This window comes from Gluconobacter sp. P1C6_b (genome assembly GCF_018811945.1).
GTDB lineage: Bacteria > Pseudomonadota > Alphaproteobacteria > Acetobacterales > Acetobacteraceae > Gluconobacter.
Map to the genome: position 1 here is coordinate 170,793 of NZ_JACRVU010000003.1, position 100,104 is coordinate 270,896.

The window sequence follows — 100,104 nt, forward strand, 5'->3', positions numbered from 1 at the left end:
TCATTGAACGACGCCAGCCGGTTCCACTGCCCGAACGTGCAATAGACATGATCCGCTGTTGCAAAAATCCCGTCCGGTGAAAGGGCCCGCGGGTCACGGAGCATCATTTTGAACGATCCGTCCGGATCGCGCCGAAGGATGCAGTCATGCTCGTAATTCGTCGTATAGAGCCGGTTCTGGTCATCCAGGGCCAAACCATCCGCCACTCCCTTTTCGCCTTCGTCGCGGATTGCGGGGCCGAGAATGGCATCATTTGATGCAGGATCTGCGAGAAGATCCACGGACAGACTGTACAGCCGACGGCTCGTCAGGGGCGCGAAATAAAGACGTTTCTCATCCTTCGTCAGCGCGATCCCATCCACACCACCCGAAACCAGCTGCGGGTGACCGGGGATATAGCGGCGGGGCTCGCCTTCCACGATGGCCATAAATCCGGTTTCCGGAAGGATTGCGGGATGCGTCGTCAGTACGCGGCGGGCCTGCTGGGTCGCGACATCTACGATCACCAGTCCGGGGCTTGTTCCGAACGATGAATCGGTCACGAAGACCGTCCCCTGCGCCCCATGAGACAGCGAGACCCGCAGGTCGTTCATGTGGCTGTCCGGCAGAAGGACCGGCGCCTTGAGGATAATCTTGTGCGCGACCCGGTTCGTTACCGGATCAATGCAGACAATCTTCGCCGCTCCCGGCTGCAGGGGATGCCCGGCGCGCTTGCCGTCATCGATTACCCAGAGCCTGCCGTTCCGATCCATGGTCATGCCGTGAACGGAGACAAGACACTCTGCCGGAACATTCCCCGGGAGACTCATTCCGGTACTCGGATAAGGCACGACCTTCCCGCCGACCAGTTCGCCGAGAGTTGCTCCCTTATGATCCACGGCATGTCGTGGAAAACCGACAAAGGTTCTCCCATTCGGCAGAACCACGATCCCCGAGGGGCCAGGGCCATCGAATTCGGCAACAATATCGAGCTCTCCGTAGGGGCCCGTACCGTTATCCTCGTTTCCGGCTGCACGCGCTTGGGCAACCGGCAGCGCTGCAGAAACCGCAATAGACGCTGGCGCTGCCGAGGCCGCCCGCAGGAAATGACGTCGTTTCATGCACAAACTCCCGAAATCCATTTATAAGACACACCGTTTCCATAACGCCCCAACCGTGTAAGGATCGCCACAGCCCCTACAAAATGTGATCGGAATTTTTCCGGAACCGGAAAATTATGTTGACGTTCCGCAAATACGAAACGACTTTGTATTTCGTATAAATTACTAACTGATCGCGTGGTAAAAGTGCTGACCCAGCTTTCCCTTCGTCATGTAACCCTTCTGGGGACTTCCCTTCTTGGCTCTGCATTTGTCCTGATGATGGACGAGGGCCGGGCTGCGACAACGCAATCTGTTCCGGTTCAGCACAAACAGGCCCATGCAACCCCCACGCCCCGGAAGGCCACTTCCCGGCCGGCTGCGAAACCGCCGGTAGAAGTGTCGGGGGGCAGTGAAGCGGTCGTTGTGACGGGGACGCGTGAGTTCGGAAAGAAGGCGCGGGATTCTATTGCCCCTGTCGACATCGTGACGAATCGTCAGTTGACGGGCACCGGCCAGCCCACGCTTCGCGATTCTCTGGCGCTGTTGCTGCCGTCCCTCACCGTGCCCACAGGCGGTTTTGATGCGGGCGCCCTGACCGACACCATTTCGCTCCGCGGGCTCAACCCCAACGAAACGCTCGTTCTGGTGGATGGCAAGCGGCGCCATACCACAGCGAATATCTATGCGGATGGCGGCCCGGCGCAGGGTTCCACGCCTGTCGATATCGACATGATCCCCATGTCCATGATCGACCATATTGAAGTTCTGCGTGACGGTGCGTCCGCCCAGTACGGTTCGGACGCGATTGCAGGCGTCGTCAACATCATCCTGAAGAAGCAGAACCATGGCCTGACCATGCGCTCGAATACGGGAATCACGAGCGAAGGGGACGGTTTTCAGCAGGGCGTGTTCATCGACGGTGGCCTGAATCTGAACAACCGCGGTTTCGTTCATATCGGTGGCGATTTCGTGCATCAGGACCATACGGTCCGGTCCGGCGCGGACAACCGGACCAACACCTATGTCAATCAGCTTCTCGGGCAGCCCGAGCAGACCCGTGAGAGCGTCGCTATCAATGCCGGCTACGACATTACCGACAACGTGCAGGCCTATGCCAGCGCAACCTATGCGCACCGGCATGCGGAATCGTATCAGAACTACCGACTGGCCTCCACGCTCGCCAAGTATCCCGGCTATGCCGCGATCTATCCTTACGGCTACGCCCCCATCGAGGCCCTGAACGAGGACGACTACGAACTGACAGCCGGTTTCAAGGGAACACTGGCAGGCTGGCATTGGGATGTATCCTCGGTTTTCGGGCGGGATTACGATGCCTTCGATACCGAGAGCTCAACGAATGTGGGCCTGTACACGGCCACGGGGCAGACCCCAACGTCCTTCGCCGCGCAGTCCTATAACGACACGCAATGGACGAACAGCGTCGATCTGAGCCACAAGTTCCGCACGTCGTTCTGGCCCTATGCCATCAACGTCGCTGGTGGTGCGTCCTATCGTTACGAGGCCTATGCCATCGGCACCGGTTCTCCGGCGAGCTACACCTATTCCAGCTCGGACGGCTTTCCGGGCACCAACCCGGCCAATGCAGGCAAATGGTCCCGTGACGTGGCGGCGGGCTATCTCGATATCTCCACGAACCTGATGAAGCACTGGCAGATCGATCTGGCAGGCCGCGTCGAGCATTACACGGATGTCGGCAACACCAAGACCGGCAAAATCTCGACCCGTTACGATTTCAGCCCGCGCTTCGCCATCCGCGGCACGTTCAGCAATGGCTTCCATGCGCCGACGCTGGCGCAGGAGCATTATTCCGCACTCTCCGTCTCTCCGACGGCGGCCAGCGGCATCATTGCGGCGAACTCCGCCGGTGCACTCGCCAACGGCGCCTCAGCCCTGAAGCCGGAATCCTCCACGAGTGCCGAAGGTGGCATCATCGTCGAGCCGATCAAGAAGCTGCACGTCACCGTCGACGTGTATCAGATCGACCTGCGCGACCGGATCATGCCCGGAGGTACGATCTATGGATCGCAGGCCTACAGCGCGCTCCAGGCTGACGGGTTCAACCTGCCGTCAGGATCTGAAAACTGGACTGGAAGCCAGCTCGCCACGCACTGGTTTGCCAATGTGGCCAACACCCGCACCCAGGGCCTCGATCTGACGGCGACCTATCCGACCGATTTCGGTCATTATGGTCATGCGGACTGGGATGTCGCGATCAACCTGAACCGTACGCGTCTGCGCCATCAGGCAAGCAGCACGACCGGCGCAGCCCTTCTGAACGCCCAGTATGTCGCCTACCTCACCACAGCATATCCGCGCAGCAAGATCATTTTCGGTGGCACCTGGCGCTCCGCCCGCAACAAGTGGGCCGTCTCCGTCCATGAGATCCGCTATGGCGAGACAACGTCCCAGCTCACCTACTACACCGGGCCTTACACCTACTCCACCAGCCACTTTCTGGAGTTCCAGAACGTGCCGAAATGGACGACGAACGCCTCCGTTACCTACAACATCACACCCAAGTGGAGTGCTACGATCGGCGGGAACAACATCTTCGCCAAATTCCCGTCCGTCGTGCCGGAAGGGAACCGCTATCTGGGCGTGCCCAAATATTACATGAGCACGTCCCAGCTCGGCATGAATGGCGGGTACTACTATCTGGATGTTTCAGCCCGCTTCTGAGCGGCTGAGTATGGCGAGGTGATGGATGCATCACCTCGCTTCAGACTGGTATCTGCGCGGGAGCGCTCGTCGGACAGGATCTGTTGTGGGAAGAACCTGCGCCCCACACCTGAGGGGATAAAAATATGGTTCGGGAAATATTGTGTTTGTTGGTGTCCGCGAGAGGATTCGAACCTCCGGCCCCAGGATTCATACCACTTCGGTTTTCACCGCCATGCCCGGAGGCATGTTCGTGGTCTGGACTGTCTCTTCACCATGGCCTGAAAGCCAAGGTGTCGCCCGTACAGTCTCTACACCTTCTTGCCGGCACGCCGGAAAGCTTGGCTCGGGATTGGCACGATCGAGATGATCAGAGCGTTCCCCGAATTTGAGCGAATCCACCATGCGGTTTCCCATCATGGCGCCCAATTCAAAACCTTAGGAATCCTGTGCTCTATCCTGCTGAGCTACGCGGACAAACAAGACGACCGTATCTCAGTTACGGTGTCACTGCAACCGTACCCCCGCCACATCAGGCAGCGGAAGACGTCGGGAATTCTCCATCCAAGCCAGCACCACCCGGGAAAAACCAGGGAAACGGGAACCCGCGATGGGCATATCACTGGAGATGAAGATTACCTGCCCTGTTTATGCTATCTCAACTTTTTCTGGTTAGTCTTTTAAGCGAGGCTTCTGCTACGGCCTTGCATGACACCTCTTTTCCATCAAAAAGGTGATCTGTTTTTCTGGTAGTACCAAATCCTGAGTAGGATAGAGCGCGTTCGCAGCTGGCATCCTACACAATACCTCTTTGCGGGGTTTTGCAGGTTTGACTGGGTTGAGAATTGCCATGATCTGCGTTGCTGACAACGATTTACTAAAACAGTCTGGAATTTCCCTGTCTTTCGGCATGAGATCCTGATCGTGGAGGCGGCGAAGATGGTGGACAGTTCATCCCGTCATATCCGCGAAACCGATCCCACCCTTCTGCGCGTGCGACTGATCGGGCAGATGGAAGCAAGAACCCTCACGGGCGAAAGCGTGCTTCCGATCGGGGGCAAGACACGGGCGCTTCTGGCTATTCTGGCTCTTTCTGACCGGAAACCTGTCCTGCGATCCCGGCTGGCGGAACTGCTGTGGAGCCAGCGACCTGAAGAAATGGCACGCGCGTCCCTGCGACAGGAAATCCATCGCCTCCTGGATGCGCTAAGTCCGCTGGGCGTGGACGTCATCGATGTTCAGCGGCACTCGCTAGCCCTAAAGCCGGCTCTCACTTCGGTGGACGCCGAGAGACTGCTTACAGTCAGTGTCCGAACGATCGACAGCGTGACCCTGCCTGACGAACCGCTGCTCGGCGAACTGGCAGGTGTGGATCCGGCGCTGGACGAATGGCTTGTCCAGCAAAGGGAGCGCCTCTCAACACATCTCCAGCAGGTTTATGAAAGTGCCGTCCGGGAATTGACCGACCCGGATCAGGTCGAAGACGTGGCCGAGCGTCTGTTGAAGTTTGACGGCCTGAACGAGGTTGCTTGGCGGGCCAGGGTTCAGATGGCCCTGCATCGGGGTGACAAGGGTCGGGCAGCCGCACTCGCTGACCAGATGGCACATCTTTTCGGAGATGCCGAAGGACATACCCTTACTCCGGCCACACAGGCGCTGATCAGGAGTATTCCGACTGAAAGCAGCGGCAGGGATCTGGTTCAGGACCTGTCCCAGGCACCACTGGCTGCGGGAACTTCTGAAGCATCTTTCACAGCGCCAGTACTGCGCCCGGATCCGATGCTTGCCCTGCCGCTTCATTACGCGTCACAACATCCGGCTGCGGCAGAACCGCGGAAGATCTCACTGGTTTTTCTAATCCCGTCGTCCACGGATAAAACGCTTGCCGAACAGGGCCAGCGCCTGCGGGATCAGCTGGAACTCCTGTTCGTCAACATGGGGACTTTCGACATCCTTGCACTCCCCGAAGCATCCCTGCCCGACCCTGTGAGCGCGGCTGCGGCTTATCGGGCCTGGGGCATGGACTACATCATTTCCGCCAATCTGCGGGCAGGCCCTGAGGGGGCTGAAAACCGGCTAATCCTCCGAGTTCTGGACGCCCGACGCGGGGGAGTCATCATCTGGGGAACGCATTACGATTTCCCGCGTTCCGGGGCGGATACGGCAAAAAACAGCCTTCTGGCGCCTGCGCAGGCGATGCAGTGGAGCATCTTCGTCACCGAAGCCCGGCGCATTGCAGCTCGACCAGATACAGAGCTTTCCACACTGGGAATGGCGCTACGAGCTTTCATGCTGCTCCTGCGACATGATTCTTCGCTTTTCGATCGAATTGGATTTCTGCTGGAACGCGCCGACGAGCTGGACGGAGCCGACGGTGCGATTGCGCTCATTGATGCCCTGCACTGCTATATCCACTTCCTGAATGAATGGCGTCCTGAAACCGAGGCTGTTTTTGCCCGAGGTCTTCGCAGCGTTCGAGCCGCCATTTCGCTGATGCCGGATCTGCATGCAGTCGAAGTTCTTCTCGCCGCCTATCTGATGCACGAGCCTGCCATGCACAGTACGGCTCTCTCGGTTGCCCAGTCCGCGGCCGAGGGAATCTTGCAGATCGAGGGACATCACAAGGATTCTCCTGATCTTCTGATGGCAGAGATTGTCCTGGCTCTGCTGGGCGGGAAGATGAAGGCGGCAGCGGGAAAGGTGAAGCTGCTACTGAAAAACGGGTATCGCTCACAGTTGCTTGAACTCCTGCGTCCGGTTTTCATGATGGTCCTGCTACTGGGGGAAGACTATCAGGAAGTAATCTCGATGGGTCGGTTGATGTCCGGTCTTTATCCGTCCTGCCCGAGTTCGCTGGTTTATTATCTCATCGCCCTGGTTGAAGTGGGTGACTGCGCCGAAGAGATGCATCAGGTCTGTCGCCACCTTCTTCGTCTGGTGCCGGATCTGACCATTTCCAAAGCTGTCAGTCGGTTTCCTTGCGCGGGGAAGACACGACTGACGAGGCTGGCTGCAGCATTGGGCAAGGCTGGGGTGCCTGAAGGATAAGAACATCTTCCTTCAGGTGCTTGGCCTCGTGCCGCCGGCACGATATGAACACTCAAACAGAAGTTGCCGGCTGCAGGCCTCGCCAGTCTGCATCCTTGCTTGTGACCGGCCCTGGCGCGGCCCGCAGGACCACACATGATGTCTCGCATCCAGTTGACCGTTCTTCGCCCCCTTCACCGACCGACAACCCGGCTTGCCCTGGGATTTCTGGCACTCGGCGCTCTTGCCGCCTGTGGCAGCGGGCGTGACCCCAGCACCCTGACCGCGCCCCGCAATCATCTTCTTGGAGTGGATCGCGGTGCCGAAGGTGGCGCTGACGAGCTTCGCGGAGGTGTGAACGCATATCTGTGGCGTGGAGCGATCGACACCCTGTCCTTCATGCCGCTGGCATCTGCCGATGCCGTGGGCGGTGTCATCCTGACCGACTGGTATCAGCCGTCCGCCAGCCAGAACGAGCGGTTCAAGATTGCAGCCTATGTGCTGGACCGTCGCCTGCGTTCGGACGCCCTGCGGGTTTCCGTGTTCCGTCAGGTTCTGCAGGACGGGCAGTGGGAAGACACCCCCGTTTCCGCCACCACCACTTCCGATATCACCACCCGTATCCTGACGCGTGCACGTCAGTTGCGTGCCGAAAATGGCGAGCGGGACAACTGAGTCAGACATGAGCGATACCACAGCCCCCGCATTCGATTTCCAGAACCGCGAACCGTTCTGGCAGAACGAATGGAAGCGGCGGAATACCTTTGCGGTCCCGGATGTTCCCCCGGCCGATCGTCCGAAATATTATGTGCTGGAGATGTTCCCGTACCCATCGGGACAGCTTCATGTCGGACATGTCCGAAACTACACGCTCGGGGATGTGGTCGCGCGTTACAAGCGGGCCCGTGGGTTCGCTGTCATGCATCCTATGGGATGGGACGCGTTCGGTCTGCCGGCGGAAAATGCCGCCCGTGAACGCAATGTTCATCCTGGCAAGTGGACAATGGACAACATTGCCACCATGCGGGGTACGCTGCAGCGTCTGGGTTTCTCGCTGGACTGGGACCGTGAAATCGCGACCTGCCTGCCGGAATATTACGGCAAGCAGCAGAAGCTGTTCACCGACATGCTGGCCGCCGGTCTAGTCGAGCGGCGTGACTCTCTGGTCAACTGGGATCCGGTCGACGAGACGGTTCTTGCGAACGAGCAGGTCGTGGACGGGCGCGGCTGGCGCTCGGGAGCGCTGATCGAGAAGAAGAAGCTCTCCCAGTGGTTCCTGAAAATCACGAAATTCGCTCAGCCCCTGCTCGATGATCTGAAGACGCTTGATCGCTGGCCCGAACGCGTCCGGACCATGCAGGAGCGCTGGATCGGCCGTTCGGAAGGTGCGCGAGTCCGCTTTGCGCTGTATCAGCCGCCCGCAGGTTATGACGAGGATCTCGATAGCGTCGAAGTCTTTACAACGCGTCCCGACACCCTGTTTGGTCTGAGCTTCATCGGAATTTCGGCGGAACATCCGCTGGCCCGCAAGGTTGCGGAAAGCAACCCGCAGGCCGCTACCTTCATTGAAGAATGTCGCCGTCTCGGGACGTCCGAGGAAGTGATCGAAGCTGCCGAGAAACGCGGGTTCGACACGGGCCTGCGGGTAGCCAATCCGCTTGATCCCGAAAAGACGGCACCTGTCTGGATCGCCAATTTCGTCCTGATGGATTACGGCACCGGCGCTGTTTTCGGCTGCCCGTGTGGCGATCAGCGCGATCTCGACTTTGCCCGCAAATACGACCTGCCGGTACCGCAGGTTCTTCTGCCCCCGGGGCAGGATGCCGAGACCTTTGTCCTGGGCAAAAAAGCGGTTTCGGGCGAGGCGACCCTGTTCAATTCGGGTTTCCTGGATGGGCTGGCCCCTGCTGCGGCGCGGACGAAAGTCATTGAGCGTCTTGAAGGTCTGGGGGCAGGCAAGGGTGTCGTGAACTGGCGCCTGCGCGACTGGGGCATTTCCCGGCAGCGCTACTGGGGCTGCCCCATTCCCATCATTCATTGCGACACCTGCGGTCCGGTTCCGGTGCCGGATGAGCAGCTTCCCGTCATCCTGCCGGAAGACGTGACATTTGACCGTCCCGGTAATCCGCTCGATCACCATCCGACCTGGAAGCACGTCAACTGCCCGCATTGCGGCAAGCCTGCGGTTCGCGAGACCGATACGTTCGATACGTTCGTTGACAGTTCCTGGTACTTCGCCCGCTTCACCAGCCCGCATGCCGAGACCCCGACGGTTCCGGCCGCTGCCAATGGCTGGCTTCCGGTCGACCAGTATATTGGTGGCATCGAGCATGCGATCCTGCATCTGCTCTATGCGCGTTTCTTCACTCGCGCGATGCATGAAACCGGGCATCTGGATGTGGACGAGCCGTTTGCCGGCCTCTTCACCCAGGGCATGGTGACGCATGAGAGCTACCGCGATGAGAGTGGCTGGCTGTATCCCGAAGAGGTCGAACGGCAGGGCGATCAGGTCGTGCGCCGTGAGACGGGAACACCGGTTCAGATCGGCCGCTCGGAAAAGATGTCCAAGTCCAAGCGCAACACGGTGTCTCCGGTCGACATCATCGAGCGTTATGGCGCGGATACGGCCCGCTGGTTCGTTCTCTCCGACAGCCCGCCCGAGAGAGACATGGAATGGACGGCCGCAGGTGTTGCCGCTGCTGCCCGCTTTGGCCAGAGACTGCATCGTCTCGTGGCCTCCGTGGCAGCACGGGATGCAGCCGACAGTGCGCATGGTGCGGCGGGGGATGACCTGCGTCGGGTCACGCACCGGACCATTGCCGCCGTCGGTGAAGCCCTTGAAGCCTTTACGCCGAATGTTGCCGTGGCCCGTCTGCATGAGTTGACCTCGGCTCTGGCGGAGGCCGAACGCATCGAAGGCGCCGGCATTGCCGCTGCGCGCCGTGAGGCAGCACGCGTGCTGTGCCTGCTGACCGCTCCGATGATGCCCCATCTTGCGGAAGACATGATGGCGGTTCTGGAGCCGGGCAGTGCGCTGGTTGTGGAGCGTCCCTGGCCGGAAGCCGAAGAAAAATGGCTGGCCGTGCAGAGCGTGACGATCGGTGTGCAGATCCTTGGCAAGCTGCGCGGAACCATTGAGGTTCCGCCCGATGCGCCGAAAGAAGACGTGCTGGCCGCAGCGAAGAGCGAGCCGAACGTGGCCCGTCTGCTTGAAGGAAAACGGCTGGTGAAGGAAATCCATGTTCCGAACCGGATCGTCAATTTTGTGGTGGCGGGCTGATGTCTGACCGGCGCGGCGCCTTTCTGCTCACGGCTTTCCTTCTGCTCGGGGGATGTGGTTTTTCCCCCCTCTATGGAAAGCTGACCCCGAAAACCGACATGTCGGAAGAGTTGGCACAGATTTATGTGGACAACATTCCGGGGCGTTACGGCCAGGAACTCCGTCTGGCCCTGCAGAAAAACCTGGCCGGCGCCGGGCCGGAAGATCCTCATAAATACATGCTGAAAGTCTCTTCCGGCATGAATGAGGAAGCGGTCGACATCCATCAGGACAATACGTCCGGCCGCACCCGGAGCACGGGTTCGGCGCACTGGATGCTCATCACGGTCGAGCAGAATCCGCGCCTGCTGGCGCAGGGGGATGCCACGACGCTGGATGGTTTCAACACCACGTTCGAGCAGTATTTCGCCCAGACCCTGAATGATGAAACGCTTCAGGCGCGCGTCTCGGATACGCTGGCGCAGACCATGACGCAGCAGATCGCGATCTGGTTCCGCAATCACAACATGCCCGAGAAAGCTGCACCGGATGAACTGCCACGCTACCTGAACACGGATCGCATGCCGGATGACAACGGCAATGCAGCCACCGACCGGACGGGTGTCGATGGCTTCCCGGCTTCCGCAACAGGCCGTCTGTCCAGAAGCACGACCAGCACGTCTTCGCAGTAAGTGGTGAAGATCGACGCACGAAGCATCGGACGGACACTGGCCGATGCCGGATCCTGGCGGGCCATCGTGCTTCATGGCGAAGATACGGGTCTCATTCGTGAGCGTGCCGCACAGGCGGTCAGACTGGTTGCCGGGACGACGGATGACCCCTTCCAGGTGGCGCAGCTGGATCGGGAAACGCAGGACCGGCTCGAAGAAGAGGCCACGGCGCTTTCCCTGATCGGCGGCCGACGGGTAGTCTGGGTGCGTGAGGGTCAGGACAGCCTGGCCCCCCTGTTCAAGCGGGCGCTTGAAACCGAAACGGAAACCCTGATCGTTATCGAGGCGCCCGGGATCACGGCGCGCTCGAAGCTGCGCGCCCTTGCTGAAGCTCACAAGCAGGTCGCGTCCATCGCCTGTTATCCCGAAGAAGGACGCGCCCTCTCCCAGACCGTGACGGATGCTCTCGGTCAGGCCGGTGTGACGATCGACCGCGATGCCCTGATCTGGCTGATGGGCGTGCTTGGCTCCGACCGCAGTGGCGTGCGCGGCGAGATCGAGAAACTTGTTCTGTATGCAGGCGAGAATGGCCGCCTCGATCTGCAGGCCGTTCAGGACTGTGTTGGCGATGCGGGCGGCAATTCCTTGGAAGACGCCGCTTTTTCCGCGCTGTGCGGAAACCGCATGATGGCCGATCAGGCGCTTGAGCGGGCTCTGGCCGATGGTGCCAACCCCGTAGCTGTGGCGCGGACCGTTCTGGGCGTTCTGGTGCGGCTCCAGAAGGTTGCGCAGGGCGTGCAGGATGGTCAGGGGCGGGCCGAGTCCATGAAGGCTCTCAGGCCACCCGTATTCTTCAAGCGGACGGCGGCTTTCAATCAGGCGCTTGACCGATGGCCTCTCGCGGCACTGGCAGCGGCAGCCCGGGAAACGCAGGCGTTCGAACTGGCCTGCAAGCAGAGTGCTTCCCCTGATATGGCGCTGTGCAGGCGGCACATCGCCTCTCTCTGCACCGTCAGGAAAGCCTGAACCGTTCCGGTCAGGAGGGATAGGGGAAATTTTCCTCTATTTCCGATCCTGCAAGCCAAATATAACGATGCGCCCGCTATATGGCGTTCGTCTTTCGTGCGTAAGGTTTCAGGTCCATGTCTCTTTCCTCCCAACCTCATACATTCCGCCTGACTCCGGCGGACTATGGCCATCTGGTGGAACAGGCCACTGTCGCGCCTGAACAGTACTGGGAGCGTGAGAGCACACGACTGATTTGGAGCACCACGCCCAGTCAGGCCCATTGCAGCGAACGCGGCTGGTTTCCGGATGGGGTGCTCAATGCGAGCGTCAACTGCCTGGACCGGCATCTTGAGACGCGCGGCGACCAGAACGCCCTCGTCTGGCAAGCCGAAGAGACCGATCGTGTTGTGACCTTCACCTATCGGACACTCCACGAGCGCGTCTGCCGCATGGCGAACGTGCTGCGCGAGCAGGGCGTGCAGACCGGGGACCGGGTTGCCATTCACCTGCCGTCCGTCCCCGAAGGCCTGATCGCCATGCTCGCCTGCGCGCGGATCGGAGCCATCCACGTGGTTCTTTTCGGCGGGTTTTCTCCGGAAGCGATTGCAGACCGACTGGCTGACAGTGGCGCAGTGCTGGTCATTACTGCCAATATGGGACGCCGCGGCCCCAAACGGATCCCGTTCAAGACGACGCTGGACGCCGCTCTGGACCTCCGTCCGGAAACTCTCGCCGTCAGGCATGTTCTGGTCGTGAGCGTAACGCAGGATGACGTTGATCTGACGGCGGGACGTGACATGTGGCTGACGCCCCTTCTGGATGAGGCATCGGCCGACTGCACTGCGCAGCACATGCCGGCCTCGGCCCCGCTGTTCCTGCTGTACACCTCGGGCAGCACCGGAAAGCCCAAAGGGATCGTACATGGCACGGGCGGCTATCTGGTCTGGGCGTCCTACACCCATGAACTGGTTTTCGACCATCAGGAAGGCGACATCTTCTGGTGCACGGCCGATATCGGCTGGATCACCGGGCATACCTATGGCGTTTATGGCCCCCTGCTGAATGGTGGGACGATTCTGCTGTTTGAAGGCATGCCGTCCTATCCGGGACCGGGCCGCTGGTGGAGCGTCATTCAGGACCACAAGGTCACGACATTCTATACGTCTCCCACCGCGATCCGGGCCCTCATGCGCGAAGGGGATGAGGTTGTGCAGCGTCATGATCTCTCCTCCCTGCGCGTTCTGGGGACTGTCGGCGAACCCATCAGCCAGGAGGCCTGGTCCTGGTTCAATGACCATGTCGGTGGCGGGCGCTGCGCTTTCGTCGATACCTGGTGGCAGACGGAAAGCGGTGGGATCATGATTTCGCCCGTTCCGGGCGCCGTCCGGGAGAAGCCGGCCTCCGCCACGCTCCCCCTGCCCGGCGTCCATCCGGTTCTTCTGGACGAACGCGGTGCTCCGAAAGAAGGCGCAACGGAAGGTGTGCTGTGCCTCAGGGGTTCCTGGCCCGGCCGGGCCCTCACGATCTGGAATGATGCTGCCCTTTTCGAGCGCACCTATCTTCAGCCCTATCCCGGCTACTATTTCACGGGTGACGGCGCACGGCGTGACGAGGACGGGTATTACTGGATCACCGGGCGCGTTGACGACGTGATCAACGTCTCCGGACACCGGATCGGTTCTGCCGAAATCGAAGACGCACTGGCGACTGAACTGGCCATTGCAGAGAGTGCTGCGATCGGCGTTCCGCATGACCTCAAGGGACAGGGGATCGTCGTCTATGTCGTCCCGCGCGATAACGCGCCCGAGGATCTTCACGTCCGGGCCGCGAAGGCCATTACGTCAAAAGTGGGCCGCTATGCGGCGCCGGAGCGCATCCATGTCGTACCGGACCTTCCCAAGACCCGCTCGGGGAAAAGCGTTCGTCGCCTGCTTCGCAAGATTGCCTGCGGAGAGACCGAAGGATTTGGTGATCTCTCCACCCTCGCTGATCCTGAAATCGTCGCAACGCTGATCGCGCTGATCCAGGTACCCAAAAGCTGACTTGTCAGCCCTGACAGGGTTCAGACATCGGTCGTGCCGCCCGATGTCTGAACCGGAATGAGCGCGTCGCTCAGGAACCCGAAGACAACATGCATGAAATAGACGGAAAAAGCCGCGACCAGCAGCACGGCAAACAGCCGTCCGAAAATCCTGAACGATGCCACAATCAGCGCCCCCAGGAGCAGGAACAGTAGCACCGTCTGTGAGTTTCCCTGTATCCCGAGACTGGCCAGAACGCTGCGGGCCATGACCTCGATGATCGCCACACCGGCCACAACCACGCCCAGCAGTCCGAGGATCAGACCCCACAACGTATCGAGTATGGATTGCATCACGTGATCTGGCACCGATTGAAAGAGGACAAGATCACTCCACAAAGCCATTCTCCGCGGCTCCGGTCAACTGTCATCTGCCATGGGGATAGACGAATGTTGGAGCGACCGTTACGAAAGGTGATCCTTTCCTGACCGGATTTTCTGACATGGATCATCAATGACGAATTCGCCTGCCCTGCTGCTGACGATCGTTCAGTCCATTCTCCCGATTCTTGTAACGCTGGGATTTGGCTATTTCGCGGCATACCGAAAGGATTTCGATGCCCAGCAGGCTGGTGTTCTGACACGTCTGGTCATGCTCTACGCACTTCCCCTGGAACTGCTGGCATCCATTCTCAGTACGCCCCGTAATCAGGTTCTGGCAGCGGGGCCGGTGGCAGCCCTGATCCTGCTCGCCATGATCGGCGGCTATGGCCTGATCTTTGCCATCCTGCGCGGACTGCTCAAACGCCGTCTGGGCGAAGCGGCCCTGATCGCGATGACCATTACAGGCCCCTCCGTTCCCTTCATAGGTATTCCCGTCCTGGGACAGATTTTCGGGCCGGCGAGTTCGGTGCCGATTTCAATCGCGTCCCTGGCCATGAATCTGGTTCAGCTTCCCATCACCCTTATCCTGATGGGACATGACCGCGGCACCCGCCATCGCGTGGAGACTGAAGGGGAAGCCCGGAACGAACTCCGCGAGCTTCTGGGGCATCTGATGCATTCCTGCCGGGAGCCGGTCGTCTGGGTTCCGATGATGGCGCTTGTCCTGGTCAGTGCCGGCGCCTTCCTGCCACAGTTTCTGAAGGGCTCGCTTCAGCTGCTCGGCCGCACGACAGGTGGCGCGGCACTGTTCGCATCAGGCGTGGTGCTCTTCACGCGTCAAGTAAAATTCAGCCCTCTGGTCGGCGTGATCGTCAGCGTCCGGAATATCATTATTCCCGGAATCATCTATGTGCTGGCCCGTCTGTGGCATCTTCCCCTGCCCGCACTTCAGGAGAGCGTCCTGACGATGGCGATCCCCAGTGCGTCGATCAACGTCATCCTTGCCATGCGCTATCATGTTCTGGAACGTGAAATTGCATCCGTTCTGTTCTTTGGAACGTTAAGTTCAATCTTCACGATGGCATTTTTCATTTGGCTGACAGGTGCATGACCAGTTTTCTTTTCGTATGTACGGGCAATATCTGCCGCTCACCTCTGGCCGAACTGGCCATGCGCCGCGAAGCCAGCCTTCGCGGACTGACCCTCGATATCGACTCTGCGGCAACCGGACGCTGGAATCTCGGCGAGGCTCCTGACCCCCGTGCCCGTGTCGTCGCGTCCAGACAGGGTCTGGATGCGTCACCGCTTCGGGCACGCCTGGTCACCGAAGAAGACTTCGACCGGTTTGACCACGTCATTGCGATGGACCGCTCCCATCTCGCCATCCTCAGACAGATGCGCCCTCACCAGTCAAAAGCGCGCCTTTCCCTGATGCTGGATCATATTCCCACCCGTGCCGGACAGGACGTCATCGACCCCTATTACGGTCCGGATGAAGGGTTCGTAACGACATGGGAGGACGTCGAGGCCGCTTGTGCAGCCCTTGCCAGAACAGTTCTTGGTCCCCGCCTCTGAAGCTTATAGCTTGAGCGGAACAGAAATGGAGATTCCCATGTCATCCAAACCTGACATTCTGACGATTGATCCCCTCGTGCCGGTCATGAAGGAAAGGCTGGAGAAATCGTTTACACTCCACCCCTATACATCGCTGGAAAACCTGAAGAGCATTGCTCCTGCCATTCGCGGGATCACGACAGGTGGCGGATCCGGGGTTCCTTCCGAAATCATGGACGCCCTGCCCAATCTTGAAGTCATTTCCGTTAACGGTGTGGGCACGGACCGCATCAATCTTGATGAAGCAAGACGCCGCAACATCGGGGTCGCCACAACCCAGAACACCCTGACGGACGACGTGGCCGACATGGCTGTCGCGCTGATGATGACAGTGATGCGGGGTATCGTAACGAACGATGCCTTCGTCCGTGCTGGAAAATGGCCTTCAGCCACGCCTCCCCTCGGACGAAGCCTGACACGGAAAAAAGTGGGCATCGCAGGATTTGGACATATCGGCCAGGCGATTGCCAAACGCGTCTCGGCGTTCGGAATGGAGGTGGCCTACTTCAACTCACACGCCCGACCTGAAAGCACTTGCCACTTCGAGCCTGATCTGAAGGCGCTGGCAACCTGGTGCGACGTCCTGATCCTGGCGGTCTCAGGCGGTCCACGGTCCGCCAACATGATCGACAGGGACATCCTGAATGCTCTGGGCAAGGACGGCTTCCTGGTCAATATCGCGCGAGGAACAGTAGTGGACGAAGCAGCACTTCTAAGCGCCCTGCAGGAAAAACGCATCGCCGGCGCCGGACTGGACGTTTTCCAGAACGAACCGAATATCAATCCGGCTTTTCTAAGCCTGCCCAACACCGTTCTGCAGGCCCATCAGGCATCGGCCACAGTCGAAACCAGAACAGCCATGGCTCATCTGGTCGTGGACAACCTCATTGCCTATTTCACCGACAAAACCCTGCTTACGCCCGTAATCTAAGACCTATGCCACGAACTGTTCGGCAATGATCCGCTCTGAAAGGCCGTGATCAGGATCGAACAGGATCGTGGCTTTCCGGGAGCGGTCTTCCCGAACAACAACCTCCGCCACATCACGGATTTCGGTAAAATCCGCTACAGCCGCTGTTGCCCTCTTCTCGGTATCAAGCAGTGTCAATTTAACGACTGCGCTCGACGGCAGCAGAGCCCCCCGCCAACGACGAGGCCGAAAAGCGGAAATTGGTGTAAGAGGAAGAATATTGGCGCTCAAAGGCACAATAGGTCCGTGGGCGGACAGGTTGTAAGCTGTCGAACCGGCCGGTGTGGAAACGATTATGCCGTCACAAATCAGTTCTTCAAGTCGCAACCGACCATCTATTTCTATCCGGATACGGGACGTCTGACGTGTCTGACGGAAAAGAAACACATCATTGAATGCCAGTGCGCTTTTGACTTCTCCCTCCACTGTCGTAGCGGTCATGTGCAGTGGGTGAAGAACCGAAGGCTGAGCATTTTCGAGACGCTTTAAAAGGTCCCCCTCATCGGCAGCATTCATCAAGAATCCAACCGTTCCATAATTCATGCCGTAAATGGCTATGCTTTTATCCAGAACCTTGTGCAGGGCCTCGAGCATGAAACCGTCCCCTCCCAGACAGACCACAACATCTGCCTCGTGAAGCCGCACATTTCCATATTTCTGTGAAAGTCGGGCCAGCGCAGCTTGGGCGCTGTCAGTGGAAGAGGCAACAAAATGAATTTTCATAACAAAATCGTATCAGCCTGAAATCAGCAGAGATCATTTTCCCTATTCCCGGACTCCTTAGCAGATGAACGGCTTGAAGGAGCATTATTTTTCAGAGCCAACAGTAGGATCGAAAATCGAATACCAGATCTGAGAACGCTCACCCACACGCCACTGGCCGAGCTTTAAAGCAGAGTGACATCAGAAATATCTGCATTTCTCAGAACTGGATCGACAACAAAAGCTCAGCGGTCGTCCGTTCTGATCGGTGACCGCATGCAGCCTGGTGTTCATCCCGCCTTTCGTGCGACCGATCAGGCGGCCTGGATCCCCTTTTTTAGCCGCAGGCTCGAAGCCGTGCGGTGCGCCTTGAGATACGTCGCATCAATCATAATCGTCTGAGGCTCGGTTTTCGCAGCAGACAGGCCATCCATCATCCGCATGAAAATGCCCATGTCGTCCCAACGCTTCCGATGGTTGTAGAGCGTCTTGTGCGGACCGTATTCCCGGGGCGTATCACACCAACGCATACCATTGCGATTCACAAAAATGATGCCGCTCAGCACGCGGCGGTCATCAACTCAGAGTTTACCATGGCTCTTCGGAAAAAAGGGCCGCAGACGCTCCATCTGTTCATTCGTCAGCTAAAACAGGTCGCTCATCTTCAGTCTCCTCACAGAGCCTGAAACAGTTTTTCGCAATCAAATCAATGGGTCCTGAGCCTAAACAACTCAGGTCGGCCACCCCAAAGTATAATAAATTTATTATATTGATCCAATAGTACGTATTTTAACGCGTGGGAAAATTTCCTCTTGCGCCAAAACACTTATAGAAGGCTGCACACGCTCTATTATACGCCGTATGGGAAGGCGTATACTTCTCGAAACCAATATTACTGGCACCTCTGCTTGCTTGGAGGCACTATCAAGACAGAATTTAACGCGAGAAACGAATTCATTCATTTTTGACGGCGAAAAATTAATCTGCTTTTCTTCGCCCGAATTAGACAAATGATCCAAAATAAACATCTCCCAGTCAGGACTGAGGGTCACAATGGGGATATATCCCTGAGGTCCAAGGACTGATGAGCTGATTTGACGAGCCAGCCTGATCCGAACATGCGCAACTAACGCTGAAACAGTTTTTAATCCTTGGCTACATCCCTCCTGCAAAGCTTCCAAAATACTAACCAGATCACGGATTGATACCCGCTCTTCAAGAAGGGACTGCAGAGTTCTTTGTATTACACTCACTGAAATCTGAGAGGGAACCAGATCTACGACCAATTTCTGCTGCTCTCTAGGCATCTCATCCAGCAGTTTTTGCGTCTCCGAATAAGAAAGAAGATCTGGCATATTATCTTTAACCAATTCGGTTAAATGCGTGATGATTACACTTGCAGGATCAACAACAGTATATCCCTGAACAATGGCATTCTCCCGCAAATTTTGATCTATCCACAATGCAGGCAAACCAAAAGCTGGTTCTTTGGTTTTTTCTCCCTCGAGATTTGGCTCTCCACCCCGTGGATCCATCGCTAAAAGCTTATTCAGTCTGACTTCACCATGACCAACCTCTATCTCCTTAATAGAAACAGAATAAGAATCAGGCGGCAAAAGCAGGTTATCTTGGATGCGAACAGGCGGAAGGACAAAACCCATATCGCTTGCAATTGTTCGGCGAAGTATTTTTATTTTTTCTGTTAAGCGCGTCCCCTCACCGCTTGCTATCGCCAACAAATTAAAGCCCAATTCCAGTCTCAAAAGATCTACCTTCAAGCTTTCCGAAATGGGAAACTCTGCGGGAACAGAATTTTCGGGAACTACAACGGAATCTCCATCATTATCCGTATCAACAACAGGCGTCCGGTACCTTATCCAAGCCGCTCCCCCCGCCAAAACAGCTAGAAACAAAAAGGGAAATGTCGGCAAACCTGGTATTAACGCCAACACCACTGCCGAGCCGGAAGCCAGGGCAAGCGGTTTAGAATTACCACCTAATTGACGGACAAGAGCAACGTCAGCTCCTCCTTCAGTCCCCCCCGTTGTTACGACAATACCTGAGGCTGTAGAAACCAACAGGGCTGGGATTTGCGAAACAAGGCCATCACCTATCGTCAACGTCGTAAACGAGGTAGCTGCATCTGCTATCTGCATACCGTGGCGAACAACACCTATAGTTAATCCGCCTACAATATTGATAGCGGTTATAATTAGACTAGCAATTGCATCTCCTCGCACGAATTTGGCCGCACCATCCATCGCGCCATAAAAACCACTTTCTTCTTCAAGTTCTCTACGTTTTTTACGTGCGACAGAATCAGTAATAGCACCTGAAGATAGTTCAGCATCAATTGCCATTTGTTTTCCCGGCATGGAATCCAGAGAAAACCTGGCCGCAACCTCGGCAATACGTCCCGAACCTTTTGTAATAACCATAAAGTTAACAACCAGAAGTATCGAGAACAAGATAGCCCCGATAACTACGTCTCCGCCCATCAAGAAGCCACCAAAAGCCGCAACAACATGGCCAGCGGCATAGGTGCCTTCATATCCGTGGCTCAGAATCAAACGTGTGGTTGCCACCTCGAGTGAGAGTCTGAGTAGAGTTGTCAGTAGAAGAAGTGTAGGAAAAGATGTGAAATCAAGCGGCTTATTTAAAAATAATGCCACCATCAGAACCAGAATGGACAATGTAACCGACAACGACAATCCGACGTCTAAAACAAACGTCGGAAGAGGCAGAACCAGTATCGACAACAGTGCAGAGACAGAGAGAGCAAGCCCGATATCTGAGCCAGGAACCCATTTTTTTAAAGCAAGCACGCTCTGAGGAATGTTATTTGATGAAAAAATTCTTCCGACCTCGGAAGAGAAACTTTTTTTTATATTATTCATTTTTCTTCCGATATGGTTTTTTAATTTTCTGACTTCACGATTTCAGTCATGGTTACGCCTAAACGCGTCTCATCCACCATGACTACCTCGCCTCTTGCAATTAAGCGATTATTGACAAGAATATCGATTGGATCTCCAATCTTCCGGTCCAACTCCACTACAGCCCCTCGCCCCAGCTTCAACAATTGGTTTATCGGCATTGTAGCTCGCCCCAATACTGCACTTACTGTAACAGGTATGTCATAAATAGCCTGTAAATCGTTAGGCGTCTTATCCCCTGAAATTTCTTCTTTTGAAAACTGTTCTCTTTCTACACTGAAATCATCTTCATCTTTATCCAGCATTTTTTTTCCTATTTTTCATGAGAGAGCGAGAGAATTTCTGACGTTATTTCAGAAACAACTTTATCCGCATTGCGAACAAACAGACCTGTATCCCAAGAAATCTTAAAATCTCCGCCTTTCTTCGTTTCATCCACAATAATATTTATTGTTTTTTGTGTGGATTCTCTAAAGCATCCTTCTATTTTTTCAGAAAGTTCTTGAGAACAAGTTAATTCTAATTGGAATTTATCTTTCATGAATAAATTAATTTTTTCGATCGTTCGCTTTGCCTCTTCTACTCCACATTTCATCAAAAGCTCCGGAAACAAATTCATAAGAATTTTTAGAAAGAAAGACGTAACCTGCTTGGAAATATCCTTCTCTATAATTTTTATATTATCATATATTTCATATATTTCTTTTTTTATTTCATTTTTATAAAAATTCTCTATGCTTATCTTTTCATCATCAAATAATTTTTTTCCTAATAATTTTCCTTTTTGTATTCCTTTTTGATAAGATTCTTCTAAAAGCTCATCAGATAGCGTATTATTGTCTTCACTCTCGGTGGACGAGGGTATATTGTCTTTTTTCTCTACATTGTCTGGTAAGACCCTATCAAAGTCCTCCGCGTAGAGAATTCCAGAAGCATTATTTCCTGCTGAGAAATTGTGGGCCATTAGACAATCATCTCATTTCCAGGCTGTTCTTGATCAATCAGATCAATTTCGCCTCGGTCCACAAGATCTTTCGCAATAACAAGAATTTGGTTCTGCGCAGTATCAACATCTTTTACTCTCACAGGACCCAAATCTTCAATTTCATCCATAAGAATACGGCCTGCACGCTCCGACATGGAAGCAAGAAATGCCTGTCTCAATTTATCGCTTGCACCTTTAAGTGCTAGCGGAAGGCTTTCCCGAGGTATCTGATTCAGCAACACTATCAAACTCTCACTGGAAATATTGACGAGTTCCTCAAAAGTAAACATAAGACTTTTAATCTGCTCGGCATCATCCTGACTTCGCTCTTCCAGAGCAGTCATAAATCTACCTTCAATGCGCCTGTCAAAATTGTTGAATATATCTGCCAGAACCTCATGACTATTACGGTTTATTCCACGCGGAATATTTGATACAAATTCCGATCTCAGTGTCTTTTCAACGCTTTGAAGAACGTTTTTCTGTATTGTTTCCGTTTTAAGCATTCTCATCATGATATCTAATGAAAATTCTTCCGGGAAAAGCGCCAGAACTTTAGCTGCATGAGAAGGTTTGATCCGACTCAATATAACGGCGACAGTCTGTGGGTATTCATTTTTCAAATAATTCGCGAGAACGGTCTCTGATACATTACCGAGCTTATCCCACATTGTACGCCCGGCAGGCCCACGGATTTCTTCCATGATTGCTGCAGCCCGATTGGCGGGAAGAGCATTTTTGAGAAGTTTTTCCGTACTTTCCAGATCTCCCACTACACCTTCAGCAGACCCCAAACCCTGACTAAATTCGTGGCATATTTTTTCGACGGTATTTGACGAAACAATACCCAGCTGAGCCATTGCAGATGAAATTTCTCTGATTTCTTCCTCATGCATCTGCTCGAACAAACGAGAACAATTTTCTTCGCCCAGGGCCATCATCAGAATGGCTGCTTTTTGTGCGCCGGAGATATTCTTTTCCATATCCATCATCCTCCCGCTCCTTCTTGAGAAGGCATCAACCATCCCCTTACCAAGGCAATACTTTCAGATGGATGAGTTTCTACAAGATCTACGACCTTTTGAACGGAAGAAGCTCTAATCCTTCCCTGTACCCCACTGACAGAGACTGTTTCTTCATCAAGAGGTTCAGCATTTACATAAGCGGCCTCGAGCATAGGAGTTCCCGCTCTCTCGGACTGACTGTCGGGCAGATAAACAGTCCCTTGCGAAGAAAGATCGGCACCCGGGATACGGGCTTCAGAAGCGGCAAAATTGAGCAATTTTCCAGAGCTGGACTCTCCAATCGGCCGGAGTAATGGTCGCACGACAAAGAACAGAACCATCGCCAGGCAAGCTGCGAATAATCCAAATCTTATCGCCTCCATCTGATTTGAATGGGTGAAAAACTTGCTCCAACCGGAGGCCTCTGGCTTCATTTCCATGTCCATATCCGTAAATTTCATGGACATTACGGTGACTACGTCACCTCTGCTCTGATCGAAGCCAACAGCACTTTTTGTCAACGCAGTCAGTCGGCCAAGTTCTTCCTGATTGCGCGGCTGCCATGAAGCGTGGCCTTTTCCATCAGACTGGCTGATACCATCGACCATGACGGCCATACTGATACGAGCAATACGTGGCTGATCCTGTATCAGAGTCCGGACTGTCTTACTTATCTCATAATTATTTATTTGTTCCTGCCGGTTGCTCTGACTTCCATTCTGCTGCTGTCCCGCATTGGCGTTCGGAAGATTATTTGACACCGTCGTGTTGGTGGAGCCTTGGGTATTGATACTTTTTTCTGTCTTGGTCTGTTGCGATCGCAGAACCTGCTGGTCGGGATCATAATTTTCCTGGGTTTCCCGAACATGATCGTTATTCATGGTGACACTGGCTTCTACACGCACATGTCCAGGCCCCAGTGAAGATCCCAGCAGATCCTCGACTTCACGCGCGATACGCTGTTCAATCAATTGCCGCTGCTCTTCCGCCGACTGACCGCCATTTGAGTTTCCTTCTCCCTGCTTAAGAAGAACATGACCACGATTGTCGATCAGGGAGATGTTGTGGACGTCCAGCCCGGGAACCGCGGCGGAAACCAGGTTAACGACTGCGGCAATGTTTTCCTCATCCAGCCGACGTCCACTATCCATTGAAAGAAGGACGCTCGCCTGAGCATTCTGCTCGTCTGTTGAAAAAAGCTCCCTGTGACGCAGCACAAGATGCACCCTGGCGTTCCGGACACCATGGATCAGACGGATTGAACGTTCCAGTTCACCCTCGAGTGCACGAGTTTCATTGATCGTCTGTTCGAATTGCGTGGCGGTAAAGCTGTTGCCCTTGTCGAATATCTCGTATCCGACAGACCCGCCTGATGGCAGGCCACTTTGAGCCAGAAGCAATCTGGCACGTGCAACGTCGTCATCAGGCACCATGATCGTGCTGCCCTGATCCTGAAGACGATATTTGATGTGGGCTTTTGCAAGCTGCTCTACGATTTCACCCGCTTCATGCGCTTCCAGATCACGGTAAAGCAGGCCGTTTGTGGCGTTGACCCCATGAAGGACAAGAACGCCAAGCAGGACCAGCATTGCAACGCCAACGCCGCCAAGAGCAGCCAGACGTGGCAGGCCCAACTGCTTGAGGTTTGCTAGAAGCGCTTTCACCGGCTGCTCTCTTTCCGGTTTTTCAGTGAATCGTCATCCTGGCGACTCTCTTTAGAAAAACCTTCCTGCACTGCCCACATGAGCACTTACCCCTAAACCCAACTGTCAATAACGCTGATTGTGGAGCAAAAAGGTTAACGTACGCCTAACAATGAGCATTATCAGTCGCTGGAATCAGGTGGTCGAAAATCCGGTCAGATCGCTCATGTCAATAGTAGCATCCCCCATATCAATATTAACGCCCGTTGTTCCCTTTGAAACACCAGTGACAGTCCCCGTTATCGTGGTCGGAAGAGCAACGCCGGTACCATCAGTAGAGCTTCCCTCTACAGCAACCGTATAAGCGCCATCGCTCAACTGCGTACCGCTGTTGTTTTTGCCGTCCCATGTCCAGGTATTTGTTCCCGCGGACGCATTGACTGTTTCGGACTTCACGACCGTACCTGTACTATCCGTCACGGCAATCGCGACATCTTCTGCCTGCGGCGCGGTAAACGACAGGGATGCAGAACCGCTCTGAAGCGGCAGACTGGAGCTGCTTGCAGTTGTCGTCTTACCGATCAGGCTGACCGCTGAAGCCATCTGGTTGTCCTGCGTCGCGGAAATCAGGCTGGTCAGATTTGTATTGGTCTCGACCTGCTGCTGAACACCGGCAAACTGAGCGAGCTCGGCCGTGAAGGAATCAGTGCTGGTTGGGTTACTGGGGTCCTGATGTTGCAGCTGTGTTGTAAGCAGCGTGAGGAACTGGTTGAAATTCCCTCCCAGAGATGACAGCGAACTGCTCGAACTGCTGGCACTCGTTGACGTACTGGAAGAAGCAGCGGCTGCATTTGCTGCCGCATTGCTTTTCGCGGCCGCAATGGCCTGGCTTAAAAGCGACGTACTGGCGGTCGTGGTGCCAACTGAAGAAACCATGTTTCGAATCCTATGTTAGACGGTGAGATCGACGACGCCACGCAGAAATCGGCGTTCAGGGACTGGAGCATCAGTCGCAGATGAGGTCCCCCTTGCCCCCCCTCCTGACTGGTTATTGCTTTCCTGCCGCTCATCCTGGGATGACATGCCCAGGAAAGAGGGTTGTGAAAGACTGATCTGGATATCCGGGGGGATGATGCTCTGCGAGGCAGTCACGGAAACGGCACTTTGCGCCAGGCTTTCGAGCAATGTATCGCGGTCGTCTTTGAGTGACTGGTAGACTTCCGGATTGTCCGTATTGATGTGGATCCGCTGCTCCCTGGCAGCCGTTTCACCAATTTCTACATGGACTTTTTCGTGGTGGCCGACATTCATTTCAATATGAGTTGTCGTGCTCCCGTTACTGTTCTTCTGATAGAGCAAAGGCTGCTGCTCATCATGACGGAAGACCTGTTCATTATTGTCTGCCGTCGCTGAAGCATTTTCTGACTGAGCGGCATGAGACGTCTCGACTGCTGAATCAGTAGATGTTTTCTCCGCGGATACAGAGTCCTGTTGAAATGCCGGAACGCTCTCTGCTGCCGTCGTCACATCCGAAACAGTATTTTCTTTTACTTCTGCAATATCCTGTTTTTCTGCTGAAAATCTGGTGTCTTTCTGAGTGGATGCTTCGATCCCACCTGTTTCTGAATTCGACTGTGCGGCGTCAGCTAATGACACGTGGTCTTTCTGCCCCACATCGTCCGCAGCAGCGACGTTCGATCCAGCCACAGGGATATTTACCTGTGACGATGCACTCTCCGCTGAATGTTCATCGACAGCCTCAACCCCCTCATCCTGCGTCAGGGCAGGTTTTTCTGCCTTCTGCCCATCAGCAACCGAACATTTGTCACTGCTCTTTTCTGCATTCGTTGGAGACGCCTTCTGCCGCCCATCCCCGACGACTTTTTGAGACTGTCCCTTATTAGCTACCATGGCGCTCGTCTGAGCAGCATGGAGCGACACAGTATTCTGAGCTGTTGCACTGACCTGCTTCGCAGCAGCAGACTGCTGCTGCGGACTTGCAGCTTCGTTGCGCTTCGGGGCGGCGGCCATTCCAGAACTGGTTTTCTGACCCTGGGTCTGATCCTTCTCCACGGATGAGGCTGCGGCCGCTTTTATGGCGCGGGGCTTGTCTGTTGACGCTTTCTGGCTGTCATCTGCATGTGCAGGGGTTTTCTGGTGCACATAGCTATCCAGAAAATCGCGAAAACGCTCATTCGACGCCATCTGGGTTTGCGGTAGGGTTGCGAGCCGCCCTGCCCCCGTTGTCGTTACAACTGCGGATGTCGTGACATGTGACAAAACTCTGTGCCTCCGGATCCGCTGACAATGGGAAACCCGAGAAACTGTTGGCACAGGAACAGTAAAGAAAGCGTTTAGCGACCCCAAAAGCATACGCCCCGGAGAAAACCTTTTTCAGGCCTTTTCCGGGGCGCTAGAGCATAAATCACGGCTACAGAACTGAAAGGCTCATCCCTTCAGAATTATGAAACGACCGGCACGCCATGCCTTAGGGATGGATCGCATCATAAGCCGGAGACCCCGCAAAAGGTCCGCGCGGGATGGTAGGCGCGCTGGGGCATACAGGCGGGTTGCCTTCCAGAGCCAGTGCCTGAACCGTATGCGTCGTCGTAGAGACCAGCCCCCTGACGGCCAGTTTCTGGTTCAGCCGGACACCTGCCAGAAGTTCGTCCGGCAGAATGATCGTGGTTCCATCGCGCAATTTCACGCCCGTAGGCGTGATGCCGGAGACGATCCCCTGCGTGACAGGCAGCGGCGACATGTCATAGACGCAGGGAGCAGCCTCTGCTGCAGAGACGGAGAGCGCCAGGACCAGACTGGCGAAAGCAAGATTTTTCAATGTCGGAAATGCCTCATGCCGGTGAATACCATGGCGATCCCGGCAGCATCTGCCGCATCGATCACCTCCTGATCGCGAATAGACCCGCCTGGCTGAATGACAGCCACAGCACCCGCTGCAACGACGCTCTCAAGACCGTCCGCGAAGGGGAAGAAGGCGTCCGAAGCCGCGACCGAACCGGTTGTCAGCGGTGCGCGTTCTCCGGCTTCCTTCGCAGCGTCCTCGCTCTTGCGCGCTGCAATACGTGCGCTGTCCACCCGGGACATCTGTCCGGCACCGATGCCGACTGTTGCCCCGTTACGGACATAGATGACAGCGTTTGACTTCACGTGTTTTGCAACACGGAACGCAAACAGCAGGTCCTTCATTTCCTGAGCCGTCGGTGCGCGTTTGGTCACGACCTTCAGATCGGCTTCCGTCACACGACCCGAATCACGGGTCTGAGCCAGGAAGCCCCCCGCTACGAAGCGGAACGCCAGTCCTTCCGCAGCCGGATCCGGCACGCCCTGAGTCAGCAGCAGACGCAGGTTCTTCTTGCGCGACAGGACTTCGATTGCTTCCGCATCGGCATCGGGAGCCACGATCACTTCGGTGAAGATCTTGCTGATCCTCTGGGCCGTAGCGCCATTCAGCGTCCGGTTGACTGCAACGATGCCACCGAAGGCGGAGACCGGATCACAGCGCAGGGCGGCGATCCAAGCCTGTTCCAGAGTGGTAGCAGAAGCCACACCACACGGATTGGCATGCTTGACGATCACAACCGTCGGTTCATCGAACTCGGCGACGGCTTCGAATGCGGCGTCCGTGTCGTTGATGTTGTTGTAGCTCAGGGCCTTCCCCTGAACCTGACGCGCACTTGCAACGCCCGGACGCTGGCTGCCGTCGCGATAGAAGGCGGCCTTCTGGTGCGGGTTCTCACCATAGCGCAGCAGATCATCGCGGGTCCCGCTCAGGGTCAGAACGGGAGGAAGGATCTCACCAGCCTGCTTCGCGAACCAGCGGGAGATCATGCTGTCATAAGCAGCCGTATGGGCATAGGCGAAAGCAGCGTAATCACGACGTTCCGCCAGAACCGTGCCGCCCTGTTCGAGAGAGGCGATGACAGCCGCATACTGCTGCGGATCGGTCAGGATCGTGACGTGATCGAAGTTCTTGGCAGCAGCGCGGATCATGGCTGGCCCGCCGATATCGATGTTCTCGATGCAGTCCTCGTCCCCTGCCCCAGACGCGACGGTCGCGGCAAAAGGATAGAGATTCACGCAGACCAGATCGATCGGCGCAATGCCGTGTTCCGCCATCTGCGCGACATGTGCCGGAAGATCGCGGCGTCCGAGGATGCCACCATGCACCTGCGGGACGAGGGTCTTGACCCGACCGTCCAGGATTTCAGGGAAACCGGTGTGTTCCGAGACATCCTTGACTGTCAGACCCGCTTCACGAAGGGCTTTCGCAGACCCTCCCGTCGAAAGCAGTTCCGCACCGTGGGCGGCGAGCGCACGCCCCAGTTCGATCAGTCCCGTCTTGTCAGAAACGGAGAGGAGGGCGCGACGGACGGGGAGTCGGGTCTCAGTCATGATGAGAATGAAATATCCTTCAAAACATGTCCGCGCAACCGCGAGTGATGCGCAGAGGGAGGAACATGACCCGGAACAGGGCCACTACCGGAAAATCCTGCCCAACCCAGAAGGCAGAGGATGGGCACAAGAAGCATGATTTCTCCGATCCCGCCAGTCCGGACATAAGGCCACAGCGAGAGTCGCGAGCGGCTGAGGGGCGCGAAGAGCTGGCATCCCCCTGTCGGAAGGTCGGCTGCGATATGCGTCCCTGCCCCCAGCAGAAGCGCGCCACAGGGCCCACGCAGGCTCTCGGGGCCCATCAGACCGTTCAGCACGGCCGCGGCCAGAAGCAGCATTATGCCGGAATGTGTAAGGCCACGATGACCAAAGGTCTTTGCCAGAAAACGGGAGAGAAATTTCAGCCGGCTGCCGAGCATGGAACGTTCGGTATCGATGTCTGGCAGAAGACTGCCCAGCAGTCCCGTGCAGACGGAGAGCGGTTCAGGCGACAGGATATGCCAGCGCATCGCGCACAACACGGCAAAGCCGCCAATCAGCAGATGGGAACGTCCGGTCACGCGCCCTATATGGTCTGCTTCGACGTGTCTCGCAAACCATTTGTTCACAAAACGTTCACGGATGCCGCAACATTCTGACGGCACCCGCAAAACGCTCGAAGATCAGATCGTGAAGAGCGCCGCAGCCGTGGCGCGCTGACGGACCTTGTCCGCATCGAACGCTCCGGCCGTGACCCAGGACCCGCCGACGCAGGTAACGGACGGCAGGGCCAGCCAGTCCGGCGCGCTCTCTTCCGTAATGCCGCCCGTGGGGCAGAAACGGACATTGCTGCCGAAAACGCTTGCCAGGCTCTTGAGCGCGGGAATGCCACCGTTCGTTACGGCCGGGAAGAACTTGAAGCGCGACAGGCCCAGATCCAGACCCCGCATGATGTCGCCCGCATTGGCCACACCCGGCAGGAACGGGACGTCATGCTCGACCGAAGCTTTTGCCAGCGCCTCGGTCAGACCCGGGCTGACGATGAAGCGCGCACCCGCCTTTACGGCATGGTCCATGTCGGACGGATTCAGCACTGTCCCCGCACCGACCAGCGCTCCCGGCACTTTCGACATTTCCTGAATGACTTCCAGAGCGCAGGGTGTGCGCAACGTGACTTCCAGCGTGGACAGTCCACCGGCCACCAGTGCCTCGGCCATCGGACGGGCCTGCGCCACGTCATTGACCACCAGTACCGGCATGACCGGACAGCGGCTCATGACGGCGTCGAGTTTGGCAGTATCGATCATCAGAACTCTTCCTTAGTGAATGTCGTCGCCAACGGCTTCGATCACGCGATCCATCTGGGCCAGCATCGCGGATCCGCCAGCCTCGGCCGGATCATGCACCGAACGCATCAGCGCGAACAGTTCGCGGCCCGTTCCCAATGCCGGGAGCGGCGGCGGAACCGGCTTGCGGCTCTCCCACTCGGCAGCATCCACCAGAACCTCGATCTGTCCCGTCACGGCGCAGACACGGATCATGTCGCCGTCCCGCACGCGGGCGATCGGTCCGCCAACCTGCGCTTCAGGACCAACATGAATGGCTGCCGGCACCTTGCCGCTCGCACCCGACATGCGTCCATCCGTCAGCAGAGCCACCTTGAAGCCGCGATCCTGAAGCACACCCAGAGTCGGGGTCAGCTTGTGAAGCTCCGGCATGCCGTTGGCTTCCGGTCCCTGGAACCGGACGACCACGACGACATCACGCTCCAGCTCGCCATTCTGATAGGCCGTGATGACATCATGCTGGTCCTGGAAAACCCGTGCCGGGGCTTCCACCGTCAGATGCTCGGCCGCAATGGCGCTGCTTTTGTAGATCGCGCGCCCCAGATTACCGGTCATCAGGCGCATACCGCCATCGGGACGGAAAGGCGCAGCAACATCGCGCAGGATATCGGTGTCCGTAGACGGCTTCGCATGGCTGTAGACGAGTTCGTCGCCTTCGAGCGAGGCACGGCGGGCGTAATCCGCGAAACCGCCACGCGAAACCGTCAGGATATCCTTGTGCAGCATACCGGCGCGCGTCAGTTCGGCGATCACGGTCGGCATACCACCTACGCGGTTGAACGCGTTCACGTCCTCGGAACCGCTCGGATAAACACGAGTGATCAGCGGAACCGCGGACGACAGGCGGCTGATATCTTCCCAGTCGATCAGGATACCGGCGGCACGGGCGATCGCCGGAAGATGAATCGAATGGTTGGTTGACCCCCCCGTGGCCAGCAGCCCCACCGCCGCGTTCACGATGGCCTTTTCATCCACGCAATGCGCCAGCGGGCGGACATCCTCGCCGTTCAGGCCGATTTCCGCCAGACGGTGGATTCCCGAGCGCGTCATGGCCTGACGCAGCTTCGTGTTGGGATTGATGAAGGCTGAGTCTGGCATCATCAGGCCCATGATCTCAACCATCATCTGGTTCGTATTGGCCGTGCCGTAGAAAGTGCAGGTGCCCGGGCTGTGATAGGAGGCGTTTTCTGCCTCCATCAGTTCGTCCTGCCCGACCTTGCCCTGCACATAGAGCTGGCGGATGCGCTGCTTTTCCTTGTTAGGCAAACCGGACGGCATCGGGCCTGCCGGGATCAGCATGGCCGGGAGATGACCGAAGCGCAGGGCGCCCATCAGAAGGCCCGGCACGATCTTGTCACAGATACCCAGCAGCGCCACGCCTTCGAACATACCGTGGCTCAGCCCGACCGCCGTGGACATGGCGATCACGTCACGGGAGAACAGGGAAAGCTCCATGCCCTCCTGCCCCTGCGTTACACCGTCACACATGGCCGGCGCGCCACCTGCTACCTGGGCCGTTGCACCAACTTCACGGGCGAACAGCTTGATCTGCTCAGGGTAGCGACCATAGGGCTGATGCGCCGAGAGCATGTCGTTATAGGTCGTGATGACGCCGATATTGGTCCCGGTGGGACGCATCAGATCCGGCTTGTCAGGACTTGATGCCGCGATGGCATGGGCCAGATTCCCGCAGGCCAGCTTGGGCCGGAGCACACCTTTGGCCCGGTTGCGCTCCATCAGGGCGAGATACCGACGTCGCGAGATTTTCGAACGCTCGATGATACGGGCAGTCACGCTCTCGACGACGGAATTCAGAGACATCTGGAAATACTCGCTACTCGGCTGATGCCTGCAATGCGTTCAGGAAAGGCCGACTTTCCGGCGCAAGGCACGGTATCGTGATTGAGGCACCGTACATACGGAAAGCCCCCCCCCAGAGCAAGCCATCCGCCCACGAAAACCTTGATATTCTCATTTTTATTTCAAGACATCATGCCTGATGCTCTCTTAGTTCCAAAAATAACACCATCAGAGCAACAATATGAATGATATATGTTAATACCGGTTTTCAGAAATCCCGCATGGCCAGGCACGGGCTCTGACGCGCAGACCGGGGCGCGACCGCAAAAGAAACCAGCGGACCCCACAGTCACTAAATGATCGGTAATTTGCCCGATCTGTCACCATGAAATATCCATGAGAGTCAGAACCGAATATTCACGGAGACGATATCATGAAATTCATTCCCGCCATGGCTGCAATTTCAGCCCTCCTTTGCGCAACACCTCTGGCTGGTGCCGCTTCACTTCACTCACATTGGGAGCAGTTCAAGGCACACCGGGCTTTTCATCACCTGTCCGCCGATGGACAGCGCGCCTTTCAGGATATCATGAACGCCCGCGATATCCTTCAGACGGGCGGCAAGCCCGAAGCCGCCATCCCCGCACTTTATGATGCCCAGAAGCGTCTCGCCGCCGCTGATAAGGCCGACAAGAAGTTTCAGGCCGCCGAAAACGATCTGCACCCCGCCCCGCAGCATCCTGTTGCAGCCAACCATCAGCCTGTCGTGGGACAGACTGACTGGCTCCCGGTGGGCGGTGAGTTCATCGTGAACGAAACGCTTGCTCCCGAAAAGAAGACGGCTGTCGCTTCGGCAAATGCGCAGCTGAAATCCGGCAATACGGATCAGGCCGCTGAAACCATGAAGGTCGTCGGCGAGGATGCGGACTTCATCCTGGCGCTTGCTCCCATCACGCCAGTTCAGGGCGCAGTCTATCGTGCAACCGTGTTCACGGAAGGCCATCATCCCCAGGACGCCGTTGACGCGCTGAACCAGGCTCTGGATTCGGTGATCTTCGTTTCCGAAAACGCCGTTGAAACACAGGCCCCGGCCACCGCGGCTCCGGCTCCGGCTCCGGCTCCGGCTCCGGCTCCGGCAGCTGCCACGAAGTAATCTTCAAGGGCCCCGCCCTCAGATAAAAAAAGCGCTGCAGGTCTGGCCTGCAGCGCTTTTTTTGTACCTGTTTTTTTAGAATGTCTCAGCTCCAGGCGGAGCCCTGTGCCGGAAGCAGGATCGTATTTTCCATGGCAACCAGACCAGCACCGATCTTCGGCGGCCACACACCGCTGGCCACGGCCTGAGCCCGGATTTCCAGACGGGCATTCATATCCGCATACGGCCAGATATGAGCCAATCGCGGTGTTCCCTCGATCGAGATCATCCCGCAAAGCAGCGGGGAGAGTTCCAGCCGTGCCGGAACAGCAGTGGCAAAAGCCTCTTCCACGTTCCCGACCTGTCCAAGCTTCAGATCGTAGCAGCGCCATTCATAGAGGCTGCCGTGCTCCCCGGCCGGAAGCAGCGGGGAAATGATACGCCAGCTTGTCACCGCGACATTCTGCACAGGTTCTTCAGGAATGGCTGCCAGCACATCCGGACGCCCTTCCAGAAGGGCATCATAGGTGTCAGCCGTCCGGAAGAGGACAACCCGGTTCAGGACACCGATCTCACTCACCCAGACGGCGAGCCCATCACGGCCCGTGAGAGCAGAAACCACCTGCGGCATCTGTCCGACGCGGACATCAAGAACGATGGTTTCTGCGTAACTCATGGGCTGTCTCCGGTTTATTTCCCTGCCTGCTGGGCAGCGACAAAGTTCTCCAGCCAGTGGATCGTATAATCCCCCTTCTGGAAAGACGGATCCGCCAAAATTTTCTGATGCAGCGGAATAACCGTTTTCACACCGTCAACCACACATTCATCCAGAGCACGCTGCATACGGGCAATGGCTTCGGCCCGGGTCGGAGCATGCACGATCAGCTTGGCGATCATGCTGTCGTAGTAAGGCGGGATGCGATAGCCAGCGTAGATCGCGCTGTCCATACGGACACCCAGCCCACCCGGAGCATGGAAAACCTTGATCGTGCCGGGGCTCGGCATGAAGGTTTCCGGATCTTCCGCATTGATGCGACACTCGATCGCATGGCCGGACATCTTGACGTCAGCCTGCGTGTAACCAAGCGGCTCACCGGATGCGATACGGATCTGCTCGCGCACGAGATCCACATTGCAGACCATCTCCGTCACCGGATGCTCGACCTGCAGACGCGTGTTCATCTCGATGAAGCAGAACTGACCGTCCTGATACAGGAACTCGAGCGTTCCGGCATTACGATACCCCATCCGTGACAGGGCCTCGGTCGCGGTGCGGCCGATTTCCTCACGCTCGGCATCCGTCAAGGCCGGCGAACCGGCTTCTTCCAGAAGCTTCTGGTGACGGCGCTGGAGCGAACAGTCACGCTCACCGAAATGCACGACATTACCGTGCGCATCGCCAAGGATCTGAAGCTCGATGTGACGCGGACGGTTGAGATACTTCTCAAGATAGACTTCGTCATTGCCGAAGGCTGCACGGGCTTCGGCACGGGCCACCGACCAGGCTTCCTCGATGTCGTCCGCCGTCATCGCGACCTTCATGCCGCGCCCACCGCCACCGGCAGCAGCCTTGATCAGGACCGGATAACCGACCTTCTCGGCGACTTCCCGGGCTGCCTGCAGATCCGGCAGGGCGCCGTCAGAACCCGGCACCAGCGGCACACCGAGCGCGCGCATGGTCGTCTTGGCCGTGATCTTGTCGCCCATCGTGCGGATGTGCTCGGCCGTCGGACCGATGAACGCGAGGCCGTGTTCTTCCACGGTCTCGGCGAACTCGGCGTTTTCCGACAGGAAGCCATAGCCCGGATGAATGGCGTCAGCACCCGTGATCGTTGCGGCCGAGAGAATGGCAGCCACGTTCAGATAGGAGTCGCGTGCGCTCGGCGGACCGATGCAGACGGCTTCATCGGCAAGACGCACATGCATCGCGTCGGCATCTGCCGTCGAATGCACGGCAACGGTTTTGATGCCCATCTCACGGCAGGCGCGCTGGATACGCAGCGCGATCTCGCCACGATTGGCAATGAGGACCTTGGAAATCATTACTCGATGATCGCCAGGGCTTCGCCGAACTCGACCGGCTGACCGGACTCGACCAGGAACTTCGTCAGCGTACCGGCACGCGGGGCCTTGATCTGGTTGAAGGTCTTCATGGCTTCAATCAGCATGATCGTCTGCCCGGCAGCGACCGGCTGACCTTCAACTGCGAATGGCGGGGAAGCCGGATCCGGCGTCAGATAGGCCACGCCGACCATCGGGCTCGGAACCATGCCCGGATGCTTGGCCGGATCTGCCGGAGCGGCCACGGGCACTGCAGCGACCGGGGCAACAGGTGCCGCCGGGGCGGCGGCCGGAGCAGCAGCCTGGACCACGCTGACATTGCGGGCCACACGGATCCGGCTGTCAGCTTCGGAAATCTCGATTTCGGTCAGGCCGGTTTCCGTCAGAATATCGGCCAATGCCCGAATGGCATCCTTGTCCACGAGCATACGGCTCATCCTTCGTCTTCGATCATGTCGGTTATTGCCTGAAGCGCGTGCGCGTATCCCCTGACGCCGAGGCCGCAGATCACGCCGATGGCGGCCTGCGAGACGTAGGTGTGATGACGGAACGGCTCCCTGCGATGGATATTGGAAATATGAACCTCAACCACGGGCAACTCGACCGCCAGAAGCGCATCGAGCAGGGCAATCGAGGTATGCCCGTAGGCGGCAGGATTGATCACGATTCCGTCTGCACGGCCGCGACATTCCTGCACCCAGGACACGAGTTCACCCTCTCCGTTCGTCTGGCGGAAATCAATGGCGACATCAAGCCGTTCGGCAGCCTGAATGCACACCTGCTCGACATCATCGAGCGTGGCGTGACCATAGATTCCGGGCTGGCGAAGACCCAGCATGTTGAGATTCGGACCGTTGAGAACGGTGATCAGAGGGCGTTTCATCTGGCCGCGCGATAGCACTTTCGGAGCTGTCATGAAAGCGTCATTGCCCTATTGCTGCCGTCTTCAGGGTGTCCAAAAGGGGACAGGGCCGCATTTTTGTGCTATCTGGTGCGATCTGAGCCCGTCCCGTCCACTGGAGAAGAACCTGATATAGTGCGCTTTGATCTGTCTGTCCTTCGCAATCCCCTACGTTCCATTCCCCTGCGCAGCATGACGTTCGCCGTGGCGCTTGCCGGGCTGGCCAGTCATCACGCCGCTCATGCGAGCGACGATTCTGCCGCTGATGGAACGCCGAAGACGAGCTGGGCAGACTCCGTTCGAGCCGCACTTGCAAACCGTGCCCACCAGGCCGCTCACGCTTGGTCCCAGCACGGTATGGCGAGCTGGTATGGACGGCATTTTCATGGACGGCGCACGGCCAGCGGGACGACATTCAACACCAACGATCTGACGGCAGCGCATCCTTCCCTGCCGCTCGGCACGAAGCTTCTTGTAACATCGCAGGATACGGGACGTTCCGTCGTGGTGACGGTCAATGACCGTGGGCCTTTCAACAGCCGCATCATCGACCTGTCCCATGCCGCTGCCGCAAAGATCGGCATGCTCGGCGCGGGCACGGCCCATGTCACGATTGCGAAGATAACGGATATCGCGCCGTCCATGCATCCCGCCACAGAGCCGGAAGTAGCCGAGGCGGATCCTTCGGACACGAGCGCACAGGCCATTCAGGCGTCAGGAACCAGCATCGCCCCCGCCTCACGGCAGGGCAGCGGCACACATCGTACACCGCACCACCATCACTGATCTTTACGGTGGCCTGACCTGACTGTCAGGCCGCCTCGGTCTGAGGAGGAACTTCCTGACTCTGACCCGCCCGGGCTTCGAGGCTGGCATTCAGCTCCGCCCCGAACAGCACCACATAAGCACTCACGAAAAACCACATCATGATGGCGGCCACGGCACCGAGCGGCCCGTAGGTTGCGCCGTAACTCGCGAAATGCGCGACATACCATGAGAAACCCAGCGACGTGATGACCCACAGGATGGTCGCCAGTGCCGAACCCGGAAAAATCCAGCGCCACTGCGTATGCACGCGACAGGGCGCAAAGCGGTAGAGCAGTGTCACAGCGATAAAGACGAACAGCAGCATCAGCAGCGGCGCGAGCGTGTGCACGACCATCGGCGCGCCGTAAGAGAGCAGCAGATCAACCGGAAATGGCGGATCGCTCAGGAAACTGACATGACGCGGCAGGTAATCCACCAGTGCCGGTGCGGCCACCATCAGAGCCAGTGTCAGCGCAGCCCCCAGAATGGCCGTCAGCGTAGTGGACAGTGCGATGGCCTGGAACTTCAGGAAGCTCCGGGTTTCCTGTGCATTATAGGCCATGTTGAGCGCGGAAAGGATCGACTTCGTGCTTGCCGAAGCCGACCACAGGGCGACCGCGAGCGAGAAGATCAGCCCGATCGTCAGTGACGAATGAGGCTGAGAAATCAGTTCGTGAATCCGGTCCCCGATCAGATCGTAAGCCGAGGGCGGCAGGAGATGCCGGAGGACTTCGAGCTGCGGCTCGACTGTCTGCAGGTCGAACGCCAGACCGTAGAGGGAAATCAGGCTGGAAATGGCCGGGAAAAGGGAAAGCGTGGCATAGAAGGCGCAACCCGCAGCCGACAACGATGTCTGGCTTGAGCCCACTTCGGCAAACAGATGCTTCGCGATGACGCGCCAAGCCGCATGGTGCAGCCGGTCCGGAGACGATGCAGCATCCGAATCAGCCGTGCCTGCCGCAGCAGGTGAATGTCCGGCTTCCGAAGGTACGGCATGTCCCGACACGGTTCGGGAGCCGGAGAGGGTCGCAGATTCGGGTGTCAAACTCACGCAGGGTGTCCTCGGCAGTTTCCTGTTGGGGGCAGCAGTCTTGGCGTCTTTGCCGCTTTGTACCGGGCTGTCCGTAACGAACAGTCCGGATTGAACGACATGAGCCATGTACAGACGCGGAAGATGCCTTCAGCGTTCCGAATTCGCCCTGATTCAGCTCACCAATATTGGTAAAACCATCACAATGCAAAATTATCGGTTGCGTGACGGGTGATTTGGTCTCATATCCCGCCCTCACGCAGCAACGCACGTGCCACTGGCCCACTCGAGGTTACGCAACGACGTCAAGCGTTCTGGCCTTCAGGAATCCACCCTTTACGGATTCCCGCTATTCGCCGGTCCGTTCGACCGTTTCGCAACATACTCGCAGGGCGATATCGTTCCCTGACGAGTCCGGTTCTGGGAATTGAGTGTCATGACTCCCAAAATCACCCGCTTCCTTGCCGAGCAGCAGCCGGCAACCCCTTGCCTCGTCGTCGATCTCGACGTCGTCGGGGCGCATTACCGTGCCCTGCACGATGCGCTCCCGGAAGCGAAAATCTATTACGCCATCAAGGCCAACCCGGCCCCGGCCATCCTCGACCGCCTCGTTGCCCTGGGCTCGTCCTTCGATGTCGCATCCCCTGCGGAAATCCGGATGTGCCTGGACGCCGGCGCGACACCGGACCGGATTTCCTACGGCAACACGCTGAAGAAAGCCGAGTGGATCCGCGAAGCGCATGATCTGGGCATCAGCCTGTTCGTTTTCGACAGCATCGAAGAACTGGAAAAGCTTGCAAAGCATGCTCCTGGTGCGCGCGTTTTTTGCCGCCTCGCAGTCGAGAACGAAGGCGCGGACTGGCCCCTGTCGCGCAAGTTCGGCACCACGCTGAGCAACGCGCGCGCGCTGATGCTGCGTACCCGTGAACTGGGCCTGAAGCCTTACGGCCTGTCCTTCCATGTCGGCAGCCAGCAGACGGGAGTTGCCGCCTACGATCATGCAATCGCCAAGGCTGCAGGGCTTTATCATGACCTGCGCGCGCAGGGTGTCGACCTTCAGATGCTCAATCTGGGTGGTGGATTCCCGACGCATTACCGCGAGAACGTGCCCTCTGTTCAGGATTTCGCCGACACGATCCATGCGTCCCTCAAAACGCATTTCCCGGACGGTGCTCCTGAAATCCTGCTGGAGCCGGGCCGCTACATGGTCGGGCAGTCCGGCGTGGTGTCGAGCGAGGTCATTCTCGTCAGTCGCCGCGGCGGCGCCGTAACTGATCCGCGCTGGGTCTATCTTGATATCGGACGCTTCGGTGGCCTGGCCGAGACGGAAGGTGAAGCCATCCGCTACACTTTCCGCACGTCCCGCGATTCAGAGGATGCCACCCGCTCTCCCTGCGTGGTCGCCGGCCCAAGCTGCGACGGCGTGGACATCATGTACGAGAAGAACCGAATCCCGCTACCGGACTCTCTGGAATGTGGGGACCGCGTCGAGATCCTCGCCACGGGCGCGTATGTCTCGACCTACTGCTCCATCGGCTTCAACGGCTTCCCGCCGCTGACTGAATATTACATCTGAAAACGGCCTCTCCGGACCAATCGGGGTCCGGAGGCATTTTCCTTTACCCGTCTCTCTGGACGCAGGTGTGAAGCCTGCCGATATGGGACAGACAGGCATTCCTGTCTGTCATCCAGGGGAAGGTTTTTTCATGAAGCTCAGCGCACGTAACCAGCTCAAGGGCCGGATCACGAATATTCTCAAGGGCGCGACGACGTCCCACATCACCATCGATGTCAACGGCACGGTCATCACCAGCGCCATTACCAACGAAGCCGTCGCGGATCTTGGCCTCGAAATCGGCAAAGAGGCCTATGCCGTCATCAAGGCCTCCAGCGTCATGGTCGGCGTAGACTGATTGTTCCGCAAGCGCTTCGGGAGCCTAAACTCCTGAAAGACGCTTCCAGCCCGGACTGGTATCCCAGCGCGGATAGCAGATCATCTGCGGAAATTTCGAGGTTCAGGCAGGCTATCCAGCAGAACCCGACCACTCCGACAGCCAGCAGCAGCAGACACACCGTCATGTGTTCCAGCTCCTCAAGTCCCGGACGCTGCGGTGTTGCCCCGTTCCGGGCGGGGCGTCCGCTCAGCGACATCATCAGTGCATCACCCGGCTGGCGTCATGCGACATGCCAGCATGTAAAGGCCCGCTATCCTGCGGCCACAGAACCCGCATCCGAGACGGGCTGACCGATCGCCAGCGGTTGATCGAGGACAGCGCCCCTCCCCCCGAAATGGTGGTCTCGTCTTTCAGCAGTTTCTTGGGTAGCCAGTGCCCGGCTCCCCCAAGACAGTCCGCCAGCAGGGTCAGCGCGGTGGCCAGGCAGCCCTGAACGAACCTGTCGGGGAAGACTTCGGCAAGCAGTACGAAAACCTCGCGCTGGCCCTCGTTCTGGGCTGCGATGATCCCTCGCAGGAAACGTTCCTCCAGAGAGGTCAGGGACTGCATGCCCGGTGCGTTCACCGCAAGGCGTGGCTGATCCGCAACCTTCAGAAGATGGGTGGCGTCCGCAAAAGCCCCTTCCGCGGCATCAAGGGCCGGGCGAAAACAGGCGGGAAACAGACCATCAGTCGTTTTTGTCTCGGGACAGCTTGGCAAGCGGTAATGGCTGATGAGGCAGCGGATACTCCACAGCGCGAGCCGTTCACAGCAGCAGAGGTCGGACAGGGAAAGCGACAGCCGTGTCATGGGAAAACTCCGAATCAGCAGAACCGGAGTCACCCTAATTGAGAATGATTTGCAATTACAACTTAAAAACGCTCCGCAGGGCATAAAGATACGGCCCTGCGGAAACGCTCAGTCAGTGATGATGGTGGCCGCAGCTTCCATGATCGTGGCCGTGGTCAGGGTCATGCGTCCCGGTCTCCGAGGCGCGCGGCGCGCTCTGGCAGTGATGACAGGCCACCCATTCGGCATCCCCGTCCAGATAATGCTCTTTCTTCCAGATGGGCACCCGGTGCTTGATCTCGTCGATGATGTAACGACAGGCGCGGAACGCCGCATCCCGGTGAGGTGCCGACACGCCGATCCAGACCGCGACATCCCCGACCTTCAGGCTCCCCGTGCGGTGCATCGCCACGGCCTGGCTGATCTCGAAACGCTCCAGCGCCTCGGCCACGATCCGCTCGCCTTCAAGCTGGGCCAGCGCCTCATAGGATTCATATTCCAGACCATCCACCGGACGGCCCTCGTTCCTGTTACGGACCCAGCCTTCAAAGGTGCAGAATCCACCTGCCTCGGCCAGATGCAGATCCTCACGCAGCATGTTCAGATCCACGGGCGCGGACGCCATGCGAAAGCGGCTCATCCGCCCGTCACCGGCGGGATGAACACGATATGGTCCCCGTCCTTCAAAGCCTGTGTCCAGGGCGCGAAATCGCCGTTGATCGCCACGCGGAGCTTCGAGGCTTCGAACGGAAAGGCGTATTTTTCGCGGAGCTCCTCGTAAAGCGGTCCCACGGTCACGCATGCAGTCTCAAGCGACTGTTCGCGCGTTCCGGCCAATTCCCGTAGTTGCGCGAAATATTCCAGTGTCAGACGAATCATCGGCCCTCCCGGCAGATCCTTCAGACGCCGGGCCGCATCGTCGCGTTCCTCCGGCGTGTTGATGTTATCGAGCGCACCACGCCGATGCGGTTCCAACAGCTTCGTCGGGCTGTTGATCAGGAGCTTACGCGGGCAGATCCGCCCACCCACGACCTGCTTTTCCAGTCGATCGAGCGCTTCCGGCTCCCAGATGGCGCAGAGCGGCTCCGGCAGACCATCAAACTCGCTACGATAGGACACTGCGACATGGCATGCGTCCCGCGCTGCAATCAGGGTATCGAGCGTGCCCCGGTCCAGCATCGGCAGATCACAGGCCAGAACCAGCCAGGCCACACCCGGATAAGCCCGATGGGCCGACAGCAGACCCGCCGCCGGTCCATCGACGTCCACCGCATCGACAATCTGTGGAAAGCTGGACCGCAGAGGATCGGCCGTCTGGTCCGGCCTCACCGAGACGAAGCATTTTTCCACCAAAGGAGACAGGACGTCGAACGCCACCTGAAGCTGCGGCTTGCCGTGATAGTCGAGCGCGGCCTTGTCCGTTCCCATGCGTTTGCTGGCACCGCCCGCAAGGATCAGACCGTAAAGTGGTGTCATGATTCAATCCGCTGGAAGTCGCGTTTTCCGCCGGCCTTGCCCATCAGCCGCACTTCACGAATGACCATGTCATGGGACATGGCCTTGCACATATCATAGATCGTAAGCGCGGCCACGGAGGCACCCGTCAGCGCTTCCATTTCCACGCCCGTGCGCCCCTTGCAAGACACGCGGCAGTCGATTACCGCCTCATCACCTTCGATCGTGATGTCCACCCGACAGCCACTGAGCGACAGCGGATGACACAGCGGAATCAGCTGCGACGTCGATTTCACGCCCATCACGCCCGCAATCTGCGCCACGGTCAGCACCGCACCCTTGGCCGTCATGAACCCGGCATCCGACAGGGTCCGCGCCATCTCGGACGGGAAAACCAGACGTGCCTGGGCATGAGCGCTGCGTTCGGTCACATCCTTGCCGCTGATATCGACCATGCGCGGATCCTCGCCGCGCTCGTTGACATGGGTGAGCGTCTTCATTGTCTTCGATCTCCCGGTCGGGTCACCTAATTCTAACCGCCGATATAGTTCATCTCGATGCGGCGTCGTGCTGGCGCATCCGAAGAGGCGGCCCGCTCCTCACTATACCTGTCCGTCCGGCCGCGCCACACCCCGGCCAGAAGGTCCCGCAGAGCTGCGTCATCCGCATCGCTACGCAGAAGCGTGCGGAGATCCGTCCCTTCCGAGGCGAACAGACAGGTATAAAGCTGCCCTTCCGACGACAGGCGGGCGCGAGAACAGTCTCCGCAGAACGGCGCCGTGACGGAAGAAATGAAACCAACTTCTCCGGCCCCGTCGCAATAGCGGTACCGCTGCGCCACTTCCCCGCGATAATGCGCATCCACCGGCTCAAGCGGCCAGCACGCATCAATCCGCTCGCGCAGTTCACGGGACGGGACCACTTCGGCGCGCTCCCAGTGATTGCGCGTTCCAACATCCATGTATTCGATGAAGCGCAGCACGACCCCGGTATGACGAAAGCGTTCGGCCAGAGCCTCGACACCCGCATCGCTCAGCCCGCGCTGAATGACGGTATTGAGCTTCACACCTCCGGAAAATCCAGCCTGTGTGGCACTGTCGATCGCCTCCAGAACCGGTTCAAGCTGCGCCCGGCCGCCACTCATCCGCGCAAACACTGCCGGATCCAGACTGTCGAGACTGACCGTCACGCGGTTCAGCCCGGCCTCTTTCAGATCCCGCACATGCCGCTCCAGCAGGACGCCATTGGTGGTCAGGGCAATGTCTTCCACACCCTCAATGGCGGCCAGACGCGCTACGAGTTCCGGCAGTTTTGGACGCAGCAGCGGCTCCCCACCCGTCAGGCGCAGCTTGCGGACGCCGAGCGAGACCGCCACACGCGCAACACGTTCGATCTCGTCGAAGCTCAGGCGTTCTTTCGGTTCCAGAAAGCGGAAATGTTCGTGATAGGTCGCTTCCGGCATGCAGTAGGGGCAACGGAAATTGCAGCGGTCCATGACGGAAATCCGCAGATCATGCAGCGGACGGCTGAAGCGATCTGCCAGAACAGGCGTCTGGTTACCAGCCATGAAACATCGCAGCTGTTCCACGGGGAGCCACACCTTCACCGCGCGGCAGTTCCATAAATCCGTCCGTAGACGCCAGGAAACTGAAATCACCGGAGGTCGGCATCGGGCACGGCGTTGCGAGAGCCTGTCCCGTAGCGTCATGACGGAGTTTGACCGGCAGAAACCGGGTGAGCGTCGGGATCAGATCGGCTTCTGCATCGAGCATGACCGTGTAAGGCTCGGGACGGCAGAGCCCCTGTCCGGCCAGAAGCATGGGCATGACATAACGCACGCCGCAGGTCGTGGCAGACACCGGATTGCCCGGCAGACCGAACACGCGCTGTCCCTCTGGCCCCACACCAAACCACAGCGGCTTGCCCGGACGCTGTGCCACCTTGTGGAAGACCCGCTCCACCCCGATTTTCGACAGCGCTTTGGGGACATGATCGAACGCCCCCATCGACACACCGCCGCTCAGGATCAGGACGTCATGACGCGAGAGCTGTTCGCGCAGGGCCACGACCGTCTCCGCAAGATCATCGGGTACAACGGACCGCTCGATGCAGTTGAACCCGCGCGACAGCAGAGCACCCGTCAGGGCATATTCGTTGGAGCGCCGGATTTCCCAGTCCCGCACAGGGGCGCTGACATCCACAAGCTCATCGCCCGTCGCCACGATCCCGATAGACGGAATCCGCGATACGCTGACCTGCGCATGACCATTTCCCGCCAGAACCGCGAGGGCGGGGCCATCAAGGCGCTGGCCTGGCGCGAGGAGTTCCGTTCCTGCGGCACAGTCGGACCCCCGGCGATGGATGAACTGCCCCTTGCGCGGCTCATAATCCTCTTCAAAGCGAATCAGCCGACCTTCACGCACAAGACGTTCGACCGGAACAACCGTATCCGCACCGTCTGGCAGCACGGCACCCGTCATGACTTCGAGGCAGACATGCCCCTCCGGCAATACCTGCCCGGGTGCCCCGGCACGCTGGATTCCGTGCGATATCAGCGTCGGACCGCTCCCGTGGCGGAAGGCAATGCCGTCCATCATCACCCGGTCATAGGGTGGCTGGGCGCGTTCGGCGCGGACCGTCTGCCGGAGGATGCGCCCGGCCGCCATCGTCAGATCAACCGTCTCGGTCCCGAAGCTACCGGCATAATCCAGCACAAGCTCCATGGCCCGTGTAACGCTCAGGAGTTCACTCATTTCCGCTCCGGTCGCTGCCGTGTCTGTTCCGCTGGCTGAAGTGCCGACGCTGTATTCCCTGCCGATATAGACCTCATGGCCGAAGGATCAACAGTCTGAGGGTGAAAGGGTATGTCATAATCGTCTTTGGCGTTACCCTTATGCCACCAAAGAACATCAGGACCCCTCCATGACGGCCGCGGCACAGTTTTCTCCCCTTCCCCAGTGGCCGCTTTATGGCCTGACAGATGACCTGTTTCCCGCACTGGAACGCTGGTCCGCTGAGGGAAAACTCGCTGCCCTGGCAACGTTGGTCAGCATCACCGGCTCTTCCCCGCGTCCGCTGGGGAGCGAAATGGCGATCTGCGAGGACGGAGAGGTTCAGGGCTATGTGTCCGGCGGCTGCGTGGAAGCAGCCGTGCGCGCGGAGGCCCTGGAGAGCCTGAAAGACGGACAGCCACGGATGCTGGATTATGGCGCGGGCAGTCCGGTTCTGGACATCCAGCTGACCTGTGGTGGCCGCATCGGAATTTTCGTGCGCGCCCTGCCTGACCTGGCAGCTCATGTCGCTACCCTCAAGGCCGCGCGGGAAAACCGCCGCCCCATTACGCTTCTGACCGATCTCGACACCGGGGCCATGCAGTTCTGCGCGGAAGCACGTGCTACCGGTCTGGAAGGCCGGATGTTCGTCCGCCAGTACCTGCCGCCCCTGCGTCTGATCCTCTCTGGCGGGGATCCCATTACGCTTGCGCTCCTGAGCCTGTCCCCCCTCATGGGCCTCGAGACCACCCTGCTCCGGTCCTACGGTCCCCCCGAACCGCCGCCCGGCCTCTCGCCCACACGCTATATCCGCGGCAGTCTGGACGCGGCCCTTCCCACGCTCTCACTCGATCGATGGACAGTTGTCTACAGCCTGACGCACGACGCTCTTTCGGACCTGACGCTCACAGCCCATGCCCTGAAATCCGAGGCATTCTGCGTCGGCATTCTCGGAAGCCGGCGCAAGATTCCGGGCCGGCTTGAAGCCCTCAGGACGGCCGGGGTCCCGGAAGAAGCATTCAGCCGCCTGCACCTGCCCGCGGGACTGGAAATCGGCGCCCGGACCCCGATGGAAATCGCGCTCTCCATCCTGACCCAGATGATCGCGACGCGGCCACGATGATCCGCCATTCCGCCCTTCTTCTGGCGGCAGGGGGAAGCACCCGCCTCGGTCGTCCCAAACAGCTTCTGAGCATCAACAGTGTCCCTCTGGTGCGACATATCGCCCGGCTCCTGCTGGCAACGCGACCGGAGCATCTTGTTGTCGTGACGGGCGGTGCTGAAGCCGCGATACAACAGACCCTTGCTGGGCTCGATGTCGTTCTGGTGCGGAATGAAGACTGGCAGACCGGCATGGCGTCATCGCTCAGATGCGGTCATCAGGCGCTCGCCGGGAGCAGCCTCCCGCTCCTGATCGCCGGAACGGATCAGCCCTGCCTGACCGAGCGGCATCTTCACGTTCTGCTGGAACAGGACGCCGATGGGAAAGATGTCATCACGTCTTATGGCGAAGACGGGCGGGGCATTCCGGTACTGCTAAGCCCGACAACACAAGAACGTATCCAGGACCTGCAGGGCGATACCGGCCTGCGGCAACTCTGGAAGAACACGCAAACTGCGCCGATCTGCGTCTGCGCGCCCGAACTCGGCTTCGATATCGACACGCCGGAACAGCTTGATGCTGCGGTTCGTGCCGGCTGGATCGACCGGGACTGAAAAGCCGGGCTCTTTACGAACCCGGCTGACAGGCGTCAGGAAATGCGGTGGATCCAGCCATGGACGTCGTTGGTGCGACCACCCTGCACATCCGTCAGGGTCTTCTTGAGCTGCTGCGAGACCGGGCCGGGCGTCTTGCCGTCCCCAAACACGGCGTCACCCGTCGGACGCACGAATTTGCCGATCGGCGAAAGAACCGCCGCCGTGCCGCAGGCGAAGGCTTCCGTGTATTTGCCCGACGCTGCACCCGAGAAAAGCTCGTCGATATCGACCGGCTCTTCAAGCACCTCGATCCCTTGATCGGCGGCAAGCTGGATCAGGCTGTTGCGGGTAATGCCACGCAGGATGGTGCCACCCAGAGGCGGAGTGACGATCTTGCCGTCCTTGCGAACGAACATCACGTTCATGCCGCCCATTTCCTCAACGAAGCGACGCTCCCGCGCATCAAGGAACAGAACCTGGTCGCAGCCCTTGTCCTTGGCTTCCGCCTGGGCAATCAGGCTGCCGGCATAGTTACCGCCACACTTGGCTTCACCCGTGCCACCGATGGCAGCGCGCGTGTAGTGCTCGGACACCCAGACGGAGACGCAGCCAGCGCTGAAATAGGCGCCGACCGGACATGCGATGACGATGAACAGGTATTCCGTCGCCGGCTTCACGCCCAGGAACACTTCGTTGGAGATCATGAACGGACGCAGATAAAGGCTCTGCCCCTCACCAGACGGCACCCAGTCCTGATCCACCCGCACCAGCTCATCCACGGCCTGAACGAACAGATCTTCCGGCAGCTCGGCCATGCCCATGCGCCGGGCGGAAGCGGCAAAGCGCGATGCATTCGCTTCGGGACGGAAGGTGGCGACATGACCGTCCTTCTCGCGATAGGCCTTCATCCCCTCGAAAATCTCCTGCCCGTAATGCAGGACTGTCGAAGCCGGATCGATGCTCAGCGGGCGGCGCGGCGTAATTTTCGCATCATGCCAGCCCTTGTCAGCGGAGTAGCTGATGAGGGCCATATGATCAGTGAAAACACGTCCGAAAGACGGGTTGGCGAGCAGTTCGGTCCGCTTCACGGGATCGGTCGGGGTTTCGGTCTTTTCAATGATGAAGGGCGTCATGGGGAAAACATCTTCCGAAGATTCTGGTCTCAAAAACAGCGACTCCACTCTGCCATACATGCTTCCCGGTGGCGATACGGAAAGTTTGTTTCGTTTTGAATTTATTTATTGGAATTAAAATCCGATATTGAGGCTATTTTAGGTTTTTTCTTCAAAACAAAGCTCATGTTTCCCGAAATCAGACACAAAAAAACCCGGCCATTTCTGGCCGGGTTTTCCGTCGTCCGAAAAGGCTGAAGGATCAGCGCTTCGAGAACTGGAAGGAACGACGTGCCTTCGCACGGCCGTACTTCTTACGCTCGACAATACGGCTGTCACGCGTCAGGAAGCCGGCAGCCTTCAGAATGCCGCGCAGGCTCGGCTCGTAGTACGTCAGTGCACGGGAGATACCGTGACGGACAGCACCAGCCTGACCGGACAGACCACCACCGGTCACCGTGCAGTACACGTCGAACTGGTTGTAGCGGTCAGCAATCAGGAACGGCTGCGTGAGGAGCATACGCAGGACCGGACGGGCAAAATACGTCGTGACCGGACGGCCGTTGACGATGATGTCACCCTTGCCAGGCTTGATCCACACGCGGGCCACGGCGTCCTTACGACGGCCGGTTGCGTAGGAACGGCCCTGGGCATCACGCTTGACTTCGTGAACCGGGGCGGCGTTGGAGGTAACGGCAGGAGCAACGCTCGCAAGGTCCTGCAGCGTGCCGGTGCGCTCTTGGGTCTCGGACATGATACAGGCCTTACGACTCGTGGGTTACGGTGTTTTTGCGGTTCATCGCAGCAACGTCCAGCTTGACAGGCTTCTGGCCGTCATGCGGATGCTCGGAACCGGCATAGACATACAGGTGCTTCATCTGGGCGCGCTGCAGAGGACCACGGGTGATCATGCGCTCGACGGCCTTCTCGACAACTTCACCCGGGTTCTTGCCCGTAAGACGCTGCGTGATGGTGCGCCCCTTGATACCGCCCGGGTGACCCGTGTGGTAGTGGAACAGCTTCTGGCCAACCTTGTTGCCCGTCAGAACGACCTTCTCGGCGTTGATGACGACGATGTTGTCGCCGCAATCAACGTGCGGGGTGAACTGCGGCTTGTGCTTTCCGCGCAGGCGGGTGGCGATGATGGTGGCGAGACGGCCGAGAACGAGCCCTTCGGCGTCGATCAGCACCCAGTTCTTCGTCACCTCCGCTGGCTTCAGCGAACGTGTGGTCTTCATTAGTGACATTCCAGCTTGGGGCACGACCCTCAGGCCGCACCGTGGATGGCGCTTGCAAAGAAAAGACGATGCTCGAAAGCACCCTCTTTTCCGGCGAAGCGGATCAGGTGGGGCCTTATTGCCGTCTCCAGCGCGCGCGTCAAGCCCCGTTCACACATTGAATTATGTGATTCGCAGGAGTTTTCCGCCATTTTTAGCTATATGGTATCCTGTTACCGCAACAAAAACGACGTCTGCATTGCTCCGTGTCGCGACAATGGTATCCTGCCGCAACACAGACCGTTCGCGCCCGACGCCTGTGCGGGGCCGTTTCAGACAGGAACATCAACGTGAAAAGACCCTGGCTCACGGCGAGCCTGATTTCGGTAACGGCCGTGATCGGCATGGCCGGCGTTCACCACGAAGCCCACATGGAGCTGGTCCGCGGCCTTTCAAGCTTCCGCGCGGCTCTTCCGCCCGGGACGACATTTACTTATGGAAGTGCGCACCCGGCCATCCTCTCGCTAGGGGCGACCCTGACCGATATCACCCTGCGGGACGGGTCACTTACCCTGCGCGCCTCCCGGATGCGGCTGGGCCATCCCCGTCCGACACCGGATGGTGGCCTCTCCATCCGCGCCGTTGAAGTCCGCGAGCCGTTCCTTCAGACGCCGACACAGATCATCCATGGAAGCACGCTCAGCCTGCGCCAGCTGGTTCTGCCGCCCTCCCGGCCCGCAACGGAGGGCCATTCCCGAATCGATCCGGCACATATCGCTCTTGCTCACGGGCAGATCGAACAGCTTTCGGTCCAGAACCTCGTCCCGTCGCCCTCACCCGGCCCGATCAATGTGCATAGCCTGTTTTCCGGTCGTCTCACGCTGGACAACTACGGTCCCGCCCTCGTCACAACGCTACGCACCGAAGGGTCGACCATCGCGTACGAGCGGACTGTTCACGCCCCCGGTCAGGAGCCGCAGCTTGTCAGCGGGCAGGCCAGTCTGGAGCGGCTGGACCTGAAGCAGAAGGATCTCGCCGCACAGGTTGCAGCCCTGTGGGACCACCATCCCCTGCCGCCGCACATGGCCCCGCCCGAGAGTTTTGCGGCCCGTAATTTCAGGCTGAGCATGACATCAGGCACAATCCGGCTCGATGAACTGCACGGGACGGGAACGCTTAAGAACCAGACCGCGACCATGACGCAGGATCTGAAGGGCTTCCATTTCCAGAGCGACGAGAAGCTGCCTTTCCCGATCAACGGCGCAGGCTCGACCGCCCACTCTGTCCAGATCTCGAATCTGGACGATCACACCTCCCAAACCGACGCATCCCTCACAGTCCCGGGCTTCATGACCCTGACGGCCAGTGCCCGGACCGTTCAGACGGATTTTGCGCAAGGCCATTCCTCTCCGCAGCAGATGCTCCAGTCGACGGCCCTGCAGAAGGTGACCTTCTCGCTGAAGGGAGACAGGCTTCTCGATACCGGTTTTGTCCTGTCCGCCCGGCAGGCCGGGAATGGCATGACGGCGGACCAGCTTCGCCAGCAGGCCGCGCAGGTTCTGCAGACGGCCCTTTCCGTCAATCCGGCGCTGAGCGCGATTCCGGATTATGTCGCCAATCCGGCTGGCCGCATCCTGACGGTAACCTATGCTTCCGGAACACCCGTCTCCCTCCGGGTCCTCAATGACGCCTTTTCTTCCCCGGCCTCGATGCTGGCATTTCTCGCATCCCCCGACCTGAAGGCTTCCGCGCAATGACGACCGGCAACATCCCAGACCCGTCATCGCCTGCGAAGGGCCCGGTCTGCATCATCGGCGCCAGCGGACGCTCGGGGTCCGCGCTCTGCCGCGCCCTTCTGGCTGAAGGTCAGAAAATCATTGCCGTCGTGCGCAGCCAGGGCAATCTCGCGCCCGACATCGCCGAAGCCTGTCAGGCCGTGCGGATCGCAGACCTCACGGACAGTGCCACGCTTGAACTGGCGTTCGAAAATGCGGCCGTTGTCGTCAACACGGCCCATGCGCGCCACCTGGCCGCCATTCTGGCCGCCACGAAAGCCCCTATCGTAGCGCTGGGCAGCACCCGCAAATTCACGCGCTGGCCCGACGAACACGGACGGGGCGTTCTGGCGGGTGAGGCCGCCCTCAAGGCCGACGGTCGCCCGTCGATCATCCTGCATCCGACCATGATCTATGGTGCTCAGGGCGAAGACAATGTGCAGCGGCTGGCGAAGCTTCTGGAACGTCTGCCCGTCATCCCCCTTCCCGGTGGTGGCCGCGCCCTTGTTCAGCCCATCGAGCAGCGGGATGTCACGCGCTGTCTGGTCTCGGCCATACATCTGATCCAGAACGGAGACGTCACGGGGCCGGAGAGCATCGTGATTGCTGGTCCGACGGCGGTGGCTTACCGGACCTTCGTGCGCATGGTGCTGTATTTTGCAGGGCTTGGCGGCCGTCCCATCATCTCCCTGCCGGGATGGATGCTCATGGCGCTGTCTCATCTGACGCGGCATATCCGCAGGCTGCCGCAGATCGCGCCGGAAGAAATCCGCCGCCTTCTGGAAGACAAGAATTTCGATGTCGGTCCGATGGAGCAGCGTCTGGGCGTCATCCCTGTTCCGCTCGCCAACGGGCTGCACCACCTCTTCGGCCACCGAACGCACCAGAAGCAGGAGCCCTGATCCGCGAAGGATCAGGGCCTCCGTCCCGCATCAGTTCCGGGAGTAGACGTCCTCGATGCGGACGATATCGTCTTCGCCCAGATAAGGCCCGGACTGCACCTCAATGAGGGTCAGCGGAATCCTCCCCGGATTCTCAAGCCGGTGAACACAGCCCAGCGGCAGATAGACGCTTTCGTTTTCACGCACCATGATCTGGTCAGCATCACGGGTGACGACCGCCGTACCACCCACGACGACCCAGTGCTCGGCGCGATGGAAATGCTTCTGCAGCGAGAGTTTCTGGCCCGGCTCAACCACGATCCGCTTCACCTGGAACCGGTCCGCCTGGATCAGACTTTCATAGAAGCCCCACGGGCGATACATACGGTTATGGGCCGTGGCTTCCTTGCGTCCGGCCTTCTTCAGACGACTGACCATGTGTTTGACGTCCTGCGCCCGGTCACGATGCGAGACCATGACAGCGTCCTGCGTCACGACGACGATCAGATCTTCCACACCCGCGACCGTGGCCACAATCCCATCCGAGCGGACATAGCAGTTCCGCGCGTCATCCAGGAAAACATCCCCGAATGTCGCGTTGCCCGCTTCATCCTTGGACGTCAGCTCCCACAGCGCATCCCAGCTTCCGATATCCGACCAGCCGAATGTTCCGGGTACCACGGCCGCCCGCTTCGTCCGTTCGGCCACTGCATAGTCGACCGAGATATCCGGTGCCTGACGGAAGCTCGCATCGTCCAGCCGGTCGAAATCAAGGTCACTCTGCCGGGTCCGGACGGCCTGTCCGACATGCTCGTAGAGCGCAGGCTCGAAGGTCTGGATCTCGGAGAGAAAAACGCCAGCCTGCGTCACAAACATGCCGGAATTCCACAGATACCGGCCATCACGGAAAAATGCTTCCGCCGTCGCGGCATCCGGCTTCTCGACAAAGCGCGAGACTTCGCAAACGCCTTCAAGGCCTGAAAGGGGCGCACCGCTCTCGATATAACCATAGCCCGTCTCGACACGCGTGGGCTTCATTCCGAACGTCACGATCCGCCCCTGCCCTGCGGCAGCAACGGCATGGTCAAGCGCGGAGTAGAGAGCTGCCTCATCGGTAATGGCCGCATCCGCAGCCATGATCCACAGAACGGCGTCCGGATCAGTTTCGGCCACCAGGAAAGCAGCTGCCGCTATGGCCGGGGCGGAATTGCGGCCTACGGGTTCGAGAACGATCCGGGCGTTTTCAACCCCGACATCCCGCAGCTGTTCCGCGACGATGAAGCGGTGCTCGGCATTACAGATCACAATCGGATCCGCCAGCCCTGCCCGCGCACCGCGCAGCGCCGTTTCCTGGATCAGGCTATGCTTCGACAGGAGAGGCCAGAACTGCTTGGGGTAGCTGCTGCGCGAAACCGGCCACAGACGGCTGCCTGATCCACCGGAGAGAATAACTGGAACGATCTTCTGGGACATGGGGGCTTACGCTTTTTCATCCACAAGATGGGGGCCGTAGGGCTTCCCCGAAGGGCGCGCATCCTACATCAAGGTCGCGACCTTTCCAATTTTGCCCCCAGTCCTGTTCCTGCTCCCAATAATGAGCGGAGCATCAGAAAAGACCCTTCCGGAAATCTGAAACATTGACTGTCAGCGCAAGCAGGTTTCCTTATCCCCGGATGGGAATCAGCTTTACCCGCGGAGAAACAGACTCATGAAACAGAATATTTTCTCCTCCGGTATTCTTCTGGCGCTTCTGGGCTATGCCGCCTTTTCCATCAGCGATGCCTGCTCAAAAGGACTTGCGGGGCATCTGGACCCTTTTGAAGTCGCGTTTTCAGGCGGCGTCTTCGGATTCATTCTCCTGCCTTTCATCCGCCGCCCCGACGAACCCTATTCCGACATTTTCGCGACGACCCGCCCGGGGATGTGGATTCTGCGCGCGGTTTCGACATTCATCTCGACGGCCGCAAGCGTCATGGCCTTCATGCTGCTGCCCATGCCCGAAGCCCTGTCGCTGATGTTCCTGATGCCCTTCTTCGTCACCATCATTTCCGTAACGATCCTCAAGGAAAAGGTCTCGTTCTGGACCTGGCTGTCCGTCGCGGTCGGATTTCTCGGTGTCCTGATTGTCCTGCGACCCGGCGCACGGACGTTCCATCTGGGCCATGTCTGCGCCATCGTCGCAGCCCTCGCCAATGCCAGCAGCGTCGTGGCCTACCGGCTGGCGGGAGATGGCAGTGCCAGGCTTTCCCTGTTTGGATCAAGCCTGTTCGGCCCACTGATCGGCGACGGACTTCTCATGATCGCCCATGCCTCCTGGCCCCATGGCTGGAAGGTCTGGTCCATTCTGTTCGGATACGGTTTTCTCGCCGCTCTGGGTCAGCTTTTCATGATGATGGCCACAGCCGTCGCCCCCGCGAACCGGGTTGCCCTTCCACAATACAGCCAGATGGTCTGGGCGGTTGCGTTCAGCTATCTGCTGTTCAAGCAGCCGCTGGACAACTGGACTTTCGTGGGGATCGTGGTCGTCACACTCTCAGGCATGCTGAACTGGATCCGCCAGAAACTGCGCTTCGAGCGTATGGCGCTGGAAGAACACTGGGAACACAGACACTATCAGCAGGCTGATGTCGCAAAACCCTGAGGGCAATATTCAGATTTTTTGGAAAAGGATTGCTGGGGCGAATGACGGGGATCGAACCCGCGACAACCGGTACCACAAACCGGCGCTCTACCAACTGAGCTACATCCGCCACACAGCGACGCATTCTCTAGAGGAAGGTTGGGGTTGTCGTCCAGTCCTTTGACGCAATTTTTTTTACACTCCGGATTTTTCCGACCACCCCGTTCCGACTCAGATAACCGGTGTCCCCCCGGTGACGGCAATCGTGGCGCCCGAGACATAGCTGGCGTCATCACTGGCCAGGAAAACATACGCCCCGGCCAACTCCGCCGGCTGTCCCGGGCGCTTCATCGGCGTATCAGCGCCAAAGCGTTCCACGTGTTCGACATCCATGGTCGCAGGAATCAGCGGCGTCCAGATCGGGCCAGGCGCCACCACGTTGGAGCGGATTCCCTTCTCGCCCAGCAACTGTGCCAGACCACCGCTGAAGTTCTGGATGGCACTTTTGGTTGCGGAATAGGCCAGAAGCTTCGGCTTGGGCTGATCTGCATTGACCGACACCGTATGGATCAGCGCGCCACCCCGCGGCATGTGCGGCAGGGCCAGACGCGACAGCCGGAACGCGGAACCGGCGTTGATATCGAACGTCTTGTCCCATTCCTCCTCACTGACATCCGCCAGTGAGGAGCGTTCGATCTGGAAGGCCGCGTTGTTCACCAGAATGTCTATCTGCCCAAACTCCGCGACTGTCCGGTCCACCAATTCGGCGCAGACATCCCTGTCCCGCAGGTCTCCGGGAACAAGGAGGGCGCGCCGTCCCGCCTTGCGTACCCAGGATTCGGTTTCGCGGGCATCGTCCATTTCCTCGGGCAGGAATGACAGGACGACATCCACGCCTTCGCGCGCAAACGCGATCGCAACCGCCCGGCCGATACCGGAATCCCCGCCCGTGATGATCGCAATCTTTCCGCGCAGACGGTCATGGCCAACATAACTCTGCTCACCATGATCGGGCTTCGGCGTCATGAGGGACGTCTGGCCGGGAATATGATCCTGATGCGGGGTGTTGAACGGCGGGGCGGGATAGTTGGCCATGATATGCTCCAGATGAAGGAAGGTCTGTTCCGTCCCAACGCAAAGACGCCGCCCGCTGTTCAATTCGCGAGGAGAACATCCCCCGCCGAAACCCATCCCTTCCACTTCAGGTTCATTCCAGACCTTCAATCCTGAACCCAGCCGGGTTACACTATACGCCTCATTGCCGCGCCGGGCCTGAATACGTCGCACCCTGTTCACGCCCTGCCTGCAAGGATCCTTCATGACTCCCGCTCTCTATCGTCGCCAGTGGGCACAGAACCCGCTGCGCGAAGTGCTGGCCGGAATGGTCGGCACCTTTGCCCTCATTCCCGAGGTCATTGCCTTCTCCTACATCGCCGGCGTCTCTCCGGCCGTTTCGCTGTTCGCGTCCTTCGTCATTTCCGTCTCGATCGCCATTTTCGGCGGACGCCCGGGCATGATTTCCGGCGCTGCCGGTTCGGTGGCTCTGGTCGCAGCACCGCTGGTTCATGCTCATGGTGTACAGGCCATGCTGCTCGCCACGCTTGTCGCTGGTGCATTTCAGGTCGTGTTCGGTCTGCTGCGTCTTCAGGCCGTCATGCGGTTTGTGCCAGCCGAAGTCCGCACCGGCTTCGTCAACGCGCTGGCCATCATGATCTTCTCCGCGCAGCTCCCGCAGATGCTGGGCGTGACCTGGCATACCTATGCGCTGATCGGGCTGGGGCTTGTCATCATCTATCTGCTGCCGCGCCTGTCGGATGCCATCCCCTCGCCCCTGATCTGCATTGTCATTCTGACCGCCATCACGATGCTGCATCCGATGCCGGTTCATACCGTCTCGGATCTCGGCGACCTGCCGACCGGACTGCCCAGCCTGACCTTCCCGCATATCGCCCTGGACTGGGCGACGTGGTCGGTCGTGCTGCCTTACGCGCTGGCCATGGCTGCCGTGGGCCTGCTGGAATCGATGATGACGGCCTCCGTCGTTGATGACATTACCGATACCCATGGCGACCAGCGCATGGAATGCACGGGCCTCGGCATTTCCAACATTCTCGTTGGCGCATTTGGCGGCATTGCAGGCTGCGGCATGATCGGCCAGACCGTCGGCAACCTGCGCTATGGCGGACGCGGCCGCCTGTCCACCTTCACCGCCGGCGCGTTTCTGCTGGCTCTCATGGTCCTGCTGCATCGCTGGGTGGGGCAGGTTCCGATGGCTGCCCTTGTCGCCATCATGATCATGGTCTCCGCCAGCACGTTCTCCTGGAGCAGCCTGCGCGACCTGACACGTCATCCGCGCCTGTCCAGCCTGACCATGCTCGTCACGGTCGCCGTGGTCGTCATGACCCACGACCTTGCTGCCGGTGTTGCGGTCGGTGTCATGCTCTCGGGTGTGTTCTTCGCGTGGCATGCCGCAAAGCTCCTGCGTGTTACGGAAGAGCGGTCGGGGGAGACGCTGACATACCGGGCGTCCGGACAGGTCTTTTTCGCGTCCGCAGACAGCCTGTCTGACGCCATCGACTATCATACTGACGCCAAAACCGTGGTTCTCGACCTCACCCATGCCCGTTTCTGGGACATCACCTCCGTTCAGGTTCTGGAGAAGATCATCGGCAAGCTCCAGTCCCACGACCATACGGTCGAAGTCACGGGACTTCATCACGACCAGCATGGCATCATCGCCACGCAGTCCAACGAGAGCCTGCTTGCACTGTAAGGCTCAGCGGGAGCTGAAATCGCAAAACCGTGCGGATGCCTGACTGTTATAAGGGCATTCCCGAGCGGTCCGGAGAGACGCGTTGCGCAGCATGATTGATTTCAGTTCCTGGCACAGCCTGCTGGCCACCCTGATCGGGCTGGCGCTCTTTACGCTGATTGGCGTCGGCATCCGCCTGTTGACGATGCTGACTATCCAGCAGCGCCGGGAACGGATGAATCGCCAGATCAACGAGCGTCTCCGGGTGCTGATGGCCGCCTATCGCACACTGGGCGGTTCGTTCACCGGCACTCTCCTCGTGGATCCGACGCATAAACGGGATCTGGGGTCTGACCAGCTTTCCGGCTCGGACCGCAACCGCCGCATCCGCGATGCTGTCGAAGCCGCGCTGTCCGACATCATCCTGCTTGGAACGGAAGAACAGGTCCGGATGGCGGGCCGCGCAGCGGCGGAGCTTGTGGCCGGACGCCCTGTCCCCACTCATGATCTGGTGGTGTCCCTGCGTAACTTCATCCGCAAGGCTCTGAACCTTGAAAGCCTGCCCTCCGATCTCGTCCTTCCCGAACAGGGGCCTGCCCGCCCTTCCTCGAACGGCGGGAACAAGGGTGATGGCAAGGAAGGCGGAAAAGGCGGGGGCGGGGGAGGCGGCGGGATGGGCATGCAGGGCGGAATGGACCCGGCCCTGCATCATTCAGAGACGGACAGCCACACTCTGTAATTCCGTCCAATCTTTAATCTGACCGTAACGACTCACCCATACCCCTCCCCCCGTACTGACGATAAGAAGAAGTCATGGAGCCGCCCCAACAGCCCCCTGCAGCTTTAGCGCGCAAGACCCCCCGCGATCACCGCGTGGATGCGCTGCGCGGAATCGCCCTGTTGATGATGCTCGTGGATCACGTTCCTGATGATCTGCTCAACCGCATCACCATCCGCAATTTCGGCTTCGCGGACGCAGCCGAGATCTTCGTCATGCTGGCGGGCTATGCGTCCTATCTGGCCTATGGGCGCCTGATTGACCGTCAGGGCTGGAAAATCGGCATTCACCGGATTCTTGCCCGATGCCTCAGACTTTATCTGTATCAGACCGGCATGACGCTGGTTTTCGTCTGGACCGTGCGTCAGTGGCGCCATTACCAGCCCCTGCCCGAATATACGATCGAACCCCAGCTCGCGCATGGCTATAGCTGGCTGTGGCGTATCCTGACATTCGACGCCCTGCCGAGCTACCTGAACATCCTGCCGCTCTATGTCGTGCTTCTGGCGCTGTTCCCGCTGATTTACTGGGTTCTCAAGCGCAGTGTATGGCTTCTGCTGGCGCTCAGCATCTGTGTCTGGGCCATCGCCAATCTGGACCCGCGCATTACCATCCCGAACTGGCTTGATCCCAATGGCTGGTATCTCAACCCGTTCGGCTGGCAGTTCCTCTATATCCTGGGCATTCTGGGCGCCGTCTGGGCCTCGAAACACAATGGCGATCTGCCCTATCGCCCATGGGCCAAGGCCTTATGCCTGACCTATCTGGCAGGCGCTTTCGTGTTGTGCTTTCCGTATGAATACTGGCACGTCCCGTTTCTGCGGATTTTTCCGGCCCCGCCTAATACAGGCAAATCCACTCTCGCCATCTGGCGCCTGCTGGACATTATGGCGATCTTCTATCTGGTGCAGTCGTCCAAGGCCCTGCGCCGCATTTCCGCCGACCGGATCGGTCAGAGCCTCGCTTTGCTCGGGCGGAATTCTCTGGAAGTCTTTGCGTGCAGCACGGTCCTGGACCTGCTGGGACGACTGATGTTCGCAAGCTTTGGCATCAATCTGTGGGACCAAATCGTGATGAACGTGGTCGGCCTCGGCCTGACCTACGCGCTGGCCATCCCGTTGGACCGTGCCCGTCAGCGGGCCAAGGCAGCCCGCCTGTCTTCGGGCCCGGCACGCCCCGTGCCAGCACCCGAATAGCAGCGTTCGTTCAGCCTTCCGGCTGTAGAATGCGGTTCGGGTGCAGCAGTTCGAACCGCTCCAGATCCGCGGAGAAAAGACGGACCTGCACGTCCATCCCGTCTTCGCGATCCGTCCGACCAACCACTTCGCCATGCTGGTAAAGCCAGGCGAGGGCCGCGCCGTCCGTGATCGGAAGACGCACTTCCACGGATTTCATCGATCGCGTCAGATACTGGTCCAGGATCTCGAACAGATCCGGTAGCCCCTCGCCCGTAATGGCCGAGATCGCCACCGCGTTTTCACGCTTCGGCACAGCCTCGACACCGCCGACCAGATCGGCCTTGTTCAGCACTTCGATCGTGCGGTCCGGCCAGTGCGCGTCGAGCATCCCGTCCCGCACCATGCCGTCCAGCACGTTCAGCACATCCGCCCGCTGGGCGGCACTGTCAGGATGTGAGATGTCACGGACATGCAGGATCACATCCGCCTGCGCCACTTCCTCAAGCGTCGCACGGAAGGCCGCGATCAGTTCAGTGGGCAGTTCACTGATGAATCCCACAGTATCGGACAGGATCACATTACGGCCCGACGGCAGGCGCAGCCCGCGCATCGTCGGGTCCAGCGTGGCGAAAAGCTGGTCCTGCGCATGGACGGATGCCCCCGTCAGGGCATTGAACAGCGTGGATTTCCCCGCGTTGGTATAGCCCACCAGAGCCACGACCGGGAACGGCACGCGCTTGCGGGAGTCACGATGCAGACCGCGCGTCCGGCGCACCTGCTCCAGCTCTTTCTTGATCTTGCCGATGCGCTCGGCCAGCATCCGGCGATCCGCTTCCATCTGCGTTTCACCCGGGCCGCCAAGGAAGCCGAAACCACCGCGCTGACGCTCAAGATGGGTCCACAGCCGGACAAGACGCGAGCGCTGGTATTCCAGATGGGCCAGCTCGACCTGAAGTACACCTTCACGGGTCGCCGCGCGCGCCCCGAAAATATCGAGGATCAGCCCCGTCCGGTCCACGACCTTGCAGCCCAGAGCCTTCTCGAGATTGCGCTGCTGCCCCGGAGACAGACGCGCATCAATGACAACCACATCCACATTGTCGAGCTTGACCGCTTCGGCCAGCTGTTCGACCTGACCGCTTCCCAGCAGGGTCGCCGGACGGCGGGCGCGCAGCAGAATGGCCGCCTGACGCACCACGACCAGCCCGATCGACGCCGTCAGCCCGACCGCTTCTTCAAGCCGCGCATCGGCCGCGCGGATTTCCTCCTGCGGTCCCGACTTCTCCCAGGGCAGGATGACGGCCGCACGGGTTGCAGGTTTTTTGGTGTCGAAACCGCTCAAAGTTCTTCTTCCACAAAATGGGACATGGCCGCCACCGGCATGATCGTGCTGACAGCGTGTTTGTAGACAAGCTGCACATGGCCATCACGACGGAGCAGCAGGGTGTGCGCATCGGACTGGGCAACGATGCCCTGAAGCTTCACGCCGTTGACCAGAAAGACGGTCACGGACGCTTCGGTCCTGCGCAGATGGTCGAGGAAAACCTCCTGCACGGCCCGGGAGCCGGCAGAAGAGGAAGGTTCTGAAGTCACGCTGTTAACAGTCGAGAGAAGGAAAAGGGAAAAAGACGGTTCGACATCTCAGCCACTCACCGGCGTGGAAGGTGCGGTATTACGCTCTTCATTCGTCGTCACCCCAAGCTGCTTGAGCTTGCGGTGCAGTGCACTGCGCTCCATGCAGACGAAGCTGGCCGTCCGGCTGATATTGCCGCCAAACCGCATGAGCTGCACCTGAAGATACTGCGTCTCGAACAGGTCCCGCGCCTCACGCAGCGGCAGACTCATGACATCCGCTCCGGAATTCAGGCGCGTCATCGAGGGTGCGCCCTGGCTGATGGTGGCCGGCAGCATGTCAGCCCGGATCGGATCATTCCCCGTCCCTGGCATCATGATCAGCAGCCGTTCCATCAGATTGCGCAATTCACGCACATTGCCAGGCCATTCATAGGATTGCAGGGCGGCGAGCGCATCCACGGAGAGTTCCCGGACCGGAAGGCCGGAAGACTGAGCACAGCGCTCAAGGAAATGCCGCGCCAGACCCGGAATATCCTCGCGCCGTTCGCGCAGGGACGGAATGCGCAGAGGAACAACCGCAAGGCGGTAATACAGGTCCTCGCGGAAGCGGTGCGCGGCGATTTCGGACTGGAGATCCCGGTTGGTGGTGGCGATGACACGGATGTCCACCTTCACCCGGGTATTGCCGCCCAGACGCTCGAATGTCTGATCCTGAAGCGCACGAACGATCTTGCCCTGCGTTTCAGGCGGCATGTCGGCGACCTCGTCCAGCAGCAGCGTCCCGCGATGGGCCCGCTCCAGCACGCCGCGGCGCATCGGCTGACCGTCCTCACCCTCAAGGCCGAAAAGCTCTTCTTCGAATCGGTTGGGCGCCAGTGTGGCACAGTTCAGGGCAATGAACGGCCCTTCCGCACGGCGGGAGCGCGCATGGATCATGCGAGCTGCCACTTCCTTGCCCGATCCGGCCGGACCGCTGATCAGCACGCGGGAATTGGTGGGGGCGACACGCTCGATCTGGGCACGAACGGCCGAAATAACGGCGCCGTCCCCCGACAGCGTCGTCTCCGGACCGGCCCGCAGACGCAGTTCCGCATTCTCCCGCCGAAGCCGCGCGGCTTCCAGCGCACGCCGCACCACGACCAGAAGCCGGTCCGACTGGAACGGCTTCTCGATGAAGTCATAAGCTCCGAGCTTGAGGCTGGATACCGCCGTCTCGATGGTCCCGTGACCAGAAATCATCAGCGTCGGCAGGCCCGGCTCCTCGGTCTGGAAGATCTTGAGGAGTTCGATCCCGTCCAGCCGGGATCCCTGAAGCCAGATATCCAGAATCGCCAGCGACGGACAATGCGCACGGAAGAGTTCGAGCGCCTGATCCGAATTGGCGGCGGTCCGGGTCTTGTAGCCCTCGTCGTTCAGAATGCCCTCGATGAGAAACCGGATATCCGGTTCGTCATCGACGATCAGGATCTCATGTTCCATCTGCTGTCCTCATGGTCTGAAGGTCCGTTCCACCCGGGACATGGCTCTCCTGCTCCCATAACGGCAGGGACAGGGTGACACGCGTTCCCCGCTGCCCGGGCGACGCGCCACGGGACTGGTCTGGTGCCCGATCAGTGAGTTGAAGCATCCCGGAATGGTCCTCCATGATCTTCTTGACGATCGCAAGGCCGAGGCCGGTGCCCTTCGCCTTGTGGGTTACATAAGGCTCGGTCAGCCGGTGGCGTTCCACCGTCGGCAGGCCGATCCCGTCATCTTCTATGTCTAGCAGGACATGCCCGCTGCGAATGTGCAAGCCCACCACAATGTGTCCAATTGGCTGCACTGGCTGCCCGGAAGCATTTTCTCCCGGTTTTCCGCGGCCTGCCATGCTGATGGCATCAGCGGCATTCTGTAGAAGGTTTGTCAGCGCCTGGCCGATGAGTCGCCGGTCACAGCGCACGATCGGCCCAGAGGGCGGCAGTCCGGTCGTCTCGAACACGATTTCGGGATGAGCGTTCCGCTGGAGCACCAGCGCCTCCCGGCAAAGCCGTGAAAAGTCTTCCGGCTGCATGACGGGCTGCGGCATCCGCGCAAAGGCGGAGAACTCGTCCACCATGCGCCCGATGTCTCCGACCTGCCGCACGATCGTGTCCACAAGCTGCGTATAGGTCTCGGGGTCGGAGTGAATTTCCTTGAGGAAGCGCCGTTTGAGCCGCTCTGCCGCAAGCTGGATCGGGGTCAGCGGATTCTTGATCTCGTGCGCCACACGCCGCGCCACATCGGCCCAGGCCGCCTTTCGCTGTGCGGACTGAAGGTCCGTGATGTCATCGAAGGTCACGACATAGCCCGCGACCTCCTGCCCCCGCAGCTCCGCCACGACCCGCACGAGAAGCGTCCGCCCCGCACCGGCCCCTGCGCCCTCACCCGGACCACCCGGACGCTGCGCGCCTTCCGTATCCACCTGGATTTCGGCGGTATGGACACGCTCTGGCGCCATGCGGGCGGCCTCCAGAAGGCCCGAGAACTCCGGCACACGATCCGTCAGCTTCATCCCAATGGCTGGCTGAAGATCGCGCTGGAGCACGCTGGACGCCGCGCGGTTCGGCAGTTCGATGACCTGCATCCGGTCCAGCCCGATCACACCGGCCGATACACCGGCCAGCACGGTCTCGGTAAAACGGCGGCGCTCATTGATCTGATCATAGGCCTGCATCAGTTCGGAACGCTGGCTTTCGAGCTGGTCCGTCATGCTGTTGAAAGCGCGGGACAGGCCCGTCACTTCGTCGTCCTTGTCCTGCCCCGCATCGTCGGGGACGGGCACCCGCACCCCCAGATCGCCTTTGGAAATCCGCTGGGCTGCCAGAATGAGCAGTCCGAGCGGGTTTGCAATACGGTTCGCCAGCGCCAGTCCGGTCAGCATTCCGACGGCCAGCACCAGCAGGCCCATCAGGGCGAAAATGACCGCGAACAGGACCTGCGTCTTGCCGCGATTGGTGATCAGCCGCTGGTAATCCGCCACCAGCGTATCCGTGCGGCGCATGTGTTCCACGACATCCGGGTCAACCGGACGCGTTATAACCAGCATGAGACCGGAATTGCCGCCCAGTGCGACCACGGCACGCACCCTGCGCTGATCCGGGCGGTCGAGAATCACGGCTTCGCCATGTCGTGCCAGTTCCACCACGGATTTGGGTGGCAATGGCGGTGCAGTCGTCATGTCAGCATCGCTGCCCAGCAGACCGCCCACCGCCAGAACCTTGTAGGTCAGCGGATCGAACACCTCTGCATCTGTCAGGCCGCGCTCGGTGACTTCATCGTCCAGGAACTCCTGAAGACGTGCGGGATCGTGAAAAAGATCAGTCCCACGGGAGAAAAGCTCGTCGTTCTGGACGGTAATGAGCGTGTTCGCGAGCGCGAAAGCTTCCGTCCGTGCGTTGTCGTTATGCTCCTGCAAATAGCCGACCGCGACGGACCGCGCCTCGTTCAGCGCATCGTTGACACGGTTGGAGAACCAGATTTCCACGCCGTAATGGAAGAACAGCGTCGCGACTGCTCCCACCACGATGGTCGGAGCAACAGCCACGATGCCGAACAGCGTGATCAGCCGGACATGCAGCCGTGCGCCAGCCAGACCAAGCCTGCGCTCGGCCAGCATCCGCCCGATCTGCACCACGGCCGCCGCCGCAATCAGCATGAGCATGATAAAGTCGAGCAGAAAGACGATCGCCTGCACCTGTGGGCGATGCGCCAGAGACATGCCCCCCGACAGCACGACGAACGTCGCAAAGGCGAGCACCAGCGCCATGACTGTCAGAAGAACCGCCCCATTGGCACTCGTCAGCCTTGCAAACAGGCGCCTCAGGGAAGGAAGTCTCACTCGTCGATGCCTTTCGGGATCGTGATGTCCAGTTCACGGATGCGCTTGCGCAGGGTGTTGCGGTTTACACCCAGAATGGCGGCAGCGCGCAACTGGTTACCGCAGGTCCGCCGCAGAACCATCGTGATCAGCGGCCGTTCGACCTCGCCCACCACACAGGCATGCAGATCACCCGCCCCGTTTTCCAGATCGCCTTCAAGATATTCAGCCAGGGGCCGTTCCAGCGCCCGCTCCAACCCGCGGGGACGCGCCGTGCCTGTGCCAGCCGCCAGCCGACAGACCGCGCTGATCCGCTCCGGCCCCAAACGCTGCGCAGAGGGCAGCGCCGACAGCCAGCGATGCAGGGCTGTGGACAATCCCCCCTGCCGGAGCAGAAGAACAGGATCGTGACGGCTCCCCGCGATCACGCGCAGATCCGTGCCCTCCTGTGCGAGCCATTCCATGAACCGGTCCTGCATCAGGGGGCACAGACAGTCGATCTCATCCAGCAGCAGGGTCCCGCCCTGCGCCTGCTGGATCCAGCCGGCCTCACCATTTCCGAAAAGGGCCGCTTCACGAAGCGCGCGCGGCGTCGCGGTCAGGGCGGCAATCACAAACGGATTTTGTGCACGCGGGCTGTGACTGTGCAATCGCCGGGCAACATCCTGCCGGTCCAGGCGGGACGCGCCGTACAGGAACACCGGATGGCAGCCCTGCTCGACCAGACCTGAAGCAGACTGCTCCGTCATGGCTGACACGGAAGGGCCGGACGTCTCACGCCCTCAGGCCGCTTCACGCGTGCCGTCGCGGCTCAGACTGCCCGTCGGGCCGGCCTCACGGTTGCGCACGACACCGGCCTCAATATGACGGTCATAGAATGCAGTCAGCAGCGCAATGGCCTCGGCTGCGCTCTCAACACCATTGATGGTAGAGCGGAACGTCGCAGAGCCCGGCAGCCCGGCGGAATACCAGGAGACATGCTTGCGCGCGAGACGCAGGCCCGGCCGTTCGCCGAAATGATCGAGCATCATCCGGTAATGCCGCAGGGCGATTTCCTTTTCGGTCGCCAGATCCGGGTCGAGCACATCTTCACCGGTCCGCAGGGACTGCGCCACCTGCGCCGTAAACCATGGCCGTCCATAACACCCGCGCCCGATCATGACGCCATCGGCCTGCGACTGGTGCAGTGCCTCCCGCGCATCGCGAATGGTGTTGATGTCTCCGTTGACGATGACCGGCAGCGAGACCGCGTCCTTCACCGTTTTAACGAAACGCCAGTCCGCCGTGCCGTTATAGAACATCTGCCGGGTGCGACCGTGGACGGTCACAAGCCGGATTCCGCTCTCTTCCGCGATCTTCGCCAGACGCGGTGCATTGAGCGAATTGTGGTCCCAGCCCATGCGCATCTTGAGCGTCACCGGCACATTCACGGCCCGCGCTGTCGCTTCGAGCAGCTTCCCGGCCAGAACCTCGTCCCGCATCAGCGCAGAACCAGCCATCTGCCCGATCGCGACCTTCTTCACCGGGCAGCCGAAATTGATGTCAATGAGGTTCGCGCCCCCATCCACCGAAATCTTCGCTGCCTGCGCCATGGCCTCGGGATCACATCCGGCAAGCTGGACCGCATTTGGCCCCCGCTCGGCCATCCGCGCCATGCGCATGGTGTTCTCGTTCTCGCGGATCATCGCCCAGGACGCGATCATTTCCGACACGACGAGTCCTGCCCCGAGATCACGGGCAAGCTGACGGAACGGTAGATCCGTAACACCCGAAAGCGGAGCAAGGATCACCGGATCCTCGATCACCACGCCCTGTCCCAGATCGATGGGTTTCAGGACACGGTTCGGGGGTGCAGCGGCAGGCGCATCAGGAGCGGCGGAAGGAGCGGAAGCAGTCATGGCAGGATCAATTTAGCGGCCCGCCTCCGCAAGCGCAAACGCTCCTTTGCACGCAACCCCGCCCCCTGTCCGTGCGCTATTCCCCAGACAGTCTTCACGCCACTTCCACCATTCCTTCATGGAGAAGAGCATGCCGCATATTACGACCAGCGACGGAACCCGCATCCATTACGAGGAACAGGGACACGGACGTCCCATCGTCATGATCCACGGCTGGACCTTCTCGGGACGTTTCTTCCACCGCAATGTCGGCCCGATCTCCGAACAGGCCCGCGTCATCACCATGGACCTGCGCGGACACGGACGCTCCGAAAAACCGCAGCATGGCTATCGCATCTCCCGTCTGGCCGCCGATCTGCGCGACCTTCTGGTCGCGCTGAACCTTCAGGACGTGACGGTTCTGGGCTGGTCGATCGGGTGCCCCGTCATCTGGTCGTATCTGGAGCTGTTCGGGTCAGAGCGCATCCGCAACGCCATTTTCGTCCAGCAGACCCCCAAGCAGTACTATTCCGCCGACTGGAAGCTCGGTCACGCCGCCTGTTTCGATCAGGCTGGCCTGACAGCCGTGCAGCAGCAGCTCACCCTCACACCGGACGAGTTCGACAGAGGCAATCTGGAAAGCTGCATCTGCCACCCTCTGCCCGAAGACGAGAAAGCGCTCCTGCTCCGGGAAATGGCGCAGAGTCCCGCCCATGCCCGCAGCGCCATGATGGCGGATCACACCACGCAGGACTGGCGTGACATCCTGCCCCGCTTCACCCTTCCCGCCCTCATGATGATCGCCCGCAAGGACAAGGTCCTGAATCCGGACGGTCCCGCCTGGGTGGCGCAGCACATGCCCAACTGCACCGGCGTGGAGTTCGAGGACAGCGCGCACATGGTTTTTCTCGACGAGACAGAAAAGTTCAACCGCACTGTTCTCGACTTCCTGAAGAGGTAATCCCATGACGAAACTCCCCTTCCCTTTCGGCATGAACGAATTCACGACCCAGCCCTGGTCGTTCGAGGAAGACGTGGCGCGTTACCGTGACCTCGGCGTGGATGCGATCGAGATCTGTGAAGCCAAGCTCGATCCGGATCGCATCGGGGAGCAGATGCGCCTCGTCAGGGAGAGCGGGCTGAGAGTCAGTGCGGTCCAGCCTCTGGTGCGGACCTTCTTCGGAAGCGCGATGGTCCCCGAACCTGAAGCGCCTGAAGCCCGCGTCAAACGTCTTGCCCAAAGCCTGAAAACGCTCGCGCCTCATGTCCCCGGCAGCGTCTTCGTGACCAATACCGGCGCGCCACCAAAGGGCAACATGCGCCGTACCATGGACGAGACGGTGCGTTATCTGAAGGAACTCTGTCCCCTTGCCGACGATCTGGGCGTTTCCCTATCGCTGGAGCCGCTCAACCCGACCTCAGTGAACACCGAAAGCGCCATCTGGACCATTGAACAGGCCATGGACATCGTTGACGACGTCGGCCATCCGGCGATGGGTCTGTGTCTGGATTACTGGAACATCTGGCAACAGAAGGATGTCTGCGCGGCCATCCGCGCTGCGGGAAGCAAAATCAACGTCCTTCAGGTCAGCGACTGGCGTACGCCCTATTCCGCTGCCGACCGCCTGATCCCCGGCGATGGCTGCATTCCGCTGCATGAAATGCTGCAGGCAACATGGGACGCGGGCTTCCGGGGCGCCTGCACGGTCGAGATTTTTTCCTCAGACGTGCCGGACAGCCTTTACGACCGCGATCTGAGCGACGTCATCCGCTTCTGCCGCGAGGGACTGGATCAGGCCTGGAACGGCGAGGACGGCGAGACCTGACGTCACTCTGTCGGGCCGATTTCCTCGCAGTGTCGTTTCAGGCCGTCCTGCGTGATGACGAAACGCCCGTCATCACGCAGTTTCGACAGTCCGAGCCGTTCCAGCCGCTCAAGACAGGGCTGGTCCTTCAGCCCTGTCGGTCGCCCCGTCGGCGCACACAGCAAAAGCCGGTGCAGCGTCGAGCGGCAGCACGTCTCCAGATAAGGCTCGTCGTAGGATTCAGCAGCGGATGCGTCGGACATGCGTTCGCGTCTATCGCGTCCCTGCGCCACCGCCAAGACAAAACGCCATCAGATACACTCCGGGGATGTAAGCCAGACGCGCGAAGCTGATGCGTCACACCGCGGATTAGGGTATGGAAACGATTCATGATCGATCTCGGAACGCTCGTCACTCCACTCCTGCACCGCTTCGACACCGAAACGGCGCACGAACTCGCCATTCACTCCCTTGCCCTCGGCCTTGGCGGCCAGGCGCCAAAGGATGTGCCGGCCCTCTCGACCCGCACGCTCGGCCTGCGCTTTCCCAACCCGATCGGCCTGGCTGCCGGATTCGACAAGGATGCCCGTGCCATCCGTCCGCTGGCCAAACTGGGCTTCGGCCATATCGAGGCCGGGACCGTGACGCCCCGCCCCCAGCCCGGCAATCCCGGCCCCCGCCTGTTCCGGCTGGTCGAAGATGGTGCGATCATCAACCGCATGGGCTTCAATGGCTGCGGCGTGGACCGCTTCTGCCGTCGTCTCGCCCGGCTGCACCGCCCGATGCCCAATGGCAGGATGCGCGGTCCGACTGTCCCGCTGGGCGTGAATATCGGGATCAACAAGACCGGCTCCGACCCGCTGCGGGACTACCCGGACCTCGTGGCCCGCGTGCGGCCCTATGCCGATTACATCACGATGAACCTGTCGTCTCCCAACACGCCGGGGCTGCGCGATCTTCAGTCGGCAACGATGCTGAAAGAGCTTCTGGACGCCATCAATACCCGCAATCCGGAGCGTCCTCCGCTTCTGGTCAAGCTCGCGCCCGATCTGGATGACAGCTCCTACGAGCCGATCCTCGAAGCCGCCATCGAAGGCGGCGCGCAGGGTCTGATCCTGACCAACACGACCATCGCCCGTCCCGCCACCCTGCGTGATCCGGCGGCCCGCGAGAGCGGTGGCCTCTCTGGTCGCCCACTCACCCCGCGCTCCCGCGAGGTTCTGCGGATCGTCTCGGGTCTGAACAAGGGCCGTCTGGCGCTGATTTCGTGTGGCGGCATCGAAACCGGCGAAGACATTCTCGCCCGCATCCGCATGGGCGCGGATATGGTGCAGATCTATTCGTCCTTCATCCTTCAGGGCCCCGGCATCCTGACCCGCATGAAGACGGAACTGCTCGACGCCATGCGCCGCGACGGCTTCGAGACGATCGCCGATGCCCACGGCGTTGACCGGCCGAACTGACGGACTGCTCAGCTCCCGTCTCAGGGCATCTTTCCCTTCGGGGGAAGGTGCCCTTTTTCGTATCCATCCGCCCGGCGCAATGAACCGCTTCAAGGCGGAAATCGAACCCCGGCGAACGCAAGCCGTTGAAAACCCCATCAAGACACTGGACGGAACACCTTCGCATGACCACACGGCCTCCCGCGCGCGCCTTTTCACCTCTCCGCAGCCCGCGCCCCGGAACAACCTGTGGATACATGCTGGGCGCTCTACCCCTCGTTTTCGGTCTGCTCTGCGCAGGTGTGACGACACCCGCCGCGCTGGCGGCCGCTGCACAGACCGCGCCGGCTCCGACCAGAGAAGCGCCCAGGGATGCCGACAAGACCCAGCAGTCAGATCCTGCCAATTCCGGGCTGGGCTGGAACGCTGTCTCCACTTCCATCAGCCGTCAGCTCGATGACAGCGCGGCGGTATTGAAGCAGGTTTTCGCGACGCTGAACCGCAAGGACGTCAACACGGGCAATAACGAACTCGACGCCCTGTCGGCCCAGGTTCAGAAGGTCCAGCAGAACACGCAGGACGCGGTTACGCAGATCCAGTCCTATGACAGCATCACCGAATCCTTCCTGAAAATCCTTGGCCCCAAGGCCGCGGAAAACGAGGACGCGTCCGTCACTGCACAGCGCCAGCGGATGCAGCAGAATTCGCAATCCGTGAAATCGGCGCTGATGCGGGCCAAGCTCTATAATCTTCAGGCCCAGCAGCTCAACACGGCCATCAATGCGCGGCGCACCCGCCTGCAACACGCGGCCCTGTCCGAACGGACGGTCTCGCCGCTCGCGCCACGCTTCTGGAACACGCTCCTGACCGAACGGGCGGAAAACCGCTATTCACTCCATGCTGGCGGCGTGCTGTCCGACTGGCTCTATCTCCTGATCGGTTGCGCGATCACCTTCGCGGCCATTGGTCTGAGTTCACCGCTGATCCTGCGTCTGCTCAAACGCTGCGGCGCCCATTTCCGCCCCGCCACCGAAGACAGCGTAAAGGAAGCCCTCTCCAGCAGCATCATCGCCATCACACTGAATGGCGCGCTGGAAGCCCTGATCGCCACGCTGGGCTGGTTCATCTGGGCAGCCGCCGTCCTACCTGATGGCGGGGGTCCGATCGGCGCGATCATCGGGGAGACGGTCCCCGTCTGCGGCTTCATTATTGGTGCCGGGCTGCCCGTCTTCGGACGGAACGGTGTTCTGGCTCAGGGAAATCCGGGCGAACGCAAGGCGCTGCGGGGGGTGGACTGGATCCTTGCGATCAGCATTCTACTGCTGGACCTGCTGCGGGCCTTTCAGGCTCAGGACACCTTTGGCCAGACGCTTCAGCTCCTGCTGGAAATCGCGTTCTCGATCGCTATCGGCCTCTGCGCCGTGGACACATTCCGCCGCCTCAGCAACCAGAACGATACCCGCGGCTTCGCGCCTTCCGCTCTGGGCGTTTCCAGCCTTCTGCTGGCGGTTACGGTCATCTCCATCCTGCTGGGCTATGTAGCTTTCGCCTTCACGCTCAATGGGTGGCTGCTCTCGCTGGGTACGGGTGTTGCCATCGTGACGCTTCTGGGGCTGTGCTGGCGCGACGTACTGGACCGGCTGTTTTCGGAGGGTGGCTTCTTCAGCCTGCGCCTGGGCCAGCTCGGCCTGACGCAGCGCCGCCTGTCACAGATCGGCGTGATCCTCTCAGGGCTCGGGAACGTCCTGCTCCTGCTGCTCCTGTTCTCCATCGCACAGACGGATGGCAGCTTCAGCGTTGCTGACATCACGAACCGGCTGTGGCTTCTGTTCGTCGGCAATACCATCCATGGCGTGAAGATCTCGCTCGATACCGTGGTGCTGGCCATCGTTCTGCTGGTGGTGGCCTATTACGCAATCCGCCAGACACGCTCCTGGCTGCGGGATCGCTTCTTCCCCACCACGCGCCTCGATATCGGCAGTCGTACCTCGATCCTGAGCATCTTCACCTACTGCGCCTGGATCCTCGTCGGTCTCGGCATCCTGTCCATCGCCGGTGTCTCGGTCCAGAACCTGACCTGGGTGGTCAGCGCACTCTCGGTCGGTATTGGTTTCGGCCTGCAGTCCATCGTGCAGAACTTTGTCTCTGGCGTAATCCTGATGGCCGAACGTCCCGTGCGCGTCGGCGATATGGTCGAGATCGCCGGCACGCGCGGTGACGTCAAACGCATCAGCATCCGCGCCACTGATATCGGCCTGAGCGATGGCTCGACCATGATCGTCCCGAACTCCCAGTTCATCACGACCAGCATCAAGAACGCGACGCTGAGCGGTGCCACCGGCGTCCTGACCCTGACGTTCAAGATCCCCCTGACGACGGATCCCGAGAAGGCGAAGGCCATGCTGCTGGAAGTCGCGGCCCATCGTGACGAAGTCCTCGCAACGCCATCGCCGAAAGTCCGGGTGAGCGCGATTGCCGACGATAGTCTGACCATGACCCTGAGCGTCGCCCTCATCTCGGCCCGTGACGGCGGAAGTGTGCAGGACGCCATTCTTTTTGACGTCTTCCGCCGTTTCCATGCCGAAGACGTCGCCATCACAACAGCATGATCGGAAAATACTTTCCGGGACTCCGCGCAATACTCGATTTCCAGACGGACTGGTCCTAAGGTCAGTTCGTCCAGAGAGGCCAGGATCCAGACCGATGCCATCCCCGACACAAATTTCCGGAGACAAGACGCCGGGTCAGGTTTTTCACCTGCCCGTTCGCTCCAAGACGCTCTCGATGGCGGAAGCCGCGGTTCATCTCGGGCTGCCGGAACGCCGGATGAAGCTGCTTGCCCTGCTCGGCACGGGGCCGGCGCGGACGCAGGCGCCCGACGGGAAAATCGCGTATCGCCGCGAAGATCTGGAACTCTATCTCACAGCCCTGCACGAAAAGGCCGATATCTCCGGCACGGAAATGATGCGCCGCCGCGCCCAGGCCGCAGCCAGCCGCCAGCCGCCAGCGTGCGCTTGAACTCGTCCAGATCGGCAGCAAAACGGGCTTTCCCGATCCCGATCCATTCATGATGCTGGCTACCGGTGCCGATGCCCGTCAGCACGCCTGTTTTTTTGTCATCAAGGTCATGGCGCTGTTCGGACTGATCATGCTCTGCATCTCGTCCACCCCGCTGCTCCGGGCGCATTTCAACTGACGGGCCATTCCTGCCCGTCAGCTGACAGTCCTTACTCAAAGCCGCAGAGCACGGCCTTTCCAATACCCTTGCCGCTTTCGAGCAGTTCATGCGCCCGGCGCAGATTGGCAAGAGTGACCGGCCCCAGCATCTCATGCAGGGTCGTCTTCAGAAGACCAGCCTCCACAAGCGAGGCCACCTGCGCAAGAATTCTGCCCTGTTCGGGCATGTCCGGCGTCTCGAACATCGGACGTGCGAACATGTATTCCCAATGCACGGAGAGGGCTTTGCGCTTGAAGGGCATGATGTCGAATTCGCCCGGATCGTCGATCAGAGCCAGCGCACCCTGCGGCGCGAGGGAGCGTATGATCGCATCCCTGTGCTCACCGGATGCGGTCAGACCAGCGACATAGCGCACCTGTGGAATTCCGATCCGCGCCAGTTCCTGATCAAGCGGCCGGCGATGATCGATGACATGGTGCGCCCCCATTTCCCGGCACCACTCCGTCGTCTCCGGACGGGATGCCGTGGCAATGACCGTCAGACCCGTGAGACGGCGCGCGATCTGCGTAAGGATCGAACCCACGCCACCCGCCCCGCCGATGATCATAAGCGCATCCGGGTTGTCCATCTCACCCAGCCGCACGCCCAGTCGGTCGAACAGCAGTTCCCAGGCCGTAAGCGCAGTCAGCGGCAAGGCTGCAGCTTCGGCATCGGAGAGGCTTTTCGGCGCCAGCGCGATCAGGCGCTCATCGACAGCCTGAAATCGCGCATCACTCCCCTGCCGGTTGGCAGTGCCCGCATAGAAAACGCGATCCCCGGCCCGGAAACCCCGGACCTGACCACCCGTGGCAACAACAGTTCCGACCGCGTCATATCCCAGAACCCGTGGTTCATCGCCCGGCGGGTCCATCGACCGCAGCTTGGTATCGACCGGATTGACCGAAACTGCCCGGATTTCCACAACGACATCCCGCGGCCCCGGAACAGGGGTCGGAATGTCGAGTTCGACCAGCGCATCGGTGTCGTCCATGCAGGTTGCACGTCTGTGCCCGAAAGCCTTCATGGGAGATATCTCCTAACTCAGAAAGAGCGCTGCCAGAGGGGTCAGCCGTGGCGGTCCATCAGCATGTTCGTCACCGCTGCCTTGAACGGCAGCAGACGGTTGGCCACCGCCAGCCCCGCCCGCCGTGCCATCAGGAATGGCGGCTCATCGCGGGTATAAACCGTAGCGATCGCATTGGTCGCCGCAAAGAGCGGCACCGTTGCCAAACGATGCGTGCGCTCGAAACGCGACAGAACGGATGGATCGCCTGCATCCCCCGGACCATCGGCAATCGCCCGCGCCAGTACTTCCTGCCCCTTCAGGCCCAGATTGAACCCGTGCGCCGTAATCGGATGCATGCCCACAGCCGCATCACCAATCAGCGCCAGGCGCGGAGCCTGGAAACGATGCGCGTAGACCGCCTTGAGCGGGTAGACGCAGCGTGCGCTTTCCAGCGTCATCTGCCCCATGCGTCCCTGCGTCCGGGCCGTGATGTCTTCGCTGAAAGCCTTGCCATCAAGCGCCTTGAGGCGCGCGATTTCATCCGGCTCCAGCGTCAGGACCAGCGACGAGCACGATCCGGACCGGTCGTCGGGAGCGACGGGCAGAAGGGCGATCGTCTGTCCCTCGTCAAACCACTGAAGCGCTGTATTGGCATGAGGCTCCGGGTGGCGCATGCGGCAGACCATGATGTTGCGCTGGAAATCATGCACGATCGCGCCGATCCCCGATTCGGCCCGCAGACGCGAAAACCGCCCATCCGCCGCAACCAGAAGATCCGCCTCGATCTGCTCCCCATTGGCCAGAACGACACCAGCCGACCGGGTATCGTGCCACGAACTGGCAATGCCTTCCCCGGCCCGGATGTCTACACCCGGCGTTCGCAAAGCGACACGATACAGGGCACGGCGGATCAGGTAATTCGCCACCATGTGCCCCAGCGCATCGGGACCATCGGAAGGCGCATCGAACAGCAGGGGGGGATTTCCAGCCTTCCCGGTCTCGATCCGGGCCGTATACATCGGGCAAATGCTGCCAGCGGGGATTTCATCCCATGCACCGACACTTTTCAGCCATTCCGACGCATGATGCGTCAGCGCGATCTCACGGCCATCAAACGGCGGATCAGCCAGCACACTCGCTGGTGACCGCTCGACCACACAGACTTTCCGCCCGTCGCGCCCGAGCGAAATGGCGCAGGCCAGACCGACAGGGCCGCCGCCCGCAACAATGACGTCGTAACGCATCAGATCAACCGGCGTCCGCAGGGAACTTGATGGCATCCCCTTTCCAGACAGCCATGTAATCATTGATCTCGGGCCGCTTGCGCTCATCCGAATGCCTGGCAGGCGTTCCGACGAACAGGAAACCGGCCAGACGATGCGGCTCGGGTAGACCCAGCGACTCAAGAAGCACCCGGTCCTCACAGAACGGTCCCGTCACCCACATGCCGCCGAATCCGGCAGCATGCAGCGCGTTCAGGACGTTCATCGCCCCTGCCGCAACGGCCATTTCCTGCTCGATCACCGGGATCTTCCCGTCCGGCTGTAGATGCATGCCCAGAGCGATAATCATGGGCATGTTGGCGAAGCGGTGGTGCCGCTTGGTCTTCTTCGCCTCGGGCGCGTCAGGCTCCTGCCGCCCCATCGCTTCCACCACGAGATCGGCAAACGCCTCGCGGTGCTTGCCCTTGATCACCGTATAGCGCCACGGACGCATCTTCCCATGGTCCGGAGCCCGCAAGCCGGCGGACAGGATGGTCCGGAGCTCATCCCCCTTCGGCGGGGGCTCGACGAGATGGTCCGTCGAAGCGCGGGAGAGAAGGACGTCGAGGGGGGAATGATGATGTGCCATAATCAGGAAATATGGCCCGATCTCCCCACTCCGCCAAGGGCAATTTCCAGACTCAGCCATTCTCAAGGAATAGTGACACCTCCTCGTGCTGGTCGATACGGATCGGCATCCCGGATTTATCCCTGTCTGCCAACGTATTTTGCAGCCATCTTTGCCAGACAGCGTGGAAATCCGCGTCGTGCTGGTGTAGCAGGAAGAACATGAACGAAAGCCGCCACGCCCGCCTGCATCGCGCCACCAGCGAAACCGACATCACCCTTGCCCTCACGCTCGACGGCCAAGGCCGCTCCGACGTGGACAGCGGCATCGGTTTCTTCGACCACATGCTGACGGCACTGGCCAAGCATGGTGGCTTTGACCTTGAGCTAAAAGCCAAGGGCGACCTGCATATTGACGGCCATCATACCGTCGAGGACGTCGGTATCGTCTTCGGGCAGGCCTTCCGTCAGGCCGTCGGTGACAAGCGCGGGATCGAGCGTTTCGGCCATGCCCTCGTGCCGCTGGACGAAGCCCTGTGCGAGGCCGTGGTCGATATTTCCGGCCGTCCCTACCTCGCCTGGAACGTCGTCTTCCCGCGCGAGAAGATCGGCACGATGGACACGGAACTGTTCGAAGAATTCTTCCGCGCCTTCGCCATGTCCGCCCATATTGCCCTGCACCTGACCTGCAAGGCGGGTACCAACGCCCACCACATCGCGGAAAGCGGTTTCAAGGCCGTCGCCCGTGCCCTGAAGGTTGCGGTTTCGCATGATCCCCGCTCGGCAGGCGCTATCCCGTCGACCAAAGGCGTGCTGTGAAGCTTTATATTCCCTGCACGAAACCGGACGCCGCCGGCCCGCAGATGCCTGTCATGGTGCAGGACGGATTTTCATGGCGCGTCCTGTTCTTCGGCTGGCTCGGACTGCTGACATACGGCGCATGGATTTCCGCCCTGCTGGCCGCAGCCGCCACCATGATCACGCTGCATGTTTTCATGGGTTTCTGGTCCCGGCTTGACCTGATCGTGGCCATCCATGCCGTCCTCGCCAGCTTCACGGCTGAGATCCGCCTGTGGGAACAGCGCCTGAACGGCCGCGTTACCGGTACGCCGATCGCGGCCCCCAGCCGGGACATCGCCCTCCTGCGCTGGCTGGACCAGCAGCACTACGCCGCCCCTTACGGCAGCACATCTCCGGAGTTTCCATGCGCGTCGTCGTAATTGACTACAATGGCGGAAATCTCGCCTCGGCCGCACAGGCAGCCCGCAAGGCCGCAATCCGCAAGGGGATCGAGGCCGATGTCGTCATCTCCCGCGATGCGACCGACATCCTGAATGCAGACCGCCTGATCCTCCCCGGACAGGGCGCCTTCGCCGACTGCGCGCAGGGCCTTGGCCCCGAGCTACGCAACATGCTCGAAACCGCGACCGCCAATGGCACGCCGTTCCTCGGCATCTGCGTCGGCATGCAGCTCATGTGCGAATACGGGCTCGAACATGGCCGCACCGAGGGCCTGGGCTGGATTTCCGGCAATATCCGTCGCATGGACGAGGCCGCAAATGTCGGTCTGCGCCTGCCACATATGGGCTGGAACACGCTGGACTTCACGCCCGGCGCCCATCTACTGACAGATGGCCTCACGCCCGGCAATCACGGCTATTTCGTTCATTCCTATGCCCTGCATGACGGCACGGACAGCGATCTGGTCGCAACCGCGCAATATGGCACGCAGGTTCCGGCCATCGTCGCGCGCGGAAACCGCTGCGGCACGCAGTTCCATGTCGAAAAGAGTCAGGATGTTGGTCTGACGATCCTCGGCAACTTCCTGCGGTGGACCTCATGACCATCACCTGTGAACGCGTCGTCTCCCCGCTTCCGCCTGAAGATCTGGACGCGCTGATCGAAGCCACCTCCGCCGGTATTCTGGACGGCGGCGGTTTCGGCTGGCTTCAGCCTCCCGGCCATCAGGCTCTGGCCCGCTATTTCGAAGGCCTGCTGCTGGTGCCGGAGCGTAGCTTCTACGTCGTACGTGAGAATGGCGTGATCTGTGGCGCAGGCCAGCTCGTCCGCCCACCGGCAAGTTATGAAGCCCATGCCGCCACCGCCAATCTGACAGGTTTCTTTGTTGCCCCCTATGCCCGCGGCCGCGGTCTGGGACGCGCGCTGCTGGAAGCCATGCTCAAGGGAGCGAAGGCCATTGGCTGCAAAGTTGTAAACTGCGACATCCGCGAAACGCATGTCGCAGCCATCGGGCTGTTCCGGTCGTTCGAATTCGAACACTGGGGAACCCATCCCTATTATGCACGGATCGGAGGGCAGACGGTGCGCGGACTTTTTCTCTCGAAACTTCTGGCAAACGAGAACGAGGCCGCCCGCTGGCAGTCCAGCATCGCCATGCCCGACACCAGCAGCGCGGCTTCAGACACAATGACCGATACACCCACCCCGGCTCACGACCTGACACTCTACCCGGCCATCGATCTCAAGGACGGCGCCTGCGTCCGTCTGCGTCGCGGCGAGATGGAAGATGCCACCCATTATTCCGATGATCCAGGCGCACAGGCCAAGCTGTTCGCGGAAGCGGGCTGCCGTCACCTGCACGTCGTAGACCTGAACGGAGCCTTCGCCGGTCGTTCCACCAATATTCCGGCCATTGAATCCATCGTGAAAGCCACGAACCTGCCCGTGCAGCTCGGTGGTGGCATCCGGGATATGGCCGCGATCGAGCGCTGGCTCGAAGCCGGCGTCTCACGCGTCATTCTCGGCTCAGTGGCCGTCAAGGACCCCGAACTGGTCCGTCAGGCCGCCCGAGCCTTCCCGGGCCGGATTGTTGCTGGCATCGATGCCCGACAGGGGCGCGTCGCCACGGAAGGCTGGGCAGAGGTTTCCGAACTAGAGGCCAATGACCTCGCCCTGCGCATGGAAGATGCCGGGGTCGCGGCCGTAATTTTCACCGAGATCACACGGGACGGCATGCTGGCCGGACTGGACCTTGAACAGACGGCGGACATGGCCCGCCGTCTCTCCATCCCTGTCATCGCCAGCGGCGGGGTGGGCAGTCTGGAGCACCTCAAGGCCCTGCGCGATGTCGCCCGCGATGTTCCGGGCATTTCCGGCGCGATTGTCGGACGTGCTCTCTATGACGGTCGCATCGCCCTCAAAGACGCTCTGGACGTCCTCGGCTCATGCTGAAACTCCGCGTCATCCCCTGTCTGGACGTCAAGGACGGCCGCGTCGTCAAAGGGGTGAACTTCGTCTCCCTGCGCGATGCGGGTGATCCGGTCGAACAGGCCAAACTCTACGACGCTGCCGGTGCCGATGAACTCACCTTTCTCGACATCACCGCCAGCGTCGAAAACCGCGACACCATTCTCGATGTCGTCCGCCGCACAGCCGAGGCCATCTGTCTGCCCCTGACTGTAGGCGGGGGTGTCCGCACCTGCGAAGACATGCGCCGCCTGCTTCTGGCGGGTGCAGACAAATGCGCCGTCAATTCCGCCGCCATCAAAAACCCCGACCTGATCCGCGAAGCGTCCGAACGTTTCGGCAGCCAGTGCATCGTTCTCGCGATCGACGCCCGTTCAAACGGCAAAGGCGGCTGGGAAGTCTATGCCAAGGGCGGCCGCGAGCCCACGGGTCTAGACGTCGTGGAATGGGCAAAGAGAATGCAGGATCTGGGAGCCGGCGAAATTCTGCTCACCAGCATGGACCGTGATGGCACCCGCGCAGGCTTCGATCTGGATCTGCTTCGTGCCGTCTGCGGCGCCGTGACTGTTCCGGTTGTCGCTTCGGGTGGCGTGGGTGAACTGCAGCATTTCGTGGAAGGCGCCGAAGTCGGCGCAAGTGGCCTTCTGGCGGCAAGTGTGTTCCACTTCGGCCAGTTCCGTATCGATGAAGTCAAGAACGCGCTGAACAAGGCCGGACTGCCGGTCAGGCTTGGAGAGTAAGACCATGGGAAAACCCGCTACCAAACCGGCCCCGAAGCCTTCGAAGCAGCAGGACGATAAAAAATCGGACCTTCAGCAGGAACTGGTTCTCCAGCGCCTGTATGACACGGTCCAGTCCCGTCGCGGCACTGACCCGTCCCTCAGCCACTCCGCACGCCTGATGGCCCGTGGCCGCAACAAGATCGCCCAGAAATTCGGCGAGGAAGCCGTCGAATGTCTGATCGAAGCCGTCAACGGCAACCGCAAGGAACTGATCGGTGAAAGCGCGGACGTGCTGTACCACCTGATCGTCATGTGGGTGGACGCAGGCGTCTCCCCCGAAGACGTCTGGACGGAACTCAAGCGCCGCGAAGGCACGAGTGGCATCGCCGAAAAGGCCGCACGCCCCAAAGAAAAACTCGGCTGAACAGGAAAAGACCATGGCCTACGATCCCGGCAACATCTTCGCCCGCATCCTGCGTAAGGAAATCCCGGCCCGCACAGTCTATGAAGACGACTTCGCGCTCGCCTTCCATGACATTGCTCCGCAGGCCCCGATCCACGTTCTGGTCATTCCAAAGGGGCCATACGTCTCCATCGCCGATTTCGGCGCAACAGCCTCTCCTGACGAAATCACAGGTTTCTGGCGCGCCGTCTCGAAAATTACCGAGGAGCAGGGCCTCACCCGCGAAGGCTTCCGTCTCATCAGCAATTCAGGCCCCAATTCCGGCCAGGAAGTTCCCCATTTTCACGTCCACCTGTTCGGCGGCGCTGCCCTCGGCCCCCTGCTGACACAAAAAACTTCTTAAATAAGACTTGCCAAGACCCGAGGGGCCGACTATCAAGCCCCTCGCCTCGTCCCATTCGTCTAGAGGCCTAGGACACCGCCCTCTCACGGCGGCAACAGGGGTTCGAATCCCCTATGGGACGCCATTGATTTTCCTCACTTTTTCGGAAAATCCCTCCAAAAAATCCGGTTATTTGCACCATTTTTGCACCATCCCGAGGAACGTCATATCCTCTGGGTCATGGCAGATGATGCGATTCCTGATGGCAGGCCGGGCATGAGCGCCCGCATTGACCCGGCAACGGGTAAACCTCTCCCCAAAGGCGTGACCTATCGCGGCCCGAAACAATATATGACCCGCAAAGTCGTGGACGGTCGCCGGGTTCAACAGACGTTCAGCACGGCAGCCCTCGCCCGTCGCTGGCTGACGGAGACGGCAGCAAAGGCAGAACTCGGCCAGTTTCAGGACACGCGCCCTCTCGACAGTACAACGATTTCCGACCTCGTGACCCGGTATGCCTCGGAGTGCATGGCCGACCGGGAAGCCGACCGCACCGGGCACATTCCGGCCATCCTGCGGGATTCTGACCTTCCCGGCGTCCGGCTCTCCAAGTTCTCCCCGGCTGATGTCCGTGGATTCCGTGACCGCATGATGAAAGCGGGGTATGCGCCGGGGACAGTCGTCAAGCGCCTGAACCTGCTTGCCGCCGTGATTCAGCACGCGATTTCCGAATGGGATATCAGCATCATCAATCATGCCTCGGGGCGCGTCGTGAAGCGTCCCGAAGGCGCGGACAGGAAGCGGAATCGACGCCTGACGGATGGTGCAAATGGTGCAGACGGTCCCGAACCGGGGGAGTATGACCGCCTCATTGAAGCCGTGACCAGCGAGACGCACCCGGATGACGTCTGGCTGGTGCGGTTCGCCATCGAACAGGGCACCCGACGCGGGGAAGCCATCCTCCTACGCTGGCAGGATGTCGATTTCGAACGGCGGACCGTTCACCTCGGCGGCGACGATGGCAGGACGAAAACACGGGACTATCAAGAAGAACGCGGGCTTGAAGTCCGTCCCCTGACGCCCGGTGCCCTGCGTCTCCTCCGGGAGAAGCTGCTGACATATCAAAAGCCCCCGAAAGCTGACGCCCCGGTGTTCGATGTCGGGAACGGAAATGCATTCGGAATCCGGGTTGTCCGCCGGGCGAAAAAGGCCGGGTTGCAGGACCTGACGTTCCATGACCTCCGGCATGAGGCCACAAGCCGTCTTGCCCGCCTCCTGCCCAATCCGCTCGACCTCAAGCGGGTGACAGGTCACAAAGACCTGAAAAGTCTGGACCGCTACTATCAGCCCGTACCCGAGACCATCAGTCGGCAGATTGAGGAAGCGGAGAAGCTGGCGGGCATCATTGCCGGTGATGACGATGACGCCTGAAAACTCGGAAAGCCGCCGCTTACCTGCTGTGATGGATTCAAAGCAGGCTGCGGAATATCTGGGCGTCAGTTATGGCAGATTTCGGAACCTGCTCTGGCTCGGCCTCGGTCCCCGGTCATTCAGCTACGGCAAGCGAGACAGGCGGTTTCGGGTTTCTGACCTTGATGACTTCATCAGTCAGAAGGTTGCTGCGAACAATCCAGAGTTGGCCTCGCCCCCTGTGAAGAGGCCACGGGGAAGGCCACGCAAAGGGCTTGCACTGGCCTTCGAAACCGTGGCGCTCCTGCTTGTCGCCTCGGCGGTGCTGGGATTTCTGCTCTGGTGGCTGGGGCACTAAGCCCCGGCTCTCTCCGTCAGGCCAGCCCGGCGGAGGTGGTTAAAAATCGTTGTGGGATGGCGACCGACCGCTTCCGCGATTTCCCGATAGTTGAAGCCTGCTTGGTGCCATTCTGCGATTTCGTTCCGTTCCGTCTGCGTCATGAGCCGTCGCGCCTTGCGCTTGTGGTCATTGACGATAAACGCAGTCACCGTGAAACCGCCCACGGTCGGCTCTGGCTCAACCTCAACCCGGACGCCTGCGGTCGTCTGACTAGCCAGAAAATTCCGGCGCAACTCTGTCCGGATGGCCGCCGTCGTCAGGCCAGAAGCTGCCCATTCCTCAAGTGCAGCCTCCATCCGGGGATGGCTGAACTCTGTAAACGTCATGCCAGCCGCGCCGGGGTGGCAGTGAATAACCTGTGCCGTGTAGCCGTTATCAAGCATTTTTCTGTTCTCCGCTCGTTGAATACAGATATAAGATAGGTCTGTACGGAAAAACTGACAAGTTATCGAAAAGTATAGACCTAACTATAACATTACAAACCAGAATTTTTTCCAGTTTTTGTTTATGAAGAACGTCATTAATGGTCATGTCCATTTATGAATGAGGTCATGAATTCATGAACACGAAAAAGGGAGCGCTCATAAATGAACGCCCCCTTCCTGACGAAAGATTAATCTTCGTAAGGTTGTCAGGTCACTCCGGGATGACAGAAAGCCCGCTCTTCTGCGCCTGCTTGGCCTTCGGACCTGCCTTGAGCCGGGTGACTTCCATCGCGTCGGCCTGCCGCTGTTGCTCACGCTGCCAGTCCTGAGCCGCTGCCCTGATGGCGGAGAAATCCCCGGTTTTCAGGGCTTCCAGCGTGCCCGCGTCCCGGCTGGAAAGGGCAAGGTCAATCAGGTTCGCGTCCCTGAGCGCACACTCTGCCTGCCTGTATTCCGGCGAACGGGCCTGACGCTCTGATTCAGTCGTCAATTCCCTGCGCTCTGCCTCGGCATCTTTGCGAGCCTGCCTCATGGCATCCTGACGGCTTTCTTTCAGGCGGTCGGCCTCTGCTTTCAGCGTCTGCGCCCGCTTCTCTGCGTCATCTGCGGCTTTCCGGGTGCCCGGTGACAGGAAAGAGGCGGCGTTCCGTGCGGCCTTGGCCTCTTTCGCTGCCTTGGATGCCGTCCGCTCTGCTGCCTTGATGGCTGCATCAATAGCAGCCTGCCGGGGCTCAAGAAGCGCAGTCAGGGCCGGAACGTCCAGACGTGCGGCTTCCCGGTCGTATCGTTCCCGGATTTCCGCAAGCGTCTGCCTGATTACCTGCTCGCCAGACTGTTCATCCGGTGCCGGGCGCAGGCCATCAGGGCGGCTATCCCGAACAGCATCAGCGCCATTTCCGGCAGTCCGCTGCTGTCGAACGTCTGCCACGTCTGCGCCAGCATTGCCGCCGTCTGGGCCGGGTGCAGGGTCAGGGATAGCATGACTGACAGCGCCATCATGGCCGGGAACACGAGCCTCATGACCGTTCTGATTTTTCGCATTGTTTGCCTCCTTCTTTGCTGCCCTGCGGGCTTTCCATTCCGCAACGGCGTGGTCTCTAGCGTCGGGAGCGCCGACATCAGGATGATAATGCGGGAAGGTCTGAGAAAGCCTCTTTTCTAACTGCTCATTCGTCAGTTTTTTCAGCCTGTCGGCCACTTTTGCGAGTTCCGGGCGCGTGCGCATGTCCGCCGCGTCAAGGTCGCCCGCTGGGTCGGCTGGGTCCGTGATGAACACCTGTCGGCATTCCACGTGCGGCAGGTCGGCAAGTTCACGGCCTGTCGCTTCCTCCCACGCCTCCACGGCCTCGCCCACCTGCCTGTTCCACACTGCCTCCGCCTCCTGCGTGGCGTGGTCGAAGTCCTCGCCTCCGGACGGGTCGTTCTCGAACGCTGCGGGATTCACCTGTTCCCCGACGAATGACGGGAACTGCGCCATGATTTCCGCTTCCGACATGCCCGCGAACGCATCCCGGTTTGCCTGCAACCACTCCACGGACACCGCATCGCCCGTTTTCAGGACTACAGCCGGAACGCGGACGGTCGGCGGTGGTGGTTCCTGTTCCAGTTTCAGCAGGTCTTCCGTTGTGATTTCCTCTGCCTGCTCCCGAGCCTCCAACGCCGCCAGCTTCTCGGCTTCCCATGCCTCGCCATAGTCGATGGGGTCAGGACCAACGGGCACGAAATCAGGGTCCGCGTCCGGCTCATAACCATCATCTGTATCCGCTGGCCTCGGGTCTTCCGGTTCGTCCAGGGCGACAACCCTAGACGGACTGGCTTCCGGCACTATCTCATTCGCCGGGGCATCAACCGGACGGATTGCGTTCGTGCTGTCGAATGCCTGCTGGCGGGCTTCCAGTGCCTCATCAAGCCGCTTCTGGGCCTCACGCGACAGTTTCCAGTCATGAGAAACCGGCGGTTCCAGCAGGCTCAGGGCAATAGCCATTTCATCCCGGTAAGCCGGGGTGCCGGTCAACTGTACGTTAGACCAGCCATGCAGGGCAGCGGCCCGTGCCAGTTGTGCGGCGGTCTCCGGTGACGGGTCGCGAGGGCTGACAATCCTGTCTCCGAAATCCTCGAAAACGTCGCCCGTGTTCAGTTCAATCGTGGCCACGCCTCGGTTGCGGTCGATGCGGATTTTCGAGATAGCGGCGACCTGCTCCGGGGTCAGTGACGATTCAGAAATCTTGTAATGACCGGCGAGAAGACGGGCACGGAATCGGCTCTCCCTGTCCCATCCATCCGCCTCCGGCATGTCGTCCGGGTCGTCCTGCTCTGGCTGCGGTGCAGGCGGGGCGTCACTGTCAGCGATTTCGGGCGCTGGTGCTCGGCGAATGGCGTTCGCCTCGTCGTCAGGACGCTCAAACCTCCATCCCCTGTCGTCTCGTCTGCGGCCTTGGACGTAATCAATGTAGTCAGAGAGCCCGAAAATGTCCCCGGCCTTCTTGCCTTCTTCGACCTGCCGGGCTTTCCAGCGGTCATAAGACCTGCGGGCCGACGCTTTCAGGTTGTCCGGCAAGGCCGCATAGCCGTCCGCGCCTGCCATCCATCCCGTCTTGATTTTCTTCGCCATCGTGTGCGCTCCTCTTTCTGGGAGCCGTTGGCGGGCCGCTTCAATGCGAACGATTTCAGCAGAAAGCCCAGCAACGGCTCTCTGTGAGTGTCGCGCCTGCCGACGCAAGTGACGGTGATTATCGAGAGAAATGATTGCTGGAGCCGGGTCATCGGGATGGCGCTTGGTGTGCTCGATATCTGCCCGCCTGACGGACGGCTCCGGGGGCAGCGCATCCGGGCCGTCCAGCTCCTCATTTGAGCGGATACGCAAGCGGATATTGTACCCGTTTTCCTCAAGCCAGCGGTTGCCCCGGTCTTCGAACTGGGCACGCATAACCTTGCCCCGGCCAGCCGTGAAAAGGGCGTTCCAGTCCCGCGCCTTTTTCCGGTCAAACGTACCGTCCGGATTCATCCGGCGCATAGTCAGCAAAGCGTGGACATGCCTGTTCTCGCCGCCATCTCGTGAAATGGCGTTGTGACAGTCGAAGTGAACCGCCATTCCGGCATCAATCAGCGGCTTGAAAACATGGGCAATATAGTCGCGGTGATACTCGACCGGCAGACCGCGCGGAATGCCAAAGAGAACCTGACGGGAAACCTGTCCATTTGCCTGCCGTTCCATGGCCTCGGCTTCACGCCAGAATTGCGCCGGGTCGGTCAGGTTTTCGGTGGGCGTGACGTGCTCAGGAAACAGAGAAAAGTGGTCGTAATGCTCGGCCCGTTTGCGCGTGAAATCAAACGTCTGGTCAGTCAGCCGGTCGGGTATCCGCCCGCATAGATTATATGCCGCACATTTCAACACCGCACCGACCGACGCAATACCGAAATTCAGCGCAACCCGCCTGTCGTCAATCTCCTGCGCTGGTGATGCAAAAACGGCTTCCATGGGTCATCACCATCAACCCTGCACAACGTGTCCGCGCCGGACTTGATAACGCAGAATGGCAATGCCGCCGTAAACGCCCATCGGGAGAGCCAGAGCACCAATGAGCGCCGCGCCGGATGCCACGCCAGCGCAAAGTCCCATCATAACGAACGCCGCCGGGAGCCATGAGAGCACTTTCAGCACTTTGACGCGCATGGGCTCGCGGAACTCGGCGACGATAGCAGGGTTGCGAAGGCGATATTGGGACATTGCAGACCTCTTACGAGTAACGCTCACGCAGTGAGTGTATATACGAGCATATCCATGCCGTCAGGGCATGGAATAGATGACCTTCTTATAGCACATGCGGCCCCATACTGTGAAAGATTTCTTCCGAAAATCGTGATTTCTTTCAGATGGTTAGCCTACCATTGACCCTGAAAATGCAACATTTCAGGGGGTCAAAATGCCGGACGCAAATTCACTCGAAAACGAACTCAAAAGGGCGCAGGAACGCATCAAGCGGGAGAGGCTGGCGGTCCAGAAAATCAAGCGTGCGATGGCCCGCCGGGAGACTGCGGAAAAACGGAAAATCGAGGCTCAAGCTCTGTGTGCTCTCGGGCGTGGGGTTGTCGCATTTTGTGAGGAAAACGGGAAGCCAGATGCGCGGACCGCTCTGGTGGATTTCCTGCTTTCGTATGTGACCCGCCCATCTGACCAAGATGCCATCATTTCCAGCCTTGGCGGCAAGCGGATTTCTGCGGTCTTCCGTGCGCCTGAGCCTGCCTTCCCACCTGTCGAAGTTGTCGGCTGAGAAGGAAGGAAAAACGACATGCGATATCTCGGATTTCTCACCGGTGCGGACGACATTTCTGCGTCACTTGGAGCACTAAAAAGACAGGTGACAGGCCCCGTTTTCCGGCTGCGGACGCTCTGGCGTGGCGACGGCAAGAAAGTGCCTGTTTCCAGCACCATCACGGACCCAGCGGAACGGTTCCGGGCTGTCGCGGATTTCTATGGCGTCCATGATGCTGAAATAGGGCGCCGGGTGCGTGTGACGGCGGCGTGTTTCTGGCTGGCTTTTCTGCCCTCTTTGCCGCTCGTGGCCGGGAGCATCACTTTCGCGATTACGGAGCATATTTATAGTGCCGCTCTGCTGTGTGCGTCTGGTGCGCTCGCATGCACGTCGCAGGCTCTGAAATGCGGGCTTGCAAACTACCAGTTTCGCACGCGGTCCTTGCGGACATTCCGGGACTACTGGCGCACTGATTTGCTGCCCAGATTCAGGAGTGACCGGCCATGAAGAAGGTCTTTCTCTTTGCCCTCCTTCTGCTGGCATTCCCGGCGCTGGCACATGCGACTACCACGGTTACACCCGATGAAGCCACGTGCAGCGCGTCGGGTTCTGTAATTACGCAAACCCTTGCCGTGCCCTGCTCGTCGGACTGGTGGCGGCAGTCTCTAGAACTCTTGTTCCCCGGCATCGGTCCGCTGTCGTCGTCTGGTACGTCACAAGCCGCTCAGGGGCTGTTTGCTGCCTCTGGCTCCTTCCTTGCCGTGCTCGCTGCCGTGGCTGTCGGCGTGCTCTCATGGCACGCGATTTCGGGAACCGTCGCGACTGCCCATGAGGGCGTTGTCCTTGGGCAGAAATGGCATACCGTCTGGGCACCCCTGCGCCTGTGCTTCGGGTTCGGCATGCTCGCCCCCACCGCAAAAGGCGTGTGTCTGGCGCAAATTCTGGTCATCTATGTCGCCCTGTACGGCGGCAGTCTGGGAAATCTGGTGTGGTCGTCGTATGCAACGGGACTTGTCACGCCGACCCTGAACGCCCCGCCATTGCCCGCAACCGGCGCACTGGTGCGTGATTTCACCGAAGCTGAACTCTGCCGTCAGTCACTGTTGGCGAATGACAGTCTAACCGGGCCATTGTTCAACCTGCCTGCGTCAATGCCGACCGCTACGGTCGGCGGCACAACTGGTGAGAATATCTCCGTATCTCTCGGCAACCTGTACAACTCAATCAGCGCAAGGTTTACAGGCGGAAACCTCACGTCATCGGCACAGACGAACAGGCACATCGTAACGTGGAATTACGGTGTCTGCGGGCAGATTTCCGGAACATTCGCCATCGGCTCTGGCGGTGATGCAAAGGCAACGCAGTTCGATAAAGCCCGGCTTGCGGCGATTGAAGAAGCCCGCGATGCCATCAGCACGGGCGTGGCGGATTTCCTTGATTACCGGACGAACGTTGCGGCCCATCAGGGCGACATCAAGAACGGGATTCCGCAGGTTTCCGGTGCCGCGTTCACGAAATCAATCAGCGATGCAAAATCCGAATTGGACACTGAATTCACGGCGGCGGCGCAGGTTCTCGTAGACGTTCAGGGTGGGTCTGATAGTGCCGTGGCCTCGTTCCTGAACGACACCAATAAATATGGATGGATGACCGCCGGGATGTTCTATATGTCCACGGCCCGGCTTCAGTCTGCTGCGTCGTCGCTTGCATCCGATATCCCGCAAGTCAGCCTTCCGCCCATGGCAGATACTGACAGAAGCGGTCACATTGACCTGAAAACGTGGGGATATGCGGGCGATTACGTCCGGGCTGGTGAAGCCGTACTCCAGCCCCTCACGGTCACATGGAATGCTTCGGACGACACGGCGGACCTAAGGAATGCGGCGCTGGCTGGCAGCACTCAGGGCAGCACGGCAAGCCTGCACGGCGTCCAAAAATGGCTGTTTTCCAAGGTTTTCAGCCTCGGTGATAAATATCTTGTGGGCATCAACCCGGCCAACGGCTCACCGATTCAGCAACTCGCAGATTTCGGCAACGATTTGCTGAACCTGATTTCCCTAGTCGTCCTCGGCGGCGCGGCTGCGGGCACGATGATTGGCGGGCCTGCTGGTGCTGCGGCTCTGGCTGGTGCCGTGGCATCGGGGCCGTTGTCATGGCTCGGGATTATCGTCGGAATGCTTTTGCTCGTCGGCGTCGAGCACGCATATCTGATTCCCATGCTGCCATTTATTGAGTTCACGTTCGCGGCCATCGGGATTCTGATTACGGTTGCGGAGGCGTTTGTTGTCCTGCCCGTGTGGGCTTTCCAGCACATCCGGATGGATGGCGGCGAGTTCGTGAATCAGGAACAGAGGTCTGGTTATCTGCTGCTGTTGTCCCTGTTTCTGCGGATTCCTCTGACGATTTTTGGCCTCGTCCTGTCGCTGTCCGTGATGGATGCGGGCGTCTGGCTGGTCAGCCGGACGTTTTCGGTTGCCGCTCTATCAGGGACTGCGGACAGTGGAGCGGGGCCAATCGGGGCCGTGGTCATGCTGGTTATCGAGGCGTGGATGACATGGAAAATCACGACTGCGAGCCTGCGCCTGATGACGACGACGCCCGAACTTGCGGCCAAAATGCTGGGGTGGGCCATGGATTCACTGCGGACAGACGGCCCGAGCCACTTCATCGGTGGCGTTGTCTCGAAAACTACGGGCGGCGTCGGGCAGTCTGCCGCCAAGGCGGGCCAGAAGGGCGCGAAAGAGACGAAGACCCCTGACGCTGGGGGAAGCATGGCGGGACAGGCTGGCGGTGATATCGCGCCGACCACCGAAAGGCCCGCGTCCTGACCTGTGCCACGCGGGGCGGTTCGCCGTCCTGCCGGGTGCCCTTGCGAGACCGGCGCCCTGGTCGATTTAGACCAAGGCGACAGGGTGAGCCGATACCGTGATGATACCGTGATGATGACGGTATCGGCTCACCCACAAAATGACGATTTCTCATACGGATGACCGGCCTGCGAGAGTACAATTTCCCTAGAAAACTAAGGAAAAAAGGGCCGTCATGACTCACAAATGCGAAATGAAGCCCGGACGCGGACGGCCTCTTTCATCACGGGTTCGGAAGCCGAAAAATCTATTCGATGCTGCGACCGGAAGTTATGTCCTCGCGCCGTATGCGCCCCTGAGCGCACGGCGCATTCTGGTTGGCCCTGATGCTCTGGCTCGGATTGAGTCTGTCGCGCCCGGTGATTTCTATGCGGAACAGCCGGGGGACGTGTGGTTTGAGTTCCCGGCGGAACGGCTCGCGCTCCTGCTCATCCAGTGCCGCGCTTCCAGTGGCGAACACTGGATTGCGCCGCGCCTGTTTCACGACACGGGTGCAGGCGACATCAGCCTTGTTGCTGACCAGATTGCCATCAAGCCGGGCGGCGGACTGTCGGCTGCAAACACCGAAGCCACATGGCGGGCGGGAGCATTAGACAGGCCGGGCATGGTGGCGAGGACGCGCCAACTCCTGCGAGCCATGGCAGACCCGTCACAATTCATGATTGTTCAGCGGCCCGGCGGCTGGGGGGAAATCGTATGCTTGATTCACTGAAAACCGGCCCACTTCCGTTGCTGCATCCGTGCGCCATGCCCGGCATGATTGAAGCCGTGCAGAAGGCCGCCCGGATGGTCAGTTCATCCCGGACATTCGACCGTGAAGCCGTGGGCAGGCTGCGAGCAACGGGGCGGCGGCAGCATGAATGGCGGATTCCTCCCGGTTCCGGGGTGCTGTATCTGGAAATCTGGGCTGATGACGTGACGTGTCGGGAGCATGCCATCGGGGTTCTGTATCATCGGGATTCAGGTGATTGCGCTGTCAGTGTCGGCAAGGGCTGGCCCGGTGATGACCCGGAAATCCTGCCCTGCCTGCTCACCCTGTCCCCCGGCGGTCAAGTGGACATGAAGACGCCCAAGGCCGTCAGGGCAGCGGTCGAGCGGACGGCCTGCGACCTGATGGCGGATGTGTTGCGGGCGCTGGATGCGGTGGCACGGGAAGAGACCGGGGAAGACCTGCCGCCGGAAGATGAATTCCCTGCGGAACTGGACGAACTGGCTGATTTACTGTCCTAGCGTTATCCCCGCATTCCAGCCCGCAAGGGCCGGAGCGAAGCGGAGCATATCCCCAGCGGCGGAAGGCGGCTTCAGGGTCCAGCAAGGGAGCCGCTGGGGATATGTGTGTATGCGTGGAGAACGCGGTCAGGATTGACTGCCGAATCCTGCTTCCAAAATTCTTTCTACTGTCTGCAAGGGGAGTGGCAGGCCATCACTGGCACTTCTGGCGGGCTCAAACACTTTGTACATTCGAATATAGCGTCCGAGAGAGGTCGATGAGTGACTGTTCACGGAGCGTCCCTTAAACCGGGAAAAGCGGCCTAGCTTCTCAACCAAGATTCTAACTACGCCGATATGGTTGTAGTCACTGTTTCCGTCAAAGCCTGTGAACAGTTTTCCGGACTCAATATAGGGGAAGCGCTCTGCCAGCCTCTTCCGGTCCTGCGGCGAAAACTTCTCAATGCTCGACTCAAGAAAGTCGCACATATCAAGGATATTGACCACTTCGGTTACAACCTCGCGCGGGCATGTCTCCTGAGGAAACGGCCCAGAGTAAGCAAAAGGAATGGCCCAGTAGTCGCCGCCAGCCATTGCTTCGATAATATATGCCGGGTCGATTTCAGGCTTTTTCACAACAGACTTCATGACTTCTGCAAGCATGAAGGTGATGAGCTTTTCTCCGTCTGTGAAGCGGGGCGCATCAGAAGCGTGGGCTTTCAACCCGGTTTCGACTAGCGCTCTGATGGCTTCTGCTCTGGATGGCTCACTAGGCTGAGAGAACCGCCAAGCATCCACTTTTGCAAGGAATGCTTCATCAAGACGGAGTTCAAAACGTTCTGATTTTGGGGGCATTTGAAACCTACGGTGTTATTACGTACGCGTACGGTACTCGTACGTAATAATCAGAGTCAAACTTTTTCTGCCTAAAAAACTGTCTGCTCTTTTCTGGCTGTCTGGCTGTGCTGGTAATAAAACAGGGCAATATCGTTAAGGGCGCGCTCCTGACTATCAAGATAGCGCCGGGTTTCTGCCTGCTCTGGCGTTAGCTCTGGGTCCGCTCTCACGGCCATCAGTTCGTCCAGACCGATAGGGCGGATGGCATGCTTCAGGGCCGCAAGGAACTCGGCGTCACCTTGCCTGATGACGGCAAACAGGTCGTCTTGAGCCTCAATCAGATTTACGAGCGCCCGCGTGTGGGCCTCGTCTGCGTCGTACAGGTGGGCAACGTGACCAAGGGTCCGCGCGTGAAGCATGTGAGAGTGAGGCCACGCCCGGCTTGGGGTCCTGACGCTGCGGTGGAACGGCTCACTGCAATAAAACCGCTTTGCGTTGTCGAAACGTCCGGCGGGGTGAGTGATACGCTCTTTCCTGCGGACATACTCCGCTGCGGCTTTAACGGCCTTCTCGAAATCCTCGACGGGAACTGCTGCCCTGATGCGCTGAACGCGCTTGATGCGTGCCGTGATATTGACTGCCATTGGCAGGCCTCCTGCTCTTGTTTACGATTTGTTCTGTGTGACTGCCTTCATTTTCCTGCCGCGCTGCGCTTTGACGGCAAGAAGGGGGTCGAAGTCCGGATTTGCGGCATAGAAGCGCCGCAGGTGCTCTTCCAGAGTGCGGACCGACACTTTGAACCGTGCCGCGACGTAGGCACGGGATTCACGCTGGCGCATCTTGGCGGCTTCCCGAAGGTCATCATTGTTCAGTTTCGGTTTCGGTCCGAACCTGACGCCGCGTGCCTGCGCCGCCCGGATGCCTGCGCGGGTCTTGGCAAGAAGAAGGCGCTTGTCCCGCTGGTCTAGCACGGCCTGAAACCCGGCCCGGAACTCATGGTCGATGGTCGCGAAGCCAAGCTCGTCAGCAACCCCCTCCGCCGCTGGGGGTATGTTGATTCCCGCCGCATCCCGGAACCCGGCACCGGAAATCCGGATGCGGGCAAGGATTGTGAGCGTGTGCAGCGCGTCGCGACCCAGCCGGTCCTGCCTGTATGACACTATCCAGTCCCCCGGCCTGATGGTGTCCAGCAGCCGGTCGAGGGCGGGCCGGGACAACAGGTCTCCATTTTCGCCATGGTCAATGAACCGGCGCTCTGGCGGAATGCCCTGCTTGTCGAGCCAGTCTAGCTGCGGGTCCGTTTTCTGGCTTGCGTCAGAAACCCGGACGTAGGCGTATTCAGTTCCCACGCCGTCACTCCCCGAAAAGGTCGAAATAGCCGAGACGCTGGGCATCCCTGACCTGCGCCACCAGTTCGCCGGAGAGAATATCAAATTCCCCGCGCCGCCTGTCTGTGTCCCGGCTTTCTTCCGCTGTCAGCAGGCCATTGCCGGTCTCAATCAGGGCCTCGGCACGCGCCTTCATTTCACCGAAAGCGGGGTCCTCGTCTTCTCCGGTGTCGTTCCCCATCTCGATTTCGTCGTTGCACTCGTCAATGATGACTGCCAGAAGGCGAAGCCGCCGTTTCGTATAGTGCTGTTCGATAGTTGCCGTCGCCATGTGTGCCCCCTCTGGCAATTATGGAAATAAGTCCGGAAAGAGCATTAGAGAACTCCCCCCTGACTTATTTCATATAATACACCAACGAACGCCATATTTCAGAAAATAGTGAAATAAAGTACCCTTTTCCCCCGATATTTATTTTTGGTATTCATGCATTTTATTGTTGAAAACTGAAGGGTCAGTTGTTCTAGAAGTTATCCACAATTTGCCCACATCAGGCTGCACGATTGCGGCGGATGGATGGAAGTCCAAGCTCCGCACGGGACGGCCTGACCTTGCGGCTCTGGGTCTGCTGGCCCTGTGATTGCTCTGGGCTGGTGTGTTCGGTCGAAAGGTGGGCAGGTCCATCATGAGGGGCTTTTGCCTGCTCAAGGGCTTTCTCGGCCTCCTGAGCGGCAATCCGGGACGCATATTCCGCCTTCTGGTCCTCGATTGCCTGCCTCCATGCTGCGTCTTCGTCATCAGGCGCGGCCTGCGGGGCTGGCTCCGGTGCAGGCTTCGGGGGCCTTGGCGTCAGGGTCAGACGTGCGGACCGGGTGGCCTTGGCGGGTGCTGGCGGATTCAGCGTGTCGGCAAGAAGACGAGCGGCCTGTGCCTGCCAATCTCCCACCATTTCCGGCGGTATTCCGCCATTTTCGCCGTCCTGTGGGGTGCCCAGACCACGGATGCGGCGGACAGATGACAGGAACCTGTGGGTGTTCCTTGCGCTCTCAATGACGTCCTTCATGAGGTGCCGGACGGCTGTGCGTGTCAGCGGGCGGTTCCTGACGGCTCTGGTGACGCCCGGCAGGTATCCAGCGGCGGTGTTCAGGGCCTCCGCGACCCGGAGGGTGTTGGTCTCCATCAGGTGACTGACGGCAGAGGGATGGATGGCAGGAAGGTTTACGGAGATATCATAAGACGGTGTAGACGTAGACGTGCCGAGGCCGGACAGCCATTCAGCCAGTGCCTGCCGGGTATCAGCGCTCTGGCGGCGCAGGACCACCGCAAGCCCCTCATCGGCAAGATACCGGGCGCGGCGGATGTCCTCTGACAAGTCACATGACGCCAGAGCGTCGGGATTCAGGTCCACGGCGTCTGGGTGCGCGATGACAACATTTGTTCGCACTTCAAAACCATCTGAACGGTGATTTACCAGTGCGCGGGCGTGAGGCTGATAGTCGCCAGTCCGTGGCCCCCTGCTGCCCTTAGCGACCAGTTCGACGCCCTGACCGACGAATTTTGACCTCTGGCCGCTACGGTTCAGGTCAGCGCGAAACCGGCGGAAATCTCCGCGTGGATTGTAGAAATCACTCCCGACCGTCTGTCTGTGATATTCAGCCAGCGCATCGGGGTCGAGTTCATCCGGCTCGCCGTCTTCCGCCTTCGTTTTTCCTGCTGCGTACCACGCCGCCCATTCCGCGTCTTCGTCGGCATACTGGTCGAGTTCAGGGACATAGATAGTGAAGCCACGGTCGATGAAGTGGCGTTCCAGCCGCTCCCGGACGAACTGCCAGTCTTCAACCGAAAGCCCCGCCCGGTTGATGTCCACGCCAACATGATAGTGTCTCTTCACAATCCAGCCGCCATCGGCGAACACGTCATGAGTGCCGATATACAACGGAAGGACAATGCCATGCAGGATTCTGATTCTGTGCTCTGCGTCGTACAGGGCACGAGCCAGAGCGCTGTAGACGCGCCCGCCATCCTCCCGCAAATCGCCGACATCGTGCACGCCTGATGGGTGCGTCCGGTGTTCCACTGCTGTCAGCCTGAGCATAATGTGCTGGTGATTTCGGCGCTCTGTCCGGCGCTCGGTCATGTACGTTTTGAACTCTTTGCGCCAGAACTGCGCGTCAGTGTTCCTGACGGTCTGGAACAGTCGGGAACGTCTGAGCAATGCCGCCGCCGGGATGCGTGATGGGTGCATCGTAACGGATGCGATATCATGCAGACTTGCCGGATTTCCGAAAAGGTCGAGGTCTGTGGCCCGAAGAATCTTTGCGGCAAGCCCCACGTCCTGCTGCAATACCTCGTCCCGGCCTGCCACGGCATCGGCGTCGGGCAGGGGCAGACGGAGCCGTTCCCGGTCCTCCACGTCTTCCCAAAACTGCCGCCTGTCGCCAACCATAAAAAACACCCACCGCCTGCGCGATGAGTGTTGAAAACCGAGGAAGACCGGGGCTATCTTAACTCATCGCGTGTCGTTGCGAACCAAGCCCGTTCCCCGGTCATCGTCCTTGCAGGGACTATCGGGGGCGGGCTTTTCTATATTGAACAGTTTCAGGATGGCGGATTTCAACGTTCCTGAACTGTTCCGCTGCTTTTTCCATGATTTCCGGGGTGTCAGGTCAGCCAGGGCGACTAGCCCTAGCCTGACCGTCGCTCTTCATCGTGGTAGAAAGTGGAAGCCAGATAATCGACTGCTTCAAAAACGAGATGTTCCCGTAATTCAAGCGCCGCTTCCGGTCGCCCGTAAAAATGGGCTGAACTGACCGGCACCCATTCGGCCTCATCAATCTGACCGGCCCCGGCAATAGGCATTTCAATATTCCGGCTGTCGAACACTCCGGACCACGAGCCTTTCAGCAGTGCGAACCCGCTGCCGGTCGCCAGCATCTTTCCGGCTACCGTAATTCCACTGACGTTCACTGAAAACGAAAACTCTTCTTCGTGTCCCTCACCGATGGGGAACGGGTCCGATAGATTGAGAGGCGCGCCGTCATGGCGGACGATGCCCCAGATTCTGGGCTTGCCTGTCCCGCTTGTCAGCCGGTCATAGATATCGTGCTGCTCGTTAGTGAGTGTACTCATGAGACCCCCATTGCAGTTTTCTGCATTGAGAGTGCGGGAAGCCTTATCGTTTCGGAGCGCCCCGGCATAACCGGCTCCGAACAGCCCATCCCCCACGCCGGGCAGCGCAGGCTAGGCCAAGTTTCCCCAGCCGGGTCTCCTTCTCACTGATTAAGCGCAGTAGAACCGCTATCCATCCCGCACGAGTACCCTACTCGGCCTGTCGATACAATTTCCGTCTCACACTATTGCCGAAAAGTCAATAGAATGCCGGTGCATACCGTTCTATACCGGCCCCACATAACATAGCCCTGAGGTCAGGTCTCCTCCCTCAGGACAAAGGTTCACACCCCCATCAGCCTCCCCTGCCCGACCTGTTACCGCCCTGCCCGGCAAAGATGGTTCATGCACCATTTTTGCACCACGACGAAAGAGATTTAGGGTGACAAGGGGTGATTTCAGGTGACATAAGAATGGATGTTTTACAATGACTTACAGCTATAAGGCGCAGTATTCCTTGACCTATTTTTGCCCTCTCACGGCGGCAACAGGGGTTCGAATCCCCTATGGGACGCCAAGAAAATCCGCCAAAAACTGATTTATCCCCAAGAGACGTAATGGTCCAACTGGACCACTACAGAGAAAAGTCATCTGCTATTCCTCGCAGATACGACGGGTCAAACTTGCGATATACACGCCTCAATGTGTCTGGATCCGTCGCGAGCCAATCCGCCGCCTGATCAATCGGAACCTTGTCCATAGCAAACCATGAGGCCACGCTATGCTTCAAATGGTGAGGCGTCGGGCGCCACGTCAGCCCCGCCCGCTCGCAGGCCTTATTGAAAGACCAGCGCAACCCCGTAGGAATCGGCTTCCCATGCCAGTGGACCACATAATCCCCGTTGCTCAGACGGAAGGCTTCTTCCATTTCCTTGCGGAGCGCCTTGGTCATGGGGACGACGGCACGCCGCTTGCCAGTCAGCGGCCTTCCCGGCTCCTGAAAATCAATCAGCCCCGTCTGCCAGTGGACACGATCCCATGTCAGGGCAAGAATCGATCCTTTCCGCGCGCCTGTGTAAATGGCGATGGCCATAAACGTCCGGACATGCGGCGTCTCGCAGGCATCCAGCAGCTTTTTGGCTTCCGCCTTTGTCAGGAACCGATCGCGGGGCGCGCTATCTCGTGGCGGCTCGATCTCTGGAGGCCTGACAAGGAACTCGTCCTTCCATGCGCGACGCAGACTGGCTCGTAACACATTGAACTCACGCCGGAGCGTGCCGGGGGAGACGAGATCTGCCGTCACCTTGCCGCCTTTCTTCTTGAAACGTGTCGCGGCGTAGCGATCCCATTCGCGCTGGTTGACTTGGTCAATGCGAAGATATCCCAGTCCTTCATGCAAGGGGATGACCGCCTCTTCAAGCCTCTTGAGAGCTGAGACCTTGCCTCGCCTGCTATCCACATAGCGCTTGAGGCAATCGGCAAAGGTCATTTTGAGAGGGGCTTTTTCAAGCTCCCCCTCGAAATCAGCTAACGCCTGGCGAGCGCTCTTTTCATCCTCAGTCCCTGTCGAAAGTCGCTTCCGCTTTCCTTCTTCCCACCAGACGATGCACCATTTCCCGCGTCGTAATTCGAGGTGCGGCTTGTCGTTCCGTGGGCGGGGCAATGATAACTCCTGATGTAATCCTGAAAGGCTTCTTCAGTGACGCGGGTATTCTTCGGGATGCGATAAGCCGCCAGACGTCCGGCTCTGATTGCTCGACGGACTGTCTCGGGATGCTGGCCGGTCCGGTCTGCCACTTCCTGAATGGTGAGGTAACGTTCCAGTGCCTCACTCATCGCGCCCTCCCATCACAGGCGCTGGCGGCAGGGGCATCCAGTGGGTAGGCTCTACCATGTCATAATCATCGCACCAGATACCGTTCTTGCAGTTTGCAATATATGGCCCTTCTTCAGGCATTGATGCGTCTATAACCAGCGTTGGTGGAACATTCTTCGGCGCGCTCTCAATCGGTCGCCACGCTGCGGCGTCTGCGGCTTTGAGGGCGGATTTGGCTAAGGCGCAAGCACCAGGCGCGTCCCCATGGCGCAGCATGGCATCTGCGATTGCCCGCGCCGCGGCCTCGATCCTGGGGTCTGTTGGGTTGGTCATAGCTTCCTCACGTCTTTCAGGCCTTCAGGTACTTCGTCATTCACAACGGAATGCCCGACCATAGAAGAAACCCACGCGGGCCACCGTCGGTCATCTTGGAATGCCTCGTCTGTGTATCCATACGGGGCCATTTCCATGCGCGTGCCCGGCACACATCGAACAGCCGCATAATATCCCTCTCCGTCATTGCACATAACGCTTGCGCATCTCGGGTGCCCGGGTGCAGCTAAGGCTGCGTCGATAGCGTCTTTCAGCCGCTTCAGTCCCTCAGGCGTTCCGATGATGTAGGCATCATCATGCGGCATAGGCTGCGCGATGATGTGCAGAACATTTGCCGTATCAGGCCATGCGTCACTCATCCCCGTTCCTCCGCGTCCATGGCTCGTTTTCGCGCCTCTGCCTTATTATCCAATGTCTTTTGCCAGTTTGCTTTTACGGCATCAGCCCATTCCCAGTTTGCCTCTACGCGCGCAGATGCTTCCTCAAGGGTTTCTTGCATCCGCTTTCTGGTCTCCTCACCCGTCCGCCCGCTCATGCCAGGTCTCCTGATCGGATGCAGGGGGCCGGAACTCGGATTACCGGACGATAATAACGGATGCCGATGCGCCCCTCGGGCACGTCTGGACCCTCGTAATATTCCGCGATCACCCATCCGACGGGCGGAATCGTGATGCGCCCCCACGGCTCCACATTGATTTGGCGGCGCCATCTTTTACCTGGCGTTGTCCCCGTTGGGAGTGAGCAACTGTATTCAGGCAGACTTTCGAAATAAGCCAGTGTTCCGAACAGGGGAGGCCGCTGCCGATGCTTTTCCTTGGCGATTTCAACGGCCTGTTTCAGGTCTGGGCTCATGCTGATTTCTCCGCAAGAGTGCGCAGTTCAACGACCCAGCCATCCCCGAAAGCATCTTGGCCACTCCGATATGCAAGTGCTACGGCATCCTCGATCTTCGCTGCGCCGATATCAGGCCATGATTTACGGGCGCATAGCCTGCCGGCCATGAAGCGACTATCATTATCGTTGGCTACCGGTTTCCCGCTCATGCCGGGTCTCCTGCAAACGGCGCCCAGACGACTTCATATCCATGCATTTCAAAAAACTCGGCATCCGACTGATTCGACGTGTGACGCCATGCAGCCCATGGCCCGGGACGATATTTCCACATCACACCCCTCCCTCGCGTGTGAGGGAGGAAATCTTCAACCTCACTTCTTCCGGTACACACTCAATCAGAAACTCAGTCGAAACCCCCGGGGCAAGAAAACCGCCAGCATTATTCCCACACGCGATTAATGCATCTCTCAATCGGTCGCGCTCCCCCTCCAGCTTCCCCACCCGATCCTCCAGCGCGGCGACGTTGGCGGGGTGGGTGTAGAGGGGGAGCGTGTTGTGCGATGCTTTTCTGCGGTACAGAACAAGCTCGCAATGAGGGAATGCCTCGCTCGGCAGTTGGCCAGGAATTGCCCAAGCAACCGGTTCCTGCCGCTCCGCATCCTTCCGGCGCTGTTCCGCCGCGCCTCGGGCTTCGGCTTCTGCGATATGCTGCGTCGCCGCGTCTCGGTCATCGACGTATGAGAATGTGCCCTCTTCTCCGAATTGAGAAGCAAGCGCCTCTATCTGCTCATCCCGCGTCCGAACCGGCTTGTTCTGTTCGTCGATCATTCCCCATCTCCCCGGCACGCATCAAAAACACTGTCGTCAGACCGCCTGTCCGGCGCGGGGCCGAGAAGGTGGGTCAGTAGCTTGGTGAAGAAGCGGGTCATTTCGCGGCGCTCCGGATGTCTGCACCGCAGTCTAACGCCGCATTAACTTTTCCCTCCCAATATTGGGCATCAGAAAGTTTCGGGTTCCGACATTTGGACCATTGGTCACGCAGATCGTCACAAACCTTCGCGCAACGCTCTCTCTCCGCCGCCACAGCCTCGGCAATGGCGCGTTCGAGTATGGGGCCAACGCCACACATTATCTCAAGCAAAGGACGGCTGAGTTCGTCACCGCAAGAGCCATACTCTGCGAGGTAGCAGTCCGTATGTGGCCCCATGACATATTCGCCGCCCTTATAGCCGTCGAACTCTTTGCCGAGAGCTGACTTCGCTTCGGCAAGCATGTCAGCAATCGTGACGTTTGAACGCGCTTCAAATGCTAAGCTGGAATAATCTGGAGGGTTCGAAAAACCTTCTGGATTTGAGGGTTCCTCTGTGATTCCATCTCTCCTGCGTTGATTGGGGATGATGGCAGATGAAGCAGCCTGGTTTCTTTGATGTTGAAGAGCGGCTGGCCCGGTTAAGCGGGCTTGGCGATCAGCTTGAGGCATTTTCCCGGACTGTGGATTTTGAGGTGTTCCGCCCTGATCTGGAGAAGGCTCTGGCCTATTCAGATGGGAGCAAAGGTGGACGACCGCCGTTTG

101 protein-coding genes, 2 tRNA genes and 2 pseudogenes (1 of these 105 cut by a window edge) are annotated in these 100,104 nt (G+C 59.5%); 44 read left to right on the forward strand and 61 right to left on the reverse strand.

Features of this window, described 5'->3' with window-relative positions; genetic code table 11:
* On the reverse strand, nucleotides 1–1,100 hold the 5' portion of the coding sequence (locus tag KP701_RS04000; RefSeq protein ID WP_215745820.1) for an L-dopachrome tautomerase-related protein. It extends 97 nt beyond the left edge of the window; 1,100 of the gene's 1,197 nt are visible here — the first part of the coding sequence; it begins with the start codon at nucleotides 1,098–1,100; the stop codon falls past the left edge of the window.
* Between the two features lie 258 nt (nucleotides 1,101–1,358).
* Here KP701_RS04000 and KP701_RS04005 point away from each other — a divergent pair, with 258 nt between their 5' ends.
* A complete protein-coding gene (locus KP701_RS04005) occupies nucleotides 1,359–3,782 on the forward strand; it encodes a TonB-dependent siderophore receptor (RefSeq protein WP_252345392.1) in 2,424 nt (807 codons plus the stop codon).
* Nucleotides 3,783–3,971: 189 nt separating this feature from the next.
* Here the strand turns inward: KP701_RS04005 and KP701_RS04010 are convergent, their stop codons facing one another.
* On the reverse strand, nucleotides 3,972–4,166 hold the full coding sequence (locus tag KP701_RS04010; RefSeq protein WP_215745821.1) for a hypothetical protein: 195 nt from the start codon (nucleotides 4,164–4,166) through the stop codon (nucleotides 3,972–3,974).
* A 534-nt stretch (nucleotides 4,167–4,700) separates the two neighbouring features.
* Here KP701_RS04010 and KP701_RS04015 point away from each other — a divergent pair.
* The 6 genes from KP701_RS04015 to acs all read left to right on the forward strand — a co-directional run bounded on the left by KP701_RS04015 (nucleotide 4,701) and on the right by acs (nucleotide 13,768).
* Nucleotides 4,701–6,809 carry a hypothetical protein gene (locus KP701_RS04015; RefSeq protein ID WP_215745823.1) on the forward strand — a complete coding sequence of 703 codons (2,109 nt, stop codon included), beginning with the start codon at nucleotides 4,701–4,703 and terminating at the stop codon, nucleotides 6,807–6,809.
* Between the two features lie 135 nt (nucleotides 6,810–6,944).
* On the forward strand, nucleotides 6,945–7,463 hold the full coding sequence (locus KP701_RS04020; RefSeq protein ID WP_080691872.1) for a DUF3576 domain-containing protein: 519 nt from the start codon (nucleotides 6,945–6,947) through the stop codon (nucleotides 7,461–7,463).
* A gap of 7 nt (nucleotides 7,464–7,470) precedes the next feature.
* Nucleotides 7,471–10,068 (forward strand): leucine--tRNA ligase, encoded by a 2,598-nt coding sequence (leuS, locus tag KP701_RS04025; protein ID WP_215745825.1) that lies wholly within the window; start codon nucleotides 7,471–7,473, stop codon nucleotides 10,066–10,068.
* Nucleotides 10,068–10,739 (forward strand): hypothetical protein, encoded by a 672-nt coding sequence (locus tag KP701_RS04030; protein ID WP_215745827.1) that lies wholly within the window; start codon nucleotides 10,068–10,070, stop codon nucleotides 10,737–10,739. Before leuS ends, KP701_RS04030 begins: the two co-directional genes overlap by 1 nt.
* A 3-nt stretch (nucleotides 10,740–10,742) precedes the next feature.
* On the forward strand, nucleotides 10,743–11,744 hold the full coding sequence (holA, locus tag KP701_RS04035) for a DNA polymerase III subunit delta (protein WP_215745828.1): 1,002 nt from the start codon (nucleotides 10,743–10,745) through the stop codon (nucleotides 11,742–11,744).
* A 116-nt stretch (nucleotides 11,745–11,860) separates the two neighbouring features.
* A complete protein-coding gene (gene acs, locus KP701_RS04040; RefSeq protein ID WP_215745829.1) occupies nucleotides 11,861–13,768 on the forward strand; it encodes an acetate--CoA ligase in 1,908 nt (635 codons plus the stop codon).
* 20 nt (nucleotides 13,769–13,788) lie between these two features.
* On the opposite strand, the gene KP701_RS04045 is transcribed toward acs, so the two are convergent.
* Nucleotides 13,789–14,100 carry a hypothetical protein gene (locus KP701_RS04045; RefSeq protein WP_141351673.1) on the reverse strand — a complete coding sequence of 104 codons (312 nt, stop codon included), beginning with the start codon at nucleotides 14,098–14,100 and terminating at the stop codon, nucleotides 13,789–13,791.
* Nucleotides 14,101–14,260: 160 nt separating this feature from the next.
* Between KP701_RS04045 and KP701_RS04050 the strand changes: the two genes are divergently transcribed.
* From KP701_RS04050 to KP701_RS04060, 3 genes are read left to right on the forward strand one after another with little or no spacing between them, the layout of a single operon-like run.
* Complete coding sequence (locus KP701_RS04050; protein WP_215745831.1) at nucleotides 14,261–15,241, forward strand: AEC family transporter; 981 nt, start codon at nucleotides 14,261–14,263, stop codon at nucleotides 15,239–15,241.
* Nucleotides 15,238–15,705, forward strand: coding sequence for a low molecular weight protein-tyrosine-phosphatase (locus tag KP701_RS04055; RefSeq protein ID WP_215745833.1), 468 nt, complete (start codon nucleotides 15,238–15,240; stop codon nucleotides 15,703–15,705). The genes KP701_RS04050 and KP701_RS04055 overlap by 4 nt, the downstream gene beginning before the upstream one ends.
* 37 nt (nucleotides 15,706–15,742) lie before the next feature.
* On the forward strand, nucleotides 15,743–16,675 hold the full coding sequence (locus KP701_RS04060; RefSeq protein ID WP_215745834.1) for a 2-hydroxyacid dehydrogenase: 933 nt from the start codon (nucleotides 15,743–15,745) through the stop codon (nucleotides 16,673–16,675).
* 3 nt (nucleotides 16,676–16,678) lie between these two features.
* Here KP701_RS04060 and KP701_RS04065 read toward each other — a convergent pair whose 3' ends face one another.
* The 14 genes and pseudogenes from KP701_RS04065 to edd all read right to left on the reverse strand — a co-directional run bounded on the left by KP701_RS04065 (nucleotide 16,679) and on the right by edd (nucleotide 31,543).
* The gene (locus KP701_RS04065) at nucleotides 16,679–17,437 is read right to left on the reverse strand and encodes an NAD kinase (RefSeq protein WP_215745835.1); all 759 of its coding nucleotides are present in this window, start codon (nucleotides 17,435–17,437) and stop codon (nucleotides 16,679–16,681) included.
* A 219-nt stretch (nucleotides 17,438–17,656) separates the two neighbouring features.
* Nucleotides 17,657–18,045, reverse strand: a pseudogene (locus KP701_RS04070) (IS5 family transposase); the annotation flags it as partial.
* 135 nt (nucleotides 18,046–18,180) lie between these two features.
* Nucleotides 18,181–20,313 carry a flagellar biosynthesis protein FlhA gene (gene flhA, locus KP701_RS04075; RefSeq protein WP_215745837.1) on the reverse strand — a complete coding sequence of 711 codons (2,133 nt, stop codon included), beginning with the start codon at nucleotides 20,311–20,313 and terminating at the stop codon, nucleotides 18,181–18,183.
* Between the two features lie 20 nt (nucleotides 20,314–20,333).
* Complete coding sequence (fliN, locus tag KP701_RS04080; protein WP_215745839.1) at nucleotides 20,334–20,657, reverse strand: flagellar motor switch protein FliN; 324 nt, start codon at nucleotides 20,655–20,657, stop codon at nucleotides 20,334–20,336.
* An 8-nt stretch (nucleotides 20,658–20,665) separates the two neighbouring features.
* Nucleotides 20,666–21,316: a hypothetical protein gene (locus KP701_RS04085; protein WP_215745841.1), complete on the reverse strand. Its 651-nt coding sequence runs from the start codon at nucleotides 21,314–21,316 to the stop codon at nucleotides 20,666–20,668.
* Nucleotides 21,316–22,329 carry a flagellar motor switch protein FliG gene (locus tag KP701_RS04090; protein WP_215745842.1) on the reverse strand — a complete coding sequence of 338 codons (1,014 nt, stop codon included), beginning with the start codon at nucleotides 22,327–22,329 and terminating at the stop codon, nucleotides 21,316–21,318. Before KP701_RS04090 ends, KP701_RS04085 begins: the two co-directional genes overlap by 1 nt.
* Entirely contained in the window at nucleotides 22,326–24,005 is a 1,680-nt protein-coding gene (gene fliF / locus KP701_RS04095) for a flagellar basal-body MS-ring/collar protein FliF (RefSeq protein ID WP_215745843.1), read from the reverse strand. The genes KP701_RS04090 and fliF overlap by 4 nt, the downstream gene beginning before the upstream one ends.
* A 174-nt stretch (nucleotides 24,006–24,179) precedes the next feature.
* Nucleotides 24,180–24,920 (reverse strand): flagellar hook assembly protein FlgD, encoded by a 741-nt coding sequence (locus KP701_RS04100; RefSeq protein WP_215745845.1) that lies wholly within the window; start codon nucleotides 24,918–24,920, stop codon nucleotides 24,180–24,182.
* Nucleotides 24,921–24,935: 15 nt separating this feature from the next.
* Nucleotides 24,936–26,189 carry a flagellar hook-length control protein FliK gene (locus tag KP701_RS04105; RefSeq protein WP_215745847.1) on the reverse strand — a complete coding sequence of 418 codons (1,254 nt, stop codon included), beginning with the start codon at nucleotides 26,187–26,189 and terminating at the stop codon, nucleotides 24,936–24,938.
* A 283-nt stretch (nucleotides 26,190–26,472) separates the two neighbouring features.
* Nucleotides 26,473–26,823, reverse strand: coding sequence for a hypothetical protein (locus KP701_RS04110; RefSeq protein ID WP_215745849.1), 351 nt, complete (start codon nucleotides 26,821–26,823; stop codon nucleotides 26,473–26,475).
* Complete coding sequence (gene purH, locus KP701_RS04115) at nucleotides 26,820–28,397, reverse strand: bifunctional phosphoribosylaminoimidazolecarboxamide formyltransferase/IMP cyclohydrolase (RefSeq protein WP_215745850.1); 1,578 nt, start codon at nucleotides 28,395–28,397, stop codon at nucleotides 26,820–26,822. The genes KP701_RS04110 and purH overlap by 4 nt, the downstream gene beginning before the upstream one ends.
* On the reverse strand, nucleotides 28,394–28,957 hold the full coding sequence (locus KP701_RS04120; RefSeq protein ID WP_215745851.1) for a metal-dependent hydrolase: 564 nt from the start codon (nucleotides 28,955–28,957) through the stop codon (nucleotides 28,394–28,396). The genes purH and KP701_RS04120 overlap by 4 nt, the downstream gene beginning before the upstream one ends.
* A gap of 102 nt (nucleotides 28,958–29,059) precedes the next feature.
* Nucleotides 29,060–29,683, reverse strand: coding sequence for a bifunctional 4-hydroxy-2-oxoglutarate aldolase/2-dehydro-3-deoxy-phosphogluconate aldolase (eda, locus tag KP701_RS04125; protein ID WP_215745853.1), 624 nt, complete (start codon nucleotides 29,681–29,683; stop codon nucleotides 29,060–29,062).
* A 12-nt stretch (nucleotides 29,684–29,695) separates the two neighbouring features.
* Nucleotides 29,696–31,543, reverse strand: coding sequence for a phosphogluconate dehydratase (gene edd, locus KP701_RS04130; protein WP_215745854.1), 1,848 nt, complete (start codon nucleotides 31,541–31,543; stop codon nucleotides 29,696–29,698).
* A gap of 412 nt (nucleotides 31,544–31,955) precedes the next feature.
* On the opposite strand from edd, the gene KP701_RS04135 reads away from it, so the two are divergent.
* Nucleotides 31,956–32,675 (forward strand): YfdX family protein, encoded by a 720-nt coding sequence (locus tag KP701_RS04135; protein ID WP_215745855.1) that lies wholly within the window; start codon nucleotides 31,956–31,958, stop codon nucleotides 32,673–32,675.
* A gap of 85 nt (nucleotides 32,676–32,760) precedes the next feature.
* Here KP701_RS04135 and KP701_RS04140 read toward each other — a convergent pair whose 3' ends face one another.
* From KP701_RS04140 to aroQ, 4 genes are read right to left on the reverse strand one after another with little or no spacing between them, the layout of a single operon-like run.
* A complete protein-coding gene (locus KP701_RS04140; RefSeq protein WP_215745857.1) occupies nucleotides 32,761–33,330 on the reverse strand; it encodes an NIPSNAP family protein in 570 nt (189 codons plus the stop codon).
* A 14-nt stretch (nucleotides 33,331–33,344) separates the two neighbouring features.
* On the reverse strand, nucleotides 33,345–34,697 hold the full coding sequence (gene accC, locus KP701_RS04145) for an acetyl-CoA carboxylase biotin carboxylase subunit (protein ID WP_011252019.1): 1,353 nt from the start codon (nucleotides 34,695–34,697) through the stop codon (nucleotides 33,345–33,347).
* Nucleotides 34,697–35,152, reverse strand: coding sequence for an acetyl-CoA carboxylase biotin carboxyl carrier protein subunit (locus tag KP701_RS04150; RefSeq protein ID WP_215745858.1), 456 nt, complete (start codon nucleotides 35,150–35,152; stop codon nucleotides 34,697–34,699). The genes accC and KP701_RS04150 overlap by 1 nt, the downstream gene beginning before the upstream one ends.
* On the reverse strand, nucleotides 35,149–35,598 hold the full coding sequence (aroQ, locus tag KP701_RS04155; protein ID WP_041112562.1) for a type II 3-dehydroquinate dehydratase: 450 nt from the start codon (nucleotides 35,596–35,598) through the stop codon (nucleotides 35,149–35,151). The genes KP701_RS04150 and aroQ overlap by 4 nt, the downstream gene beginning before the upstream one ends.
* Before the next feature lie 153 nt (nucleotides 35,599–35,751).
* On the opposite strand from aroQ, the gene KP701_RS04160 reads away from it, so the two are divergent.
* Nucleotides 35,752–36,402, forward strand: coding sequence for a septal ring lytic transglycosylase RlpA family protein (locus KP701_RS04160; protein ID WP_215745859.1), 651 nt, complete (start codon nucleotides 35,752–35,754; stop codon nucleotides 36,400–36,402).
* Nucleotides 36,403–36,427: 25 nt separating this feature from the next.
* Here the strand turns inward: KP701_RS04160 and KP701_RS04165 are convergent, their stop codons facing one another.
* Nucleotides 36,428–37,429, reverse strand: a complete 1,002-nt coding sequence (locus tag KP701_RS04165) for a YihY/virulence factor BrkB family protein (protein WP_371818888.1) — start codon at nucleotides 37,427–37,429, stop codon at nucleotides 36,428–36,430.
* A gap of 460 nt (nucleotides 37,430–37,889) precedes the next feature.
* Between KP701_RS04165 and KP701_RS04170 the strand changes: the two genes are divergently transcribed.
* Both KP701_RS04170 and KP701_RS04175 read left to right on the forward strand, forming a co-directional pair.
* Complete coding sequence (locus tag KP701_RS04170; protein ID WP_305798395.1) at nucleotides 37,890–39,029, forward strand: type III PLP-dependent enzyme; 1,140 nt, start codon at nucleotides 37,890–37,892, stop codon at nucleotides 39,027–39,029.
* Nucleotides 39,030–39,159: 130 nt separating this feature from the next.
* Nucleotides 39,160–39,366 (forward strand): molybdopterin-binding protein, encoded by a 207-nt coding sequence (locus KP701_RS04175; RefSeq protein WP_215745864.1) that lies wholly within the window; start codon nucleotides 39,160–39,162, stop codon nucleotides 39,364–39,366.
* Here KP701_RS04175 and KP701_RS04180 read toward each other — a convergent pair.
* The 7 genes from KP701_RS04180 to KP701_RS04210 form a co-directional block, all read right to left on the reverse strand.
* Entirely contained in the window at nucleotides 39,347–39,607 is a 261-nt protein-coding gene (locus KP701_RS04180; protein WP_215745866.1) for a hypothetical protein, read from the reverse strand. The two genes, KP701_RS04175 and KP701_RS04180, sit on opposite strands and share 20 nt — an antisense overlap.
* Entirely contained in the window at nucleotides 39,607–40,197 is a 591-nt protein-coding gene (locus tag KP701_RS04185; protein ID WP_252345373.1) for a hypothetical protein, read from the reverse strand. Before KP701_RS04185 ends, KP701_RS04180 begins: the two co-directional genes overlap by 1 nt.
* Before the next feature lie 112 nt (nucleotides 40,198–40,309).
* Entirely contained in the window at nucleotides 40,310–40,816 is a 507-nt protein-coding gene (locus KP701_RS04190; RefSeq protein WP_215745869.1) for a molybdenum cofactor biosynthesis protein MoaE, read from the reverse strand.
* Nucleotides 40,813–41,652 (reverse strand): NTP transferase domain-containing protein, encoded by an 840-nt coding sequence (locus KP701_RS04195; protein ID WP_215745871.1) that lies wholly within the window; start codon nucleotides 41,650–41,652, stop codon nucleotides 40,813–40,815. Before KP701_RS04195 ends, KP701_RS04190 begins: the two co-directional genes overlap by 4 nt.
* Entirely contained in the window at nucleotides 41,649–42,131 is a 483-nt protein-coding gene (gene moaC, locus KP701_RS04200; RefSeq protein ID WP_062447451.1) for a cyclic pyranopterin monophosphate synthase MoaC, read from the reverse strand. The genes KP701_RS04195 and moaC overlap by 4 nt, the downstream gene beginning before the upstream one ends.
* A 32-nt stretch (nucleotides 42,132–42,163) precedes the next feature.
* Entirely contained in the window at nucleotides 42,164–43,198 is a 1,035-nt protein-coding gene (gene moaA / locus KP701_RS04205) for a GTP 3',8-cyclase MoaA (protein WP_215745872.1), read from the reverse strand.
* The gene (locus tag KP701_RS04210) at nucleotides 43,188–44,384 is read right to left on the reverse strand and encodes a molybdopterin molybdotransferase MoeA (RefSeq protein ID WP_215745873.1); all 1,197 of its coding nucleotides are present in this window, start codon (nucleotides 44,382–44,384) and stop codon (nucleotides 43,188–43,190) included. Before KP701_RS04210 ends, moaA begins: the two co-directional genes overlap by 11 nt.
* A gap of 169 nt (nucleotides 44,385–44,553) precedes the next feature.
* On the opposite strand from KP701_RS04210, the gene KP701_RS04215 reads away from it, so the two are divergent.
* On the forward strand, nucleotides 44,554–45,525 hold the full coding sequence (locus KP701_RS04215; protein ID WP_215745874.1) for an XdhC family protein: 972 nt from the start codon (nucleotides 44,554–44,556) through the stop codon (nucleotides 45,523–45,525).
* Complete coding sequence (locus KP701_RS04220; RefSeq protein WP_252345374.1) at nucleotides 45,522–46,118, forward strand: NTP transferase domain-containing protein; 597 nt, start codon at nucleotides 45,522–45,524, stop codon at nucleotides 46,116–46,118. Before KP701_RS04215 ends, KP701_RS04220 begins: the two co-directional genes overlap by 4 nt.
* Nucleotides 46,119–46,153: 35 nt before the next feature.
* Here the strand turns inward: KP701_RS04220 and KP701_RS04225 are convergent, their stop codons facing one another.
* The 3 genes from KP701_RS04225 to rplM form a co-directional block, all read right to left on the reverse strand.
* On the reverse strand, nucleotides 46,154–47,233 hold the full coding sequence (locus KP701_RS04225) for a branched-chain amino acid aminotransferase (protein WP_215745875.1): 1,080 nt from the start codon (nucleotides 47,231–47,233) through the stop codon (nucleotides 46,154–46,156).
* A gap of 241 nt (nucleotides 47,234–47,474) precedes the next feature.
* Nucleotides 47,475–47,966 (reverse strand): 30S ribosomal protein S9, encoded by a 492-nt coding sequence (gene rpsI / locus KP701_RS04230; RefSeq protein WP_011252035.1) that lies wholly within the window; start codon nucleotides 47,964–47,966, stop codon nucleotides 47,475–47,477.
* 10 nt (nucleotides 47,967–47,976) lie between these two features.
* Nucleotides 47,977–48,450, reverse strand: coding sequence for a 50S ribosomal protein L13 (rplM, locus tag KP701_RS04235; protein WP_215745877.1), 474 nt, complete (start codon nucleotides 48,448–48,450; stop codon nucleotides 47,977–47,979).
* Nucleotides 48,451–48,779: 329 nt separating this feature from the next.
* On the opposite strand from rplM, the gene KP701_RS04240 reads away from it, so the two are divergent.
* Nucleotides 48,780–50,186 carry a hypothetical protein gene (locus tag KP701_RS04240; RefSeq protein ID WP_215745879.1) on the forward strand — a complete coding sequence of 469 codons (1,407 nt, stop codon included), beginning with the start codon at nucleotides 48,780–48,782 and terminating at the stop codon, nucleotides 50,184–50,186.
* Nucleotides 50,183–51,106: an SDR family oxidoreductase gene (locus KP701_RS04245; protein ID WP_215745880.1), complete on the forward strand. Its 924-nt coding sequence runs from the start codon at nucleotides 50,183–50,185 to the stop codon at nucleotides 51,104–51,106. The genes KP701_RS04240 and KP701_RS04245 overlap by 4 nt, the downstream gene beginning before the upstream one ends.
* A 30-nt stretch (nucleotides 51,107–51,136) precedes the next feature.
* Here the strand turns inward: KP701_RS04245 and KP701_RS04250 are convergent, their stop codons facing one another.
* Nucleotides 51,137–52,558 (reverse strand): mannose-1-phosphate guanylyltransferase/mannose-6-phosphate isomerase, encoded by a 1,422-nt coding sequence (locus KP701_RS04250; protein WP_215745882.1) that lies wholly within the window; start codon nucleotides 52,556–52,558, stop codon nucleotides 51,137–51,139.
* A gap of 235 nt (nucleotides 52,559–52,793) precedes the next feature.
* Here KP701_RS04250 and KP701_RS04255 point away from each other — a divergent pair, with 235 nt between their 5' ends.
* Nucleotides 52,794–53,726 carry a DMT family transporter gene (locus KP701_RS04255; protein WP_215745883.1) on the forward strand — a complete coding sequence of 311 codons (933 nt, stop codon included), beginning with the start codon at nucleotides 52,794–52,796 and terminating at the stop codon, nucleotides 53,724–53,726.
* 33 nt (nucleotides 53,727–53,759) lie between these two features.
* Here the strand turns inward: KP701_RS04255 and KP701_RS04260 are convergent.
* Nucleotides 53,760–53,835: transfer RNA gene (locus KP701_RS04260), tRNA-His, on the reverse strand.
* A 101-nt stretch (nucleotides 53,836–53,936) separates the two neighbouring features.
* On the reverse strand, nucleotides 53,937–54,800 hold the full coding sequence (locus KP701_RS04265; RefSeq protein ID WP_215745884.1) for an SDR family oxidoreductase: 864 nt from the start codon (nucleotides 54,798–54,800) through the stop codon (nucleotides 53,937–53,939).
* Between the two features lie 223 nt (nucleotides 54,801–55,023).
* Between KP701_RS04265 and KP701_RS04270 the strand changes: the two genes are divergently transcribed.
* From KP701_RS04270 to KP701_RS04280, 3 genes are all read left to right on the forward strand, one after another.
* Nucleotides 55,024–56,478, forward strand: a complete 1,455-nt coding sequence (locus tag KP701_RS04270) for a SulP family inorganic anion transporter (RefSeq protein ID WP_215745886.1) — start codon at nucleotides 55,024–55,026, stop codon at nucleotides 56,476–56,478.
* Between the two features lie 91 nt (nucleotides 56,479–56,569).
* A complete protein-coding gene (locus KP701_RS04275; RefSeq protein WP_215745888.1) occupies nucleotides 56,570–57,196 on the forward strand; it encodes a hypothetical protein in 627 nt (208 codons plus the stop codon).
* Nucleotides 57,197–57,270: 74 nt separating this feature from the next.
* The gene (locus KP701_RS04280) at nucleotides 57,271–58,431 is read left to right on the forward strand and encodes an OpgC family protein (protein ID WP_215745889.1); all 1,161 of its coding nucleotides are present in this window, start codon (nucleotides 57,271–57,273) and stop codon (nucleotides 58,429–58,431) included.
* A 10-nt stretch (nucleotides 58,432–58,441) separates the two neighbouring features.
* Here the strand turns inward: KP701_RS04280 and hflX are convergent, their stop codons facing one another.
* From hflX to dusB, 6 genes are read right to left on the reverse strand one after another with little or no spacing between them, the layout of a single operon-like run.
* Nucleotides 58,442–59,755, reverse strand: a complete 1,314-nt coding sequence (hflX, locus tag KP701_RS04285) for a GTPase HflX (protein ID WP_215745891.1) — start codon at nucleotides 59,753–59,755, stop codon at nucleotides 58,442–58,444.
* Nucleotides 59,752–60,006, reverse strand: a complete 255-nt coding sequence (gene hfq, locus KP701_RS04290; protein ID WP_011252046.1) for an RNA chaperone Hfq — start codon at nucleotides 60,004–60,006, stop codon at nucleotides 59,752–59,754. The genes hflX and hfq overlap by 4 nt, the downstream gene beginning before the upstream one ends.
* Before the next feature lie 48 nt (nucleotides 60,007–60,054).
* Nucleotides 60,055–61,467, reverse strand: coding sequence for a sigma-54 dependent transcriptional regulator (locus KP701_RS04295; RefSeq protein WP_215745893.1), 1,413 nt, complete (start codon nucleotides 61,465–61,467; stop codon nucleotides 60,055–60,057).
* Complete coding sequence (locus KP701_RS04300; protein WP_215745894.1) at nucleotides 61,457–63,844, reverse strand: PAS domain-containing sensor histidine kinase; 2,388 nt, start codon at nucleotides 63,842–63,844, stop codon at nucleotides 61,457–61,459. Before KP701_RS04300 ends, KP701_RS04295 begins: the two co-directional genes overlap by 11 nt.
* Nucleotides 63,841–64,572, reverse strand: a complete 732-nt coding sequence (locus KP701_RS04305; protein WP_215745975.1) for a sigma 54-interacting transcriptional regulator — start codon at nucleotides 64,570–64,572, stop codon at nucleotides 63,841–63,843. The genes KP701_RS04300 and KP701_RS04305 overlap by 4 nt, the downstream gene beginning before the upstream one ends.
* A gap of 33 nt (nucleotides 64,573–64,605) precedes the next feature.
* Nucleotides 64,606–65,721 (reverse strand): tRNA dihydrouridine synthase DusB, encoded by a 1,116-nt coding sequence (gene dusB, locus KP701_RS04310; RefSeq protein WP_215745896.1) that lies wholly within the window; start codon nucleotides 65,719–65,721, stop codon nucleotides 64,606–64,608.
* A gap of 130 nt (nucleotides 65,722–65,851) precedes the next feature.
* On the opposite strand from dusB, the gene KP701_RS04315 reads away from it, so the two are divergent.
* Both KP701_RS04315 and KP701_RS04320 read left to right on the forward strand, forming a co-directional pair.
* Nucleotides 65,852–66,661 (forward strand): alpha/beta fold hydrolase, encoded by an 810-nt coding sequence (locus KP701_RS04315; protein WP_215745897.1) that lies wholly within the window; start codon nucleotides 65,852–65,854, stop codon nucleotides 66,659–66,661.
* 4 nt (nucleotides 66,662–66,665) lie between these two features.
* A complete protein-coding gene (locus KP701_RS04320; RefSeq protein ID WP_215745899.1) occupies nucleotides 66,666–67,526 on the forward strand; it encodes a sugar phosphate isomerase/epimerase in 861 nt (286 codons plus the stop codon).
* Between the two features lie 2 nt (nucleotides 67,527–67,528).
* Here the strand turns inward: KP701_RS04320 and KP701_RS04325 are convergent, their stop codons facing one another.
* Complete coding sequence (locus KP701_RS04325) at nucleotides 67,529–67,768, reverse strand: hypothetical protein (protein ID WP_215745900.1); 240 nt, start codon at nucleotides 67,766–67,768, stop codon at nucleotides 67,529–67,531.
* Between the two features lie 126 nt (nucleotides 67,769–67,894).
* On the opposite strand from KP701_RS04325, the gene KP701_RS04330 reads away from it, so the two are divergent.
* The 4 genes from KP701_RS04330 to KP701_RS16465 all read left to right on the forward strand — a co-directional run bounded on the left by KP701_RS04330 (nucleotide 67,895) and on the right by KP701_RS16465 (nucleotide 72,143).
* Nucleotides 67,895–68,968, forward strand: a complete 1,074-nt coding sequence (locus KP701_RS04330; protein WP_215745902.1) for a quinone-dependent dihydroorotate dehydrogenase — start codon at nucleotides 67,895–67,897, stop codon at nucleotides 68,966–68,968.
* Between the two features lie 164 nt (nucleotides 68,969–69,132).
* Nucleotides 69,133–71,556 carry a DUF3772 domain-containing protein gene (locus KP701_RS04335; protein ID WP_215745903.1) on the forward strand — a complete coding sequence of 808 codons (2,424 nt, stop codon included), beginning with the start codon at nucleotides 69,133–69,135 and terminating at the stop codon, nucleotides 71,554–71,556.
* A 94-nt stretch (nucleotides 71,557–71,650) separates the two neighbouring features.
* Nucleotides 71,651–71,965: a hypothetical protein gene (locus KP701_RS16240; protein ID WP_252345375.1), complete on the forward strand. Its 315-nt coding sequence runs from the start codon at nucleotides 71,651–71,653 to the stop codon at nucleotides 71,963–71,965.
* A gap of 49 nt (nucleotides 71,966–72,014) precedes the next feature.
* Nucleotides 72,015–72,143: a hypothetical protein gene (locus tag KP701_RS16465; protein WP_256444997.1), complete on the forward strand. Its 129-nt coding sequence runs from the start codon at nucleotides 72,015–72,017 to the stop codon at nucleotides 72,141–72,143.
* A gap of 31 nt (nucleotides 72,144–72,174) precedes the next feature.
* Here the strand turns inward: KP701_RS16465 and KP701_RS04345 are convergent, their stop codons facing one another.
* From KP701_RS04345 to KP701_RS04355, 3 genes are read right to left on the reverse strand one after another with little or no spacing between them, the layout of a single operon-like run.
* A complete protein-coding gene (locus KP701_RS04345; protein WP_215745905.1) occupies nucleotides 72,175–73,188 on the reverse strand; it encodes a zinc-binding alcohol dehydrogenase family protein in 1,014 nt (337 codons plus the stop codon).
* 41 nt (nucleotides 73,189–73,229) lie between these two features.
* A complete protein-coding gene (gene ubiM, locus KP701_RS04350) occupies nucleotides 73,230–74,414 on the reverse strand; it encodes a 5-demethoxyubiquinol-8 5-hydroxylase UbiM (protein WP_215745976.1) in 1,185 nt (394 codons plus the stop codon).
* 4 nt (nucleotides 74,415–74,418) lie between these two features.
* Entirely contained in the window at nucleotides 74,419–75,021 is a 603-nt protein-coding gene (locus KP701_RS04355; RefSeq protein WP_215745907.1) for a nitroreductase, read from the reverse strand.
* Between the two features lie 200 nt (nucleotides 75,022–75,221).
* Here KP701_RS04355 and hisB point away from each other — a divergent pair, with 200 nt between their 5' ends.
* The 10 genes from hisB to KP701_RS04405 all read left to right on the forward strand — a co-directional run bounded on the left by hisB (nucleotide 75,222) and on the right by KP701_RS04405 (nucleotide 81,481).
* A complete protein-coding gene (gene hisB, locus KP701_RS04360; RefSeq protein ID WP_215745908.1) occupies nucleotides 75,222–75,818 on the forward strand; it encodes an imidazoleglycerol-phosphate dehydratase HisB in 597 nt (198 codons plus the stop codon).
* Entirely contained in the window at nucleotides 75,815–76,219 is a 405-nt protein-coding gene (locus KP701_RS04365; protein ID WP_215745909.1) for a hypothetical protein, read from the forward strand. Before hisB ends, KP701_RS04365 begins: the two co-directional genes overlap by 4 nt.
* Entirely contained in the window at nucleotides 76,204–76,842 is a 639-nt protein-coding gene (gene hisH / locus KP701_RS04370) for an imidazole glycerol phosphate synthase subunit HisH (RefSeq protein ID WP_215745911.1), read from the forward strand. Before KP701_RS04365 ends, hisH begins: the two co-directional genes overlap by 16 nt.
* On the forward strand, nucleotides 76,839–78,191 hold the full coding sequence (gene hisA / locus KP701_RS04375) for a 1-(5-phosphoribosyl)-5-[(5-phosphoribosylamino)methylideneamino]imidazole-4-carboxamide isomerase (protein WP_215745912.1): 1,353 nt from the start codon (nucleotides 76,839–76,841) through the stop codon (nucleotides 78,189–78,191). The genes hisH and hisA overlap by 4 nt, the downstream gene beginning before the upstream one ends.
* Nucleotides 78,185–78,946 carry an imidazole glycerol phosphate synthase subunit HisF gene (gene hisF / locus KP701_RS04380; RefSeq protein ID WP_215745914.1) on the forward strand — a complete coding sequence of 254 codons (762 nt, stop codon included), beginning with the start codon at nucleotides 78,185–78,187 and terminating at the stop codon, nucleotides 78,944–78,946. The genes hisA and hisF overlap by 7 nt, the downstream gene beginning before the upstream one ends.
* 4 nt (nucleotides 78,947–78,950) lie before the next feature.
* Nucleotides 78,951–79,352, forward strand: coding sequence for a phosphoribosyl-ATP diphosphatase (locus KP701_RS04385; RefSeq protein WP_011252065.1), 402 nt, complete (start codon nucleotides 78,951–78,953; stop codon nucleotides 79,350–79,352).
* Between the two features lie 13 nt (nucleotides 79,353–79,365).
* Nucleotides 79,366–79,734, forward strand: a complete 369-nt coding sequence (locus tag KP701_RS04390) for a histidine triad nucleotide-binding protein (protein ID WP_215745915.1) — start codon at nucleotides 79,366–79,368, stop codon at nucleotides 79,732–79,734.
* A gap of 48 nt (nucleotides 79,735–79,782) precedes the next feature.
* Nucleotides 79,783–79,858: transfer RNA gene (locus KP701_RS04395), tRNA-Glu, on the forward strand.
* A gap of 131 nt (nucleotides 79,859–79,989) precedes the next feature.
* Complete coding sequence (locus KP701_RS04400) at nucleotides 79,990–81,144, forward strand: site-specific integrase (protein WP_215745917.1); 1,155 nt, start codon at nucleotides 79,990–79,992, stop codon at nucleotides 81,142–81,144.
* Nucleotides 81,128–81,481 (forward strand): AlpA family transcriptional regulator, encoded by a 354-nt coding sequence (locus tag KP701_RS04405; RefSeq protein WP_252345376.1) that lies wholly within the window; start codon nucleotides 81,128–81,130, stop codon nucleotides 81,479–81,481. Before KP701_RS04400 ends, KP701_RS04405 begins: the two co-directional genes overlap by 17 nt.
* Here the strand turns inward: KP701_RS04405 and KP701_RS04410 are convergent.
* The 3 genes from KP701_RS04410 to KP701_RS04420 all read right to left on the reverse strand — a co-directional run bounded on the left by KP701_RS04410 (nucleotide 81,478) and on the right by KP701_RS04420 (nucleotide 85,675).
* Entirely contained in the window at nucleotides 81,478–81,906 is a 429-nt protein-coding gene (locus KP701_RS04410) for a helix-turn-helix domain-containing protein (RefSeq protein ID WP_215745918.1), read from the reverse strand. The two genes, KP701_RS04405 and KP701_RS04410, sit on opposite strands and share 4 nt — an antisense overlap.
* A gap of 253 nt (nucleotides 81,907–82,159) precedes the next feature.
* Nucleotides 82,160–85,426 (reverse strand): MobA/MobL family protein, encoded by a 3,267-nt coding sequence (locus tag KP701_RS04415; protein ID WP_215745920.1) that lies wholly within the window; start codon nucleotides 85,424–85,426, stop codon nucleotides 82,160–82,162.
* A 12-nt stretch (nucleotides 85,427–85,438) separates the two neighbouring features.
* On the reverse strand, nucleotides 85,439–85,675 hold the full coding sequence (locus KP701_RS04420; protein WP_215745922.1) for a hypothetical protein: 237 nt from the start codon (nucleotides 85,673–85,675) through the stop codon (nucleotides 85,439–85,441).
* Nucleotides 85,676–85,871: 196 nt separating this feature from the next.
* On the opposite strand from KP701_RS04420, the gene KP701_RS04425 reads away from it, so the two are divergent.
* From KP701_RS04425 to KP701_RS04445, 5 genes are all read left to right on the forward strand, one after another.
* Nucleotides 85,872–86,219, forward strand: coding sequence for a hypothetical protein (locus KP701_RS04425; RefSeq protein WP_215745923.1), 348 nt, complete (start codon nucleotides 85,872–85,874; stop codon nucleotides 86,217–86,219).
* 87 nt (nucleotides 86,220–86,306) lie between these two features.
* Nucleotides 86,307–86,708: a hypothetical protein gene (locus KP701_RS04430; protein ID WP_215745924.1), complete on the forward strand. Its 402-nt coding sequence runs from the start codon at nucleotides 86,307–86,309 to the stop codon at nucleotides 86,706–86,708.
* Nucleotides 86,705–89,029, forward strand: coding sequence for a DotA/TraY family protein (locus KP701_RS04435; RefSeq protein WP_215745925.1), 2,325 nt, complete (start codon nucleotides 86,705–86,707; stop codon nucleotides 89,027–89,029). Before KP701_RS04430 ends, KP701_RS04435 begins: the two co-directional genes overlap by 4 nt.
* Before the next feature lie 214 nt (nucleotides 89,030–89,243).
* Nucleotides 89,244–89,780, forward strand: a complete 537-nt coding sequence (locus KP701_RS04440; RefSeq protein ID WP_215745927.1) for a hypothetical protein — start codon at nucleotides 89,244–89,246, stop codon at nucleotides 89,778–89,780.
* Nucleotides 89,765–90,298 (forward strand): hypothetical protein, encoded by a 534-nt coding sequence (locus KP701_RS04445; RefSeq protein ID WP_215745928.1) that lies wholly within the window; start codon nucleotides 89,765–89,767, stop codon nucleotides 90,296–90,298. The genes KP701_RS04440 and KP701_RS04445 overlap by 16 nt, the downstream gene beginning before the upstream one ends.
* A gap of 126 nt (nucleotides 90,299–90,424) precedes the next feature.
* On the opposite strand, the gene KP701_RS04450 is transcribed toward KP701_RS04445, so the two are convergent.
* From KP701_RS04450 to KP701_RS04510, 13 genes are all read right to left on the reverse strand, one after another.
* Nucleotides 90,425–91,132 carry a YfbU family protein gene (locus KP701_RS04450; protein WP_215745930.1) on the reverse strand — a complete coding sequence of 236 codons (708 nt, stop codon included), beginning with the start codon at nucleotides 91,130–91,132 and terminating at the stop codon, nucleotides 90,425–90,427.
* A 71-nt stretch (nucleotides 91,133–91,203) separates the two neighbouring features.
* A complete protein-coding gene (locus tag KP701_RS04455; RefSeq protein WP_215745932.1) occupies nucleotides 91,204–91,758 on the reverse strand; it encodes a hypothetical protein in 555 nt (184 codons plus the stop codon).
* Nucleotides 91,759–91,779: 21 nt separating this feature from the next.
* Nucleotides 91,780–92,463 (reverse strand): recombinase family protein, encoded by a 684-nt coding sequence (locus tag KP701_RS04460; RefSeq protein ID WP_215745933.1) that lies wholly within the window; start codon nucleotides 92,461–92,463, stop codon nucleotides 91,780–91,782.
* A 4-nt stretch (nucleotides 92,464–92,467) separates the two neighbouring features.
* Nucleotides 92,468–92,773, reverse strand: a complete 306-nt coding sequence (locus KP701_RS04465; RefSeq protein WP_215745935.1) for a hypothetical protein — start codon at nucleotides 92,771–92,773, stop codon at nucleotides 92,468–92,470.
* A gap of 217 nt (nucleotides 92,774–92,990) precedes the next feature.
* A complete protein-coding gene (locus KP701_RS04470; protein WP_215745937.1) occupies nucleotides 92,991–94,853 on the reverse strand; it encodes a hypothetical protein in 1,863 nt (620 codons plus the stop codon).
* A 272-nt stretch (nucleotides 94,854–95,125) separates the two neighbouring features.
* Entirely contained in the window at nucleotides 95,126–95,569 is a 444-nt protein-coding gene (locus tag KP701_RS04475; protein ID WP_215745938.1) for a hypothetical protein, read from the reverse strand.
* Between the two features lie 613 nt (nucleotides 95,570–96,182).
* Nucleotides 96,183–97,037 (reverse strand): site-specific integrase, encoded by an 855-nt coding sequence (locus KP701_RS04480; protein WP_215745940.1) that lies wholly within the window; start codon nucleotides 97,035–97,037, stop codon nucleotides 96,183–96,185.
* Between the two features lie 38 nt (nucleotides 97,038–97,075).
* On the reverse strand, nucleotides 97,076–97,384 hold the full coding sequence (locus KP701_RS04485; protein ID WP_215745941.1) for a helix-turn-helix domain-containing protein: 309 nt from the start codon (nucleotides 97,382–97,384) through the stop codon (nucleotides 97,076–97,078).
* A 668-nt stretch (nucleotides 97,385–98,052) separates the two neighbouring features.
* Nucleotides 98,053–98,232 carry a hypothetical protein gene (locus KP701_RS04490; RefSeq protein WP_215745943.1) on the reverse strand — a complete coding sequence of 60 codons (180 nt, stop codon included), beginning with the start codon at nucleotides 98,230–98,232 and terminating at the stop codon, nucleotides 98,053–98,055.
* Entirely contained in the window at nucleotides 98,229–98,549 is a 321-nt protein-coding gene (locus KP701_RS04495; RefSeq protein WP_215745945.1) for a hypothetical protein, read from the reverse strand. The genes KP701_RS04490 and KP701_RS04495 overlap by 4 nt, the downstream gene beginning before the upstream one ends.
* Entirely contained in the window at nucleotides 98,546–98,740 is a 195-nt protein-coding gene (locus tag KP701_RS04500) for a hypothetical protein (protein ID WP_215745947.1), read from the reverse strand. Before KP701_RS04500 ends, KP701_RS04495 begins: the two co-directional genes overlap by 4 nt.
* A gap of 121 nt (nucleotides 98,741–98,861) precedes the next feature.
* Complete coding sequence (locus KP701_RS04505; RefSeq protein ID WP_215745948.1) at nucleotides 98,862–99,359, reverse strand: hypothetical protein; 498 nt, start codon at nucleotides 99,357–99,359, stop codon at nucleotides 98,862–98,864.
* Nucleotides 99,360–99,456: 97 nt separating this feature from the next.
* Nucleotides 99,457–99,804, reverse strand: coding sequence for a hypothetical protein (locus KP701_RS04510; protein ID WP_215745950.1), 348 nt, complete (start codon nucleotides 99,802–99,804; stop codon nucleotides 99,457–99,459).
* Between the two features lie 131 nt (nucleotides 99,805–99,935).
* Here KP701_RS04510 and KP701_RS04515 point away from each other — a divergent pair.
* A pseudogene (locus KP701_RS04515) lies at nucleotides 99,936–100,104 on the forward strand (IS5/IS1182 family transposase); the annotation flags it as partial.

Bases quoted from the DNA above. Each gene is read 5' to 3' on its own strand.
- KP701_RS04005 (WP_252345392.1), top strand. From the start codon at position 1,359: ATGATGGACGAGGGCCGGGCTGCGACAACGCAATCTGTTCCGGTTCAG.
- KP701_RS04010 (WP_215745821.1), bottom strand. From the start codon at position 4,166: ATGGTGGATTCGCTCAAATTCGGGGAACGCTCTGATCATCTCGATCGT.
- KP701_RS04015 (WP_215745823.1), top strand. From the start codon at position 4,701: ATGGTGGACAGTTCATCCCGTCATATCCGCGAAACCGATCCCACCCTT.
- KP701_RS04020 (WP_080691872.1), top strand. From the start codon at position 6,945: ATGATGTCTCGCATCCAGTTGACCGTTCTTCGCCCCCTTCACCGACCG.
- leuS (WP_215745825.1), top strand. From the start codon at position 7,471: ATGAGCGATACCACAGCCCCCGCATTCGATTTCCAGAACCGCGAACCG.
- KP701_RS04030 (WP_215745827.1), top strand. From the start codon at position 10,068: ATGTCTGACCGGCGCGGCGCCTTTCTGCTCACGGCTTTCCTTCTGCTC.
- acs (WP_215745829.1), top strand. From the start codon at position 11,861: ATGTCTCTTTCCTCCCAACCTCATACATTCCGCCTGACTCCGGCGGAC.
- KP701_RS04045 (WP_141351673.1), bottom strand. From the start codon at position 14,100: ATGCAATCCATACTCGATACGTTGTGGGGTCTGATCCTCGGACTGCTG.
- KP701_RS04050 (WP_215745831.1), top strand. From the start codon at position 14,261: ATGACGAATTCGCCTGCCCTGCTGCTGACGATCGTTCAGTCCATTCTC.
- KP701_RS04055 (WP_215745833.1), top strand. From the start codon at position 15,238: ATGACCAGTTTTCTTTTCGTATGTACGGGCAATATCTGCCGCTCACCT.
- KP701_RS04060 (WP_215745834.1), top strand. From the start codon at position 15,743: ATGTCATCCAAACCTGACATTCTGACGATTGATCCCCTCGTGCCGGTC.
- KP701_RS04065 (WP_215745835.1), bottom strand. From the start codon at position 17,437: ATGAAAATTCATTTTGTTGCCTCTTCCACTGACAGCGCCCAAGCTGCG.
- flhA (WP_215745837.1), bottom strand. From the start codon at position 20,313: ATGAATAATATAAAAAAAAGTTTCTCTTCCGAGGTCGGAAGAATTTTT.
- fliN (WP_215745839.1), bottom strand. From the start codon at position 20,657: ATGCTGGATAAAGATGAAGATGATTTCAGTGTAGAAAGAGAACAGTTT.
- KP701_RS04085 (WP_215745841.1), bottom strand. From the start codon at position 21,316: ATGGCCCACAATTTCTCAGCAGGAAATAATGCTTCTGGAATTCTCTAC.
- KP701_RS04090 (WP_215745842.1), bottom strand. From the start codon at position 22,329: ATGATGGATATGGAAAAGAATATCTCCGGCGCACAAAAAGCAGCCATT.
- KP701_RS04100 (WP_215745845.1), bottom strand. From the start codon at position 24,920: ATGGTTTCTTCAGTTGGCACCACGACCGCCAGTACGTCGCTTTTAAGC.
- KP701_RS04105 (WP_215745847.1), bottom strand. From the start codon at position 26,189: ATGGCGTCGAATGAGCGTTTTCGCGATTTTCTGGATAGCTATGTGCAC.
- purH (WP_215745850.1), bottom strand. From the start codon at position 28,397: ATGACTGAGACCCGACTCCCCGTCCGTCGCGCCCTCCTCTCCGTTTCT.
- eda (WP_215745853.1), bottom strand. From the start codon at position 29,683: ATGATCGATACTGCCAAACTCGACGCCGTCATGAGCCGCTGTCCGGTC.
- edd (WP_215745854.1), bottom strand. From the start codon at position 31,543: ATGTCTCTGAATTCCGTCGTCGAGAGCGTGACTGCCCGTATCATCGAG.
- KP701_RS04135 (WP_215745855.1), top strand. From the start codon at position 31,956: ATGAAATTCATTCCCGCCATGGCTGCAATTTCAGCCCTCCTTTGCGCA.
- KP701_RS04140 (WP_215745857.1), bottom strand. From the start codon at position 33,330: ATGAGTTACGCAGAAACCATCGTTCTTGATGTCCGCGTCGGACAGATG.
- accC (WP_011252019.1), bottom strand. From the start codon at position 34,697: ATGATTTCCAAGGTCCTCATTGCCAATCGTGGCGAGATCGCGCTGCGT.
- KP701_RS04150 (WP_215745858.1), bottom strand. From the start codon at position 35,152: ATGAGCCGTATGCTCGTGGACAAGGATGCCATTCGGGCATTGGCCGAT.
- aroQ (WP_041112562.1), bottom strand. From the start codon at position 35,598: ATGAAACGCCCTCTGATCACCGTTCTCAACGGTCCGAATCTCAACATG.
- KP701_RS04170 (WP_305798395.1), top strand. From the start codon at position 37,890: ATGACTCCCAAAATCACCCGCTTCCTTGCCGAGCAGCAGCCGGCAACC.
- KP701_RS04175 (WP_215745864.1), top strand. From the start codon at position 39,160: ATGAAGCTCAGCGCACGTAACCAGCTCAAGGGCCGGATCACGAATATT.
- KP701_RS04180 (WP_215745866.1), bottom strand. From the start codon at position 39,607: ATGATGTCGCTGAGCGGACGCCCCGCCCGGAACGGGGCAACACCGCAG.
- KP701_RS04185 (WP_252345373.1), bottom strand. From the start codon at position 40,197: ATGACACGGCTGTCGCTTTCCCTGTCCGACCTCTGCTGCTGTGAACGG.
- KP701_RS04190 (WP_215745869.1), bottom strand. From the start codon at position 40,816: ATGAGCCGCTTTCGCATGGCGTCCGCGCCCGTGGATCTGAACATGCTG.
- KP701_RS04195 (WP_215745871.1), bottom strand. From the start codon at position 41,652: ATGACACCACTTTACGGTCTGATCCTTGCGGGCGGTGCCAGCAAACGC.
- moaC (WP_062447451.1), bottom strand. From the start codon at position 42,131: ATGAAGACGCTCACCCATGTCAACGAGCGCGGCGAGGATCCGCGCATG.
- moaA (WP_215745872.1), bottom strand. From the start codon at position 43,198: ATGGCTGGTAACCAGACGCCTGTTCTGGCAGATCGCTTCAGCCGTCCG.
- KP701_RS04210 (WP_215745873.1), bottom strand. From the start codon at position 44,384: ATGAGTGAACTCCTGAGCGTTACACGGGCCATGGAGCTTGTGCTGGAT.
- KP701_RS04215 (WP_215745874.1), top strand. From the start codon at position 44,554: ATGACGGCCGCGGCACAGTTTTCTCCCCTTCCCCAGTGGCCGCTTTAT.
- KP701_RS04220 (WP_252345374.1), top strand. From the start codon at position 45,522: ATGATCCGCCATTCCGCCCTTCTTCTGGCGGCAGGGGGAAGCACCCGC.
- KP701_RS04225 (WP_215745875.1), bottom strand. From the start codon at position 47,233: ATGACGCCCTTCATCATTGAAAAGACCGAAACCCCGACCGATCCCGTG.
- rpsI (WP_011252035.1), bottom strand. From the start codon at position 47,966: ATGTCCGAGACCCAAGAGCGCACCGGCACGCTGCAGGACCTTGCGAGC.
- rplM (WP_215745877.1), bottom strand. From the start codon at position 48,450: ATGAAGACCACACGTTCGCTGAAGCCAGCGGAGGTGACGAAGAACTGG.
- KP701_RS04245 (WP_215745880.1), top strand. From the start codon at position 50,183: ATGACGACCGGCAACATCCCAGACCCGTCATCGCCTGCGAAGGGCCCG.
- KP701_RS04250 (WP_215745882.1), bottom strand. From the start codon at position 52,558: ATGTCCCAGAAGATCGTTCCAGTTATTCTCTCCGGTGGATCAGGCAGC.
- KP701_RS04255 (WP_215745883.1), top strand. From the start codon at position 52,794: ATGAAACAGAATATTTTCTCCTCCGGTATTCTTCTGGCGCTTCTGGGC.
- KP701_RS04265 (WP_215745884.1), bottom strand. From the start codon at position 54,800: ATGGCCAACTATCCCGCCCCGCCGTTCAACACCCCGCATCAGGATCAT.
- KP701_RS04270 (WP_215745886.1), top strand. From the start codon at position 55,024: ATGACTCCCGCTCTCTATCGTCGCCAGTGGGCACAGAACCCGCTGCGC.
- KP701_RS04275 (WP_215745888.1), top strand. From the start codon at position 56,570: ATGATTGATTTCAGTTCCTGGCACAGCCTGCTGGCCACCCTGATCGGG.
- KP701_RS04280 (WP_215745889.1), top strand. From the start codon at position 57,271: ATGGAGCCGCCCCAACAGCCCCCTGCAGCTTTAGCGCGCAAGACCCCC.
- KP701_RS04295 (WP_215745893.1), bottom strand. From the start codon at position 61,467: ATGGAACATGAGATCCTGATCGTCGATGACGAACCGGATATCCGGTTT.
- KP701_RS04305 (WP_215745975.1), bottom strand. From the start codon at position 64,572: ATGACGGAGCAGTCTGCTTCAGGTCTGGTCGAGCAGGGCTGCCATCCG.
- dusB (WP_215745896.1), bottom strand. From the start codon at position 65,721: ATGACTGCTTCCGCTCCTTCCGCCGCTCCTGATGCGCCTGCCGCTGCA.
- KP701_RS04315 (WP_215745897.1), top strand. From the start codon at position 65,852: ATGCCGCATATTACGACCAGCGACGGAACCCGCATCCATTACGAGGAA.
- KP701_RS04320 (WP_215745899.1), top strand. From the start codon at position 66,666: ATGACGAAACTCCCCTTCCCTTTCGGCATGAACGAATTCACGACCCAG.
- KP701_RS04325 (WP_215745900.1), bottom strand. From the start codon at position 67,768: ATGTCCGACGCATCCGCTGCTGAATCCTACGACGAGCCTTATCTGGAG.
- KP701_RS04330 (WP_215745902.1), top strand. From the start codon at position 67,895: ATGATCGATCTCGGAACGCTCGTCACTCCACTCCTGCACCGCTTCGAC.
- KP701_RS04335 (WP_215745903.1), top strand. From the start codon at position 69,133: ATGACCACACGGCCTCCCGCGCGCGCCTTTTCACCTCTCCGCAGCCCG.
- KP701_RS16240 (WP_252345375.1), top strand. From the start codon at position 71,651: ATGCCATCCCCGACACAAATTTCCGGAGACAAGACGCCGGGTCAGGTT.
- KP701_RS16465 (WP_256444997.1), top strand. From the start codon at position 72,015: ATGATGCTGGCTACCGGTGCCGATGCCCGTCAGCACGCCTGTTTTTTT.
- KP701_RS04345 (WP_215745905.1), bottom strand. From the start codon at position 73,188: ATGAAGGCTTTCGGGCACAGACGTGCAACCTGCATGGACGACACCGAT.
- ubiM (WP_215745976.1), bottom strand. From the start codon at position 74,414: ATGCGTTACGACGTCATTGTTGCGGGCGGCGGCCCTGTCGGTCTGGCC.
- KP701_RS04355 (WP_215745907.1), bottom strand. From the start codon at position 75,021: ATGGCACATCATCATTCCCCCCTCGACGTCCTTCTCTCCCGCGCTTCG.
- hisB (WP_215745908.1), top strand. From the start codon at position 75,222: ATGAACGAAAGCCGCCACGCCCGCCTGCATCGCGCCACCAGCGAAACC.
- hisH (WP_215745911.1), top strand. From the start codon at position 76,204: ATGCGCGTCGTCGTAATTGACTACAATGGCGGAAATCTCGCCTCGGCC.
- hisA (WP_215745912.1), top strand. From the start codon at position 76,839: ATGACCATCACCTGTGAACGCGTCGTCTCCCCGCTTCCGCCTGAAGAT.
- hisF (WP_215745914.1), top strand. From the start codon at position 78,185: ATGCTGAAACTCCGCGTCATCCCCTGTCTGGACGTCAAGGACGGCCGC.
- KP701_RS04385 (WP_011252065.1), top strand. From the start codon at position 78,951: ATGGGAAAACCCGCTACCAAACCGGCCCCGAAGCCTTCGAAGCAGCAG.
- KP701_RS04390 (WP_215745915.1), top strand. From the start codon at position 79,366: ATGGCCTACGATCCCGGCAACATCTTCGCCCGCATCCTGCGTAAGGAA.
- KP701_RS04400 (WP_215745917.1), top strand. From the start codon at position 79,990: ATGAGCGCCCGCATTGACCCGGCAACGGGTAAACCTCTCCCCAAAGGC.
- KP701_RS04405 (WP_252345376.1), top strand. From the start codon at position 81,128: ATGACGATGACGCCTGAAAACTCGGAAAGCCGCCGCTTACCTGCTGTG.
- KP701_RS04410 (WP_215745918.1), bottom strand. From the start codon at position 81,906: ATGCTTGATAACGGCTACACGGCACAGGTTATTCACTGCCACCCCGGC.
- KP701_RS04415 (WP_215745920.1), bottom strand. From the start codon at position 85,426: ATGGAAGCCGTTTTTGCATCACCAGCGCAGGAGATTGACGACAGGCGG.
- KP701_RS04420 (WP_215745922.1), bottom strand. From the start codon at position 85,675: ATGTCCCAATATCGCCTTCGCAACCCTGCTATCGTCGCCGAGTTCCGC.
- KP701_RS04425 (WP_215745923.1), top strand. From the start codon at position 85,872: ATGCCGGACGCAAATTCACTCGAAAACGAACTCAAAAGGGCGCAGGAA.
- KP701_RS04435 (WP_215745925.1), top strand. From the start codon at position 86,705: ATGAAGAAGGTCTTTCTCTTTGCCCTCCTTCTGCTGGCATTCCCGGCG.
- KP701_RS04440 (WP_215745927.1), top strand. From the start codon at position 89,244: ATGACTCACAAATGCGAAATGAAGCCCGGACGCGGACGGCCTCTTTCA.
- KP701_RS04445 (WP_215745928.1), top strand. From the start codon at position 89,765: ATGCTTGATTCACTGAAAACCGGCCCACTTCCGTTGCTGCATCCGTGC.
- KP701_RS04450 (WP_215745930.1), bottom strand. From the start codon at position 91,132: ATGCCCCCAAAATCAGAACGTTTTGAACTCCGTCTTGATGAAGCATTC.
- KP701_RS04455 (WP_215745932.1), bottom strand. From the start codon at position 91,758: ATGGCAGTCAATATCACGGCACGCATCAAGCGCGTTCAGCGCATCAGG.
- KP701_RS04465 (WP_215745935.1), bottom strand. From the start codon at position 92,773: ATGGCGACGGCAACTATCGAACAGCACTATACGAAACGGCGGCTTCGC.
- KP701_RS04475 (WP_215745938.1), bottom strand. From the start codon at position 95,569: ATGAGTACACTCACTAACGAGCAGCACGATATCTATGACCGGCTGACA.
- KP701_RS04480 (WP_215745940.1), bottom strand. From the start codon at position 97,037: ATGACCTTTGCCGATTGCCTCAAGCGCTATGTGGATAGCAGGCGAGGC.
- KP701_RS04485 (WP_215745941.1), bottom strand. From the start codon at position 97,384: ATGAGTGAGGCACTGGAACGTTACCTCACCATTCAGGAAGTGGCAGAC.
- KP701_RS04490 (WP_215745943.1), bottom strand. From the start codon at position 98,232: ATGAGCGGGCGGACGGGTGAGGAGACCAGAAAGCGGATGCAAGAAACC.
- KP701_RS04495 (WP_215745945.1), bottom strand. From the start codon at position 98,549: ATGAGCCCAGACCTGAAACAGGCCGTTGAAATCGCCAAGGAAAAGCAT.
- KP701_RS04500 (WP_215745947.1), bottom strand. From the start codon at position 98,740: ATGAGCGGGAAACCGGTAGCCAACGATAATGATAGTCGCTTCATGGCC.
- KP701_RS04505 (WP_215745948.1), bottom strand. From the start codon at position 99,359: ATGATCGACGAACAGAACAAGCCGGTTCGGACGCGGGATGAGCAGATA.
- KP701_RS04510 (WP_215745950.1), bottom strand. From the start codon at position 99,804: ATGCTTGCCGAAGCGAAGTCAGCTCTCGGCAAAGAGTTCGACGGCTAT.